This window comes from Lentzea kentuckyensis (assembly GCF_002150765.1).
Taxonomy (GTDB): domain Bacteria; phylum Actinomycetota; class Actinomycetes; order Mycobacteriales; family Pseudonocardiaceae; genus Lentzea; species Lentzea kentuckyensis.
This window is the reverse complement of sequence record NZ_MUYM01000032.1, coordinates 1-115,343: the sequence shown is the minus strand read 5'-3', so window position 1 is coordinate 115,343 and position 115,343 is coordinate 1. Positions and strand designations below refer to the sequence as shown.

Genomic DNA, 115,343 nt, shown 5'->3' with positions numbered 1-115,343 from the left:
CGCTCGAGGCGAACGCCAACAACACGGTGCTGTGCCTGGGCTGGAAGGCCGAGAACTACACCGCGGACAACAGGTCCGAGCACGTCTCCGTGACGATCGGCTCCAAGATCCCTGGACCGGCGGAGATGTCCGCGGTCGAGCTGAACGCGCCGGGTGCGGGTGGCGAGATCATCGACGAGTTCATGATGCTGCCCGGCAAGCAGGCGGTCGTGCGGGCCAGCCAGGGCGTCAACGACTTCGGCACGGGTCCGGTGCAGATCGTCACCGGCCGTGGCGTCCGCTACGGCGTCCCGGACGCCGGCACCGCGGCGGCGCTGGGCCTGCAGGGGAACTTCCCGCCGGCACCGAACCAGATCCTGAGCCTGTTGCCGATGGGGCCGCAGCTCAACAAGAACGAGGCGAACCGCAGCTACGACTCGATCCCGGCACCGAACGGCAAGATCAAGGATCCGCAGCAGGCAGCGCAGAAGTAGCGGAACCAGACCGGGTGCATCACCGTCGAATGCAGGCACATGAAGCACCCGGAAGTGTCGTTAGGGGACAGTCGTGGCCGGTCGCATATCCGTTGATCCGCAGTGGTTGGAGCAGTACGCCGACCGGATCGACGGCACGACGGACGATCTGAGGCGGGTGCGGGACGCCATGAAGGCGTCCCCGCTGCGCCCGCAGTCGTTCGGCGAGATCGGCAGAACGGTCGGCACCGCCCAGGCCTACGCACGCGCGGCCGAGCTGCTGAACTCGCAGCTCGCCCGCGCCTGCGACACGCTCGACGCCGCCGCCAAGGGGCTGCATGCCGTGGCGAAGGAGCACGGACGCGGCGACGAGGACGCGTTGCAGCTGATCAAGAAGGCTGACCGGCGGTAGGGGGACCTGTGGTGGCCAAGGACGGCAAGCAGATCGCGGCCGAGGTCGGTCCCGAGCTCGACTACCTCTCGCAGGTGAGTCGCAAGCTCGGTGTCGTGGACCTCGTGCACGACTTCTTCGACCCGCTGGTGGGTGACTGGAACGACCTGCGCGAGGAATCCGAACGCTGGCGCAAGGCCGCGAAGGTGACCGAGGCGGTCAACAAGCACGTGGCGGCACCGCTGGGCGGCGTCGACGCGCGGTGGCAGGGCAAGGACGCCGACGCGTTCCTCGACCACATGCGCAAGGTGGGGCTCGCCGGCGGTGACATGTCCGACGCGATGACCGCGATGGCGGACGCGCTGGAGGAGACCGCGGACGGCGTTCGCGACATCGTGCAGGACATGGCGCACGTGCTCGCCGACGCCGCCGACTCGGTGTCCGGCACCGCGGCGTTGCCCCTGGAGGGCGACCAGCGTGCGATCAAACACATCGAGGACCTCAAGGCGCCGGTCCGTGAACTGCACGAGTCCGCGCGGCAGGTGCTGGAGGCGTTCCTCAAGCTCTGCGACGGGGTGTCCGGTGAGGCCGAGGGCTTCGACGCCGTGCGGATGGAGCACAAGTACCCCGAGAAGGACTGGACGTACACGGCCCCCGCCAAGCCGGAGACCAAGGCGCCCGAACCGGCCAAGGCCTCCGTCACGGCTGCGGCGGGCACCGCCGCGCACGGTGGTGGCACGGGCGGCGGTGTCGGTGGTGGGGTCGGTGGTGGCGTCGGTTCGGTCGGCGCTCCGGCTGCCGCCGCGCCGCAGCAGATGCAGTTCGGGGGCTCCACGGGCGTCGCTGAGCAAGCGCCGCCCCCGGACAAGGGTGCTGGGGCCGGTCAGGCCGCCGCAGCCGCCAGCGGGCGTTCTGGCGCCGCTCCCGGCGGCGCCATGATGGGCGGCGGCATGATGGGTGGCATGGGCCACGGTGGCGGTCAGCAGGGCGGCGACAAGGAGCACAAGCCGAAGCAACGGCTCACCGGCTCGATCGACGACCTGCTCGGCAAACCGAAGAAGGCCGCGCCGAAGACGATCGGCGACGACGACTGAACGTTTCGAAACAGCCTTCGAAACAGCTTCGGAACAAACGGAAACGGCCCCGCTGGTGAATTCCAGCGGGGCCGTTTCCGTTGTGTGACAAGAAGGCTAGACCTGACGGGTCCGCTTCCGGCTGAGCGAGTTGCGCACGAACAGCGTCAGCATCAGCAGCGCGCCACCGACCCCGATTCCGCTCAGCGCCACGATGATCGGCGGCCAGTCGAGCCCCTGCGGCGGGGTGACGGCCGTGTTCATCTCCTTCGGCTGCGGCTTCTGGTAGCCGGCCGCCTCGGCCGGCAGCACCGCGGTCAGCGCGGCCACCGGGTTCACCATGCCGAAGCCGACCTTGTTGTCCCTGCCCGAGATGTTGCCGGGGTGCAGGGCCGTGGCCTTGAGGCGGTCCATCACCTGGCGCGCCTTGAGGTCCGGGAACCGCTCGCGCACCAGCGCCGTGATGCCGGCGACGTACGGTGAGGCGAAGCTCGTGCCCTTGATGTCCGTCGTCTCCTGCGCGGTGACGTTGGCGTTCGTCAGGCCGGTGCCCTTGGGGTCGACGGAGATGATCTCCTCACCCGGTGCGGCGATGCTCACCCACGGGCCCCAGACGCTGAACGTGGAGACCTCGCCCGAGCGGGCGATGGAGCCCACGGACAGCACGTCGTCGGCGAACCACGCCGGCGACGAGACCACGTTGACGTTGTTCGGGTCCAGGTTGTCGTTCTGCTTGGTGCATCCGGCGCCCTGCGTGCTGAGGTTGCCGGCGGCCGTGACGATCACCACGTCCTTGACGTCCACCGCGTACCGGATCGCGGCCTGCAGAGCCTTGTCGTCCGAGCTGAACCCCTTGGGAGTGCCGCAGTTCGTCAGCGAGATGTTGATGACCTTGGCGTTCTGGTCCGCCGCGCGGACGATCGCCTGGGCCAGCGTGCCCACCTTGCCGGCGGAGGTGCGCTTGTCCGGGTTGGCCGCGTCGCCCTTGAACTCGTAGCGGTCGCTGGTCTGCCGGATCGCGAGGATCTCCGCTGCCGGTGCGGCGCCGACGAAGTCGCCCTCGGTCCTGGCCGCCGCGGCGACGCCGGCCACCTCGGTGCCGTGACCGTCGCAGTCGTCCGTGCCGTTCGCGTTCTTGCTGTTGTCGACGTACTCGCCACCGGGCTTCACCCGGCCGCCGAAGCGGGGGTTGCGCGGATCGACACCGGTGTCGATGATCGCGATCCTGATTCCCTTGCCGGTCGCGAACTTGTGCGCCTGGTCGAGGTTCAGGTTGACCTGACCCCAGGGCTTCGCCTCGATCAGCTCGTTCTTGGTGTCGGACGCGACGCATTCCTTGCTGGTGCGCTCGTACTTGACGTCCGGCTTGGCCTGGTCCGTCGGAGGCTGGGTGCCGGGCGGCAGGTCCGGCGGGACCGAGTTCGGCCGCGCCGTCGCCGGGGTGGACGACGGCTGAGCGGAGGCCTGCGGAAGCGCCCCCGTCAGCAGCAGCAGTCCGGCGGTCGCGGCCGCCGTGGTGCGCCTGATTCCGGGCCTCATAGCGAGATCAGGCCCCGGAACACGGAGTACAGGTCCATCACGGCCAGCGCCAGCGGCACCACCGCGGCGATGAGGATCGCCTCGACGATGTCGACGGTGCGGCGCAGCGGCGGCGAGAACTTCTGGTTGGGGAAGATCACCCCGAGCACGAGTGCGCCGGCGCCGAGGATCAGCAGCGTGCCGAACACGAACGCGATGCGGCTGAACGAGTTCGCCGTGATCAGCCAGCCCAGCAGGATGCCGGCGCTGGCGAACATGCCGGTGGACAGCAGCGCCACGGCCTGCGCGCCGTTCGCGTACGCACGGCCGCGCATCATCAGCACGATCGCGACGACGACGCCGTAGATCGGGCCCCAGACCGTGCCGGAGCCCGCCGCGACGATGGCGGCCAGCGCCGCAATGGCGCCAGTGCCGATGATCATGCCGGTGAGGTACTGGTGGGCCACGGCGGTGCGGCGCTCGATCACCGCGTACTCCGGGAAGCCGCTGTCCTCCTTGAGGTCCTCGGCGTTCGTCGGCACGACGGGCGGCGGGATCTTGGCCAGCTGCAGCGTGAGCCTGGGCAGCATGGACAGCGCGGCGAGCGCGACCGCGCCGGTCGCGGCGGCCACACCGGCCAGCGGGTGGTCGACGAACGTCGCGACGAGGAACGCGAGCGCCACCAGCGTGCCGCCGGTCGCCGCGGCGATGAACACCGTGATGCCCTGCCCGATCAGCAGGATGCCGCCCCACGCGAAGATCATCATCAGCGCGGAGGCGAGCAGCATCTTCGGGTTGAACCCGACGCCGGGCACCGCGTGGAAGCCCGCGACGAACGCCATCGGCAGCGAACCGCACGCGGCGATCAGCACACCGGTCGACGCCGCTTCGTACGCCCGCGAGATGGTCGCGCCCGCGGCCAGTGCGGCGATCGCGGCGACACCACCGGCGATCGCGGCGGCGAGCCCGCTGCCGGAACCGCCCTGCGTCACCGGGCCGGACAGGAACAGCGCCACCGCGGAGGCGATCAGCGCGAGCGCGCCGGCGAGGTGACCGAACCGCTGCGCGGTCTCCTTGGTCCACGGCCGGAACGAGTCCGGATCGGACTCCGCGATCGCGTCGACGACGTCGTCGTACAGCGGCGGCGGCGGATTCTCGTTGCGGCGCCGCAACTGCAGCAGCTCGCCGTCGACGACGCCGAGCGAGGCCAGCGTGCGCGCGGGGTCGAGCGGACTGTCGCCGAGCTTCGCGAGGCACCAGCCGCCGTGCCGGACGCCGCCGTCCGGAGTGGCTTCTCTGGCCATGTCCAGCAGCATCGGCAGGAGATCGGCCACCGCCACGTCGGCAGGCAGCGCGACGTCGATACGCGTTCGAGGTGCCACCACCGTGACACGGCTGAACACCGTCGTACCGGTCGCCACCAGGGCCCCCTAAGGTCAAATCAGTCAGAACAGCGCTTGCAAATCAACGGCCCGACCCTATTGGTCCACTCGGACGCTCGCCGGGCGGCCCTAGTATGGCCGCACCGACGCCTTCTGCACGTGTTGTTCGCAGAACACGTTCGACTGGGTTTTTTCCGGACCCACCTTCGTGACGCGCGCAGATGCGCAATAGTGTCGGTTGCTACTGGTGGCGTAACGAGAGTCGAAGAGGTGCCTGTCAGTTGAGCACGCTGCAGTTCAAGCGAACGGCACGCCTTGCTGCTCCCCGGCCTCCGGGCGGTGAGGTCCACCTCGAACCGCCACCCGAGGTCCCCCGGATCATCCCCGGCAACATCATGATGAAGGCGATGCCCGTCGTCATGATCATCGCGTCCGTGGGCATGATGGGCATGATGTTCGTCTACTCGAACAAGCAGCCCGCGGCGATGATCATGCCGGGCATGATGATGATCTCGACCATCGGCATGATGGCGGGTGGTATGGGCTCCGGCAAGGGCCAGAAGAACGCCGAGATGAACGAGGACCGCAAGGACTACCTGCGGTATCTCGGCCAGATGCGCGACCGCGCCCGCGAGGCTGCCGACGAGCAGCGCGCCGAGCGCGAGTGGGTGCACCCCGACCCGCAGATGCTGTGGTCGCTCGCCACCACGCGCCGCATGTGGGAACGCCGCCAGAACGACCCCGACTTCTGTCACCTGCGCGCCGGACGGGGTTCGCAGCGCCTCGCCACCCGCCTGGTGCCGCCGCAGACCGGTCCGGTCGAGGAGCTCGAGCCGATCGCGACGCTGGCGCTGCGCCGGTTCGTGCGCGCCCACTCGCTCGTGCCCGATCTGCCGATCTCCATCGCACTGCGCGGTTTCGCCGCGGTCGGCCTGCTCGGTGACATCGAGGACCGCCGCGATCTCGCGCGCGCCCTGCTCGCCCAGCTCGTCACCTTCCACGCCCCGGACGACCTGCTGATCGCGGTCGTCAGCGCGGGCCGCACGAAGCAGCTGTGGGAGTGGGTGAAGTGGCTGCCGCACGCGCAGCACCCCACCGACATCGACGGCATCGGCCAGCGCCGCATGATGGCGAACTCGCTCGCCGAGATCGAGGCGATGCTGGACGAGAACCTGCGCGACCGGCAGCGGTTCACCCGCAACGCCCCGCCGCCGCCCGACCAGCCGCACATCGTGATCCTCATCGACGACGGCGACATCAGCCGCGAAGAGATGATCATCCTCGAGGAGGGTCTGGTCGGCGTCACGCTGCTGGACCTCAACGAGTGCCTCGGCAACCTGACGGCGCGCCGCGGTCTGCGCCTGGTCGTCGAGAACAACCAGCTCGGTGCCCGTTCCGCGAGCGGCGTCGAGTGGTTCGGTGCGCCGGACCGGCTGTCCATCGTGGAGGCCGAGGCGCTCGCCCGCAGGCTCTCGCCGTACCGCATGGGCGCGGCCGGTGAAGCCGGTGGCGACAGCGGCGAGGACCCGTTGGCGATGAGCAACAACCCGCCGCTCCTCGAGTTCATGGGCATTCCCGGCGACCCGATCACGTTCGACGTGCAGCAGGCCTGGCGCCCGCGGCCCAAGCGTGACCGCTACCGGATCCCGTTCGGCATCGGCGAGCACGGCCAGCAGGTCGAGCTCGACATCAAGGAAGCGGCCGAGGACGGCATGGGCCCGCACGGCCTGTGCATCGGCGCGACCGGTTCCGGTAAGTCGGAGTTCCTCCGCACCCTGGTGCTGGGTCTGCTGGCCTCGCACTCGTCGACGGCGCTCAACATGATCCTCGTCGACTTCAAGGGTGGTGCGACGTTCCTCGGTCTGGACAAGGCACCGCACGTCGCCGCGACGATCACCAACCTGGCCGGCGACCTCAGCCTGGTCGACCGCATGAAGGACGCCATCGAGGGTGAGGTGTCCCGTCGTCAGGAGGTGCTGGCGAAGGGCAACTACAAGAACGTCTGGGACTACGAGAAGGCGCGGGAGAACGGCGCCCAGCTCGACCCGCTGCCCGCGCTCTTCATCTGCATCGACGAGTTCTCCGAGATGCTGACGGCGAAGCCGGACTTCATCGACATCTTCCTCCAGATCGGTCGCGTCGGCCGGTCGCTGCAGATGCACATGCTCCTCGCGTCGCAGCGACTCGAGGAAGGCAAGCTGCGCGGTCTGGACACGTTCCTCTCGTACCGGATCGGTCTGAAGACGTTCAACGCGGCCGAGTCGCGTGCGGCGATCGGCGTGCCGGACGCCTACGAGCTGCCGCCGATCCCGGGCTCTGGTTACCTGAGCGTGCAGGGCATGCCGCTGACCAGGTTCAAGGCGCTCTACGTCTCGGGCACCTATCGGCCGGCGGGCATGCAGTCCGCCGGTGAGTCGGTGGCGGTCCGCAGCGACAAGCGCCCGCGGTTCTTCGTGCCGGACTTCATCGAGATCCCGAAGGAGCCGGAGCGGCCGGTCGAGCCGGTCAAGGCCGCGGAGCCGAAGAAGGAAGAGGGCAACGAGCCCACGCAGCTCGAGCTGATCGTCGACCGCCTCGTCGGCCAGGGCCCGCCCGCGCACGAGGTGTGGCTGCCGCCGTTGAACGAGCCGCCGACGATGGACACGATCCTGCCCCCGCTCGACGTGACGCCCGACCGCGGACTCACCTCGCCCGGTTACGGGCCGAACGGCATGCTGCAGATTCCGGTCGGCGTGGTCGACAAGCCGTTCGAGCAGCGCCGCGACCTGCTGTGGGCGGACTTCTCCGGTGCCGCCGGTCACGGTGCGATCGTCGGTGGTCCGCAGTCGGGCAAGTCGATGATGCTCAGGACGATCATCGCGTCGATGTCGCTCACGCACACGCCGCAGGAAGTGCAGTTCTTCTGCATCGACCTCGGTGGTGGCTCGCTCGCCACGATGGAGGACATGCCGCACGTCGGTGGCTTCGCCGGTCGTCTCGACGTCGACAAGGTCCGCCGCATGGTGGCCGAGTTGCAGACCCTGATCGCCGAACGTGAGCTCCGCTGGCGCGAGGCACGCATCGACCTGGCCGAGTTCCGCAACCGGAAGCGTCGCGGCGAGATCAAGGACGACGCCTTCGGCGACGCGTTCCTGATCGTCGACGGCTGGATGAACTTCCGCCAGGAGTTCGAGATGGTCGAGCCGCAGATCCAGGCGCTCGCCGCGCAGGGCCTGTCCTTCGGCGTGCACGTGATCATCGGTGCGAGCCGCTGGGCGGAGATCCGGCCCGCCATGAAGGACCTCCTCGGCACGCGCTTCGAGTTGCGGCTCGGTGACCCGAGCGAGTCCGAGGTCGACCGCAAGGTCGCGGTCAACGTGCCGCCTGGACGGCCCGGTCGCGGTATCACCCTGGACGGTGCCACCGGACGCAAGCTGCACTATCTCGTCGGTCTGCCGCGCATCGACACCTCGCAGGACGCGAGCACGGTCACGGCGGGTGTCCAGGACCTCAGCGCCAAGCTCAACCAGGCGTGGCAGGGGCCGCGTGCCCCGCAGGTCCGGATGCTGCCCGACCTGCTCGACCACGCGCAGTTCATGGCGCACGTCCAGCAGATCAACCCCAACCGCGGCCACCTGGTCCCGGTCGGTGTCAACGAGGACGAGCTCGCGCCCGTCTACCTGGACTTCGACGCGGAACCGCACTTCGTGGCGCTGGCGGACGGAGAGTCCGGCAAGACGAACATCCTGCGCACGATCGTCCGCGGCATCATGCAGAGCTACACCTCGTCCGAGGCGTTGATCCTGCTCGCGGACTACCGCCGCACGATGCTCGGCTTCATCGACACCGACCACCTGCTCACCTACGCGGTGTCCGCGAACCAGTTCACGCAGAACGTCCAGGAGGTGCGCGCCTCGCTCGCGAAGCGCATGCCCGGCCCGGACGTCACGCAGGAACAGCTCAAGAACCGGTCCTGGTGGACGGGTCCCGAGGTGTTCGTCATCGTCGACGACTACGACCTGGTCGCGCCGCAGGGTGGCACGAACCCGATGCAGCCGCTCGCGGAGTTCATCCCGCAGGCCAAGGACGTCGGTCTGCACGTCGTGGCCGTCCGCCGCATGGGTGGTGCGTCCCGCGCGCTGTACGACCCGATCATCGGCAAGCTGAAGGAGATCGCGGCGCCGATCTTCATCGGTTCCGGCTCGAAGGAGGAGGGCAACATCGTCGGCAACCTCAAGCCGTCGCCGCAGCCTCCTGGCCGGGGCACGCTGGTGACCCGCAAGTACGGCCAGCAGCGCATGCAGTTCGCCTGGATCCCGCCGGAATAACAACCGGTGCTTCGTCTTCGTGGGTGGTCTCGCCGTTCGGCGGGCCACCCACGAGTCGTTTCCGGGGCCTGGTGCGCCAACTGAAAGGGCCCGCAGCCGAAGCCGCGGGCCCACTCAGGTAGCAGGGGTTCTACCTGCTTCCCCCCATTCGCCGGTCCCGGTCCGGTGCGGCCAAGAGGGAGGCGACCGCACCGGCCGGGTTTTCTTCGGAGGTTCCCCCAGGTGTTGCCTGCCTCCGTCGAACCGGCTGAGGAAGACTCTGCCGCACGCCCCTCACGCGCCGCTCACGTATCGATGACACTCGCTGCCGCTGCGCGACAGAGCCGTTCCCGGGCAAAGAAAAGGGCCCGCGGCCGAAGCCGCGGGCCCCTGGAACCGACCAGCAGGGGACTGCCCGGTTCCTCCCCCAGACCGGGTTTCCGCCTGGCCGACCCACTGGGGGGAGCCGGCCTGGTGAAACCCAGCGATCAAGATCCTGCCGGACGTCTCTCACGCATCGATCACGCTTCGATGACGCGCGCTGTCGCAGGAAAAATGGGCCCGCGGCCGAGGCCGCGGGCCCTGAACCGGACAACAGGAGCTGTCCGGTTCCCCCATGACCGGATTCCCTCCGGACCGACCCACTGGGGAGGGGCAGCCCGGACGGACCCTCGGCGATCGTGACAACCCCCCCAAATTCACGTTGTCACTCTCGTCGTCCGGCTGATCACCACTCTGCCCGGTGGGGCTCACACTTCGGTCACATGCAGGTGACAGCGCCCGGAAACCGATCAGCGGTGCTGGTGGCCCCCCAGGAACCTTTGCCACCAGCACCGCTGAGAAGAACTCTGCCCTGCCCCGCTCACACCTTGCTCACACTGCGGTCACATACCGTCTAAACTGCCCGTGACCTGGGGGGACCTGTGCGAGCCGAGTATCGCGTGCTGGGGCCGTTGGAGGTGCTTCTCGACGGCGTGCCAGTGGCTGTCCCGGCCGGCCGGTGCCATGTGTTGTTGGCCGCGCTGCTGTTGCGCGCGAACCAGTTCCTGCCGGTTGACGAACTGGTCGACCGCGTGTGGGACGGAGACCCGCCCACGGCCGATCGCGCGCACAAGACCCTGCAGATGGTCGTGCGGCGGCTGCGGGTCGCGCTCGGCGACGCGGACTGCGTGCGCACCAGACCCGGCGGTTACGAGGCGGCGGTCGACCCCGATCAGCTCGACCTCCTGAGGTTCCGCGCGCTGGCGGGGTCCGGCGACTTCGGTGCGGCGTCGGCGTTGTGGCGCGGGTCGGTGCTCGGCAACGTGCCGTCCGAGCGGCTGCACCGCGAGGACGTGCCGCAGCTGGTCAACGAACGGCTCGCGGTGCTGGAGCGGCGCATCGACGCGGATCTCGACCAGGGCCTCTCCGGCGAGCTGGTGGCCGAGCTGCGGTCGCTGGTCGCCGAACACCCGTTGCGGGAACCGTTCTGGCGGCACCTGATGCTCGCGCTGTACCGGTCCGGGCAGCAGGCCGAGGCGTTGAGCGCGTACGAGACCGTGCGCGCCAACCTGGCCGACGAACTCGGCGTGGATCCCGGCCCTGAGCTCAAAACGTTGCACCAGCAGATCCTGCGGGCGGAGGTGTCGCCCGGCAGACGGCGGCAGGTGCCACGTCAGCTTCCTGGTGGGGTCAGGAACTTCGTGGGCCGGGACGAGGAACTCGAACTGCTCGGCAAGGCGGCCGGGGTGACAGTGGTGCACGGCGTGGGCGGCGTCGGTAAGACCGCGCTGGCGTTGCGCTGGGCTCGTGAAGCACGCGAGGACTTCCCGGACGGCGACCTCTACGTGAACCTGCGCGGGTTCGACCCCGAGGCGCAGCCAGTCGATCCCTCCGCCGCGGCCGAGATGTTGCTGGTGGGGCTGGGCGTGGAGGAGATCCCGGCCGCGCCGGAAGCGCGGTTCGCGTTGCTGCGCACCAACCTCGTGGACCGCAGGTTGTTGCTGTTGCTCGACAACGCTGCCTCGCTGCGTCAGGTACTTCCCCTGTTGCCCGGCACGCCCGGCGTGCGAGTGGTGATCACCAGTCGCACCCAGCTCCGCGCCCTCGTCTCACAACACGACGCGACCGCGATCAGCTTGCGGCAGCTGGAGTTCGAGGAGGCGCGGTCGTTGCTCGCCGCGGTGCTGGGTGAAGAGCGGCTGGACGCCGAACCGGAATCCGCCCGCGAGATCGTCGAACGGTGCGCGGGCTTGCCGCTGGCACTGAGGGTGTTCGCCGAACGTGTCGCACGTTTCCCGGACGTTCCGCTGCACGAGTTCGTCGCCGAACTGCGCAACGAGCGGCTCGACGCGTTGAGCGACTTCTACGACGTGGACGTCCGTGCCGTGTTCTCGTGGTCGTACCGAGCGCTCGACGACGAGTCCGCACGCATGTTCCGGCTGCTGTCCGTGCATCCAGGCCAGGACTTCGACGTGAGCGCCGCGGCCGCGCTGGCGGGTGTGTCGGTGTCGCAGGCCCGGCGGTTGCTGGAACGGCTGGTGGCCGACGCCCTCGTGGAGTCGCGCTCGCTCGGCCGCTACAGCCTGCACGACCTGTTGCGCGCCTATGCGGTCGAGCTGTGCGGAGATGACGAGGCAGCCGCGCTGAGGATCACCGAGTGGTACGTCCACACGCTCGAACACGCGGTGCGGCGCAAGAACGTCCAGGAAATGGTGGTCGCCGACGCCGTCACCTCCGGTGTGACCCCGCAGGAGTTCGCCTCCAGGTTCGACGCGCTGGCCTGGTGTCGTGCGGAATGGGACAACCTCGTCGCCGTGATGCACGCGGCTCTCGCGCGCGGCTGGAGCGATCTCGCTCAGTACATCCCGGGACATCTCTGCACCTACCTACTGGTGCAGAGGACGCGCAGCAGGGAGTTCGTCGAGATCATCGAGGTGCTGCTCGGCGCGGGCACGACGCTCGAACAACGGGGAGTCCTGCAGCTGAAGCTGGCCTTCGTGTACGACGACGTCGGCCGTGTGGACGACGCGCGGCACTATCTCGACGAAGCGATACGTGTCGCACGCGCTCGGGGAGAGAAGACGGTGGAGGTCACGGCAGTGATCAACATGTCGGCTCTCCACGGCGGTGCGCGTCGCTACGAGGAGGCGCTGGGGTTCTCCCGCCGGGGCGCTGAGCTGGCGCAGGAACTCGGGGATCGCTATCGGGAGAACGGCGCACTGAGCAACGTCGCGGTCGACCTGTTCAAGCTGGGACGGTTCGCCGAGTCGCTGGTCGCGAGCGAGCAAGCGCTTGCCATCAGCAAGGAACGCGAGGACGGGCACCAGCAGGCGGTCGACCACTACGCGAAGGGGTGCGCGTTGCTGGGGCTCCGCCGATTCGAGGAAGCGGAACCCGAGCTGGAGATCGCACTCGACGGCTCGCAGAAGTACGGCGATGCCGTCAACGAGGCGTGGGCGCTCCTCCAACTCGGCACCGCCCTGCGCGGGCAGGGGCGGCACGCCGAGGCCGACGCCATCTGGCATCGGCTGGAGACGATGCTGCCTGAGCTCGAAGTACCCGTCGCAGGACGGATCGCGGCCAAGTTGGCCCGCCGGAAGGGCCTGCGGCCGGGCGGATCGATACCCGAGTGGCTGGTCTGACGTCAGAGCGGCCGGCAGTACCGGGGTGGACGTCGCACATCGCGTGTTCTTCCGCCGAACTCTCGCGGCGACCTGCGCCGACCGTGCCGCATCGGGTAAGCATGTGCGCGAAAGAGGGGAAGGTGCATGAGCCTGCACGTCGCGGTCGACTTCGGCACGTCGAGCACCTGCGTCGCCGTTTCGGTCAACGGCCGGGAGCCGCAGGTCGTCGTGTTCGACGGCCAGCCGCTGGTGCCGTCCGCCGTGTTCGCCGCCGCCGACGGGACGTTGTTCGTCGGTCAGGAGGCCGAACGCCAGGCCGCGGTCGACCCTGCCCGCTACGAGCCGCACCCGAAGCGCCGCGTCGACGAGGGTGAGTTGCTGCTGGGCAGCACTGTGTTGCCCGTTGTGGACGTTGTCCGCGCGGTACTTGCACGGGCTGTTGGAGAGGCACGGCGCGTCGGTGGGGGTGTGCCGGTCGATCTTCTCGTGCTGACCCATCCAGCAGACTGGGGCACCGTGCGCACCCGCGTTCTGCTTCATGCCGCGCGTGGGCTCGGCCGGGAGCTGGTGCTGGTGCCGGAGCCCGTCGCGGCCGCGGTCTTCCACTCCGCGAGCCACTCCATTCCGGACGGTGCCGCGCTCGCCGTGCTCGACCTCGGCGGCGGCACGGTCGACGCGAGTGTGGTGATGCGCACGGGCAAGAGCTTTCGGGTGCTGTCCACCAAGGGGGATCCGAGCTTCGGCGGCGCGGACGTCGACCAGGCGTTGCTGGAGCACGTCGGCGGGCTGGTCGCGGCCAAGGATCCCGAGGCGTGGCGGCAGCTCGTCGAGGGGCGGGAGATGGCCGACCGGCGCAAGCGGCGAGTGCTGCGGCAGGACGTCCGGGGCGCCAAGGAGACGCTGTCCCGGCACGCCTACACCGACGTGCCGATGCCGCCGCCGTTCCCCGACGCGCACGTGACCAGGTCCGACCTGGAGCAGTTGATCACCGCGCCGCTCAGCCGGTCGGCCGCGCTCGTCGATGCCGCTGTCCGCGACTCCGGCCTCGCTCCCCGGCAGCTGGCCGGCGTGTTCCTGGTCGGCGGGTCGAGCCGGATCCCGCTCGTCGCGCGGCTGGTGCACGAACACACACGGGTGGTGCCGATCAGCATCGACCAGCCGGAGACCGTCGTCGCCCGCGGCGCGCTGCGGGCCGTCAGCGTCGACCCGGAACGGACGGGCGGGGTCGCTCCGCAGGGATCGCTCCAGGCACCGCCGGGCGGGTCGGGTGACGTGACCCACAACCTCCGGGTGACGGACGACACCACCCGCAAGATCACCCGCCGGATCACGCCACCGCCCGTCGCGCAGTTCCCGACGGCGTTCTCCGCCGCCGCACCGCCGAAGAAGAAGAGCAAAGCGCCGCTGTTCGTCACGATCGGCGTGGTGGTCGTGCTTGCCGCGGGTGTCGGTGGTTACTTCTGGCTGAACCCGACGAAAACGCAAGAGCAGCAGAATCCGCCTGCCAATCAGATCGCCGTCTACGACTACCGCTTCACCCGGCCGGACGGGTGGGAGCAGACGGGCGGGCTCGCCAATGATCGGCAAGTGCTTTTGCAACCGGTCGACCGCGCGAATTCCAATGGCAAACAGCCGGACGCGCGCATTGCTGTGCAAGAGCAACCGCTCACGTACAACAGCGATCAGGACCGAGTTCGCGCACTGACGGAACTGCGGCAGACGTATCAGGGTCGCAAGGACAAAGGCGATGACGTCGCCGACTTCACCGAGAGCACCACATTCGCGGGGAAGTCTGTTGTTCACTATCGCGAAGTGGTCGAGACGACCGAGGTCGACTGGTACATCCAGTTCGTGGGCAAAGTCCAGGTGAGCGTGGGCTGCCAGGCGACGTCGGTCACCAAGGACCGCGTCCGCACCGCCTGTGAGCGGATCGTCAGCTCACTGGCCATCAAGCCGCAGTAGCAACGTCAGGGGAGTCCCGCATGTCCGCCACCGAGGTCCTCGCCCGGTTCCGCGCCGAGGTCGGTGCCGCCGTCACCCGTGCTCGTCGCGCCTCGGGTGAGATCGGGGAACAGAACGCCAAGCTGCGGGAACGCACCCGCGACCTGGCCAGGCAGGCGCGTGAGCGCAGGGTCGAACCCGGCGCCCAGGCCACTTCGGCAGACGTGCGCGAGGCCGCCACCGGGTTCCGCACCGACCGCGGTCTGCCGGTCGAGCAGGTGCCGGACGCGGCTGAACTGACTGCTCCGCAGCCGCCCGCGCCGGTCGAGACGCGGCCGACGGCCACGCTCGGTTCCACCGCCGTCGCCGGTCCGAGTGGTCAGCTTCCCCGTGTGAGTGACGATGACGAGGACTTTTCGCAGTCGCGAATCCTCTACTGACACCGGGTTTCACCCGGAACCGTTTACTAGCGCAACTACTTCCAAAGAAGTCGCGACAGGGCGGAACCGGCGTGGCAGGGTCTCCGTCGTAAGAGGCGTACGAACGAAGAAGTGCGACCTGAAGTTCTCTGAAGGGGGAATCTCCCAATGGCTGGTTACACCGCGTCTGCTGAGGAACTTGCCGCGCTTGCCAAGCGCATCATCCAGGTCAACGGCGAAACGCAGGGCACGCTGCGCAACATCCAGGGCACCGTCGACACCGTCAAGGGCACCTGGTCCGGTGCGGCCGCGACCGCCTTCGGCAGCCTGATGGACCGCTTCCAGGCTGACGCCCAGAAGCTCTCGCAGGCGCTCGAGGCCATCGCCGAGCAGGTCGACAGCAGCTCGGCCACCTACGCCAAGCAGGAAGAGGAAGCCGCCCAGCTCTCCAGCGGCATCATGGGCCGTCTCGGCTGATTCTGTTCAGCGTTTCGTTTTCTCTTTCTCTTTCACACCACACAAACTTTCAAGGGGAGATTCAAAATGGGTGACAGCGTCAAGGTCCACTTCGCGGAGCTTCAGAACGCCGCTTCTTCGATCAGCAGCTCGGCGCAGCAGGTTCAGCAGCAGCTGGACGACCTCAAGTCCGAGGTTGTGAAGGTCACGTCGTCCTACGAAGGTTCCGCCAAGGAGGCCTACGAGGCCAAGCAGCGCGACTGGGACAACAGCGCCGCCGACCTCCAGGCCGTTCTGTCCTCCATCGGCATCGCGGTTCGCGACGCCGCCGAGGCCTACCAGAGCGCCGAGCAGTCGAACGTCAACCGCTGGTAAGTCGCCGCGGTCCGCAAGACCTCTCGCGAGCCCCGGAACCACGTGGTCCGGGGCTCGCGTATGTCCGGAGGTAGGAGCCTTGCAGAGGGGCCGTTTTGGTCCCCGCCCCACCCATCCGGTATCTTCTTACGTTGTTGTGCGGTAGCTGGCGCCCATGTGTGCCGCGCCTGTCTCGGAACCACCGCTTGGTTCGTCCAAGATCGGTCTGGGGCAACCGCCGCAGTGACCCCAGACGCAAGTGACGACGAGGTAGATCCGTGCGCACGTACAGCCCGAAGCCCGGTGAGGTGACCCGCACCTGGCACGTGATCGACGCCCAGGACGTGGTGCTCGGCCGGCTCGCCACCCAGGCCGCGACGCTGCTGCGCGGCAAGCACAAGCCGACCTACGCCCCTCACGTTGACACCGGTGACTTCGTTGTCATCATCAACGCTGACAAGGTCGCCCTGACCGGCGCGAAGCGGGACCAGGAGTTCCAGTACCGCCACTCCGGCTTCCCCGGCGGTCTGCGCAAGCAGTCCTTCGGCGAGGTCCTGGACACCCGTCCGGACCGCCTGGTGGAGAAGGCGATCAAGGGCATGCTGCCGAAGAACCGCCTCGGCCGCCAGATCGCGAACAAGCTCAAGGTCTACAGCGGACCGAACCACCCGCACGCGGCGCAGCAGCCGCAGGCCTTCGAGATCAAGAAGATCGCCCAGTGAGCGACGAGTACACCGAGGAAGTTCCTGTGACCACCCCTGAGAACGAGACCCCCGAGGCCGTCGAGGCTGAGGTTGTCGAGGCCGAGGTCGTCGAGGCTGCTCCCGAGGCCGAGGCCGAGCAGGCCGAGGTCGTCGAGGAAGAAGCCTCCGCACCGGTGGTCGTCGCCCCCTCGCTGAACGGCGCCGCGCACCTCGCGCAGACCGTCGGCCGCCGCAAGGAGGCCGTCGTCCGCGTCCGCCTCGTGCCCGGCACCGGCAAGTTCACGCTGAACGGCAAGACGCTCGAGGCGTACTTCCCGAACAAGGTGCACCAGCAGCTCATCCGTGAGCCGCTCGTCACCACGGAGAAGCCCGAGACCTTCGACGTGATCGCCAACCTGCGTGGCGGCGGCATCACCGGCCAGGCCGGTGCTCTGCGTCTCGCCATCGCGCGTGCGCTGATCGCCGTCGACTCCGAGGACCGCCCGGTGCTGAAGAAGGCCGGCTTCCTCACCCGTGACCCGAGGGTCAAGGAGCGCAAGAAGTACGGTCTCAAGAAGGCCCGCAAGGCGCCTCAGTACTCCAAGCGCTGATATAGGGCTCCGTCGCGGGGCGAGCTGTGTCTGCTTCGTCAGACCTCGGCTCCTCCACGTGACAGCGGGGACACCCCGCACCCCGAGCCAAGCTGTACCTGCGGGAGCAGCAGTTCATTCCGAACTGCTGCTCCCGCAGTGTTTTCCGAGCTATTTGGGTTTCCGGGTCTTTCCCCGCCGCCTCGCAGTGTCCCCTTCGGAGGTTTCATGGCCCGCCTGTTCGGCACCGACGGTGTGCGTGGTCTCGCCAACGCCGATCTCACACCTGAGCTCGCGATGTCCGTCGCCGCCGCCGCGGCGCGGGTGCTCGCCGAGCACGACCGCTCGCACCGTCCCGTCGCCGTCGTCGGCCGCGACCCGCGGGCGAGCAGCGAGATGCTCGACGCCGCCGTCACCGCGGGCCTCACCTCGGCCGGCGCGGACGTGCTGCGCGTCGGAGCACTGCCCACGCCCGCCGTCGCGTACCTGGTGGCCGCGCTCGGTGCCGACATCGGCGTGATGATCTCCGCGTCGCACAACGCGATGCCGGACAACGGGATCAAGCTCTTCGCCGCGGGCGGTCACAAGCTGCCCGACGTGGTCGAGGACGAGATCGAGCAGCACATGGGCGTGGACTTCGACCGCCCGATCGGTGCCGCCATCGGCCGGGTGCGTGACGTTCCCGACGCCGAGACCCAGTACGTCGAGCACCTGCTGAAGGTGACCCCGCACCGCCTGGACGGCCTCAAGGTCGTGGTGGACTGCGCGAACGGTGCCGCGTCGGTGGCCGCACCGGACGCCTACCGCCGCGCCGGGGCCGAGGTGATCGCGATCAACGCGACCCCGGACGGTCTCAACATCAACGACGGCTGTGGCTCTACCCACATCGACGTCGTCGCGGCCGCGGTCCGCGAGCATGGTGCCGACCTCGGCATCGCGCACGACGGTGACGCCGACCGCTGCCTCGCCGTGGACGCCCAGGGCACGCCCGTCGACGGCGACCAGATCCTCGCGGTCCTCGCGCTCGCCATGCGCGACGCGGGCGAGCTGTACGAGGACACGCTCGTCGCCACCGTGATGAGCAACCTCGGCCTGCACATCGCCATGCGGGAAGCCAAGATCCAGCTGCGCACCACCGCCGTCGGCGACCGGTACGTGCTGCAGGACCTCAAGGCCGGCGGGTACTCGCTCGGCGGCGAGCAGTCCGGCCACGTCGTGCTGCCCGCGCACGCCACCACCGGCGACGGCCTGCTCACCGCGCTGCGGCTGATGGCCCGCATGGCCGAGACCGGCAAGTCGCTCGCCGACCTCGCCGCGGTGATGCGCCGCCTGCCGCAGGTCCTGATCAACGTGAAGGTCTCCGACAAGGCCGCGGTCGCCAAGGCCGCTTCGGTCAGCGAGGCCGTCGCCGCCGTCGAGGCCGAGCTGGGCGACACCGGCCGCGTGCTGCTGCGCCCGTCCGGCACCGAGCAGCTCGTGCGGGTGATGGTCGAGGCCACCAGTCACGAACAGGCCGAGTCGGCCGCGCAGCGGCTCGCGGGTGTGGTTTCCTCGGTGCACTGACGACCGACCGGGGGCCGGTGACGTGAGACGTCCCGGCCCCGGTGTCGGTAGAGCCACCGAAAGGCGACGACGAAGTGAGAATCGGTCCGATGGCGCTGTTGATCATCCTGTTCGTGCTGGCCCTGGTCGCCGTCGCGCTGGTAGTCGTGATCGTTCTGAAGAGCCAGAAGAAGCAGCGGCCCCAGCACCCGCACCAGCAGTTCCCTCCCGGCCATGGCTTTCCGCCTCCTCCCGGCGGCCACTACCCCCAGCAGGGCCCGCCGCCCGGCGGGCAATGGCCGCCCCAGGGCCCGCCTCCTGGCCAGCAGCCGCCCGGTCAGCAGCAGCCGCCACCCAATCAGTGGTGATCGTCGGCGTCCCCCGCCGGATGGCTGTTTACTAAGGCAACCGACATCACGGAGCTCAGGTCAGCGTGTGACCTGAGCTGGCACTGTATGGCGGAACCCCGCTGAGCCGAACTGCGTCAGATCGGGGACAAGGGGAGGCAGGAGCACATGTCTGGCTATCAGGCGAACGCCGGCGAAATGATGTCGTCCGCGACGACCATTCAGGGCATCGCGACCGAGATCGAGAACTACAAGGCCAAGATCAGCGCGAGTGCGGTGACCGAGAAGGACTTCGGTCGCGAGCACACCGCCGGCGGTGCCAAGTACAAGGCCGGCCTGCCGAAGATAGCCGAGGCGATCGGTGCTTACTCGGCGGCGATGAAGGGTCTCTCGGACAAGCTGCGCGAGTCGGCCAACGGCTACGCGTGGCAAGAAGAGGCCAACGCCGCCAAGATGAACAAGCAGGGAAGGTAGTCGCGGATGCCCAGCTGGGAAGAAGTAAAGAAGCTCTGCGACAACCCCGAAGTCCCGCCCGACCAGAAGAAAGCCCTTCTCGAGGCGTACTACACGACCGAGATGGACAAGGACGTCACGGGCACGCACAACGACGAGCTCGAGAAGTACCTCGACGACTACGACGTCTCGTACGGCGACGGCTTCGGCCAGTCCCTGTCGAATGCGATGCCCTGGTCGGACAGTTCGGAAGAGCGGCTGAACAACGCCTACGACATCGCGAAGAAGTCGGGCGACGCCGGTCAGAAGAAGATCGACGACCACAACAACGCCAAGAAGTCCGGTCAGAACACGCTGGACCAGTCCGAGCAGCGCGCGGCGGACGGCGGCGCGGGCGTCGCCAACTCCAACGAACTGCTCGACGCCGGCGCGCCCGGCCTCAAGTACTTCGAGAACTTCCTCCCGGTCTACCAGGAGGCGAAGTCGGTCATCGGTGTCGGCGCGAACGTCAACACCGACTACAACAACGTCAAGAAGCTCTACGAAGAGCAGCGCGACATCGACTTCCACAAGATCGACGAGGACATCGTCGAGATGCGGCAGGTCTCCACGGACCTGCGCACCCAGCAGGCCGACTCCGAGAAGTCGATGTCGAAGCTGTGGTCGAGCTGGGACGGCAACGCCGCGGACAACTCGCGCACCTACGTCGCCGACTTCTCCAAGAAGGGCGCCGCGGTCGCGGACGGCATCAACCACATCGCCGACGCGACGCGCGCTGCGTGCCACACGGTCTCGCAGCTGGTGAACGACAAGGCGAACGCCGTGCTGAACGGCGTGGGCAGCCCGTTCGACATCGCCGGCAAGACGCCGCCGCAGATCCGCGAGGTCGTGCAGGCCGCGGACAGCGAGGACGAGGGCGTGCTCAGGCGCGCGGCCGGTCACGTCGGCATCGAGATCAACGACGAGGCCTGCGACGACGACGTGTGGAAGGGCGAGGTCCGCAAGGGCTGCCGCGAGTGGCTGCAGAACACGTTCCACAAGGACGTGAGCGAGAAGTACAAGAACTTCGAGGACCTCTGCAAGAACACCAAGAAGTCGGTCGACGACGCGTGGAACGCGCTCGGCGCCGAGATGGACAAGATCAACACCAAGCCGTTCGACCCCGCCAAGGAGGAGAAGCCCGCCGAGAAGCCCAATGAAAAGGGCGGAAACAACGGCGGCGGGAGCAACGGCGGCGGCGGCAACAACGGCGGCGGTGGCGGCGGTTCGAGTGGTGGCGGCGGGGGCGGCGGCACGCCGGAGATCCCGAAGCCGGAGAACCCGCTCGACAAGAACGGCGACGGCAAGCCCGACCTGCCCGGCGACACCGACGGCGACGGCAAGGTCGACGACCTCGACGGCGACGGCAAGCCGGACAACCAGCAGCAGCCCAAGCCCGAGGAGAAGCTCGAGTCCGTCACGGTCAAGGCCGGCGACAACACGATCAAGGTCACCGAGCCCGACTCCAACGGGCACGTGAAGATGACGATCGACACGCCCAAGGGCGATCCGAAGACCTACGACCTCGACTTCAGCAAGAACCCCGAGGCCGCCAAGGCGCTGATGGGCCAGAACGGCACGCAGGCCATCACGAGCATGGCCAACCAGCTCACCGGCACGGCGACGACGGGTGCCCAGCCCACGGGTGCGCAGACGCCCGGTGCCCCCGCCGTCGGCAACACGCCGACGACCGGCGGCGGTGTCCCCGGTGGTGCGGGCATGGGCGCGCCCGGCTCGGAGTCGAACCCGATCCCCGTCGAGGTCGGCGCGGACGGCAAGATCCACATCGAGCAGGACGGCGTCAACTTCACCGCCGAGGTCAACGCCGGCACCGGCGAGATCAACCTGACCGCGGACAACGGCGACGGCACGCCCGACCAGATCGGCGTCAGCTTCGGTGAGGACGACAACCCCGCCGCGGGCGGCACCGAGAAGTCCGGTGCCGGTGGCATGACCGGGGACCTGCGTCTCGACGAGCCGCTGACCCTGCCGGAGCAGGACTTCCCGCGACCCGTCGAGGGCGAGTTCCAGACGATGCCGGCGCCCGCCCAGGGCGAGTTCCAGACGATGCCGGCGCCCGCTCAAGGTGAGTTCCAGACCATGCCCGCCCAGGGCGAGTCGGTCTGGAGCGCGCCCGGTGAGGCCACCCCGACCGTGGCCGAGCGCTTCCAGGAGTCGATGGGCCGCAGCTACATCGAGGACAACGGCATCATGCCGAACGTCGGCGAGCCCCGGATCCCCAGCGAGGGCCCGCTGCACGCGCAGGCCGCGCACTCGGACAGCACCATGACGTCCGGTGTCTCGTTCACCGGCGGAGGCGCCGGCAGCGGTGAGTCCGTGCTCGGCGGTTCGGCGCCGGCGGACAGCGCCTGGAGCACGCCGTCGCAGGGCAGCAGCGATCACAGCGGCTCGTTCGACACCAACGCCTCCGAGGCCGGTCAGGCCGGCTCGGCGAACCTGCCGTCCATGCAGGACGCGCACGGCCAGCCCACCTCCGGAGCCCAGTCCGGCGGCATGATGGGCGGCGGGATGATGGGCGGTGGCGGCATGATGGGTGGCGGTGCCGGCGCCGGCGGTCAGCAGGGCGGCGACACCGAACGCGGCGCGAGCCAGTGGCGCACCACCGGTTCGCTGTTCGACGACGACAACAACAACCCGCTCAGCGGCGCCCAGGGCGTGCTCAGCGGAGACGACGGCAACCGGGGTGGTAGCTGGTGAGCGATCTGGACCTCGCCGCTTTCAAGGCGAAGCTCGCGGGCATCGAGTCGGAACACTCGTCGCGCATGGCGGACGCCAGGCAGAAGTTCGACGAGTCGACCAAGGCGACGCAGGAAAGCCACGACAAGTTCGCCGACCGCAAGCAGCGGCTCACCGAGCGGCTCCGCGAGATGAACCGCAAGCAGCGCGGCGAGGGCAAGGAACGCAACAAGGAGCTCTCGTTCGGGCTGGAGGACGAGACCGCCGGTCCGCACGACGACCTCGCCGAGGAGCTCGCGCAGATCGAGAAGGAGCGGCAGGCGCGCGAGCTGCGCGCCCAGTCCGAGGGTTTCATGCGCGGGCCGGACGTGCCCGCGCCGCCGGTGCGCCAGCCTCCGGTGGTCCAGCAGCCGATGGCTCCTCCGCCGCCGGTCCGCCAGCCGCCGCCACCGCGACGGCCACAGCGTCCGGTTGTCGACGATGACGACGACATGAGCAACCAGAGCTGGTTGTCCTGAAACGACGAACGCCCCCAGGTCCGACGACCTGGGGGCGTTCTCGTTCGATCAGCGTGGCGGGCCGTAGCCGGGCGGCGGAGGACCCTGCGGTGGACCCCAGCCGGGTTGCGGCGGCTGCTGCGGAGGTCCGTAGCCGGGCGGCGGCGGTCCCTGCTGCGGGAACTGGGGCTGCGCCGCGGGCGTCAGGGCGTTGGTCACCGGCGGCAGGATCGCCACGACTCCGACGACGAGCGTGAGCACGGCCGCGATGTACGTGTCGCTGGTGCCGCTCCAACCGAGCTGGTGGTAGTAGAAGAAGTGGCAGCCGGCCGCGAGGATCCCCAGCAGGACGGCACCGGCCACGAGGAACGCGCCGGGCTTCTTGCGCAGGACGATCAGCAGCGCGCCGAAGATCAGCACCACCGCCGCGAGCAGCTTGAGCACCAGGTCGGCGATGCTCAGCGGCGCCAGCAGGGCGCCGTTGCCGCCGGTCTTGGCCAGCAGGTTCGCGACGACCTCGGGTTCCGAGTCGTGCGGGCGTTTGACGATGATCCGGATGACCCCGAGGATCGCCCAGTACACGGCGACCCCGAACGCGCCGACCGCGGCGACGATCGCCAGCGCGAAGTTGCCCCGCTTCGGCGGAGGTGGCGGACCCCACTGCTGCTGCGGCTGTTGCGGCCAGCCCTGATTCGGCATCACGCCCAGCAAACTAGCGCCTGCGCAGTGCTGCCCGCTGGAAGACGAGGTTCGCGTTCTTCACATCGCTGTCCAGCAGTTCGTCGTACGTCCGTTCGCCGGTCAGGACCCGGAGCAGGAACGCCGTCACGAACGCGCGCCCGAGCTTGTGCGACCCGCGCTCGGCCCGGCCGTCCAGCATGAGCTCGCTCCAGTGCCGGCCCTCGGTGAAGCCGAGGTGCGAAGCCTTGGGCAGCAACCGCAACTGGACGGGCCCGCCCCAGGCCTGGGCGATCGCCTCGGCGTGCCCGACCGGTGGCGCGATCCGGTCCTCGCCGGCCGCGAGGTGCAGGCCAGGCGCCCGGACGTCGCGTGCGGCGTCCAGCGCGGACGGACGCGTCTCCGTTGCGGCCAAAGTCACAACGGCGCGGACGCGGTCGGCTTCTGATGCCGCCAGCACCGCCGCGCCGCCGCCCATCGAGTGCCCGGCCAGCGCGAGCCTGGCCGGGTCGACGCTGATCTCCCCGGAACCGAGGCGCACGCCGGTGCAGATGTCCAAAGTGGTCAGCAGGTTCGCGGCGAGCACCCGTGACGACAGCAGCGGCCCGCGCTCCACGGCCGGTGCCGCGGCGACGATGCCCCACGACGCCAGGTGCCGCAAAAGCCCGTGGTAGCGGCGAACAGGCTGCATCCAGCCGTGTCCGAGCGCGACGGCGGGCAGACCCAGTCCGGACTGCGGCGTGAAGATCACACCCGGCAGGCCCACGAGCGCGAGGTCGCCGCGCAACACCGGGTGCGGGCCGGGCCTGCTCAGCTGCTCGAGGGCCTGTTTCGCGGTCAGCGTGATCACGCGGCGAGCCATGCCGTGAACCGTAGTCGATCCTGTCGCGCGCACCACACCTGAGATTGGTCTACACCATATGGCCCTCTGACCTGCGTGAACGGAGCGCCCTCACTCATTAGGGTTAGCGGCGTGGTCTAGCTAGTCTGTTTTCCGTGTGCGGAATCGTGGGATACGTGGGTCACCAGTCGGCGCTCGACGTCGTGCTGGACGGGCTGAGGCGGCTCGAGTACCGGGGTTACGACTCGGCAGGCGTCGCGGTCGTGGCGGGCGATGATCTCGCCGTCGAACGCAAGGCAGGTCGTCTGCAGAACCTGGAGACGAGGCTCGACGAGGTGGGCCGCGACAACTTCGCGGGCACCGTCGGCATGGGCCACACGCGGTGGGCGACGCACGGTGCGCCGATCGACCGCAACTCGCACCCGCACCGCGACGCGACGAACCGCGTCGCCGTGGTGCACAACGGCATCATCGAGAACTTCCTCGCGCTGCGCGCCGAGCTCGAAGGCCTCGGCGTCGAGATGGCGTCCGACACCGACACCGAGACGGTCGCGCACCTCGTGGCGTTCGCCTACAACGAGGGCGACACGAAGGGCGACTTCGTCGCCAGCGTGCGCAAGATCGTGAACCGCCTGGAGGGCGCGTTCACGCTCGTCTTCACGCACGCCGACGAGCCCGACACGGTCGTGGCCGCGCGCCGCAACTCGCCGCTGGTCGTGGGCGTCGGTGAGAACGAGTACTTCGTCGCGAGCGACGTGGCCGCGTTCATCGCGCACACCAAGGAAGCCGTCGAGCTGGGCCAGGACCAGATGGTCGTGCTGACCCGCGACGGTTACCAGGTCACCGACTTCGAGGGTGAGCCGGCCGAGGCCAAGCCGTTCACGGTCAACTGGGACCTCAGCGCCGCCGAGAAGGGCGGCCACGAGTACTTCATGCTCAAGGAGATCGAGGAGCAGCCGGAGGCGCTGGCGAACACGCTGCGCGGCCACTTCGCGAACGGCCGGATCGTGCTCGACGAGCAGCGACTGTCCGACCAGGACCTGCGCGACGTCGACAAGGTCTTCGTCATCGCCTGTGGTTCCGCCTACCACTCCGGTCTCGTCGCGAAGTACGCGATCGAGCACTGGACCCGCCTGCCCGTCGAGGTCGAGCTCGCCTCCGAGTTCCGCTACCGCGACCCGGTGCTCGACCGCGACACGCTCGTCGTCGCCGTGTCGCAGTCCGGCGAGACCGCGGACACGCTGGAGGCCGTGCGCCACGCCCGTGCGCAGAAGGCCCGCGTCCTGGCGGTCTGCAACACCAACGGCGCGCAGATCCCGCGCGAGTCCGACGCCGTCCTCTACACGCACGCCGGTCCGGAGATCGGTGTCGCGTCGACGAAGGCGTTCCTCGCCCAGATCGCCGCGAACTACCTCGTCGGTCTGGCCCTGGCGCAGGCCCGCGGCACCAAGTACCCGGACGAGGTCGCCCGCGAGTTCCACGAGCTGGAGGCCATGCCCGAGGCCGTGCAGCGCGTGCTCGGCACCATCGACCAGGTCAAGGCGCTCGGACGTGAGCTCGCGGACTCGAAGGCGGTGCTGTTCCTCGGCCGCCACGTCGGCTACCCGGTGGCCCTCGAAGGTGCGCTCAAGCTCAAGGAACTCGCCTACATGCACGCCGAGGGCTTCGCGGCCGGCGAGCTCAAGCACGGCCCGATCGCGCTGATCGAGGAGAACCTTCCGGTCGTCGTGATCATGCCGTCGCCGAAGGGCCGCGCCGTCCTGCACTCGAAGCTGGTGTCCAACATCAGCGAGATCCAGGCCCGCGGCGCCCGCACGATCGTGATCGCGGAGGAGGGCGACGAGACCGTGCGCCCGTTCGCCGACCACCTGATCGAGATCCCGGCCGTCCCGACGCTGTTGCAGCCGCTCATCTCGACGATCCCGCTGCAGGTGCTCGCGGCGGAGATCGCGACCGCCCGCGGCTACGACGTGGACAAGCCTCGCAACCTCGCGAAGTCCGTTACCGTCGAGTGAGTGAGAGGCGTCTGGCACACCGAACGCGTCAAGTCCGCTGAAGAAGAGCTCATGGCGGTGGTCCCGCCGGGCTCGCTGATGCGAAAGGCCGCGTTCGGTGTGGCCACCCACGCCCTCAGGCTTCTTTCCGGACGTCGCCGCGTGACGTTGCTGGTCGGTGCCGGCAACAACGGCGGCGACGCCCTCTGGGCCGGTTACTTCCTGCGCCGGCGCGGGGTCGCGGTGTCCGCCGTGTTGCTCAACCCGGCCAAGGCACACGTCGAAGGCCTTGCCGCGTTTCGAAAAGCAGGCGGCCGGATCGTCTCCGAGGTGGGGTCGCCGGACCTGGTGATCGACGGCATCGTCGGCCTGTCCGCCCGCGGCCCGCTGCGTCCGGACGCGGCCGCTCTCGTCGATGCGGTGACGGCCCCGATCCTGGCCGTGGACCTGCCGTCCGGCATCGACCCGGACACCGGCGAGATCTCCGGACCGCACGTCCGCGCGCACACCACCGTCACGTTCGGCTGCCTCAAGCCGGTGCACGCGCTGGCCGACTGCGGCGACGTGCGCCTGGTCGACATCGGTCTGCGGCCGTCAGATCCCGACTTCGTGCTGCTGGACCGCGCGGACATCGCCTGGCCGGTGCCGGGCCCGTCCGACGACAAGTACACCCAGGGCGTCACGGGTGTCGCGGCCGGCAGCGCCACTTATCCAGGCGCCGCAGTGCTTTCCACGGGCGCGGCGGTGCTGGCGACGTCCGGCATGGTCCGTTACGCCGGTCCGGCCGCCGACGCGATCCGGGCGCGCTGGCCGGAGACGATCTGCACCGGCTCGATCACCGACGCGGGCCGCGTCCAGGCCTGGGTCGTCGGGCCGGGCATGGGCACCGGCTCGTCGTCGGCGGAGGTGCTGCGGTTCGTCCTGGACGCCGGGGTGCCGGTGATCGCCGACGCGGACGCCATCACGCTGCTGGCGTCGAACCCGTCGCTGTGGGACGCCCGAGACCCCGACGCCGCACTGGTGCTGACCCCGCACGACCGCGAGTTCGAACGGCTGGCCGGTCCCGTTGGCGCGGATCGCGTTGCGGCTGCCCGAAAAGCCGCTCAGCGGTTCAACGCCGTGGTGCTGCTCAAGGGTCACCGGACCGTGGTCGCGGCGCCGGACGGACGGGCGCTGGTGAACTCGGCGACGTCCTCGTGGCCCGCGACGGCCGGGTCCGGGGACGTGTTGTCCGGGATCATCGGCGCGCTGCTGGCCGGTGGGGTGGACCCGTTCCTGGCGGCCGGGTACGCGGCCTATGCGCACGTGCTGGCCGCCGAGGTGGGTGCGGACGGCGCTCCGCTGCCCGCGTCCCGGCTGATGGAGGCGATCCCGGCCGCGATTCGCGCGATCCGGCACTAGATCGCCGAGAAGCCCGCGGGCAGCTCTCGCCTGCCGGTCAGCGCCAGCAGCGCCGTCCGACCGTCGCCGGTGACCGCCGCGATGCGGGCAGCCAGCGCGGCTGACTCGGCGAGCGCGTCGACGGGCAGATCGACGGACACGTTCGCCGCGGTGGCGACGTCCAGGCCGTGCACGGTGAGCTCGAACGTCCTGGTGGGCAGCCAGCGGGACAGTCGCATGCCGCCGGCCGCCGTGGTGACCAGCGTGTCCGGATCGGCAGCGGAGACCGCGGCGACGGCACGGTCGACGAACTGCCGGACCGGTTCGGCGGGCTGATCGCCCAGCCGTGCGCCCCAGTCCTGGGCGTCCGTGGCCGATCGGGCGACCATGGCCTGGTAGATGGCAGGGTCGACGGTCTTCGCCAGGGCGTAGTAGTCCTCCGGCGAGGTGATGTCCTCGGTAGCGGTCTGCCGGTCGAGCGCGTCGACGACATCGGCCAGCCCGGCCGAGACGGTGTGACCGACCAGGTCGCGCAACGTCCAGTCGCCGAGGCCCGGTCCGGAAAGCCGGTCGACGGGCAGCGCGTCCAGGAGATCCGCGAAGGCGTGCGCGGCTGCGACGAAGGTCTGCTGTGAGGTCATGTCGTCAGCCTGGCGAGGTACGAGCCACGACGGTCGGTGCTTCGCGCTCAGCGAAACCGGCCGTGGGTGCGAGTTGCGCCATAGTCCCTGTTCGCGGCTGTCCATGGCACGATGAACAGGTTATGGCCCGTTCAGAAGTGGTTGTCGACCTCGGTGCACTGCGGCACAACGTCGCGCTGCTCGCCGGCCTCGCCCCGTCCGCGGAGACGATGGCCGTCGTCAAGGCGGACGGCTACGGCCACGGCGCCGTCGAGGTCGCCCGTGCGGCTCTCGAAGCCGGTGCGACCTGGCTCGGTTCGTGTTCCACCCAGGAAGCCCTGACGCTGCGGCAGGCCGGCATCCAGGCGCCGATCCTGGCGTGGCTCGACGCCCCGGACGAGGACCTCGCCGCGGGTCTCGCCGCCGACGTCGACATGTCCGTGGCGTCGCTGTCCGACCTGCGCAGGATCGAGACCGCGGCCGAGGAGGCCGACGCCCGGCCGCGGATCCACCTGAAGATCGACACCGGGCTGAGCCGCAACGGCTGCCAGCCGCACGACTGGCCGGAACTGGTCGAGGCCGCGAAGAAGCACGAGGTGGTGGCCATCTGGTCGCACCTCGCGTCCGCGGACGAGATCGGTGACCCGTCGGTCGACCTGCAGGCCAAGCGGTTCGACGACGCCTACGAGGTCGCCAGGGCCCATGGCCTGAACCCGAAGCGGCACATCGCGAACTCCGCGGCCCTGCTGACCCGGCCGGACCTGCACTTCGACCTGGTCAGGCCCGGTATCGCGATCTACGGGCTGAACCCGGTGCCGACGGACCACGATCTGCGCCCGGTCATGAGCTACCGGTCGCACGTGGCTCTCACGAAACGTATCCCCGCCGGCGAGTCGGTCTCCTACGGGATGACATGGACGGCGCAGAAGGACACGACGCTGGCACTTGTGCCGGCAGGGTATGCGGACGGCGTTCCGAGGGCACTCTCCGGCCGGATGGAGGTGCTCCTGGCCGGGAGGCGCCGCCCGGTGGTCGGGCGTGTCTGCATGGACCAGATCGTCGTGGACTGCGGCGACGACCCGATCGGCGAGGGTGCGGAAGTTGTCCTGTTCGGCGACGGGCGCCGGGGGGAGCCGACGGCGACGGAGTGGGCGGAGCTGACCGGGACGATCGACTACGAGATCGTCTGCGGGATGTACCGGCCGCGGGTGCGGAGGATCTACACGTGAAGCCGGTGTGGAAGGTCGTCGGGTGGGTCGGTGGTGCGCTCGGTGCCGCTGTCGCCGGTGCCGCCGTGGCGCAGACCGCGAAGGTCTCGCACGAGCGCAAGACCGCGACCGACAGCCTTGCCGACGAGCCGTTAGGTCAACTGCGTCCCGACCGCGAGTCGACGGTGGCCGCGGACGACGGCGTACCGATCTCCGTCGAGGAGGTCGACCCCGGTGACGGCGGCGAGGCCGACATCACCGTCGTGCTGGTGCACGGGTTCGCGCTGGACCGCCGCTGCTGGCACTTCCAGCGCCGCGACCTCCAGGAGCTGATCGACCCGCGGGTGCACCAGGTGCTCTACGACCAGCGCGGGCACGGCCGGTCCGGGAAGTCCACGCCGGAAGGCAGCACCATCGACCAGCTCGCGCACGACCTCGACGCGGTGATCCGCTCGGTCGTGCCGAACGGGCCGCTCGTGCTCGTCGGCCACTCCATGGGCGGCATGACGATCATGGCGCTGGCCGAGCAGCAGCCGGAGCTCTTCGCGGACCGGGTGCGCGGTGTCGCGTTGGTCGGCACGGCCGCCGGTGCGGTGGGCGGCGCGGGACTGCCGAAGTCCGTGCTGTCGCGGTACAACCCGGTGACGCTCGGCATCGGACGCCTGGCCGGCATCCAGCCGGAGCTCGTCGAGTGGGTCCGCAAGGGCACGAAAACCCTGACGTGGAGCGGCATCCGCACGTTGGCGTTCGGTGACCGCAAGGTGGCACCGTCCCTTGTGGACCTGATGGAGAAGATGATCAACGGGACCACGGTGAAGGTGCTCACCGAGTTCCTGGAGACCCTCGGCACGCACGACCGCTACCGGGCGTTGGCGGGCCTCAGGCACTGTGAGGTGCTGATCCTGAGCGGCGACGCGGACAAGCTGACGCCGTTCTCGCACGCCGAGCGGATGGCGGAGGAGATGCCGCACGCCACCCTGGTCCGGGCCCCCGGTGCCGGGCACATGGTGATGATGGAGCAGGCTGATCTCGTCAACGACCACCTGGTCGCGCTGATCGAACGGTGCGCGGCCGATCGCGGAGAGAGTCGGAAGAAGTGGTGGCGGCGAGCGTGAAGACCGTCGAACTGCCCCTGGTGGAGGACACCGAGGAGTTCGGCCGCAAGCTGGGTGAAGTCGTGCGAGCCGGCGATCTGCTGCTGCTCGCGGGACCGCTGGGTGCCGGGAAGACGGCGTTCGTGCGCGGGCTGGCGCGCGGCCTCGGTGTGCAGGGCCGGGTGTCCTCGCCGACGTTCGTCGTCGCCAGGGTCCACGAGCCCGCCGAGGACGGCAGGGGCGTGCGGCTGGTGCACGTCGACGCGTACCGGCTCGGGGGTCACCTGGACGAGTTGGACGATCTTGATCTGGACACGGACCTGGTCGACGCCGTGGTGGCCGTCGAGTGGGGCGAGGGCGTCGCGGAACGCCTGAACGAAGATCATCTCCTCATTCGGCTCGAACGCGGAATCGACGACGTTCGCACAGCTCAGCTGATCCCGCATGGCGAGTGGCGCTCGCGTGCCCTGCCTGTGTGACGTTGTCCAACGCATCGGGTGATGTCCATTAAGGACAGAGCGTGACCGGCCGATGACATCCGCATGATCAAGAAGACGCTTCTCGCGACTGCTGTCATCGGTGGCGCCATGCTGGCTGCCGCGGCTCCGGCTTCTGCCGGCGAGCACGACCGCCACGGCGGCATCAGCATCGCCGACAACCTCTGTGCCGCGCCGTGGCAGTGGAACGGTCCGTTCTCGCTGCTGCACGAGGGCCACGCCCCCGGCTACGCCGCGTGCAACGACAACCACGCCGCTGGTGGCTCGGACATCAGCATCGCCAACAACGCCTGCCTGCTGCCGTGGCAGTGGAACGGCCCGCTGGAGATCTTCACCGTCGACCACTCGCCGTCGTACGTCGCCTGCAACGGCAACTCGGCTGGCTGATCTCCGGACTTGCGCCGGGGATGGCCGAACGAGCCCATCGGCCATCCCCGGCGTCTGTCTGTTCAGGACAGTTCGCGCTTGAGCACCTTGCCCATCTCGTTGCGCGGCAAGGCTTCCAGATAACGCACCACCCGCGGCCTCTTGTGCGGTGACAACAGCTTCGCCACGTGGTCGCTGAGTGCTGACGGTTCCGGTGCAACGCCGGCCGGAACCACCCAGGCCACGATCCGCTCGCCGAGGTCGTCGTCCGGCTCGCCCGTCACCGCCACCTCGGCCACCGACGGATGCTCCAGCAGGGCGTTCTCGATCTCGCCCGCGCCGATCTTGTAGCCACCGCTCTTGATGAGGTCCGTGGCCCGGCGCCCGACGATGCGGACGTACCCGTCGGGATCGCGCATCGCCATGTCGCCGGTCCTGAACCACCCGTCCCGGAACGCCGCCTCCGTCGCGTCCGGCCGGTTCAGGTACTCCAGGAACAGGTTCGGCCCGCGCACCTCGATCTCGCCGATCGCGCCGACGCCCACGTCGTGGCCCTGCTCGTCGACCACCTGGACGTCGACGCCGTCCACCGGCAGTCCGACCGCGCCGGGCCGGCGGTCGCCGTCGAACCGCACGCTGACGTTCATCAGCGTCTCGCTCATCCCGTACCGCTCGACGATGCCCTGCCCGGTGGCCCTGGCGATCCGCTCGTGGTCGCTCGCGGGCAACGCCGCACTTCCGGAGACCAGCAGCCGAGCCGCGCGGAACCGATCGGCGAGCGCGCCGTCGTTCTCCACGGCCTCGGCGATCCGGTGGTACATCGTCGGGACGCCGAACATCATCGTGGCGCCGGTCGCGAACTCCTGGCCGATCGCCTCGGGCGAGAACTTCACGTGCCGCACCGAGCCGCCGAGCCGCAGCGCACCGAGGATCCCGATGCCCAGGCCGTGCACGTGGAACAGCGGCAGCCCGTGCACCAGCACGTCGTCGCTCGTCCACTGCCACGCCCTGGCCAGCGCGTCGATGTTCGACGTGAGCGAGCGGCGGGGCAGCACCACGCCCTTGGGCGGTCCGGTCGTGCCCGAGGTGTAGATGACCAGCGCGGGCGTCTCCTGACCCGGCTCGTCGAACGTCCCTGGCTCGCCGAACACGATCGGTTCGTCACGAAGGACCAGGTCAGGCTGGCTGTCGCCGAGGATGTGCGCCAGTTCGCGCTCGCCGATCTTGGGGTTGAGCGGCACGATCGCCACACCCGCGAGCAGACCTGCCACGACCGCGACGCACGTTTCGAGGGTGGACGTTGCCCAGACAGCCACGCGAGTGCGGCCGCGCAAACGTTCGGCCAGAGTGCCCGCCGCCTGATGCAGTCCGGCGTAGGTCATGGTCTTCTCACCGAAGCGCAGAGCCTCGCGGTCACTCGGTTCAGCGAACATGGATCCAGGGTCGTACGAGTGCCTCGAGGACGCATCGCAAGTGTGGGTTCGGACACTGTGTTGGATTGCCCCTGCTCCGCAGATGGCGACGAGGTCGTCGAGAAGTTGGTCATCCGGCCACCGCGTGCCGCCGAATCGCCTCCGGCGGTTGACGGCAAGAGGCGACCGGATGACCAACACGACCTCGTACTACTCTGGACAATCGTGCTAGTGCTCGCCGTCGACACGGCCACCCCCGCAGTCACCGCCGGTGTGGTCGAACTCGCGCCAGACTCCCCGCCGCGCCTGCTCGCGAAGCGGGTGACGCTCAACGCCAAGGCGCACGGCGAACTGCTCACCCCGCACATCAGCGACGCCCTCGAAGAGGCCGGCCGGACCTTCGCCGATCTCGACGCCATCGTCGTCGGCGCGGGGCCAGGGCCGTTCACCGGCTTGCGGGTCGGCCTCGCCACCGCCGCCGCGCTCGGCCAGGCGCTCAACCGCCCGGTGTACCCGGTGGCCACCACCGACGCGATCGCCAAGGACGCGGCCAGCGGCCACCCGTTGCTCGTCGCGACCGACGCCCGGCGCAAGGAGGTCTACTGGGCCGCCTACGACGCCGCCGGTCGTCGCACGGACGGGCCGCACGTCGAACGTCCCCAGGACCTCGCGGAGAAGCTGCCCACCCTCGGCGTGCACCACGCCACCGGCGAGGGCGCCGAGCTCTACCAGGAGATCCTCGGCCTCGACCTGCTGAGCTCGAAACACCCGAGCCCGGAGGGCCTGGTCGCCGCCGCGGCCGCCGAGGTGCTCGCCAAGGCCCGTCCCGCCGCGCTCACCCCGCTCTACCTGCGCCGGCCGGACGCGGTCGAGCCCGCCGGGCGCAAGCGGGTGACCAGGGCATGACCACCGGCACCGTCACGATCGGACCTCTGCAGCACACCGACGTGCCCAAGTGCCACGAGATCGAGCTGGCGCTGTTCCCCGGTGAGGACCCGTGGAGCGAGAACGCGTTCCACAGCGAGCTCAGCAACGGCAACTACTACATCGGCGCGTACGCGGACGACGAGCTCATCGGTTACGCCGGGCTCGCCGCCAGCCCGCACGAGGCCAGCGTGCACACGATCGCGGTGATCAAGCACTGGCAGGGTCAGGGCGTCGGCAAGCTGCTCCTGCGCACCCTGCTGGCCCGCGCCGACGAGATCGGCGTGCCGGTCTACCTCGAAGTCCGCACGGACAACGAGCCCGCGATCGCCATGTACCTGGCGCACGGCTTCGAACACCTCGGCCTGCGCCGCCGCTACTACCAGCCGTCGGGTGCCGACGCGTACACGATGGGAAGGCCCGCGAAAAGTGTCTGATCGCTTGATTCTGGGCATCGAGAGCTCGTGCGACGAGACGGGCTTCGGCATCGTCCGGCTCGGCCCCGATGGCTCGCTCGAACTGCTCGCCGACGAGGTCGCCTCCAGCGTCGAGGAACACGCCCGCTTCGGTGGCGTCGTGCCGGAGGTCGCCTCCCGCGCGCACCTCGAAGCGCTGGTCCCGACCATGCGCCGCGCGCTCGACACCGCGAAGGTCGAGCTCTCCCAGATCCACTCCATCGCCGTCACGGCCGGACCGGGTCTCGCCGGCGCGCTGCTGGTCGGCGTGTCCGCCGCGAAGGCGTACGCGGCCGCGCTCGGCAAGCCGCTCTACGGCGTGAACCACCTGGCGGGCCACGTCGCCGCGGACACGTTGCAGCACGGCCCGTTGCCGCAGCGCTGCCTCGCGCTGCTGGTGTCCGGCGGCCACTCGCAGCTGCTGCTCGTCGAGGGCGGCCTGGCGAACTCGATCACCGAGATCGGGTCCACTGTGGACGACGCGGCCGGCGAGGCGTACGACAAGGTCGCGCGGCTGCTCGACCTGCCGTACCCCGGCGGCCCGCCCATCGACAAGCTCGCCAAGCAGGGCAACGGATGCGCGATCGCGTTCCCGCGCGGCCTCACCGGTCCGCGCGACGCGAAGTACGACTTCTCGTTCTCCGGCTTGAAGACCTCGGTCGCTCGCTGGGTCGAACGCGCCGAACGCGCCGGCGAGGAGATCCCGCTCGCCGACGTCGCCGCGTCGTTCCAGGAGGCCGTCGCGGACGTGCTGACCGCCAAGGCGATCCGTGCGGCGAAGGACCTGAACGTCGACACGCTGGTCATCTCCGGTGGTGTCGCGGCGAACTCGCGCCTGAGCGGGCTGGCCGCCGAGCGGTGCGCCGAGGCCGGCATCGAACTGCGCGTGCCGCGGCCACGGCTGTGCACGGACAACGGCGCGATGATCGCGGCGCTCGGCGCCCACCTGGTCGCGGCGGGCGCCAAGCCGTCCAGGATGGACATCTCGACCACCCCCGGCCTCCCGGTCAGCACCGTCCAAATCCTCTGACTTTCCGGGAACGCGGGGGCCCCACGTTCCCCTCAGGGAAACGCGGGGGCCCCCGCGTGCCTTCCAGCATGCGGAATTTGGTTGGCGCACGCGGGGAGCTTTCGTGCGCTCTGACCGCACGAAGGGGCCCCGCGTGCGCTCAGCTGAGACGGTGGAGGCCCGGGACGCGGTCCTCGATGGCGAACGACGCCTTGGTGTGGACGGGTGAGCCTGGCCGGGTCACGTAGTCGAGACCGCGGAAGTCCGTGCGCAGCTCATCAGGCGTGAACCTGGTCAGCGTGTACCCGCGCCGGTTGTTGAAGTACTTCACGTGCGGGTTCTCGCGCAGCCACGACGACGTCTCGGCGTACTCCTCCGACCCGTCGCCACCGGCCGTGATCGACGTCGTCACCAACTCGGTCGCGAGCGTCTTGGACGACGGGTCGTCCCACCGCTGTTTGACCTCCGCACCCCACGCCGCGTGCACGTCGCCGGTGAGCACGATCGGGTTCCGCACGTCCGCGAACCCCGCCACCACCCGGTCCCGGTCCGCGACGTAGCCGTCCCACGCGTCCAGCAGGAACTTGTCGACGTCGCCGGGGATGTAGTCGTACTGCGAGAAGAACACCTGCTGCCCGAGCACGTCCCAGCGCGCCTCGGAGTCGCGGAACCCGTTGAACAGCCAGTCCTCCTGCGCCGCGCCGAGCATGGTGCGTTCCGGCGCGAGCCGTTCGGGGCACAGTTGCAACCCGTCCCCGCACGCCTGATCGGTCCGGTACTGGCGGGTGTCGAGCATGTGGAACGTGGCCAGCGAGCCCCAGCCGATCCGCCGGTACAGCCTTGGTGACCTGCGCAGAGGCATGTTCTCGTAGTACGCCTGGAACGCCGCCTCGCGGCGTTTGGCGAAGTTCGCCTGCGGTGTGTCCGGCTGCAGGCCCGCCCAGTTGTTGGCGATCTCGTGGTCGTCCCAGATCACCGCCCAGGGCGCGGCGGCGTGCGCGGCCTGCAGATCGGGGTCGGTCTTGTACTGCGCCTGACGACGGCGGTAGTCCGCGAGCGTCGTCGTGGTCGGTCCGTCGACGTGCCGGACGTTGCCGCTCGGGGCGACGTGGATGCCGCTCTTGTACTCGTAGGTGTAGTCGCCGAGGTGCAGCACCAGATCTGGCTCGTCCTCCGCGAGCCTGCGATACGCCGTGAAGTAGCCGTGCTCGTACTGCGCGCACGACGCGAAGGCCATCGTCAGCGGTACCTGCAGCGCGTTCGGAGGAGGAGTCGTGCGCGTGCGTCCCGTCGGGGAGAGGTAGTTCAACGCCTTGAAGCGGTAGAAGTACTCGCGGCCGGGCTCCAGGCCGGCGAGCTCCACGTGGACGGTGTGCCCCTCCTCCGGTCGGGCGGGAGTGGAGCCGCGCTGGACGATCTGGGTGAAACGCTCGTCCGCGGCGAGTTGCCAGAACACCTCGATCGAACGGGACGGCATGCCGCCCAGACCGTCCTCGGCGAGCGGTTCGGGGGCCAGCCGGGTCCACAACACCACCCCGTCGGGTGTCGGGTCTCCAGAGGCCACACCGAGTGTGAAAGGGTCGGCGAGTACGGCGGACGCGGAGACCGAGAACGCTGTGACTCCCGCCACGCCGGCGAGCAGCAGCGTGCGGCGGGTCAAGGTGGTCATGCCCTGAATACGGCTCCGAACCGGTGATCGGTTCGGGGGGCTCGTTGAAGCGTTGGCACTCTCGTGGGTAGAGTGCCAACTGCACGGCACCAGCACCGCCCCGACCCCCGCGACGGCGGGGTGGCAGGAGCCGTTAACAAACGAACCTGCCAACGACCCGTGGAGGTCATCCCGGTGAGCGTGAACATCAAGCCGCTTGAGGACAAGATCGTTGTCCAGGCCTCCGAGGCCGAGACGACCACTGCCTCCGGCCTCGTGATCCCGGACACCGCGAAGGAGAAGCCCCAGGAGGGCAAGGTCCTCGCGGTGGGCCCCGGCCGCATCGACGACAAGGGCAACCGCGTTCCGCTGGACGTCGCTGTCGGCGACGTCGTCATCTACTCGAAGTACGGCGGCACCGAGGTCAAGTACAACGGCGAGGAGTACTTGATCCTCTCCGCTCGCGACGTGCTGGCCGTCGTCAACTAGTTCGATCGGTTGGCACAGAGGCTGCACGCCTGACGCCCCGGCGCCCCAACCGGGGCTACCGGGGCGTTTCGCTACCCAGAGAGGCTTTGAGGTAAATGCCCAAGCAGATCAGCTTCGACGAGGACGCTCGTCGGGCTCTCGAGCGCGGCGTGAACAAGCTCGCGGACACGGTCAAGGTCACCCTTGGCCCGCGCGGGCGCCACGTCGTCCTCGACAAGAAGTTCGGTGGCCCGACGGTCACCAACGACGGTGTGACGATCGCCCGTGAGATCGAGCTGGACGACCCGTTCGAGAACCTCGGCGCACAGCTCGCCAAGTCGGTCGCCACCAAGACCAACGACGTCGCGGGTGACGGCACCACCACCGCCACCGTGCTGGCGCAGGCGCTGGTCAAGGAAGGCCTGCGCAACATCGCCGCGGGTGCGAACCCGACCGCGCTCGGCCGTGGCATCCAGGCCGCTTCCGACGCCGTCGTGGACGCGCTCAAGGCCAAGGCCACCCCGGTCAAGGGCCGCGAGAACATCGCGCAGGTCGGCACCGTCTCCTCGCGGGACGAGTCGATCGGCGCGCTGCTCGGCGAGGCCATCGAGCGGGTCGGCGAGGACGGCGTGATCACCGTCGAGGAGTCCTCGACGCTCGCCACCGAGCTGGTCATCACCGAGGGTGTGCAGTTCGACAAGGGTTACGTGTCGACGCACTTCTCGACCGACCTCGAGGCGCAGGAGGCCGTCTACGAAGACGTCCGCATCCTGCTGCACCGCGAGAAGATCTCGGCCCTGGCCGACGTCCTCCCGATCCTCGAGAAGGTCGCGGAGTCCGGCAAGCCGCTGCTGATCATCGCCGAGGACGTCGAGGGCGAGGCCCTGTCCACGCTGGTGGTCAACGCCGTGCGCAAGACGCTGAAGGTCGTCGCCGTGAAGGCGCCGTTCTTCGGTGACCGCCGCAAGGCGTTCCTGGACGACCTCGCGGTCGTCACCGGCGGCGAGGTGATCTCCTCGGAGATCGGCCTGAAGCTGTCGGAGACCACGCTCGACCAGCTGGGCACCGCCCGCCGCGTCGTCGTGACCAAGGACGACACCACGATCGTGGACGGCGGCGGCACCAAGGCCGACATCGCCGGCCGCGCGGAGCAGCTGCGCCGCGAGATCGAGGCCACGGACTCCGACTGGGACCGCGAGAAGCTCCAGGAGCGCCTCGCGAAGCTCTCCGGCGGCATCGCAGTGATCAAGGTCGGCGCCGCCACCGAGACCGAGCTCAAGGAGCGCAAGCACCGCATCGAGGACGCGGTCGCCGCTACGAAGGCCGCGGTCGAGGAGGGCATCGTCCCCGGCGGTGGTTCCGCGCTGGTCCACGCCGCCAAGGTGCTGGACGGCGGCCTGGGCCTGACCGGTGACGAGGCCACGGGTGTCGCGCTGGTCGCGAAGGCCCTGTCCGCGCCGCTGTTCTGGATCGCCGCGAACGCCGGCCTCGAGGGCGCCGTCGTGGTGAACAAGGTCCGCGAGGGCGACTGGGGCTTCGGCATCAACGCCGCCAAGCTCGAGTTCGGTGACCTGCTGGAGCAGGGCATCATCGACCCGGTCAAGGTCACCCGCTCCGCCGTGGCGAACGCCGCGTCGATCGCGCGCATGGTGCTCACGACCGAGAGCGCCATCGTCGAGAAGAAGGCGGACGAGCCCGCCGCGGCCGGACACGGCCACGGGCATGGGCACGGCCACTGAGTTTTGAACTCAAAAGGAAACGGGCGGCACTTCCGAGTGCCGCCCGTTTCCTTTTAAACGATTGCGAGCTGGCGCTTGCGCGCCTTGATGATGTGGTCGCGCTCCGATTCCGAGAGCCCGCCCCAAATTCCGTACGGTTCCTGCACGGCGAGCGCATGCCTGCGACACATCTCCAGCACCGGGCAGGCGAGGCAGACCGCCTTGGCTCGAGCTTCCCTGCGAGATCTCGCCGGACCCCGTTCGCCGTCGGGGTGGAAGAAGAACGCGCTGTCCATGCCCCGGCACGAACCGCGCATCTGCCAGTCCCACAGATCTGCGTTGGGACCGGGGAGCCTTCGGGTGTCCGCCATCGAGACCGCCTCCGTGACGACTGCTCCATTCGGCTTAATGATGATCCACCGTAGAACCGCTTCAAAACTTGTTCAAGAGGCTGAAGACCCTTATCAACTGATGGGTGACGACACGCGTGTTCGATCACTCACCGCCCGGAGTTGCCGCCCGGATGAGGTGAACGGAACATGGCTCTCGTGATGACACCGCCGGAGATCAGATCGCCCGGTAGTCACACGAGTGAGCCCCTTCTCTCAGTGGCCGCGGTGGCCAGGCGACTCGGCGTGGCTCCGGCCACCCTGCGCACCTGGGACCGCCGCTACGGGCTCGGGCCGAGCGGTCACACGACCGGGCGACACCGGAAATACGGACCTCTCGACGTGGCCAGGCTGGAATTGATGCAGCGCGCTCTTCTTCGTGGCGCGTCGTCCTCCGAAGCCGCCCGTTTCGCGCTCGACTCGAAATCCTCGATGACGCACGGCGAAGTGCCCGTAGCCCCATCGGGTGGTCGTGGTCTGAAAATGCCGGGAGCGTCTCGATTGGCGCGCGGGCTCGGCCGGGCGGCGGTCGCGATGGACTCGATCGCCGTGCAGGGAATGCTCGCCGACTCACTGGCGTCCGACGGCGTGATCGCCACCTGGGACGAGGTCGTGCGCCCGGTGCTGACGGCCGTCGCGGCGCGCTGGCAGCTGTCCGGTGCCGGCGTGGAGGTCGAGCACCTGTTGAACGAGTGCGTGCTCGCCGCGTTCGTGCGTGCGACACCACTCGTCACTCTCGGGCGCAACCATCGGCCCGTGTTGCTGGCGTGCATGCCGGAGGAGAGGCACAACCTTCCTCTCTATCCGCTGGCGGCCGAGCTCGCGCATCGAGGCGTGGTCGTCCGTCAGCTCGGAGCGGCGTTGCCGATGGACGCGCTGGCCGCCGCTGTGCGTCGCACCGCCCCCTCCGCGGTGGTGTTGTGGGCGCAGTTGCCCCGGTACGCCGATCCGGGAGTGATCTCCGCGCTGCCGCGCACCCGGCAGCAGGTGCGGCTGTTCGTCGGCGGGCCGGGCTGGCGGCGCGGGGTGGTCACGACGCTGGCCGAGCGCGTGGAGGACCTTGCTGCCGCCGCCGACGCCGTCGAGGCCGCTGTCACCTGACAGACTTCACCGGTGGAAGAGGAGCTGCGCCGGGCCGCGTTCGGTGACTCACCCGATCTGGATGTTTGGTCAGCGCTGTCGTCCTCGAATCCACGGGTGCGCTGGCTCGCCGCGGTCGTCCTGGGTGGCCAGGGCCACTACGCCGCCGCGGCCACCGTGCTGGATGCGCTCCGTCACGACCCGGACCCCGTGATCGCCTCTCTTTCCCTCTCGACGCGCGCCTCGCATCACCGCCAGCTCGGGGCTCATCACCTCGCCCGCCCGCTCGACGGCGCGGCCCTCGCGCGGGTCCGGTCGACCGGCGGTGGCGATCCGGACGGAGTCGACGCGGCGGGAGCCAGGACCGACGCGCTGCTCGGTCTCGCCGCCGATTCGCTCGGTGCTCAACGCCCGGATGAGGCCCGCCGGTTGCTCGCGCGTATTGAGACGGACTCGTGGAGGAGTGAAGTCCGGCTGGGATGGGTAACCGCTGAAGTTGAGCTCGCGTCCGGTCGGGCGCACGCCGCCGTGGCCCCGGCGGAGCGGGCGTACGGCGTAGCGACGAGCCGAAAGGCGCTGCGTCACGAGCTCAAGTCGGCACTCGTTCTGGGCACCTCGTTGGTCGTGTGGGGGACACCCGACGGCCTGAACCGAGGGGTTGAACTAGTCGAGTGTGAGCTAAATCACAGCGCCGCGAAGGGTCTTCATCCGTTGATCTGGCCGAGCGCTCTTGTGCTGGCGGGCCATGCCCCCACGGTGGGCGCAGTCGCCATCAACCGGGCGACGGAGGCTCTGAGCTGCGTGTTACGGAGAGCTGATCCCGTCAGCCGTCAGGTTGCTCTTGATTCCCCGTGGGTGCCGAGTGGGCTGCTCCGTTCCGGGGAACCCCCGAACGCAGACCCTCAGGCGAACTTCTTGACGGATTAAGCACCGGATCGTGTCAAGGTTGGGCCCCGAGCGTCCGATAGGGGAGATGGAACGTCACTCGGCTGCAGGAAAGGAGTCCCCGTGACCACGGTCCTTATTTGCGACGACCGGCGCAGTGTGCGGGAGGGTCTCACCCGCGTGATGTCGGCTGTCCCCGGGGTTAGCCGCATCGACTGCGTAGCGCACGGTGACGAGTTGTTGGCTCGCTTTTCAAGGCAGCCGGTCGACGTCGTCCTGGTGGGAACCCAGCGCGCCGTCCCGACCGGGGTTGAAGCCACCCGTCGGCTCGTCTCCGCGAACCCGCAGGCAAACGTCATCGTCTTCGGCGCACCCGACGACGCCGGGAGCATCGCTGCGGCGATCGCCGGCGGCGCTCGTGGCTACCTGAGGTGGGACGCGTCGCGTCCCGAGCTTGTGGCAGCCCTCGCGCACACGCTCGCCAGCACCTCCGTGCCGGCGCCGCGCCAGCCCTCCGACCCCGGAGTGCAGCTCACGGAGCGTGAGCTCCAGGTGCTGCGGGGCATGAGTCAGGGCAAGAGCAACGGCCAGATCGGCCGCGAGCTCTACCTGTCGGAGGACACGGTGAAGACGCACGCTCGTCGTCTCTTCCGCAAGCTCGGTGTTCGTGACCGCGCTCAGGCGGTCGCGCACGGCTTCCGGCGAGGCCTCGTTCAGTAGTCGTTTCTCGTCGCACCGGCCCCTCGTCCTCATCTGCCGCAGGTGGGGTCGAGGGGCCGGTGACGTGAGTCGGCTCACCTCTGCGCGGGGTGGTTCTTCGAATCGCGTAATTAGCCCAGCCCGGTGACAATGTCGCCGGGCTTGAGCCGTTCGGCGTGTCGGCTGGTCACCCGGGGTGTCCATACCCCTCTGATGAGCAGAAGGCCTGAAGACCGGTACGGTGAGAGCTGCTGCTACGAGTCGCCGTGAGTGACTCGTGTTGTTCTATGTCGGTACGCCAACAAGTAACACCAGGGCTGTTGTCTGCGATGACCAACTTGGGGGACGGACTGGACGCCGAAGTGGGCGCGGCCGTCGACGGCGACCGCCAGGCGATCGAACGCCTGCTGGCCTCCATTCGTCCTCTTGTGGTGCGGTACTGCCGCGCCAGAGTTGGAAGGCAGGAGCGAAGCTTCGCTTCGGCGGACGATGTGGCCCAGGAGGTGTGTCTCGCGGTGCTCACGGCATTGCCCAGCTACCGCGATCAGGGTCGGCCCTTCCTCGCGTTCGTTTACGGGATCGCGGCGCACAAGGTTGCCGACTCGCATCGGTCTGCCGCCAGGAACCGCTCCGAGCCCGTTCCGGAAGTTCCCGACGCGCCGGAGACCGAAGCTGGTCCGGAGCAGCGGGCGATGCAGGGCGAACTCTCCGATCGGATGGCTGTACTACTGCGTGTCCTGCCGGAGAAGCAGCGGGAGATCCTGCTGTTGAGGGTGGTGGTCGGGCTTTCCGCCGAGGAAACTGCCGAGGCGGTCGGTTCGACGCCGGGTGCGGTCCGGGTGGCGCAACACCGTGCGCTGGCTCGGCTCCGCAAGTCGCTGGCAGCGGAGGAGGTGGTCTGAGTGGCCGACGAGTACGGGAAGGACGACGAGGAAGTGCGCGGACAGGACGGTAGAACCCCGCACGAACCCGTCCCAGACGATCTTTCGGCTGTACAGGCCGATGACAGGCTGCTGGACGCACTGGGGTCCGCGACTCCGGGTGCGACCGGCTCGCTGGTCGATGACGAGCTGAACGCGTTGCTGCTCGCATGGCGCAACGAGGTGGAGACCGAGCCGTTCGGCGAACTGGTCGACACCGAGACCGCCATCGCCACGATCCAGGCTGCCCGCCCGCAGCCGGTGAGCAGGCATCGCTTCCTGATTCCCCTGGCGAGCGCCGCCGCGGTACTGGCCATCGCCTTCACCGGCGTGAGCCTGGTGGCCCGCGACGCCCAGCCGGGCGACACGCTCTGGGGCCTGACGCGGGTGCTCTACTCCGAGCACGCGAAGTCGATCGAGGCGGCCGCCATCGTGCGCGACAACCTCGACTCCGCGCGCCTCGCCCTGCGCGAGGGCAAGGTGACCGAGGCTCGCGAGAAGCTCGACAAGGTCGGTGCCAGCCTCGAGTCCGTCTCGACGGCCGACGGCAAGGCCCAGCTCGAGGAGAAGCACAAGGAGCTCGAGAAGGAGCTCGACACCAACACCGCGACCTCCCCGGCGACGACGACCCCGCCGGTGACGAAGCCGAGCGAGTCGAGCAAGCCGTCGACGCCACCCTCCTCGACGTCCGCCGAGCCGTCCACGACCCAGCCCTCGACGCCGCCGTCGTCGGACACCCCGGCGCCGCCGAACCCGTCGTCGAACGCCGAGCCGCCGCCCCCGCCCCCCGTCGAGCCGGGCACCGGCGTGACGCCGGGCAGCGGGTCGGCCGGTGAGACGCAAGGGCCACAGAGCGGGACCGGGTCCAACTGACCCAACTGAGACGCAGTGTGAACGGCCCCTGATCTTTCGAGGTCAGGGGCCGTTCACATGCTCGGGCGTTCACACGTCGGGTGGAATGTGACCGGTCTGACAGTCAGCTGTTGCGAAGTACGTCCCACATCAGGTGGGCGTCCTCGGCGCGGTCGCCTGCGGCGGCCCAGGCGTGGTGGCCTGGTCTGTCCAGGACCGACGCGAGGCTGAGGCTGTTCACCGCGTCGCGCAGGCCTGTGATGACAGGCGTGGGGTCGATGATCAGCGACGTCAGGAACGCGAGGTCGTCGAGGTGCCGCGAGTTCCACGCCCTGGCAGGCGCCTTGCTGTGCTCCTGGCCGTATGCGGCCGCTTTGAGCTTCAGCGCTCTGGTCATGTCCGGTACTACGAGTTCCGCGGTCTGGTTCTGGTATTCGGCCCGGACCACGACCCGATTCCGCAGGGCTTCGCGGCCGGCCGGAACCTCGACGGTTCGGCCTGGCGGTGTGGTGGTGAGGTCTGGTGGCGGCCTCACCCCGCTGGGTGCGAGGACGTCAACCTGTTCTCCGTTCGGGCCACCGGTTGAACGTCATGCGCGTCGAGACTAGCCCTCGTTTCGGCGCAAAAGTTCTGCGGCCGCGCGACTGGCGCGTTCATTGCCCTGATCGAGCAGATCCGCGGCGGCGACCTCGAGTGGCACCATGTCGTGTGTGGTGATCACGGAGACCACTCTGTCGGGAAGTGTGTCGGGCAGTTCGCGCAGGACGAGGTTGGGCGTGCTGGAACTCCATCCGATTCCCGGCATCTCACGCGCTTTTCGGAGCGCTGGTGGTGTCAGGTAGAGCTCATGTTCGGTTTCCGCGCCGGACACGAGCGGTGCGCCGTGTGCCAACGCGGCCGCCACACCTCCGATGCTGGTTCCGTCCAGTCGAGTGATGCGGTTGGTCACGAATTCAGGAGCGCGTACGCGGAAAACTCGTGCTCGACGACTCAGCAGGCCAGGCCACTGCGACAACGGCCGGCGGGCGTAGCGGTGAATTCGCACACGTTCTGCGGAAGTCGCCCAGCTGAGTTCGCGGCCTCCGACTGCCCACAGCATCGCCCACGCGTTCTTCTCGGACAGCGGGCGTCCAGCCTTGGGGGCAGCCGCACGCCGCCGGAGCACCGACTCCTCGTCGACCAGCAACATGCCGCCGCCGTCCAGCTTGGTGGCGACCAGAACTCCGCTTCGAACGAGGTCTCGAACCTGCGCGGGGCTGACTTCCAGCAGTTCCGCGGCAGCGGCGGTGGTCATCCAGCCATCGGTGCGCACGAGGGCGGCAGTGCGCCTGATGCTGTTCTCATCCGGCCGACCGGTTCTCGAACTCGATCCGGGCATAGCTTCACAATACCCCACTTGATGCTGGGTATTGTGTAAGTATCTGCTGTTAGCGGGCCGATTCGGTGGCCGTCACGCCGTCCGCGTACCCCCGGCAGTACTCCCAGCTCACGTACGCGCCGGGGTCCGGGTCGAAGGCGGGCTCGTGCGGGCGCATCCGGCCGTCGGCGAGGAGCTGTTCGAGTGAGGCTCGCAACAGTGCCCAGTCGTGGTAGTGCGGTTCCTGGCACTCGCCGCAGTCCACGACGATGCCGCGCACCCCGCGGTGTTGGAGCAGGGCCTGGTAGACGGCGAGGTCGCTCAGGTCGCTGACCAGCTCCGCTCGTTCGTCCTCGTCCATTGGAGGATGGTCGTGGTCCGGCTCACCGAGGGTGAGCGCGGGGTCCTCGGGGTCGCCCTCGAAGGGGTCTGGTGGCAACGCGTCGTGCGGCACGACCCCGCACGGTACCCGCCGTACCCCCCGAGCCGTCCAGATACCATGGGCAGCACCGCCTCCGCCTGCGGAAACCTGACCCGCGGGCTTGTGGGGCAGACCGCACGACGGAAGGCATGTCACCCGCTATGACCAGCGAGCTCAACGCTGACGGAGTCCCGAGCAAGTTCGCCATGCTGGGACTGACCTTCGACGACGTGCTCCTGCTGCCTGCCGAGTCCGACGTCGTTCCCAGTGGCGTGGACACGAGCACCAGGATCTCGCGCAACATCACCCTCAAGATTCCGCTGGCCAGCGCCGCGATGGACACGGTCACCGAGGGCCGGATGGCGATCTCGATGGCGCGTCAGGGCGGTATCGGCGTGCTGCACCGCAACCTGAGCATCGAGGACCAGGCCCGTCAGGCCGAGACGGTGAAGCGGTCGGAGGCCGGCATGGTCACCGACCCGGTCACCTGCTCGCCGGACGCCACGCTCGCCGAGGTGGACGCGCTGTGCGCCCGTTACCGCATCTCCGGTGTGCCGGTGACGGACGCGAACAACAAGCTGGTGGGCATCATCACGAACCGCGACATGCGGTTCGAGCTCGACCACAGCAAGCGCGTGAGCGAGGTCATGACCAACGGCCCGCTCGTCACCGCGCAGGTCGGTGTGTCGGCCGAGGCCGCGCTGGGGCTGCTGCGCCGGCACAAGGTCGAGAAGCTGCCGATCGTCGACGGCGACGGCAAGCTCAAGGGCCTGATCACGGTCAAGGACTTCGTGAAGACCGAGCAGTACCCGAACGCCACCAAGGACCCGGACGGCCGCCTGCTCTGCGCCGCCGCCGTGGGTGTGGGCGAGGACTCGTTCGTGCGCGCGATGACGCTCGCGGAGGCCGGCGTGGACGTGCTCATGGTCGACACGGCGCACGGTCACTCGCGCGGCGTGCTGGAGATGGTCGCCCGCATCAAGAAGGAGCTCGGCGACTCGGCTGACGTCGTCGGCGGCAACGTCGCGACGCGGGCCGGTGCCCAGGCCCTGGTGGACGCGGGCGCGGACGGCGTGAAGGTCGGCGTCGGTCCCGGCTCGATCTGCACCACGCGCGTCGTCGCCGGTGTCGGCGTGCCGCAGATCTCCGCGATCTACGAGGCCTCCCTCGCGTGCCGCCCGGCCGGCGTGCCGGTGATCGGTGACGGCGGCATCCAGTACTCCGGCGACATCGCCAAGGCCATCGCGGCCGGCGCGTCCGCCGTGATGCTCGGATCGCTGCTCGCGGGCACCCAGGAGGCGCCCGGCGACCTGATCCTGGTCAACGGCAAGCAGTTCAAGACCTACCGCGGCATGGGCTCGCTCGCCGCCATGCAGTCCCGCGGCGACGCCAAGTCGTACTCGAAGGACCGCTACTTCCAGGACGACGTCCTCAACGAGGACAAGCTCGTCCCCGAGGGCATCGAGGGCCGCACGCCGTTCCGCGGCCCGTTGTCGCAGGTCGTGCACCAGCTCAACGGCGGCCTGCGGGCGGCGATGGGCTACACGGGCTCCCGCTCGATCGCCGAGCTGCAGAACCAGCAGCTGGTGCGGATCACGGCGGCGGGCCTGAAGGAAAGCCACCCGCACGACATCACGATGACCGTCGAGGCCCCGAACTACACCACCCGTTAGGGTGCTCCGGGCCGTTTCGAAGGCCCGCTCGCTCTGGGCGACGTGTGTCCGCGGAAAAGCGCGGACCACGTTCGCTCGCCGTGCTTTCTCTGGGGGCGGCCCCCAGACCCCCGGACGAAGGAGAACCACAGGTGCGCGATCTGGTCGAGATCGGCATGGGCCGGACCGCGAGGCGGGCCTACGAGCTGGACGACATCGAGATCATCCCGTCCCGTCGCACGAGGTCGTCCAAGGACGTCTCGACGACGTGGCAGATCGATGCCTACCGCTTCGACATCCCGTTGATCACCCACCCGACCGACGCGATCGTGTCGCCGGGCACGGCGGTCGCGGTCGGCGAGCTGGGCGGTCTCGGCGTGCTCAACGCCGAGGGCCTCTGGGCCCGCCACGGTGACGTGGACGAGGCGCTGTTCCGCCTGGTCCAGGCGACCGAGGACAGCGACGACCCGGCCGCCGCGGTGAAGGTGCTGCAGGAGCTGCACGCCGCCCCGTTGCGGATGGACCTGGTCGCCGAGGCGATCAAGCAGGTCCGCGAGTCGGGCGTCACCGTCGCGGTCCGCGTCAGCCCGCAGCGCGCTGCCGAGCTGACCCCGGACCTGCTGGCCGCTGGCGTCGAGATCCTGGTCGTGCAGGGCACGATCATCTCGGCCGAGCACGTGTCGCGCGACGGCGAGCCGCTGAACCTGAAGTCGTTCATCGCGGACCTCGACATCCCGGTGATCGCCGGCGGTGTCGGTGACTACCGCACCGCCATGCACCTGATGCGCACCGGCGCGGCGGGCGTGATCGTCGGCTACGGCTACACGCCCGGCGTCACCACCACCGACTCCGTGCTGGGCATCGGCGTGCCGATGGCCACCGCGATCGCCGACGCCGCGGCCGCCCGCCGCGACTACCTCGACGAGACCGGCGGCCGCTACGTGCACGTCATCGCCGACGGCGGCGTCATGACCTCGGGCGACGTGGCGAAGTCCATCGCCTGCGGTGCCGACGCCGTGATGCTGGGCGAGCCCCTCGCCGCCGCGACCGAGGCACCGGGCCAGGGCCTGTACTGGACGGCCTCGTCCGCGCACCCGTCGGTGCCCCGCAGCCTCGTCGCCGAGGCCGTGGACCAGGAGCTCGACCTGCGCAAGCTGCTGTTCGGCCCGTCGTCCGACCCGCGCGGCGTGACGAACCTGTTCGGCGCGCTCAAGAGGGCCATGGCCAAGACCGGCTACTCGGACCTCAAGGAGTTCCAGAAGGTCGGTCTGACGATCCGCGGCTGAACCTGATCACCCAGAAGGGCGCGTCCCAGCTGGGACGCGCCCTTCTGCTTTGCTGGGAAGGTGCCGCTCGTCGAGATCACTTACGCACCCCACGTCCCTCATACCGTGCTGAAGGAACTCGCCGCGATACTGCCGCACGCCGTGTCGGTCGCCGTGGAATGTCCGGAAGAGCCCTACGACGGCGACCTCCAGCCCGGCGACGTGGAACTGCGCTTCCGCCCACGCGGTCCGTTCGACGTGAGCGGAGTGGACATCGTTGTCGAGGTCAAGTCCAAGTGGTTCGAGAGCCGCGCCGCCAACCGCCAAAGCCGCGTCGACGGCCTGTGCAAGGCCGTGGAGGACGTCGTGGGCTTCGCTGACGTGGGCGTTTATCTGAGCCTGCCCGTCGCCGCATGGGCGCAGAGTGATCTTGCAACCGACGCCCGGTCCCGCGCGTCCTCATGAGCGTGGAATTGGATGCCTTGTTCGGCGGCAGCAGCAACAGTGATGTGGACACGATTGACGCGGACGCCGAGGTCCAAGAGATCGAGATCGAGGAAGCGCCCGCGGAGAACGACGAGGGCGTGGGTGGCATCGGCTGGAAGGTGCTGGCCCTGTTCGTCTGCGGTGGCCTGGTGATCACCGCGCTGGCCGTGGCCTTCATGGTCTGGGTGATCGAGGGCCTGGTTCTCTGAGCGTCTGAACCGATCGGGGACTAGGCGTTACCGGAAGTAACGCCTACTCTCCGGGTCATGGGTGAACTCGCCGGTAACTTCGATGTCGTCATCGTCGGCTCCGGGTTCGGTGGCAGCGTGGCCGCGCTCCGCCTGACCGAGAAGGGCTACCGCGTCGCCGTGCTGGAGGCGGGGCGCAGGTTCGCTGACGACGAGTTCGCCAAGACCAGCTGGGACCTCCGCAAATACCTGTGGGCGCCGCGGCTCAAGTGCTTCGGCATCCAGCGGATCCACACCCTGCGCAACGTCATGGTGCTCGCCGGTGCGGGCGTCGGTGGCGGCTCTCTCGTGTACGCGAACACGTTGTACCGGCCGCTTAAGCCGTTCTACGAAGACAAGCAGTGGGCGCACATCACCGACTGGCAGGACGAGTTGGAGCCGTTCTACGACCAGGCGAGCCGGATGCTGGGGGTGGTCACGAACCCCACGACGACCCCGAGCGACGTCGTCATGCAGAAGGTCGCGAAGGACATGGGCGTCGAGGACAGCTACCACGCGACGCCCGTCGGCGTGTTCTTCGGTGAGCCCGGAAAACCTGCTGCCGACCCCTACTTCGGTGGCGCGGGGCCGGAACGCACCGGGTGCACCGAGTGCGGCAGCTGCATGTCCGGGTGCCGGGTCGGCGCCAAGAACACGCTGGTCAAGAACTACCTCTACCTCGCGGAGAAGCTGGGCGCGCAGGTCTTCCCGCTGACCACGGTCACCAAGCTCAACGAGAACAACGGCAGCTGGTCCATCGAGACCAGGATGACCGGCGGGAAAGCCACGAAGACGTTCACCGCCGACCAGGTCGTCGTCGCCGCCGGCACGTGGGGCACGCAGCAGTTGCTCCACAGGGCCAAGGCCACCACGTTGCCGAAGATCTCCAACAAGCTCGGCGAGCTCACCCGCACCAACTCCGAGTCGATCATCGGGGCCGCGCGCTACACGGTCGACCCGGACAACGACTTCACCCGCGGCGTCGCGATCACCAGCTCCATCCACCCCGACGAGATCACGCACATCGAACCCGTCCGGTACGGCAAGGGCAGCAACGCCATGGGCATGCTGCAGACCCTCGCCACGGACGGCGCGGCGAGCACACCGCGCTGGTTGCAGTTCATCAAGCAGGCCGTTCGGCACCCGCTGCGGCTCCTCAGGCTGCTCAGCGTGCACCGGTGGAGCGAGCGGACCGTGATCCTGCTGGTGATGCAGAGCCTCGACAACTCCATCACCACGTTCCTCAAGCGCGGCAAGCTCACCAGCAAGCAGGGCCACGGCGAGCCGAACCCGGCGTTCATCCCGGCTGGTCACCAGGCGAACCTGCTGGCCGCCAAGCACATCGACGGCATGGCGGGCGGCACGTGGGGTGAGCTGTTCAACATCCCGCTGACCGCGCACTTCATCGGCGGGTGCGCGATCGCGGCCAGCGAGAACGACGGCGTGATCGACCCCTACCACCGCGTCTTCAACTACCCCGGACTGTCCGTTGTGGACGGTGCGGCGATCAGTGCGAACCTCGGCGTGAACCCGAGCCTCACCATCACCGCGCAGGCCGAGCGGGCGTTCTCGCTGTGGCCGAACAAGGGCGAGCAGGACCAGCGGCCGGAGCAGGCGCAGCCGTACCAGCGGATCAACCCGACGAAGCCGAAGAACCCGGCGGTTCCCGATCAAGCTCCAGCCGCATTGCGGTTGCCGATCGTGAAGGCGTCCTGACACGGTGTAGGCATGGCCACAAAGCCGCCGAAGAAGCCTTTTGCCTCCAGCGCCGACCTCGCCCCGAAGGACGAGGTGTTCGTCGAGCTCGCCGAGGGCGTCTACACCCTGACCGCCGAGGGTGACCCCAACGTCGGGGCGATCGAGGCCGAGGACTTCCTGATCTGCTTCGAGGCGCGTGCCACCCCGGCGGCCGCGCGCCGGTGGCTCGCGCAGCTCCGCGAGCACACCAAGAAGCCCGTCCGGTACCTCGTGCTCAGCCACTACCACGCCGTGCGCACGCTCGGCGCCAGCGCGTTCGACGCCCAGGAGATCGTCACGCACGAGATGACACGGGTGCTGATCGCCGAACGCGGGCAGCAGGACTGGGCGAGCGAGTTCGGCCGCATGCCGCGGCTCTTCGAACGGCCGGAGGAGATCCCCGGTCTCACCTGGCCGACGCTCACGTTCTCCGACCGGATGAGCATCCCGCTCGGCGACGAGCGCGGCGATCTCGTGCTGCAACACCTCGGCCGCGGGCACACGGCGGGCGACATCGTGGCGTGGCTGCCGCAGCAGCGCATCCTGTTCGCCGGCGACCTGGTCGAGTCGCAGGCCGCGCTCTACACCGGTGACGCGTTCCACGACGAGTGGGCTACGTCCACTCTGGACGAGATCGAGGACCTCGGTGCCGAGGTGCTCGTCGGCGGACGGGGCAAGGTCGCCCGCGACCGGTACGAGGTCGAGGCGGCGATCAACCAGAGCAGGCACTTCCTCAACGAACTGCGTCGCACGGTCGGTGGCGTGCACGCCGAGGGTGGCACGCTCAAGCAGGCCTTCGAACTGGCGCACAAGACTCTCGAAGGCCGCTACGGGCGTTGGCCGATCTTCGAGCACTGCCTGCCGTTCGACGTGCAGCGGTACTGGGACGAGTGCGACGGCAAGGACTGGCCGGAGATCTGGACCGCCGAACGCGACCGCGCCGTCTGGGACGCCCTGCAATGAGCCCGGTGCTGGTCGTCGGCGCCGGGCCGGTCGGCCTCACCGCGGCGCTGTTCCTCGCGCGAGCCGGCGTGCCGAGCATCGTGCTGGAGGCCCAGGAACAGCGCGCGAGAGCGGGCAGCCGCTCGATCTGCGTGCAGCGCGACGTACTGGAGATCCTGGAACGCATCGGCGTCGGGCAGGCCGTCGCCGATGCCGGCGTCACCTGGTACACCGGCCGCACCTTCCACCGCGACCGCGAGGTGCTGACCCTCACCTTCCCCGAGGCCAAGGGTTTCCCGCCGTTCGTGAACACCCCGCAGACCGTCGTGGAACAGCTGCTGGAGGAACGGGTCCGCGCCGAGCCGCTGATCGAACTCCGTTACGGCCACGCCCTCGAAAGCCTGACCCAGGACGACACCGGAGTGTCCACGCGGGACGGAATCAGGGCCACCCACTGCATCGCCGCGGATGGTGCGCACTCCAGGGTCAGGCAACTCCTGGACATCCCGTTCGAGGGCTTCTCGTTCGACGACAGGTTCATCATCGCCGACGTCCGCGTCGACCTGGACTTCGAGACACCCGAACGCCGTTTCTACTTCGACCCGCCCTGGAACCCTGGCCGCCAGGTTCTGCTGCACCCGCAACCGAAGGGCGTCTGGCGGATCGACTGGCAGGTGGCAGAAGACGTCCAGCTCACCGACGACCACATCCGCGCGATCGTCGGCGACAAGCCGTACGAGGTCGTCTGGCAGTCCACCTACCGCTTCCACCAGCGCCGCGCGAAAATCCTGCGAGAGGGCCGGATCCTGCTCGCCGGCGACGCGGCGCACGTGATGAGCCCGTTCGGTGCCCGCGGCCTGAACTCCGGGATCTGCGACGCCGACAACGCGGCCTGGAAGATCGCGGCCGACCGGCGGGGCGAGGCCGGACCGGGCCTGCTGGCGTCCTACGACGTCGAACGCGGTGCCGCCGCCGACGAGAACCTCCGCATCACCGGTGACACCATGCGCTTTCTGGTGCCCGGCAACGACGAAGAACGCGAAGCACGGCAGAAGGCGCTCGAAACCGGTGAGGGCATCGACTCCGGCAAGCTGTTCACGCCGTTCGCCTACACCGATTCGCCGCTGACCACCGACGGCGGCGAGCTGATCGCGGGATCACGCGCCGCCGGACCGGGTTTCACGGTCTCGGCGGGGCGCGTGATCAGACCGGACGGCCACGTCGCCGGCGAGGACAGCGACGGCGTGCGGCGCCGGGCGTTGGGCTACAGCTGAATCCCGTGCCTAGATCTGGATTCCGGTCAGCACCGTCACGCGTTCCTCGGTGAAGTCCTCCATCGCCGACCGGACACCCTCGCGTCCGGTGCCCGATCCCTTCACGCCGCCGTAAGGCATCTGGTCGGCGCGGTAGGACGGCACGTCACCGATGATCACGCCGCCGACCTCGAGTTCGGCCGCCGCCTCGAACGCCACCTGCACGTCGCGGGTGAACACCCCGGCCTGCAGCCCGTACTTGGTGTCGTTGGCCTGCGCGAACGCGTCCTCCACCCCGTCCGCGACGGACACCACGAGCACCGGTCCGAAGATCTCCTCGGTCCACAGCTTGGCGCTGGACGGCACGTCCGCCACCACGGTCGGCTCGACGGTCGTCCCGGTCCGCTTGCCGCCGATCAGCACGCGAGCGCCCGCGTCGGCGGCCATGTGCACCCATTCCTCGACGCGCCGGGCGTTGTCCTCGTCGATCAACGGCCCGACCTCGACCTCGGGGTCGTGCGGGTCGCCGGTCTTCAGCGCCTCCACCGCGTCCACGAGCTTCGGCACGAACTCGTCGGCCTTCGAGCGGTCCACGATCACCCGCTGCACCGCGATGCACGACTGCCCGGCCTGGTAGTTGCCGAACGTCGCGATCCGCTTCGCCGCGTGGTCCAGGTCCGTCCAGTCAGGACAGATGATGGCCGCCGCGTTGGACCCCAGCTCCATCACGACGTGCTTGCGCGGCGCGGCTTCCATCAGCGCCCAGCCGACCTTCGTGGAGCCGGTGAACGAGATGACCGGCAGCCGCTCGTCGCGCACCAGCACGTCCATGTCCTTGCCGCGCACGGGAAGGATGGAGAACGCGCCCTCGGGAAGATCGGTCTCGGCCAGGATCTCGCCCAGCAGCAAAGCTGAGAGAGGTGTCGCCGAAGCGGGCTTCACGATCACCGGCGCACCCACCGCGAGCGCCGGCGCGACCTTGTGCGCCACCAGGTTCAACGGGAAGTTGAACGGCGCCACGGCCAGCACCGGCCCGCGCGGGACGTGCCGGACGATCGCCATCCGGCCCACGCCACCGGCCTCGGTGTCGAGCCGCTGCAGGCCACCGGTGAACCGGCGGGCCTCCTCCGCGGCGAACCGGAACGTGTTGACCGCCCGGGAAACCTCGATCTCGGCCCATTTGAGCGGTTTGCCGTTCTCGGCGGTGATCGTCTCGGCGATCTCCTCCGCGCGCTCGGCCAGCGTCCGCGACACCTGCAGCAGCGCCTCGGCCCGCACGTGCGCGGGTGTTCGCCGGAACTGTTTCGCGACGGCCGCGGCGGCTGCCACCGCACGTTCCACCTGATCTCTGCCCGGCACGGCCACCGAGGCGACCTCGGTGCCGTCGAACGGGTGGAAGACCTCTAACGCCTGCTCGCCCTGCTCGGGGCGGCCGGCGACCCAGCACGGCCTGGGTTGCGGCGTGAACGCGTCCATGAGAGTCACGTTAAGCCCTATTGGCCTGCACGTACTCGATGAGGCCCCGCTTGCCGCTCGCGGTGGACCGTTCGGCCGGATGCGTCTCAATTCGCGTGGCGATCGCACGCCATACGAACGCGCGGACGCGTGTCACGTGGCCAACGTCACCGAGCACGTCGGCCGCCCCGAGCGGATCCAGCACCATCTCCAAGCGGTGCCAAGTGCCGCAACAAATCGTGCACCCGAGGCGCCCACGGCCCAGCCGGTCGTCGCACCGCGTCACCCACCCTGATCACCTGGTTCAGGCCGCCACCGGTCGGCAGTTCACCGTCCACGCATGAGATCCTTGGCGACGTGTCCGACACCAGCAACCGCCCTGTTCTCGTCGTCGACTTCGGCGCCCAGTACGCGCAGCTGATCGCCCGCCGCGTACGCGAGGCCCAGGTCTACTCCGAGGTGGTCCCGCACACCGCGACGGTCAGCGAGATCCTCGACAAGAACCCGCTGGCCATCGTTCTCTCCGGTGGCCCGTCGAGCGTGTACGAGGAGAACGCCCCGCAGGTCGACCCGAAGCTGTTCGAGACCGGCGTCCCGGTCTTCGGCATCTGCTACGGCTTCCAGGCGATGGCCCGCGCACTCGGTGGCGCGGTCGAACAGACCGGCACCCGCGAGTACGGCCGCACGGACCTGAGCGTGCCGACCGAGGGCGGCGCGCTGCACCAGGAGCTCCCGGCGAGCCACCCGGTGTGGATGAGCCACGGCGACGCCGTCACCAAGGCGCCAGAGGGCTTCACCGTCACCGCGACCAGCGAGGGCGCGCCGGTCGCCGCGTTCGAGGACACCGAACGCCGCTTCGCCGGTGTGCAGTACCACCCGGAGGTGCACCACTCGCCACACGGCCAGGAGGTGCTGCGCCGGTTCCTGCACGACATCGCGGGCATCCGTCCGCAGTGGACGACGTCGTCCATCGTGGACGAGCAGGTCACCCGGATCCGCGAGCAGATCGGCGACGGCAAGGCGATCTGCGGCCTGTCCGGCGGTGTCGACTCCGCCGTGGCCGCGGCCCTCGTGCAGCGCGCCATCGGCGACCGTCTCACGTGCGTCTTCGTCGACCACGGCCTGCTGCGCTCCGGTGAGCGCGCCCAGGTCGAGCGCGACTACGTGGCCGCCACGGGCATCAACCTGGTGACCGTCGACGCCCGCGAGCGGTTCCTCAACGCTCTCGCCGGCGTCACGGACCCGGAGGAGAAGCGCAAGATCATCGGCCGCGAGTTCATCCGCGTGTTCGAGCAGGCCGAGCGCGATCTCAAGGCCGAGGGTGACTACCGGTTCCTGGTGCAGGGCACGCTCTACCCGGACGTCGTCGAGTCCGGCGGCGGCGCGGGCACCGCGAACATCAAGTCGCACCACAACGTCGGCGGCCTGCCGGACGACCTGCAGTTCGAGCTGGTCGAGCCGCTGCGCGCGCTGTTCAAGGACGAGGTGCGCCGCGTCGGCACCGAACTCGGCCTGCCGGAGACGATCGTGCAGCGCCAGCCGTTCCCCGGCCCCGGCCTCGGCATCCGGATCATCGGCGAGGTCACCCAGGACCGCCTCGACACGCTGCGCCAGGCCGACGCCATCGCGCGCGAGGAGCTGACCCTGGCCGGTCTCGACCGCACGATCTGGCAGTGCCCGGTCGTGCTCCTGGCCGACGTCCGCAGCGTCGGCGTCCAGGGCGACGGCCGCACCTACGGCCACCCGATCGTGCTGCGTCCTGTCTCCTCCGAAGACGCCATGACCGCCGACTGGACCCGCCTGCCCTACGAGGTGCTGGAGCGCATCTCCACCCGCATCACCAACGAGGTCGCCGAGGTCAACCGCGTAGTCCTCGACGTGACCTCCAAGCCCCCGGGCACCATCGAGTGGGAGTGACCTAAACCATGAACGGCGCTTTTGTGGACCTCAGGTCCACAAAAGCGCCGTTCATGGTTTTCATCTGCGGCGCAGGGAGTTGGTCAGCAGGACCAGTCCGACCACGATGGCCGTTCCTCCCAGCGCCCAGCGGAAGTCGAACCAGAAGGTCCCGTTGCTCAGCACGTAGGCCGCCATCAGCCCGCCGCCGATCCCGAACACCAGGGCCAGCGGGTCGATCCGCCTGCGCATCACCGGCTGATGATCAGTCACGGAGCACCTTCACCTCTCCGACGCTCGTCAGAACGTCCAGGTTGATCTTCAACCCGCCCTCGCCGTCGGCACCGAGGTCGGTGTCGCTGACCTGAACGGTGCTGCCGTCCGCCTTGCGGCCGAGGCAGTTGAGCTCGCCGATGGACGACGCCTCGCAGTTGAACGTCACGTCGGCGTTCTTCGGCACGTGCACGACCAGTTCGCCGAGGTCTGCCTCGACCGCGGTCTTCACCGAACCGGAGTCCGGCAGCTGCCGCAGGTCGAGCATCACGCTGCCGACGGTGATCTCGTACCTGTCCTTGACCTCGGCCACGGTCTTCGGTGTCGCGTCGACGTCACCGAAGTCGTTGGGGCCGTCGAACCTGACCGTCGTCATGGCGAAGCCCACCACGGACAGCGGGATCAGCAGCCAGACGAGGCCGCGCCCGCCGCCGGTGAACGAGCCGATCAGCAGACCCGCCGCCAGCACCGCGATCAGCAGGCCGATGACGTGCGGAATCGTGAACCACGGCGACCAGAGCCCGGCGATCGAGGAACCGGCGATCACCAGCGTCGCCACGCCCAGCGTGGCCAGCCCGACGCGTGGCTTGCGCGGACGAGGTGCCGGCGGCTGTGGCCGCGGCGCCGGTTCCGGCAGGTCCCAGGCGAACGGAGCGGCCCCGAGCGGGTCCCAGGCCGGTGCCCCCGGCACCGGCGGCGTCATGGGCGCGGGGTCGGCGAGTGCAGCCGGCTGCAGGTGCCCACGGTTCTTCTGCAGCAGGTAGATGCACGCGACCGCCGCGGCCAGCGTCACGAAGACCTGGAACCCGCCGCTCCCGAACGTGTAGGCGAGCGCGGGGAACATCAGGAACCCCAGCAGCACCGTCTGGCCCTGGGACATGGAGCTGTGGCCCTTGTTGATCAGCGACTCCAGCGGTGAGACCTCGTCGCCCTCCTCTGGCAGCAGCAGCCAGCCGGCCAGGTACAGCGCAATGCCGACGCCGCCCGACAACGTGAGGGCGACGAACGCGATCCGCACGATCACCGGATCGATCTGGAAGCGCATGGCGATCCCGGTGGCGACGCCGCCGAGCTTCCGCCCCGCACGGGGCCGCACCGGCCGGTGGGCCCAGAACTCTCTGAGCGTGTCCGCCACGCCCTGCATTGCCTTCTCAGTCCCGCTCACGATGTAAAGGTTGCGCTGCCACGCCTGGAACCACATCAGGGACCAGCCCTGATTCGCGGAACCGGGGTCATCCCTGATGAACAACAGCCGAGGACGTGTGACGATCGGATGGTGAGTGCACGGATTGAGCCGATGCGCCGTCGACGCACCGGCCGGGTGGTCGCGGGCGTCGCTAGCGGACTGGCGGACCACCTCGGCGCACCCGTCTTCTGGGTGCGCGCGGTCTTCGCCGTGTTCGCCGCCCTGAGCGGGATCGGGATCATCGCCTACGCGTTGCTGTGGATGTTCGTCCCGCAGTCGACCGTGGCCGAGCCGGAGACCGAGAAGGACCGCAAGGAGTGGCAGCAGGCCGTCGGCCTGGCCGCCCTCGGCATCGGCGTCGCGGTGTTCACCGGGCTGCTCAACGGGGCGTGGAGCGGCTGGATCACCGGTCCGATCGCCATCGCACTCGTGGGCGCCGCGGTCGTGTGGCGCGAGGCGGACGAGGCTCAGCGGCGCCGCTGGAAGGACGGGGCGTTCGCGCAGGGGAAGACGGGGATCGTGCGGACGGTGGCGGGAGGCGCGCTGGTCGTGGCGGGGGTCGCCGCGTTCCTCGTGGTCAACGACTCCGTGCAGAACCTCTCGACCGTCGTGCTCTCCGTGCTGGCCACGTTGATCGGTGTCGCGGTCCTGACCGTGCCGCTGTGGATGCGGCTGGTGCGCGACCTGGACTCGGAACGCCGCGCGCGCATCCGCACCGAGGAACGCGCCGAGATCGCCGCCCACCTGCACGACTCCGTGCTGCAAACGCTTGCCCTGATCCAGAAGCAGTCCGAGTCGCCGCGCGAGGTCAAGCGCCTGGCTCGCAGCCAGGAACGCGAACTGCGCAGCTGGCTCTACGGCCGCGAGGTGGGCGAACAGCCGCACTCCATCAGCGTCGCCATCGCCCAGGTGTGCGCCGAGGTGGAGGACGACTTCGCCATCGCCGTCTCCCAGGTCGTGGTCGGCGACTGCGAGCTGGAGGACGGGATGTTCGCACTCGTCCAGGCGTCGAAGGAGGCGGTGGTCAACGCCGCCAAGCACGCGGGCGTGGCCGAGGTCAGCGTCTTCGCCGAGGTCGAGCCCGAGAAGGTCACCGTGTTCGTGCGCGATCGAGGCAAGGGCTTCGACCCCGACGCGGTGCCGGAGGACCGACATGGCCTCGCGGACAGCATCCGGGGGAGAATGACGCGGCACGGCGGGGAGGTGCGACTGCGCACGGCTCCGGGAGAGGGGACCGAGGTGCAGCTCGAAATGCCGAGGAAGACGGAGGCCAGGACATGAGCGTGAGGGTGTTCCTGGTGGACGACCACGCGTTGTTCCGCGCTGGGGTGCGGGCCGAGCTCGACACCATCACCGACGAGGTGGAGGTGGTCGGCGAGGCGGGCAGCGTCGGCGAGGCGGTGGCGGGGATCGCGCACCACAAGCCGGACGTCGTGCTGCTCGACGTGCACATGCCCGACGGCGGCGGTGCCGAGGTGCTGCGGCAGATCCGCACCAAGATCCCCGAGATCACGTTCCTCGCGCTGTCCGTGTCGGACGCGGCGGAGGACGTCATCAACGTCATCCGCGCCGGTGCCCGTGGCTACGTCACCAAGACGATCTCCAGCCAGGAGCTGGTCAAGGCGGTCGTGCGGGTGTCAGAGGGCGACGCGGTGTTCTCGCCGCGGCTGGCCGGGTTCGTGCTGGACGCGTTCGCCGACCGGCCGGGTGCCGCGCCGATCAGCGACCCCGAGCTCGACCTGCTGACCCCTCGTGAACGTGACGTCCTGCGGCTGCTGGCCCGCGGCTACGCTTACAAGGAGATCGCGTCCGAGCTGTTCATCAGCGTCAAGACGGTGGAGACGCACGTGTCGAGCGTCCTGCGGAAGACCCAGCTCTCCAACCGGTACGAGCTCTCCCGCTGGGCCACTGACCGCAGACTGGTCTGAAGGGTTTCTGGGGGATTTGATCAAAAAGGTCGCCCGCGGTGCCACCGAGGTGCTGGCTCCGTGGGTCTGGGTGATCTTGCTGCCGTTCGCGGTCGCGGCCGCGACGGAAGGCTTCTGGAAGACGCTGCTGTGGGGGTTCGTGGTCGCCATGACGGCGTCCGTCATCCCGATGGCCGTCATCGTGCGTGGCGCGCGCAAGGGCAAGTGGGACGGCCACCACGTCACGAACCGCGAGGGCAGGCTCGTCCCGCTGGTCACGGCGGGTGCGTCGCTGACGGCCGGCACCGTGATCATGGTCCTGGGCGACGCGCCGCGGAACATGCTCGCGCTGGCGGGCAGCATGTTCGCCTCGCTGATCGTCAGCATGGCGATCACGTTCGGGCTGAAGTGGAAGATCTCGCTGCACGCCGCGGTGGCCTGGGCCGCCGTGGTGACGCTGACGATCGTCTTCGGGCCGTGGTGGCTGCTGCTCGCGCTGCCGGCCGCGCTGGTGGCGTGGTCGCGCGTCGAGCTGGGTGATCACACGGCGGCACAGGTGCTGGCCGGCAGCGTGATGGGTGTGGTCGTGGGCGGCGGCAGCTTCTGGCTGCTCAGCTCATCTCTGTGATCGAGACGATCTTCATCTGGTCCTGGACCGCCTTGATCTCCACGTCCCACCTTCCGCGCTTCTCCACGCCGGTGTCCGTGGTCATCACGAGTTCGACGGTGACCACCCAGTTCGGGCCGTGCGAGCGCACGTTGTTGGGGGTCGTCGTGCAAATGACGGAGCGGTAGCCCTTCCACCGGTTCACGTACGTTCCCAGCGGCTCGGTGGCCCGCTCGTACAGGTTCTCCCAGGCTTTCTCCGGGTGGGTGGGAAGCAGGGCGTAATGGGCCTGCGCGAACTCGTTCGCCTCGCTCGCGCTGAAGACGCGGTACTTGCCGCTGGAGTCCGGGAACTCCCCCTGGTTGGTCGGTGAGTTCGCGGTGCCCGCGCCGCTCCAGTACGCGGCGGCCGCGCCACCCCCGACAGCCAGCAGCGCGATGACGCTCAGGATCACCAGGATCCGGCGGTTCGGCGGCCTGAGCCGGCGCCGTGCGGGGGCGGGAATGGGCAACGGCTGGGAGGGCTGCGGCTCCGCGGCCAGCTCGTCGGCGGCCTCCTGCGCGGTCGGCCGGTCCCCGGGGTCGACCGAGAGCAGGCGCGTGAGCAACGGCGTCAGCTCGCCCGCGTTCTTCGGGTCGCGCAGCTGTCCGCTGGCCGCCCGGTAGATGAGCCCGAAGCTGTTGTCGCTCGGCCCGAAGACCGAATCGCCCTCGACGGCCGTGTAGATGGTGGCGCCGAGGGAGAACACGTCGGACGCCTCGTTGGGCTGCTCACCGCGCGCCACCTCGGGTGCGAGGTAGGCGGGAGTGCCCGAGATCATGCCGGTGTCGGTCATCGTGCCGTCGCCGGAGGCCTTGGAGATGCCGAAGTCGGTGATCTTGACCGTGCCGTCGTGGCCGATCAGGACGTTGCCGGGCTTGATGTCGCGGTGGACCAGTCCCGCGGCGTGCGCGGCGGCCAGCGCGGAGGCGACCTTGGCGCCGATGCTCGCGGCCTGGGCCGGCTTGAGCGGCCCGCGCTCGGCGATCAGCGCCGAGAGGCTGAGCGACGGCAGGTACTCCATGACGATCCACGGCAGCTCGTCGTCGCTGATGACGTCGAACACCGCGATCGCGTGTGGGTGGTGCAGTCTCGCGGCGTTGCGCGCCTCGCGCATCGCCCGCTGGTGGTCCCCGGTGACGAGCTGTTTGACCGCGACCTCACGCGCCAGCACCTCGTCCCGCGCCCGCCAGACCACCCCCATCGCACCGCTGCCGATGCGCTCGAGCAGCGTGTAGCGGCCCCCGATGGTGGTTGTCACACCATGAGAGTAATCAATCTCCGGTATCGGCCTGCGCGCTTCCCGGTCACGAGGTGGTGCAGATCGCTGACGGTCCGCGTTCGCTGACCGCAGCGTCAGCTGTTCACCGGTGGGGACCGCGTCTGGTACCTGGTCGACGTCAAAAAGCACGTCGTGTGGGCCGACTACGCCGGTGCGCACCCCAAGGCGACCGAACAGCCGGACTTCATGCCGGTCCGCGTTCGTCGCCGCTGCCCACAACGCCGAACGCCGTGATCACTCCCTGTGGTCTCCGGTGACGAGCTGCCCGCACGTGTCGGCCAGCTCGTCCCGCGCCCGTCAGACCACCTGGGACACGAGAACTAGTCGATCGTCGAGACCAGCTTCTGCAGCTCCCGGTCGAAGTCGATCCACAGGTCCTCCTCGCCCGGCTGCACGACGTCGTAGGAGGCGTCCAGGAACGCCGCCACGTCCTCGGCGACCGCGCTGAGGATGGCGAACCCGGTCGGCGCGTTCAGCTCGACCAGGACGCGCTCCGGGTCGTCGGACGCGGGGCGCACCAGGATGTCGCCCTCACCGGACGGGGTCAGCAGACCGTCGGCCAGCAGGTCGCGGGCGAACATCCACTCGACGCGGCCGCTGCCCGTGTGGAACACGATGGCGACCGCGTACGGGTCTTCCGGGTCGTAGACCAGCTCGGCCTCGACCGGCGCGGGAGCCGCGCCGGGGGCCAGCAGTTGAAAAGTAGTCCGGGTGGTGACCTTCAGGTTCTCGTTGTTCATGTCGATGTCCTTCCCAGGCTGGTCTCCATGTCCGCTCACAAACAGGAGACGGCCAAGCAGCCCGATAAGGACGCGATTCGTCTCGGAACCATCCTTCTGGGGGAGACGAGCGTCTCACCCTTCAGCGTTTGACCAGGTCGCGTGTCTCGTTTGGTGAGACGTTCTGACCAGCCGCGACCGGCTGCCTCCGCGTCAGGGCAACGCCCAGGAGCACCACGAGCATGCCCGCGACGACCCTTGCGTTGAGTTGCTCTCCGAGGAAGATCGCTCCAAGGAGTACGGAGACGACGGGCAGAAGGTAACCGACCGTAGTCGCCGTGGTGGCGCCCTCGTCCGCGATGACGCGGTAGTTGAGGATGAACGCGACGCCGGTGCCGAAGACGCCCAGGATCATCACGGCGACGATGCCGACCCAGTGCAGGTGCACCGGCTGCAGGCCACCGAACGGCACGGCGAGGATCAGCAGGCCCATGGCGGTGGTCAGCTGCATGGCGGCGAGCTGCGTCGAGGTCGCGCCGGTGTTGACCAGGTAGCGGCCGGCGTAGGTGTAGCCGATGGCGTAGCTCGCGGCGCCGATGAGGCACAGCGCCGCGCCCCAGCTGGCGATGCTGTTGGCCTGCTGCCACGGCGCGAAGATCAGCAGCACGCCCGCGAACCCGAGCCCGAGGCCGAGCATGCGAACGACGTTGCTGAACTTCTCGGTGCCCAGCACCAGGCCGATGGTCAGCGCGAACAGCGGCGTCGTGGAGTTGAGCACCCCGGAGACGCCGGAGTCGACGGTCTGGCCGCCGAACGCGAAGAGCGTGAACGGGATGGCGCTGCCGAACGTCGCGACGAACAGCATGTGGCCCCAGATCTTGCGGTCGCGGGGCAGCGTCATCTTCGCCGTGGCGAGCACGACGAACAGCACGACCGCCCCGAAGAACGTCCGCACGAGCGAGATCTGCAGGGGAGCGAGGCTGCCGAGCGCGAGCTTCATCCACAGGAAGCTGGATCCCCACAGCAGGGCGAGCACGCCCATCCTGATCAACGTTCCGCGTTGGTTCACACGTCAACCATGCGGCGCGGAACTCGTAAAAACAATTTAATTGTTGTGCACAACCGTTAAGCAGCGCTGTAAGGTCGAGGCATGCTGGACGTGCGGCGCATGCAGGTGCTCAGGGCGGTCGTGACCACGGGTTCCATCACCGCGGCCGCGACGAACCTCGGCTACACCCCGTCCGCGATCTCGCAGCAGGTCGCCGGCCTGGAGAAACAGGCGGGCCTGCCGCTGCTGGAGCGCGTCGGCAGGGGCATCCGTCCCACCGCGGCCGGCCGCCTTCTCACTGAACACGCCGCCCGCCTCTCCGAGCAACTGGCCGAAGCCGAAAGCGCCCTCACCGCGTTGCGCAACGGCTGCGCCGGCACCCTGCGCGTCCGCTACTTCGCCACGGCCGGCGCCGCTCTCGTACCGCCGGCCGTCGCCCAGTTCCGCGCCGAACGGTCCGGCGTCGAGCTCGACCTCAAGCTGACCGAGCCCACCGACCCGTTCGAGGAACTCGCCGCGGGCCGGGCCGACGTCGCCATCACCGTGCTGGAACCCGACGAGCCCGCCCCCGAGGGCATGATCGCGCGGCACCTGCTGGCCGACCCGTTCTTCGCCGTCCTGCCGCGCGGCCACGCGTTGTCCCGCAAGCGCGTGCTCGACCTCGGCGAACTGGCCGACGAGCCGTGGATCGACGCGGACTGCGGCTCCAGCGGCCCGTGCGCGAACCTCGTGCGAAATGCGTGCGCCGGTGCCGGATTCGCGCCGAAGGTCGCCGTGGAAAGCGACGACTACGCGACCGCGCAGGGATTCGTGGCCGCCGGACTGGGCGTCACCATCATGCCCAGGCTCGGCCTTGGATATGCGCATCCGGGCGTTGTTCTGCGCAAGGTGCGCAATCCTGAGCCCGTTCGGCACATTCACGTCGTGTATCGAGAGGATGCCGCGTGGAATCCCGCCGTGGTGGCGTTGGCGGAAGCCCTGGAGAAGGCTGCGCGGGCCAGCTGACCTGCGCCGCCCGTGTGCGCTAGGCCCCGCCGAGCGACTTGTCGCTGTGGATGAGGAGGTTCGGGCTGGCCCACTCGAATGAGATCCCGCGCTTTTCCGTGGTCTTGCCGCCGGTCTTCTTCGTGTATTCCACGGTGACTTCCCAGTAGAAGCCTTCGACTTCGTGGGCCTCGACGACCTTGGCTTCCTTCACGTCCGACCAGAAGGAGACGAATCCGCTCTGGCCGCCGGCATAGCTGCCCTGGAAGTTCGCGTTGCCCATCTTCCACGCCTCGTTCGGCGCGGTGGGAGCCGTGGCGAAGTAGTCCTTCAGGAAGCTTTCCATGTCGGCCGGTCCGGGCTGGGTCGTCCACTGACCCGCCTTGCCGGACGACTTGGACGGCGTCGACGGCTTCGTCTGGTTGCCGCCCTGGGTCTGCTGGGTCGACGTGCTCGGACCCGCGTTGCTGTTCGAGTCGTTGTCCTTCTCCGAGAGCATGCTCGCGAACATGATGCCGACCACCGCCGCCGCCACGATGGCGAGCGCGGTGTAGATGGTCGACTTCTTGCTCTTCACCGACGAGGACAGCGACGACGCCGCCCTCGGGCGCTGCGAGTACTGCGGCGCGGCGGCCGGGCGGTGGTTCGACGGCGGCGGCTGGTGCTGCTGGGTCGGCACGGCGCGCGGGGGCGTGTGCAGATCCACCCGCGTGGCGTTCGGCGGGGGAGGCGTCGGCGTCAGGGCGCGCGTGGCTGCCTGCTGCTGCGGCTGGTGCTGCACCGGGGCGCCGCGCCACGACGGCGGGTGCGTCGGGGCGACCACGGCGGGGGTGAAGGCGGGAGCGGCCTGGCCGTTCGCGACGGCGGCGAGCGCGTCGCGGGCCTCGGCCATGGTCGGGCGGTCTTCCGGCTCCGCGCGCAGCAGGCGCATCAGCAGCGCGGTCAGCGGGCCGGCGTTGCGCGGCGGGTTGACCTTGCCGGACGCGACCTTGTGCAGCAGCGCGATGGTGTTCTCGCTCAGACCGAACGGGGGCTCGCCCTCGATCGCGGCGTACAGCGTGGAGCCCAGGGAGAACACGTCGGACGGCGAGCCGGGGTCGTAGCCCTTGGCGACCTCGGGCGCGAGGTAGGCGGGGGTGCCGGCGAGCATGCCCGTCGCGGTGACCGTGACGTCACCGGTCGCGCGGGAGATGCCGAAGTCCGTGATCTTGACGGTGCCGTCGTCGCCGAGCAGCACGTTGCCGGGCTTGATGTCGCGGTGCACGATGCCGGCGTTGTGCGCGGCGGCCAGTGCGGAGGCGACCTGCATGCCGATGGACGCCACGTCGCGCGGCGGGAGCGTGCCGCGTTCGGACAGGACGGCCGAAAGGCTCTTGGACGGCAGGTACTCCATGATCAGCCACGGCTGGCTGTCGTCCTCGGCAACGTCGTAGACGGCAACGGCGTGCGGGTGCTGCAGGCGCGCGGCGATGCGGCCCTCGCGCATGGCACGTCTCTTGGCCTCGTCCGTGTCGGCTTCGGCGAGTCCTGGCTGCAAGAGCAGTTGCTTGACCGCGACTGTGCGGTGCAGACGTTCGTCGTGTGCCGTCCAGACGACGCCCATGGCGCCGCTGCCGATCCGCTGGCTCAATCGGTAGCGACCAGCGACCAATCGGCCATCGTCGGTCACAGTTGCTCCCCGCTGTGCGGTCACTTGCTCTCTGTTCAACGGCTGATCACACCATCGGGTTCAGATCACTCCAACGGTGCGGGTACCCACCTTACGAGATATCTACGACAGAACGCGCTCAGGCACCCGGAGGTTGAACCACCGGTGGTGTCGTGGTGGTGGTCGAAGTCGTCGTTGAGGTCGGCGGCTTCGTTGTAGTCGTCGTTGTCGTAGTCGTCGTCGTAGTGGTGGTCGTAGTTGTAGTCGTCGTAGTCGTAGACGTCGTTTGGCGTGTTGTCGTTGCCTCGGGCGTGGTCGTCCTCACCTCTGGTGTCGACGAAGTCGGTGTGACCACCGAAGAAGAACTGACCGGTGGCACCACCGGGTTCTCCTTCTCCTTGTTGAACACGCCCAGCGCCACCATCAGGCCACCGATGACCAGCAGCAACGCCAGCACCACCGCGGCGACCACCAACGGCCGGTTGTCCTGCTGCCTGCCCGCGGGCGCCATCGGCGGCGCCGTGCGAGGCGGTGCGGTGGGACGGGCCACCGGACGGACCACGCGGGTCCGGTCGGGCGCCACGATGGTCGTCTGGTCGGGCCCGGCAGGTACTGGTACCGGCAGGCCGCTGAACGACGGCGAACGGCCGTGCGCCACGGCGTTGAGGATGTCGCGCGCCTGGGCCATCGTAGGCCGGTCGTCGGCCTCGAAGTTCAACAGGTACAGCAGCGTGTCGGCGAGCGGGTGGTCGACGGTCGGCGGATTGATCCGCCCGGCCGCGACGGCGTGCAGAACACCGAGAGTGTTCTCGCTCACTCCATAGGGCGGTTCGCCCTCCATCGCGGCGAACAGCGTCGAACCGAGCGAGTAGACGTCGGAGGCCGGCGTCGGGTCCTGGCCCCGCGCGATCTCCGGCGCGAGGTACGCGGGCGTGCCGGCGATCAGGCCGGTCTTGGTGACCGTGATGTCGTCGGAGGCGCGCGAGATGCCGAAGTCGGTGATCTTGACGACGCCGTTCTCGGCGATCAGCACGTTGCCGGGCTTCACATCGCGGTGCACGATCCCCGCCGCGTGGGCCGCGGCCAGCGCCGCCGCGCACTGGGTGCCGATGCTGGCGACCTCGATCGGGTCCATCGGCCCGCCCTCGGCCAGCGCGTCCGCGAGGCTGTAGGACGGCAGGTACTCCATGACCAGGCACGGCACGCCGTCTTCCTCGACGACGTCGTACACGGCGATGGCGTTCGGGTGGTGCAGCTTGGCGGCGATGCGGCCCTCGCGCATGGCGCGTTGGATGGCCTCGTCCTGCTCGGCTTCGTCGAGACCGGGTGCCAGCAGCAACTGCTTGATCGCGACCTCGCGGCCGAGGCGTTCGTCGTGGGCACGCCAGACGATGCCCATCGCGCCGGAGCCGATGCGGTCGAGGAAGCGGTAGCGGTCGGCGATCAGACGGCCGTCCGAGGTGTCGGACGTCGTCACAACACCACCTCGACCGCGCGCGACAGCCGAACTGTGGCTGCGGCAGCAGGTCCCACGCTCGTGCTCCTCGTGCGGTAGTCAGCGGTCCGTCCCGAATGCCCGCACAGGGTACCTGCCGAGGCCTGCCGTTGAGCTACCTGTCGTACGTCAGTTCACAGCATCATTTCACGGGGGCGAAGAAGTCGAAGCCGCCGACGACGTCGCCCACGGTGTTCAGCACGGGGTCGAGAAGGCCGAGGTCCACGCTCACGTCGACCGGGTTGGACGGCGTGGGGAGCGGGGTCGAGGCGGGGTTCGAGGCCGGCGGGGTGTTGCTGCTCGGCGGGGTGACCGCGGCGGACGAGCTCGGCGGCGGAGGCGTCTCGCTCGACGGCGGCGTGCTCGGCGTGGTGGTCCCCGGGGACGTCGACGGCGTGGTCGGCTGCTGCGTCTCGGAGGTGGGCTGCTGCGTCGGCTGCTGGGTCTGCGGCTGCTGCGTCGCCGGACGCTGTTGCTGCTGGGTGTACGGGGCGACGCGCGGCGGCGCGGCCTGCTCCGTGGTGGGGTCCTGCTTGGTGTCCGCCGCGTCGGCCTGCTGGGTCTTGTTCGACGGCAGCTTCACGACGCCCTCGGTGCCGGCGCTCGCGCCACGGGCCTGCGCCCGCTCGTCGAACCGCACCTCGGCGAGGGGGCGCTCGTTCGGCGAGGACAGCCACGAGGAGGCGGCGAACGCCACGGAACCGCAGAGGATCACGCCGCCGCTGGCGGCGACGGCCAGCTTGCCGACGGTGAACCCGCCGCTCTGCGTGTCGTCGGCGCGGCCCTCACGGCGCAGCAGCTCGGTGATGTGCAGCTCCTTCATGGGCTGCTTCTTCGGCTTGCTGCCCGGTGCCGTGACCGACTTGAACTTGATCGTCGGCTCGAACGCTTCGGGGGTGATGTCGTCGGTGATCACCGGGATCTCCACGGTTTCCGCCTCACGGCGGGCGATCAGCTCGGCGACCGACAGCTGTCCGGTGGACTCAGCCGATCCGGTCAACCGCCGACGATGGTCCTCAATCGACACCGCTCGTTCACCCTTCCAAGTTCGCTTGTGCGCACTGGCGGGAACATGGATACCGAATCGTGACCCGAGATGTAACCCCTTCGGGGGAATTTTCACGATCGGAACTAGGTTTTCGCGACGAGCGGTCACCGTTCGACTGCGAACGGCGATCCCGGTTGGGCGCGGCCTAACTCCGTTGCGCCGAAAGGACCTCGGTGCCGACGATGCGCGGCTGGGTCGTGTCGGTGAGCCAGAAGAGCTGTTCGATGCGCAACCAGCTGCCGTTGCGCTCCTGCATCGACACCACCGCGAGCACCGATCCGTCCGGCCGGACCGACGTCTGGTCGACGTTCACCGACTTGATCATTCCCCAGGCCTCGACGAACTCCTTGGGGCTCGCGCCGACGAGCTCCGGTGACAGCAGCTTGGCCGCCGAGTTCGGCTTGGTCGTGAGCAGCTCGTAGAACCGCTTCACCACGTCCACCTGCGGCTGAGGGCCGACCGAGACCTCCGGTGTGGTCGGTTCCGGCGTCTCCAGCAGTAGCGCGGACGGCTGCGGCAGCGGGACGTCGGCGGTGGTCTGCGGCGGGGTGTGCTCGTTCGGCAGCTGGGCGGCCAGGACGTCCGGGCGCAGTGCGCTCGCGCCCGACAGCGCGACGGGACGTTCGGTGACCGGGATGCCGGTGTTCGCCGGGCGCTTGCCCGCGAGCGTCGCGGCGCCCGCGACGGACGCGACCAGCACGATCGCGCCGGTCAGCAGGCCGGCGGCCCTGGCGGCGCGGTTCGTCCGGGTACGGCGGCGGCGACCGGGGACGACCGGGATCACGGCCGTCGTCGCGGTCATGTTCTCGGTCGGACCGAGCAGGGATGTGACGAGAGCGTCGGTGGCGGCTTCCTCGTTCGACAGGATGCGCATCGGGACCGGCTGCTGCTTGATCAGCTCAGCCACGCTGATCGATCCGGCGCGGGTGTGTCTCCGGCCGGTCGTCGCGGGACGCTGCACTGGTCTCGTCCTCCGTACTGTCCGTGGTCACCAGAAGACGTACCGTGGCATTGCGCGACGACGCCAGTTTCTTGGTGGACTTCATCCGTCCGTGGCGGTCAGCGGTGCTCAGGGTTCGCTCGAAGGTGCTACTTACTACGGTCGGTAACTCGGGCCGTGACCTTTAGTGCCGTGACCGTCACTTCAGCCGCCGAGCTTCAACCGTTCACCGTTGATCAACGGCAGGTCGCCGACCGTGAAGCTGAGTTCGCGCTTCTCCGTGCTGACCGAGCCGTCCTTCTTCGTCACCTGCAGCAGGCTGACGGTGAGGCCCTTGCTCGGGTCGACCACGATCTCCTTCACCTCGATCAGCGAGATGTCGGCGACCCGGCCCTCCAGCAGGGCGCCGGCGTTCGAGCGCACGGTGTCCGTGGTCATGGCGAGCGCGGTGTCCGCGTTCTTCGTCATCTCGCGGTAGAAGCTCTCGGTGCGCTGGGCGATCTTGGTGCCGTCGACGATGGGTGCCTGCGTGACCGGCACCGTCGTGATCACGGGCGGCGCGGTCCCGGACGGCTTGGCGTTCGTGGCGGAACCCTGGCTCTGGCCGGGGGCGGCGCTGGGGCCGGTGCCGGGCACCTGGGCGCCTCTGCCGGTGTTCGCGGCCGACGGCCTGGTGCCGGTGGCCGAGGGGCTCGTGCCGGTGGGCAGCGCGGAGATGATCGGCACGTCCGACGGGTAACCGGGCAGCCCGATCTTCTCGACCCCGCCGCCTCCGCCGACCAGTTTGGCCGCGGCGACGCTCAGCCCGACCAGCACGAGCACCGACGAGATGACGGCGAACCAGGCCGCGCGCTTCCAGGTGCGCGGCGGCGTGACCGAGGCCGGCACCAGGCCGATGTTGAACTTCCGCAGCCCGTCGGTGTCCTGCAGCGGGTCGATCTGGCGGCGGCGGGGCAGCGGGATGCGGTCGCCACCGACGACGGGGCGCGACTCCTCCGGCGCGACTCCGTCGTCGAGGCGATGTTTGCCCGGCAGTTCGTCCATCCCGACACCCCTCTGCGACGCAGTCAGGGTAGGGCCGTTCGGAGGGACCGAACCAACCAAAAGGGGGGTTTCAGGACGAGTGACACTCGTTTGTGTGAAATTTCTACCGGGGTGGAAGTTGTGCTTGACCGCTGTTCAGCTGCTTGCGCGTGTTCTGCACACCGTTGAGGGCGGCCAGCCCGCTGCCGCCCGCGATCAGCGCGCCGATCACGTCGGCGCTCACGCTCTCGCCGTTGGTGATCAGCAGACCGATCACGGCGCCCGCGGTCGTCAGGATCGCGGTCTTCCAGCGGCTGCGGACGAACTGCGAGACGGGTGCTCCGGCGAGGCCCTTCTTGTTCGCGGCCGAGCCGAGCAAGCCCAGGTAAGCGTCGTGCGCCAAGGCGGCGAGCAGGCCGGCGATGGCGATCAGTGCGGCGATGAGGCCCATGTCTCCAGTGTGCCTCCAGATTTTTTCGATGGACCATCCGTGATCGCCCTGATATCCGATTCGGGTGGACATGTTCTGGCACGACGACTGCCTCGAGCACGACGCCGGCGAGGGCCTGTGGGAGCTGCCGGGCTCCTGGCCGTGGCTGGACGTCGCCGAACCGCACCCGGAGACCGCCGCGCGGTTGCGCACGTTCCGGCACGCGCTGACGCACGGCCCGGTGGCCTCGCACCTGACGTGGCATGAGGGACGGCACGCGTCCATTGACGAGTTGCTGCGCGTGCACACGGCTGAGTACCTGGACTCGTTGCGAGTGTCCGAGCGTGTGGCGCTGGAAGTGAACACGGTCGTGGGGCCGGAAACATGGCGTGCGGTGTGCGCGGCGGCGGGAACCTCGTTGGCCGCCCTGGCATCCGACGCACCCCTCGCGTACGCGCTCGTCCGACCGCCCGGTCACCACGCCCAGCCGGACCTGGCGGACGGCTACTGCTTCGTGAACAACGCGGCGCTCGTGGCGGAAACCGCGCGGCGCCAAGGGATGCGGGTCGCCGTGCTGGACTGGGACGTGCACCACGGCAACGGCACGCAGGAGGTGTTCTACGACCGACCGGACGTGCTGACCATCTCGGTGCACATGCGACACGGCTCGTGGGGCACGAACCACCCGCAGACGGGCGCACCGTCGGAGGTGGGCGCCAACGGCCGGAACGTGAACATCGAACTGTCACTGGGTGCGGGCGACACGGCCTACACACGCGCGCTCGACGAGATCGCGTTCCCGCTGCTGCGTGAGTTCGCACCGGACCTGCTGGTGTGCGCGTCCGGGTTCGACGGCTCGGCGTTCGACCCCAACGGCCGGCACAACCTCACGGCGCACGGGTACCGCGAGATCGGGCGCCGGGTGGCGTCGTTCGGGACGCGCGTCGTGCTCACCCAGGAAGGCGGCTACCTGCGCGGATACTCCGCGCTCTGCCTGCACTCGCTGGTCGAGGGGCTGCTGCGGCTGCCGGCACCGTTGATCGAGGACCCGCTGGCCTACGTGCCGGACGACACCCAGCTCGTCGACGCGGACTTCGAGCACGTCCGGCGGGCCCTGAAGCCTTTTTGGCCCGGCGTGCTCTGACGCCGGGCCAGGGCTTTCCCTACCTGCCGAGCGGGCCGCGGCCCATCTTCAGCAGGATCATCGCGAGGTCCTTGCCCTCCGGCCCGAGCGGCTTGTAGCGGTTGAGCACGTCGATCTCGCGGTTGTGCACGATCTTCGTGCCGCCGGCCGCCATCCGGGCCGCGCCGATGACCTTGGAAACCTCGACGCGGCGTTGCACGAGGCGCAGTATTTCGGCGTCCAGGTGGTCGATCTCCTGGCGCAGCTCGTTGATGTCCGGCTCGGTGGTGGTGTCCATCGTTTCGACGACCTCTCGACTCTGCTTGAGTCCTTGGCCCGGAAGCAACGAAGCCCCGGGGTCCGAGGACTCCGGGGCTTCGTGGTGGCTTTTCAGCGCTAGACGACCACGGGAGCCGGAGTCCGGATCCCGTAGAAAAACTCGAAGAACGTCGCGCGCATGAGCCCAGTGTTGCACAGAACCGCCGCGGCTCGCCAAACCCGCCCGGAGGGTGGGAACCCGCATCTCTTCGAACACATGGTCGGGGGGTACAGGTTTTGTCGGTGCCGCCCGGTACCGTGGATGAACGATGAGCGCCTTGTTCGACTTGCCCTCAAGTCCCCCCGTTTCCCGCGCGGGCCACCTGCTCGACGACCTGAACCCCGCGCAGCGCCGTGCCGTCGAGCACTCCGGCTCGCCCCTGCTCGTGGTGGCTGGCGCCGGCTCCGGCAAGACGCGCGTCCTCACCAGGCGGATCGCGTACCTGCTCGCGGAACGTGACGTGCACCCCGGCCAGATCATGGCCATCACGTTCACGAACAAGGCGGCCGCGGAGATGAAGGAGCGCGTGGCCGACATGGTGGGCGCCCGCGCCCGTTCCATGTGGGTGTCGACGTTCCACTCGATGTGCGTCCGCGTGATGCGCCGCGACGCCAAGACGCTGGGCATGTCGTCGAACTTCTCGATCTACGACAGCGACGACACCCGCCGCCTCATCACCCTCGTCGCCCGGGATCTGGACCTCGACCCGAAGAAGTACGCGGCCCGCACCCTCGCCGTGCACATCTCGAACCTCAAGAACGAGCTCATCGACCCCGAGACCGCCGCCGCCCAGGCCACGAACGACCTGGAACGCCGAGTGGCCGAGGTCTACACCGTCTACCAACGGCGCCTGGGCGAGTCCAACTCGCTCGACTTCGACGACCTCATCATGAAGACCGTCGAACTCCTCCAGACCTTCCCGGACGTGGCCGAGCACTACCGCCGCCGCTTCCGCCACGTCCTGGTCGACGAGTACCAGGACACCAACCACGCGCAGTACACCCTGGTGCGCGAACTGGTCGGCAAAGCAGGCGGCGAACTCCCGCCAGCGGAACTCTGCGTGGTCGGCGACGCCGACCAGTCCATCTACGCCTTCCGCGGCGCCACCATCCGCAACATCGTGGAGTTCGAGCGCGACTACCCGGACGCCACCACGATCCTGCTGGAGCAGAACTACCGCTCCACCCAGAACATCCTCACGGCCGCCAACGCCGTGATCTCCCGCAACCCGAACCGCCGCGACAAAACGCTCTGGAGCGACCTCGGCGAGGGCGAGAAGATCGTCGGCTACGTGGCCGACAACGAACACGACGAAGCCGCCTTCGTGGCCAACGAGATCGACCGCCTGGTCGACGGCGGCGAAGTCAACAACAGCGAAATCGCCGTCTTCTACCGCACCAACAACCAGTCGCGCGTCTTCGAGGAAATCTTCATCCGCCTGGGCCTCCCGTACCGAGTGGTCGGCGGCGTCCGCTTCTACGAGCGCCGAGAGGTCCGCGACGCCCTCGCCTACCTGCGCACGCTGGCCAACCCGGAAGACACGGTCTCCCTCCGCCGAATCCTCAACGTCCCCAAGCGAGGCATCGGCGACCGAGCGGAAGCCTGCGTCTCCGCCTACGCGGAACGCGAACGAATCAGCTTCGCCGCCGCCCTCCGCGAAGCCGTGCACGACCGCGTCCCCATGCTGAACCCGCGCTCCCGCAACGCGATCGCCGGTTTCGTCGAACTGATGGACCAGCTGGGCGAAATGGTCGAGCGCGAAGACGACGTGGCCGACATCCTGGAAGCGGTCCTGGAAAAAACCGGCTACCGCACCGAACTGGAAGCCAGCGAAGACCCCCAGGACCACACGAGGATCGAAAACCTCAACGAACTGGTCACCGTCGCCCGCGAGTTCACCGAACTGGAACTCCCAGAAGGCGCCGACCCGATCCCGTCCCTCCCGGCCTTCCTGGAACGCGTCTCCCTGGTAGCCGACGCCGACTCGATCCCGGACGCCGAGTCCGACGGCGTGGTCACCCTGATGACCATCCACACGGCCAAGGGCCTCGAATACCCGGTCGTCTTCAGCACGGGCTGGGAAGACGGCGTCTTCCCACACATGCGAGCCCTGGGCGACCCAGCCGAACTGGCAGAAGAACGTCGCCTGGCCTACGTGGGCATCACCCGAGCCCAACGCCGCCTGTACCTCTCCCGAGCCCTGGTCCGCTCAGCCTGGGGCCAACCCTCGGCAAACCCGGCCTCCCGCTTCCTGGCCGAAATCCCCCCAGACCTACTGGACTGGCGCCGAGTCGAACCCTCCCGCTCAGCCCCAGCCGCAGCCACAACCTGGGGCCGCTCAGCCTCTTCAAGCGGCGGCATAGCCTCCCGAGGCCTCTCCCGCCCGGCCCCAGGCAAAGCGGGCTGGAAAGACGCCCCAGCCATGAAGCTGGACGTGGGCGACCGAGTAACCCACGACAAGTACGGCCTGGGCCGAGTAGTGGCAGTGGACGGCGCGGGCCTGCGAGCCACCGCAACGATCGACTTCGGCGGCTCCGGCACGGTCCGCCTGATGCTGATCGGCAGCGTCCCCATGACCAAGCTCTAAGTCGAGCCACGCGAGGGGCCCCTCAAGCCCGATGCCGGAGGCGAGGCGAAGGCGCAGCCGAGCCGTCCTGTCCTCAGCATGCGTATCGGGTGGGGTGGTTCCGTCACGAGTCGCGCCAGACCGAAGGACCCCGACTTACGGAACCGAAGCGACCCGTACGCAACCCGGTACACCCCGCCCCAAACCGGACAATCCCACTCCCTCTGACCTGCAACTTCCCAACCTCCCGACAAACTTCGAAAAATCTCCGAAATCCAGCGCAACGAGACCCAACTACGTACGTCTATGTGGGTGTCGCAAGCAGCACAGCCAACGGAACGTTCGGGGCGGTCCAACGGCAAGGGGAGCAGCCTGCAGACGAAGGGGATGCGAAGGGAAGGCGGGGGCCAGAACTTCGCGGCGATGGCGCGGCCGGACTGAACGGGAGAGCAGTCCGGCCGCGCTAAAACGCCAGTCTCGGCCCTGTTGAGGGCTCGTCGAGGCCACCATCGCCCGGCAACCCTCAAAAATTGTCAGACCCACCGAGCATCATCAACCGCATGAGGTCCTCAACCCAGCGGGAGAGCTCGACATGGATCACGTACTGGCCCAGCTGCTGCACGAACGCGTGTTCGCAATCCTCAACCAGCTGGAATCCCCGGAGACGGCAAGGCTCATCGAGGCCTGGCGCACCCTGCTCGGACTGCACGAGCCAACCGAGAGCGGCGCCTGCAAGGCGTGCGGCCCACGTTGGCGCAAGCACATGTGCTCGGTCTGGCGAGTGGCCACGACCTACTTCGCTCAGCATGAACCCGACTCAAGCCTGGCTTGAGCGCGGAATAGCTGCGACACGAGCGCCGTTAGTGGCTTGTGAGGCCCCTGAGGCGTCGAACGGCCCCGATCCCACACCCGGAGGTGGCTGCATCGCCACAACCCCGCGAGAAAGCTGCTGAGCCGTAGTTCAGGAAGAGCCGAATCAGACGGTCACGCCGCGAGCGTTCAGCCAAGTCAGCGGGTTGATCTTCTGGCCACCGGGGTTCCACACCTCGAAGTGCAGGTGCGAGCCGGTCGAGAAGCCGCGGTTGCCCATGCGGGCGATCTGCTCGCCTGCCTTGACGATCTGGCCTTCCTTGACGCTGTACGTGTCGACGTGGCCGTACACGGTGATCGTGCCGTCGGCGTGCTCGACGCGGACCCAGAGGCCGAAGCCGGAAGCGGGGCCTGCCTCGATCACGCGGCCGTCGGCGGCGGACAGGATCGGCGTGCCGATCGGGCCGGCGATGTCGATGCCCAGGTGCATGGTGCCCCAGCGGCCGCCGTAGCCGGAGGTGAACTCACCGGCGGCGGGGCGGACGAACTTGGGGCGCTTCTTCTCGGCCTCCGCGGCGTCGCGCTCGGTGGTGAGCTGCTGGCTGCGCAGGAGCTTGGCGGCCTCGGAGGAGCCTTCGGAGGTGGTCTTCGCGACCGCGAGGATCTGCGGGGCGGAGGCGGTGTCGCCGCCCTTGCCGTCGAACGTCGCGGCGCCACCGGAGTGGTTCGCGAGCTGGACGTCGTTGTTGTCGCCAGAAGCGGCCTGGAGGGTCTGACCTGCGCCCGCGGCGGCGAACGCGCCCACTGCGACGGCGGCGACGACGATGCGTCCGCGAAGCGCCGACGGAGGCGGGGGAAGCCGGTGGGAGCTGACGGTGCGCGTGGAAGCGCGGTCGACTGCCTCATCAAGCGCAGCACTGCGTTCATGGCCGCCGGGGGAGCGGTGGTGACTCAAAACTTGCCCTTCCGCCTTCGGGGAGTCTGGCCGGTGGACTGCCGGGCGGGGGATCCCGGTGAGCCAGAATTTCGGGGTTCTGACTCGGTGTCCTTCTGTGACCAGACCGTGACAACGGACCGGGGGACAGTAACGGCGGGAAGCCTCGGAGGGCAAACCCCAGTTCGTTATATCGCTCTAACGGGCGGCGACCAGGAGGTTTCAACTGTCAACTGTGACCGTCGGTCACTTCCGGCGGCCGACACGCCTCGCCGCCAGCGGCGATGGGGTGACCCGCAGAGTCATCCGATCGGGTGATGGCCGTCACAACTACGTGAAGAGTCCTCGTGTCAACCGGGAGGGAAAGGTGACCTGAATCACGTATCTGGTGCTCTTCGACGAGTAATGACGGGTGCTCCAGTCGGGCGTTGCGCTGAGGCACGATGATCTGATCCATCTCCGACCACACGGCGACGAACCGCGTGCGGCACGGCCGGCAGGGCTCGGCGAGCTCCTGCAGGAGTTCGGAGCCGGGCCGGAGCTGCTTGGTCAGTGGAGTCGGCAGCAGATAAGCGGCGAGCGTGCCCTTGTGCGGCGTTCCCAGTGTTACGAGTGTGCGAACGCGTGAGTCGCCGTGCAGTCGTTGCACGTAATACCTGGCGATGAGACCGCCGAGCGAATGGCCGACGACATGCACCTGATCCGCGCCGGTCTGTTCGCAGATGCGCTCGATGTGTGCTCCGAGCAGGGCGGCCGAGCGGCGGACGTCACCGGTCAACGCCGTCAGCACGCTGTAGTTGATGGCGTGCACCACCCCGAAGCCCCGCCTTCGCAGCGCCCCCGACAGCACCGCGAAGGCGGAGCGGTTGTCCCCGATGCCGTGCACCAACACGATCGGGGTGCCCACCGCGTCCATCGCCGAAACCATCAGCCCGCGCTGGCGGGGTGGCAGACCGTCCGTCCGGTAGTGCCGGAGATGGCCCTCCGGGCGCAGCTGTTCGGTGATCGCGCCCCACGGGTAGAGCACCGCGTGGGCCGTCAACCAGGCCGCTTCCATCGCGACACCGCGCATCCCGCCGGGGGTGGCCATGGCGCGCAGCGCGACCTTGACCTCTTCGGCGACGTCCCGCGCGGTGTGCACTCCCCAGCCGGCGCGATCGAGGACGGCGTCAGTCAGACGCGTCATCCACGACCGGCCGTTGTCGCTCATATGAGCGACGGTAAGTGATGAAGTCACCGGTTAGCAGTACCCGCCGGACGTTTTCCACATGCGAACGAATTTCGTCTCATTAGGTAGCTGACGGTGACACCGAACCTCACATCCCACTTGCTAGGTTCGCCCGCGATGACTCGAACCGAGCTCGAGAACCAGACCCCGGCCGCCGCACGACTGCGCGCCTCGTGGGCGCTCGCCGCCGCAGGCTCCCTCCTCCTCGCGGCAGGCCCGCTGGTCGGCGTGGTCGACGGGGCGGAACCCGCGTTCACGTCGTGGCCGCTGCTCGCCCTGCTCGCGCTGCTGCCGCCGGCCGTCGCGGGTGTGCTGCTGATGCGCGGCAGGCCGTTCGTGGCGGCGGGACTGATCGCCGCGGTGGGCGTCTTCGCCTTCGGGCGGCTGCTCAGCGACCTGCAGATCGTCATCAACGCGATGGCGGTGGCGCGGCCCGAGCTGTTCCGGCCGGCCACTCTCATCGCGGTCACCCCGTCTGCGGGCGTGTGGCTGTTGCTCGCCGGGCACGTGCTGGTGGTCGCGGGTGGCCTGCTGGCCGCCGGGCGCGCCGGCATGCCCGCGGACGCGTCGGAGCCGCCCGGCCTGGTGGCCCTGCACGTGATCATCGCCGCGTGGGCGACGATCGGGTTGCTCGGCAAGCCGTTCAGCTCCTCGGACCCGTTCCAGCTCGACCGCGGCCCGTGGGACCTGCCGGTGATCGGGCTGACCGGTGGTCTGCTGATCGTGCTCGCCGCGCCGCTCGCCACCGCGCTCGCGGCCAGCTCTCCCGACCCGGACACCCGCGAGGGTGGGGTGCTCGGTGTCTCGCTCGCCCTGCTCGCGGTAGTACTGCCGCCGCTGGTGGCCGGAACGGTCGTCTCCGGTCTCACCATCTCAGTGGGCCCGGTCCTCGCGCTGCTCGCCGCGCTCGCGCTGCCCACCGTGCCGCCGCTGGCCCGGTTGGTGCGGCTGCTGCGCGGCAAGCGTGACGAGAAGCACGACCTCGCGTTGCCGTCGATCCGCCGCATGCACGTGACGGCGGGCGTCCTCAGCGTGCTCGCGGCCGCCTTCATGGTCATCGGCGCGTCGGTTCCGCAGCTCGTCCTGACCACCGGCGGCAAGGCGCCGGAGCTGGCGTCCGCGAACCTCCTCTGGCCGGCCGGCATCGCGTTCGGCCTGCTCGGGCTCGCGTTGCTGATGCCGTCGCTCGCCGGTGCGGTGCGCCCGGCGCTGCTGTTCGGCTATCTCGCCATGCAGCTCGCCGCGGCCGGCGCGACCCAGCCGGTCGTGGCCGCGAGCCAGGCGGGCATCGCACAGCCGGGTGCCGGGTTCTGGCTGATGATCGTCGAGTTCCCCCTCGGCCTGCTCGCGTTGACCTGCGCGGGTCTCGCCGGTGCCGTCGAGCGGGAGAACGCCGACGTCGGCAAGAAGCAGGAGATGCCGGTCGCCGAACTGGGCGCGGTGCTGCTGGCCGGGCTCTTCGCGGCGGGCGCCTTCGCGTTGCCGGCCGTGCGCGGTGACAACTACACGGCGCCGACGCTGCTGCCGGACGCCGACCCCGCGGTCTCGTGGTCGTTGCTCACCTCGCTCGTCCTGCTGATCATCGGGCTGGTGGTCGCGGTGCGCTCGACCCCCGCTCGCGGTGCCGCGATGCTGGCGGGGGCTGTGTTGTTGCTCGGCGTGCGTGCGCTGGAGCTGCCGCTGACCGGAGGCAAGGTCGTGCACGCGGTGGCCGGTCCCGGCACGTGGCTCGCGCTGGCGTCGGTAGCGGCTTTGCTCGTCGCGGCCGGCTTGATGGGAGCTCGCGCAACGCGGTGAAAGTGGCCGTGCACACGTCGAAAGTGGCCGTGCACGCGTCTTCTCCTCTATACGCGCGCGCACGCGTGATCGACCTCACCGCCGTTGAGACCGACCTCACCAGGTGTGGCGTGCGAGCGATAGCCGCAGCTCGATAGTGTCTGGGCCCAGCCGCGTCAAGTGGGTTCGCTTGGCCCCTTGAGGACCACCCAGGCGCGGTGTTCCGACACCGACGTCGCAGGAGACCCGAGTGGACCTGTACGAGTACCAGGCGAAAGACCTTTTCGCCGCCCACGGCGTCCCGGTACTGCCGGGCGATGTGGCCACCAACCCCGCCGACGCCAAGGCCATCGCCGCGAAGTTCGGCCAGCCGGTCGTCGTCAAGGCCCAGGTCAAGACCGGCGGCCGCGGCAAGGCCGGTGGTGTGAAGCTCGCTTCCACCGCCGAGGAGACCGAGGAGAAGGCGACCGCCATCCTCGGCCTCGACATCAAGGGGCACATCGTTCACCGCGTGCTGGTGACGCCTGCCTCCGACATCGCGGAGGAGTACTACTTCTCCTTCCTCCTCGACCGTGCCAACCGCACCTTCCTCGCCATGGCGAGCGTTGAGGGCGGCATGGACATCGAGGAGGTCGCGGCCACCAAGCCCGAGGCCCTCGCGAAGATCCACATCGACGCCATCAAGGGTGTCGACGCGGCCAAGGCCAAGGAGATCGCCGACGCGGCGAACTTCCCGGCCGAGGTCAAGGACCAGGTCGTCGACACCATCGTGAAGCTCTGGGAGACCTTCGTCTCCGAGGACGCCACGCTGGTCGAGGTCAACCCGCTCGTCCGCGACCCGCAGGACAAGATCGTCGCGCTCGACGGCAAGGTCACGCTGGACGAGAACGCCGACTTCCGCCACCCCGCGCACGCGGAGCTGGTCGACAAGCAGGCGGAGAACCCTCTCGAGGCCAAGGCCAAGGAGAAGGGCCTCAACTACGTCAAGCTCGACGGCGAGGTCGGCATCATCGGCAACGGCGCCGGTCTCGTGATGTCCACCCTGGACGTCGTGGCGTACGCCGGTGAGCAGTACGGCGTGAAGCCCGCGAACTTCCTCGACATCGGCGGCGGCGCGTCCGCCGAGGTCATGGCGAACGGCCTGGACGTCATCCTCGGCGACGAGGCCGTGCGTTCGGTGTTCGTCAACGTCTTCGGTGGCATCACCGCGTGCGACGCCGTCGCCAACGGCATCGTGAAGGCGCTGGAGATCCTCGGCGACTCGGCCACCAAGCCGCTCGTCGTCCGCCTCGACGGCAACAACGTGGAGGAGGGCCGCGCGATTCTCGCCGAGGCCAACCACCCGCTGGTGACCGTTGTCGACACGATGGACAACGCGGCCGCCAAGGCCGCCGAGCTCGCGGCTGCGGGGGTCTGAACGATGGCTATCTTCCTCAACGAGAACAGCAAGGTCATCGTCCAGGGCATGACCGGTGCCGAGGGCACCAAGCACACCAAGCGCATGCTCGCGTCCGGCACGAACATCGTCGGTGGCGTGAACCCGCGCAAGGCCGGCGAGAAGGTCGACTTCGACGGCACCGTGCTCCCGGTCTTCGGCACCGTCAAGGAGGCCATGGAGGCCACCGGCGCGAACGTGACCGTGATCTTCGTGCCGCCGGCCTTCTCCAAGGCCGCCGTGCTCGAGGCGATCGACGCCGAGATCGAGCTGGCCGTCGTCATCACCGAGGGCATCCCGGTGCACGACACGGCCTACTTCTGGGCGCACGCCGTCGCGACCGGCAACAAGACCCGCATCATCGGCCCGAACTGCCCCGGCATCATCAGCCCCGGCAAGTCGAACGCCGGCATCATCCCCGCGAACATCGCGGGCAGCGGCAAGATCGGTCTGGTGTCGAAGTCCGGCACCCTGACCTACCAGATGATGCACGAGCTGCGGGACTTCGGTTTCTCCACCGCGATCGGCATCGGTGGCGACCCGATCATCGGCACCACGCACATCGACGCCCTCGAGGCCTTCCAGGCCGACGACGAGACCGTCGCGATCGTGATGATCGGTGAGATCGGCGGCGACGCCGAGGAGCGCGCGGCCGCGTACATCAAGGAGAACGTGACCAAGCCGGTCGTCGGCTACGTCGCGGGCTTCACCGCCCCCGAGGGCAAGACCATGGGCCACGCCGGCGCCATCGTCTCGGGCTCGGCGGGCACCGCGCAGGCGAAGAAGGAGGCCCTCGAGGCCGCCGGCGTCAAGGTCGGCAAGACGCCGTCCGAGACCGCCGCTCTGATGCGCGAGATCATGCAGGCGCTCTGAGCACGCCACTTTGAGCACCCCAAGGGCCGGATTCCGAGTACTTTCGGAGTCCGGCCCTTTGCTCGTATGGCGGAACCGGCATGATCCGGTCATCGTCTGAACATGTGCGTCAAGTAGCGTTTTGCAGCATCACTCGGTTGGAGGAGACCTGACATGTCCGTGCCTTACGGCGCACCCCAACAGCAGCCGCCGGGTCCGGCACAGCACCAGGCACCGCCTCAGGCCCACGGCGCTCCTGGCGCCCCGGGCGCCAACAACATCAACCTCGGCCTGATCCTTCCGCTGGTCGCGGCAGGTCTCGGGCTCGTCGCGTACCTCGTCGCGTTCGCCGACGACGTCAACAGCGGCAACGTCGTCTACCTGCTCGCCGCGGGCGCGCTCGCCGGGCTCTCGGTGCTGCCGAGCATCCCGAAGGGCTTCGTTCCGGTCGCCGCGGTCCTCGCGGCCGTGCAGACGCTGCTGCAGCTGCAGGGCATCATCAAGTCGCCGTCCGTGCAGGGCCTCGACATCGTGCTGCTCATCGTCGCGCTGCTGGAGACGGCGGCGATCGTGCTCGCCTTCCTGCTCGCCGAGGGCATCGTGAAGTTCGAGCCGAAGCCGGCGAACCCGTACGCGGGACATCCCGGTCAGGGCCAGCCCGGTGGCTGGAACCCGCAGTCCGGCGCGTTCCCGCAGCAGGGGCAGCACCCGCAGCACGGCGCTCCCCAGCAGGCGCCCCAGCAGCAGGCACCTCAGCAGCAGCCGTCGTTCGGCCAGCAGCAGCAGTTCGGTCAGCAGCCCCAGCAGCCCGCGCAGCCGGGTCAGCCGCCGCAGCAGACCAGCTTCATGCCGCAGCCGGGCCAGTTCGGCTCGCCGGGCACGCCGCCCGGTGGTTTCGGCGGACCTCAGCAGTAAGGTCCGCACACCGATCGACTCCAGGGGTGGTGCCGGGACTTCCGGCGCCACCCCTGTCGTATGACCCGGCGTGCCTCACCCGAACGGCTCAGCCCGCCTGACACAGTGGAGAAGTGCCCGTGCTGCAACGCGATGTGACCCGCGAGGTCACCACCGTGCGCCCGCCGGAGTTCTCGCGGTCCGAACGCATGCGCGTGCTCGTCGCGGCGGCGGCCGGGTCGGTGGTCGTCGGGTACGCGGCGGTGGCCGCGGTGCTCGCACTGGTCTCCGCGACGGCGACGTACGCCGACTTCTCCACGTCCGGGGTGCTCAGCGCCGCCGCGCCCGCGTGGCTGGCCGCTCACCACGTGCCGTTGCGCTTCGACGCGGGCCAGCTCGGGGTGTTGCCGCTGCTGCCCACCGCGTTGCTGATGCTGCTGGTCGGCCGCACCGCCGCGGGCACCGCGGACCGGCTCGGCCTTTACGAACCACTCCAGGCCCGTGGCGTCGTGCTGAGCATCGCCGGGGCACACGCCGTCGTCGGCGGCGCGATCGCGTTGGTGATGGGCGAGGGGGTCGTGCGCGCCACGCCCGCCGTCGCGTTCTTCGGCTGCGCCGCCGTGTCCGGTCTCGCGGCCACGATCGGTGTCGCCCGCCGCTGCGGCCTGGTCGAGATGGTGTTCGACAAGCTCGACCCGGTGGCGCTGCACGGTCTGCGCGCCGGGTTCATGGCGTTGTTCGCCCTGGTCGGCGCGGGTTCGCTGGCGGTGGCGGCAGGGCTCGCGGCCTCGTGGTCCCGCACCAGCGAGCTCTTCGCGGGGGCGGGTCCGTCGTTCGGGGTCGGCCTCGGCGTGTTCCTGCTGTGCCTCGGCTATCTGCCGAACGCGATCATCGCCGGGTTCTCGTACGTCGTCGGTGCCGGGTTCTCGCTGGGCGGGGTCGAGGTGTCGCCGATGCGGTTCGTCGGTGGCCCGGTGCCGCCGGTGCCGCTGCTGGCGGCGATGCCGGAGAACCGGTTCGTGTGGAGCCCGGTCGTGCTGGTGGGCGCGGCGCTGATCGGCGCGTTCGTCGGCTGGACCTGCCGCAAGGTGTCCGACCGGCCCTCCTCGCGGATCCGCGCGGTGCTGGTCGCCGCGATCACGGCGGCCGTGGGCAGCCTGGTGCTCGCCGCGACGGCCGGTGGCCGGCTGGCGTCCGGCGCGTTCGACCCGGTGACGGTGCCGGCGGGCTTGCTCGCGCTGATGGTGGCGCTGTGGGTGCTGGTGCCGGGTGCGCTGGTCGCCTGGCTCGCCGGGTCCCGCACGAAGGCCGTCGCGGCCGGGGCCGCTGAGTTCGTCGAGCCGGACTACGACGAAGAAGCCGCCGATCCGGACGTCGTGTTCGAGGACGACGAGCTCACCGAGCAGTTCGAGCAGCTCGAGGTCGTGGACGCCGACGAGTTCGAGGTCGAGGAAGACCTCGAGGACGACGACTACTACGACGAAGACGAGTACGACGAGGACTACGAAGAAGAAGACCTCGACGACGAAGACCTCGACGAAGAAGCCGTTGTCGACGAAGAGGAAGACGACGAACCCGTCGACGAGGACGCCGAAGAGGAGGTCGTCGACGACGACGAGGACCTCGACGCGGAGTTCGACGAGATGCTCGGCATGGAGCCCGAGGAGGACCTGGACGGCAAGCCAGAACGGTGACCGCCTAAACTGCCCCTGAGCTGCTACAACACGCCACGCCCAGGAGTAGACGCTGAGCACCGAACTTCGGCTTCCCGCACCGGCGCGCGTCGTCGTACTCGTCTCCGGTTCCGGAACCCTCATGCAGGCGTTGCTGGACGCCGACCTCCCGATCGAGGTGGTCGCGGTCGGCGCCGACCGCGAGAACATCGAGGGCCTCAAGCGCGCCGAACGCGCCGGGGTGCCGCACTTCGCCGTGAAGCTGCGCGACCACGCCGACCGAGCCGCGTGGGACGTCGCGCTGACCGAGGCGGTGGCCTCCTTCAAGCCCGACCTCGTGGTGTCCGCCGGCTTCATGAAGATCATCGGTCCGGCTTTCCTGGCGCGCTTCGGCGGCCGGATGATCAACACCCACCCCGCGCTGCTGCCCGCGTTCCCCGGCGCCCACGGCGTCCGCGACGCGCTGGACTACGGCGTGCACGTCACCGGATCGACGGTGCACCTGGTCGACGCGGGCGTCGACACCGGGCCGATCCTCGCGCAGGAGGCCGTGGTCGTCGAACCCGGCGACACCGAAGAGACCCTGCACGAACGCATCAAGGTCGTCGAACGCCGGCTGCTCGTCGAGACGGTCGGCAGGCTGGCCCGCGAGGGCTGCACCGTGAACGGACGAAAGGTGAGCATTCCGTGAGCACTCCTGCCGAGAGGCGACCGGTCCGCCGGGCCCTGATCGGGGTCTCCGACAAGGCCGGCCTGCTGGAACTGGCCACCGGCCTGCACGCGGCCGGAGTCGAGATCGTCTCCACCGGCGGCACCGCGAAGGTCCTCGCCGACGCGGGCGTCCCGGTGACGCCGGTCGAGCAGGTGACCGGGTTCCCCGAGTGCCTCGACGGCCGCGTCAAGACGCTGCACCCGCGCGTGCACGCCGGGCTGTTGGCCGATCTGCGCAAGGAGTCGCACGTCGAGCAGCTGCGCGAGATGGACATCGCGCCGTTCGACCTGCTGGTCGTGAACCTGTACCCGTTCACGCAGACCGTCGCGTCCGGCGCGAGCCCCGACGAGTGCGTCGAGCAGATCGACATCGGCGGCCCCGCGATGGTGCGCGCGTCGGCGAAGAACCACGCGAACGTCGCGGTCGTCGTCGACCCGGCGCGCTACGACTGGGTGCTGGAGAACGTCCGCGAGGGCGGCTTCACCCTGGCCGACCGGCAGAAGCTGGCCGCGGACGCGTTCCGCCACACCGCGACCTACGACGTGGCTGTGGCGTCGTGGATCGGCAACGTGCTGGCGCCCGACGACGAGGGTTCCGGCTTCCCCGGCTGGGTCGGCGCGACCTGGAACCGGTCGAACGTGCTGCGCTACGGCGAGAACCCGCACCAGAACGCCGCGCTGTACGTCCAGGGCGACGGCCGTGGCGGTCTGGCGTCGGCGAAGCAGTTGCACGGCAAGGAGATGTCGTACAACAACTTCCTCGACGGCGACGCCGCCTGGCGTGCCGCGTGGGACCACGAGCTGCCCTGCGTCGCGATCATCAAGCACGCGAACCCGTGCGGCATCGCGGTGTCCGAGGTCAGCATCGCGGACGCGCACCGCAAGGCGCACGAGTGCGACCCGGTCAGCGCGTTCGGCGGCATCATCGCGGCGAACCGCGAGGTCACCGTCGAGATGGCCGAGTTCGTCTCGGAGATCTTCACCGAGGTCGTCATCGCTCCGTCCTATGCGGACGGTGCGGTGGAGGTGTTGCAGCGCAAGAAGAACGTGCGCATCCTGGTCGCCGAGGCACCTGCTCGTGGCGGTGCCGAGATGCGTCCGGTGTCCGGCGGTCTGCTGCTCCAGCAGCGCGACGCCATCGACGCCTCCGGTGACTCGCCGGCGAACTGGACGTTGGCCTGCGGCAAGCCCGCGGACGAGAAGACGCTGGCGGACCTGGAGTTCGCGTGGCGCGCCATCCGCGCGGTGAAGTCCAACGCGATCCTGCTGGCGGACAACGGCGCCACCGTCGGCGTCGGCATGGGCCAGGTCAACCGGGTCGACTCGTCGCACCTCGCGGTGAAGCGCGCGGGTGAGCGGGCCAAGGGCGCGGTCGCCGCGTCGGACGCGTTCTTCCCGTTCCCGGACGGGCTCGAGGTGCTGCTGGAGGCCGGTGTGCGCGCGGTCGTGCAGCCCGGTGGTTCGGTGCGCGACCCCGAGGTGATCGCGAAGGCCGAGGAGCACGGCGTGACGCTGTACCTGACCGGTACGCGCCACTTCGCTCACTGATGTCGATGAAGGGCTCCTTCATCCACCTCACGTGGATGAAGGAGCCCTTCATCGTTCGGGTCAGAGCTTCGCGACCATCTCCGCGGCGAGGCCTTTGGCGGCGGCCTCGAACTCGGCGACGTCGGGCTTGGTGTTGGTGAACAGGCCCGCGTCCCAGCCGCCGTAGTCGACCTGGACGACGGTGTCACCCTTGCGCACGATGATCCAGATGTCCGTGAGCGCGGACTTGTCCACCACCAGCACCGCCGCGGCCTGGTCGCCGAGCCCGTCGAGCGGCTTCTGCTGAGGCACACCCCTGGTCTTCATGTGGTCCGCCACGATCTCGTCGACGCTCTCGTTCGCCTTGGTCGTGACGTACACGTCCGAGCTGCGGTAGCCGCTGCCGTCGACGCCCTTGGTCTGGTGCCACGAGCAGATCGTGCGCTTGCCGTCGTCGCCCATCTCCAGTTCGGACGAACCCAGCTTGTTCGGGTTCGTGGTCCGCGCCTTGGCCAGCGCGGTCTCGGAGATGTTGCCGCACAACGCCGGCAGCTGGTCGGCGCGCTTGGGCTCGCCGCCGTCCTTGTGGACGTCGAGGTAGACGACGAGGCCGGTGGCCAGGCCGCCCAGCACCAGCACACCGGCGAGGATCGCGATGATCAGCGGTGCCTTGCTCTTCTTCGGTGCCGGCGGAGGGCCGTAACCCGGCGGAGGCTGCTGCCATCCGGGTGGTGGTTGCTGCCAGCCCTGTGGTTGCGGCGGCATCTGCTGATGCCAGCCGTGTGGTGGTGGTTGGTTCACGGTTTCCCCAGTAAGTCCCAGTGATCCGGCCACCGTAGATGACCTTGCGAGGCCCCGTGGGCCTGTCCCCCGAAAGAGTGACGCTGTGGCATTGACACAGGGGTGCGCCCGCGCGCTACGATCATCCCGTTCGTTCGAACAAGAGTTCGAATAAGCAAGTCGCCGAACTTCCCGCGGCGGCCGTGCACAGGGGTGCGCACGGTCCGAGACGGGAGGTGGGTGGAGTGTCCAGGTCGGCAACGGCGTCGTTGGCCGCGCTCGGGGTGAACCCGGCCAGCGAGCTGACCAGCACCACCACCGACCACACCACGGGGCGGGTGCTGCCGGTTCGCGGGGGACTGGCGGGCCTGCTGCCGTGGGGCGGCTTGCGGCGAGGCAGCACGGTGTCGGTGGGCGGATCGACATCGCTGCTGCTCGCCCTGCTCGCGGGAGCGACCGCGGACGGCTGTTGGGCCGCCGTGGTCGGTCTGCCGCAGGTGGGCGTGCTGGCCGCGGCCGAGCTCGGGGTCTCGGTGCAGCGGCTGGCACTCGTCCCACGCCCCGGCTCCGATCCGGGCCCGGTGATCGCGGCCCTGCTGGACGGCCTCGACCTGGTGGCCGTCGCCTGCCCACTACCTCCCTCACTCGCGCGTCGGCTGACGGCCCGCGCGCGCCAACGCCGTGCGGTGCTCATCGCGTTCGGTTCCTGGCCCTCGGCCGACGTGGAGCTGACCGCGGAGTCCGTGCGCTGGAACCCGCTCGACGACGGCGCGGAAACGTTGCGGCGCCAGGAGATCAGCGTGCGCAGCGGCGGCCGTGGCTCGGCGGGCAAGCCGCGGCACGTGCTGCTGACGTTCGGGGAAGAGGAAATCGAGCTCCCGCTGGTGGCCGGCGAACCGGCCGGGTCCGACGAGCCGGCTGATGCCGGTCCGGACCGGGCTGACGAACTGGCCGCCAAGCGGGCTACAACCCGAGGTCGTCCTGCGTGAAGGACACCCGTCTCCTCGCGGTCTGGTGCCCGGACTGGCCGGTCGTCGCCGCCTGCACCGCCACCGGCACCGGTCAGCACGTGCCGGTGGCGGTCGTCGACGGCAACGAGATCGTGTCCACCTCGGCCGTGGCGCGCACCGAGGGGATTCGCCGGGCGATGCGCAAGCGCATGGCCGAGTCGATGTGCCCCGAGCTGATCACCTTCGAGCACGACCCGCAGCGCGACGCCCGGTTCTTCGAGCCGGTCGCGGTGGCCGTCGAGGAGGTCGCGCCCGGCATCGAGGTCGTGCAGCCGGGACTGGTCGCGGTGCCGGCGCGGGGACCGGTCGGGTACTTCAAGACCGCCGAGCAGGCAGCCGAACGGATCGTCGACCACATCGCGGCGCAGACGAACGTCGAGGCTCAGGTCGGTGTGGCCGACAGCTTGTTCGCGGCCACGAAAGCCGCGCACCGCAACGTGATCGTGCCGCCGGGCCGGACCGCGGAGTTCCTCGGACCGTTGGGCGTGCACGAACTCGACGCGCCGGAGCTGGTCGACCTGTTGCGCAGACTGGGTTTGAAGACGCTCGGCGCGTTCGCGGAGGTGCCGGAGAACGCCGTCGCGTCGAGGTTCGGCGGTCCGGCCACCCGGCAGCACCGGCTGGCGCGCGGCCTGCCCGAACGTCCGCTCGACAAGCGCAGGCCCGCGCCCGAACTCGCCGTCGCGGAGACCTTCGACGAACCGGTCGACCGCATCGACTCGGCCGCGTTCGCCGCGAAGATCCTCTCGGAACGGCTGCACGAGAACCTCGCGAGCAGAAGTCTCGCGTGCACGCGGCTCGGCATCCACGCCCGCACCGAGACCGACGAGGAACTGCACCGGGTCTGGCGGGCCGCGGAACCGTTGACACCACGGGGAATCGCGGACCGCGTGCGCTGGCAGCTCGACGGCTGGCTCACCCGCGAGCGGCTCACGTCCGGCATCAGGACGCTCACCCTCGAACCCGTCGAGGTCGTCAACGGCACCGCGCTGCAGCTCGGGTTGTGGGGCCACGACGACGAACGCGCGGTGCGGGCCCTGTCGCACGTCCAGGGTCTGCTCGGCCCGGACGCCGTGCTCACCCCGGTGCTCGACGGCGGCAGAGGGCCGAAGGAGCAGGTCAGGCTCGTGCCGTGGGGTGACGAACGGGTGTCGTCGACCAACCCGGACCACCCGTGGCCAGGCCGGCTTCCGAGAGCACCCGCGACGCTCGCCGACGACCCCGTTGAGTTGAAGGACGCGGAGGGCAACGCGGTCGGCGTCACCGGCCGGCTCGAACTCACCGCACAACCGAAAAAGCTGATCGTCAAAGGGAAAACGCAGGAGATAGCGGCGTGGGCCGGACCGTGGCCGGTCGACGAACGGTGGTGGGCGCCGGATCCGCACCGGGCCGCGCGCATCCAGGTGCAGACGAACGACCAGGCGTTCCTGCTGATCCGCAGGGACCAGAGGTGGTTTCTGGAAGGGGTGTACGACTGATGCAGGACGACTACTGGGATCTGCTGGAGACCTTGATCCCGTTGCCGCGCAAGGAACGTGATGGGCTGGAATAACCCTCCGGTCCGCTGGAAGGAGCTGGAGCGCGCCCTCTCCGGCAAGCCAGTCGAGCAGAAACCCGACGGCGGCGACGGTCCAGGGTGGTCGCGGCACCGCGACCGGTACACCGCGCCGCCGGGTTTCGAGCTGCGCGTGGACGAGCTCGCGGTCACCCGCAAGCGCGTGCCGTACGCGGAGCTGCACTGCCATTCCAACTTCAGCTGGCTCGACGGCGCGAGCCACCCGGAGGAGCTCGTCGAGGAGGCGCAACGGCTCAAACTCGACGCCATCGCGATCACCGACCACGACGGCATGTACGGCGTGGTGCGGTTCGCCGAGGCGGCCAAGGAACTCGGGATGCACACGGTGTTCGGCGCCGAGCTCAGCATCGGGCTCGGCAAGCCTGCCAACGGCGAACCGGATCCCGAGGGCGATCACCTGCTTCTCCTCGCGCGCCAACAGGAGGGCTACCACGCCCTGTGCCGCACGCTCACCACCGGCCACCTCGACGACGGCGCGGAGAAGGGCAAACCCGTCTACGACATCGACCAGATCGTCGCGGACACCCACGGTGAGGTCGTGGTGCTGACGGGATGCCGCAAGGGAACCGTGCGCAGAGCGCTGACCAGGGAAGGGCCAGAGGCGGCGTACCGGGAGATCGTCCGGCTCACCGACCTGTTCGGCAAGGGACGCGTGCACGTCGAGCTGACCGACCACGGCCTGCCGGAGGACAGCAAGCGCAACGACCTCCTCTACGCGATGGCGCAGGACCTCAAACTTCCGGTCGTGGCAACGAATGCCGTCCATTACGCGACTCCGGGTCGTGGCCGGCTCGCCGCCGCGATGGCCGCCGTGCGCGCCAGGAGCAGCCTCGACGACATGGCCGGCTGGCTGCCGCCGTCACCCGCCGCGTTCCTGCGCAGCGGCGAGGAGATGTTCCACCGGTTTCGCCGTTTCCCCGGCGCCGTGCACAACGCCGCGTTGCTCGGCATGCAGCTGGCGTTCGACCTGAGACTGGTCGCGCCGCGGCTGCCGCCGTTCGACGTGCCGCCCGGCCACACCGAGAGCAGTTGGCTGCGCAAGCTCACCTACGAGGGCGCGCACCGGCGGTACCCCGACGGTGACGAGAAGGTGTTCCGGCAGATCGAGCACGAGCTGAAGATCATCGAACAGCTGGAGTTCCCCGGTTACTTCCTCGTCGTGCACGACATCGTGGACTTCTGCCGGAAGAACGACATCCTCTGCCAGGGCCGGGGCAGTGCCGCCAACTCCGCGGTGTGCTTCGCGCTCGGCATCACCAACGTCGACGCGGTCCGCTTCGACCTGCTCTTCGAACGCTTCCTGGCCCCCGCCCGCGACGGCCCTCCCGACATCGACGTCGACATCGAGTCCGACCGGCGCGAGGAGGTCATCCAGCACGTCTACGCCAAGTACGGCCGCCGGCACGCCGCGCAGGTCGCGAACGTCATCACCTACCGCGCCCGGTCCGCGGTGCGCGACATGGCCCGCGCGCTCGGCCACTCGCCGGGCCAGCAGGACGCGTGGAGCAAACAGATAGACAGATGGGGCCCGCTGGGCACCACCACCGACGACTGCGACATCCCGCGCCCGGTGCTGGAGCTGTCCGCGCAGCTGGAGAACTTCCCGCGGCACCTGGGCATCCACTCCGGCGGCATGGTGATCTGCCACCGCGCCGTCAGCGAGGTGTGCCCGGTGGAGAAGGCGCGCATGGACAAGCGCACGGTGCTGCAGTGGGACAAGGACGACTGCGCGTCCATCGGCCTGGTGAAGTTCGACCTGCTCGGCCTCGGCATGCTCTCCGCCCTGCACTACGCCATCGACCTCGTGCGCGAGCACGAAGGCGTCGACGTGGACATGGGGCGCATCGATCTCACGGACCAACGTGTCTACGAGATGTTGCAGAAAGCTGATTCCGTCGGTGTTTTCCAGGTGGAGAGCCGCGCGCAGATGGCGACGTTGCCGCGCTTGAAGCCGCGCGAGTTCTACGACCTGGTCGTCGAGGTGGCCCTGATCCGGCCGGGTCCGATCCAGGGCGGCTCGGTGCACCCGTACATCAGACGCCGCAACAAGGTCGAGGAGTGGGACTACGACCATCCGTTGCTGGAGAACGCTCTGCACAAGACGTACGGCGTGCCGTTGTTCCAGGAACAGCTCATGCAGATCGCCGTGGACGTGGCCGGCTTCACCGCCGCCGAGGCCGACGAACTGCGCCGCGCGATGGGCGCCAAGCGCTCGACCGCCCGCATGGAACGCCTGCGCGACCGCTTCTACGAGGGCTGCGCCGCGCAGGGCATCGATGAGGAACTCGCCGGGCGGATCTATGCGAAGCTGCTGGCGTTCGCCAACTTCGGCTTCCCCGAGTCGCACGCCCTGTCGTTCGCGCACCTGGTGTTCGTGAGCGCGTGGTTCAAGCTCTACTACCCGGCGGCTTTCTGCGCGGCCCTGCTCCGCGCCCAGCCGATGGGCTTCTACTCCCAGCAGTCACTGGTCGCCGACGCCCGCCGCCACGGCGTGACGGTGCACGGCCCGTGCGTGAACTCGTCGCTCCCGTGGGCGGGCCTGGAGCGTTTCGAGGGAGCGAACGCGGTCCGCATCGGCTTGACGGCGGTGCGCGGTGTCGGTGCCGCGGACGCCGAACGAATCGTTGCCGCACAACCGTTCCGCGACATGGAGGACTTCGGCTCCCGCGTGCAGCTCAGCACGGCCCAGGTGGAAGCCCTGGCCACCGCCGGCGCCTTCGGGTGTTTCGGGCTGGAGCGTCGCGAGGCGCTGTGGGCCGCCGGCGCGGTCGCCGCGATCCGGCCTGACCGCCTGCCCGGCACCACGGTCGGCGTGGACGCGCCCGCGTTGCCCGGCATGGACGACGTCGAGCTGGCGGTGGCGGACGTGTGGGCCACGGGCCTGTCGCCGGACAGCTTCCCCACCCAGTTCGTCCGGTCCCAGCTGGACGCGATGGGTGCGCTGCCCACTGCCGCGCTCTCGGCGGTGAAGCCCGGAACTCGGGTGCTCATCGGGGGTGCGGTGACACATCGGCAACGTCCGGCGACCGCGGGCGGGGTCACGTTCCTCAACATCGAGGACGAGACCGGGATGGTGAACGTCGTGTGCTCGCAGGGGTTGTGGGCGCGGTACCGGCGGGTGGCGCGCAGCAGCGGGGCGATGCTGGTGCGGGGCGTGGTCGAGTCGGCGGAGGGGGTGGTCAGCCTGATGGCGGACCGGTTGCAGCACCTCGACCTGCGCATTCCGTCGAAGTCACGCGACTTCCGCTGAACTCTGTCGGTGCGGAATTTCCGTTCGCTCTGCGAGATCCATTGGACACCGCTATGTTCGACGGGACGCAATCGAGCACACACCTGGGGGTAATGTGCCGCTTGAGCACCTTGAGCTGGCCAAACTCGACATTCCCGACGATCCGCGAACCCGCGCGCATTTCGCCGAACTCACCCGTCCGGGTGGTCGTGAGCTGGAGCCGGCCGACACTTACGAAGCGCGCGATCCGAGCGGATTCGTCATTGTCACCGTGAACAAGGACCGGAAGGTGACGAACGTCCGAATTCGGGCACGGTGGTTCGAACACCTGCGGCCAGAGCATTTTCCGGCCGCGCTCTACAACACTTATGTGACCGCGGTTCAGCGGGCGTTCGCCGTGGAGTTCGCCCACCGGCCGCCGGAGCATGCGAGCGCGCCCGCTCCCGCAGCCTTCGCGGACCCCGCCGACCTGTCGCCGGAGGAGTGGCAGACGAGGACGACGGCCCGGATCAACGCCATGGCCGACCAGTACGACGCGATCCGCCGCCAGCAGCAACAGCCGAAGCGGCTGGAGGTCTCCGACATCCGCAGTCCGCTCGGCTACCTCACCCTGCACGTGCGGGCCGGGGGTCCGGTCGCGATCCACGGCAACCCCCAGGCGCTGGACAACCCCTCGGACACCGTGCTGTCCGAGGACGCCCTGCAGATGTTCGTCCGGGCGGGCCTCGGGATCGACCCCGGAGAGCAGCCTGCCGTGCGGCCGCGGGGTGGCGGCAGCAGCGAGGCGGACGACGAGTACTTCTCGGATTTCAACGTGTTGCGGGGGAGGGACTGGAATGGGCAGCGATGACTTCAAGGTCGTCACCCAGAAGATCCGGGACGAGGCCAAGATCTGGCAGCAGCGCGTGGACGCCACCACGCCGATCGTGTCGGCGGTGCAGCGCACCTGGCTCGCGAACACCGCGTTCTTCGTGGGCGACCTGGCGACCCTGGGCGTGGGAATGATCAACGCCGACGCGGAGGCCAGGCAGTACAACGAGTTCCGCGAGTACATCGAGAAACTGCTGACAGGCGCGGCCATCGAGTTCGGCCAGATCGACGCGACGCTGCGGAAGATCGCGGACGAGTACGACCGGACCGAGAGCATCAACAAGCTCGATCTCGACAAGACGTACCACGTGTAGGAGTTGACCACCCGCATGACTGCCCCTGCCCAGGAAGAAGACCTGAACAAGTGTTTCGACGGCCTTGAGGACAAGGCTCGTGGCTGCGCCGACAGCTTCAACAAGGCCGTTCACCACATCAACGACTGGCGGTACCTGCTCGGCCCGGCCATGCTCGTCATCCGTCCCGCGCTCGACAAGATCCGTGAGTACATGGACAAGGTGTTCAAGCTGATCAGGACGGCCGTGGATCACCAGCTCCCGGTGATCTCGCTGATCCGGCAGTCCTTCGCGTGGCTCCGCGAAGTGCAGCAACCGGTGAACAACCTCGTCCACGCCAAGACCCACCTGGCCTACGAGTGGGAGGGTGAGGCGAGCCAGGCCTACCAGGACAAGGTCGGCGTGCAGAACGACGCGATCGTCACCGTCGGGACCAAGGCGGACATGGTCAGCAAGTGGCTCATGGACATCGCCAAGTACAACGTCGAGTACATGGTCAACCTGGCCCAGCTGGCGACCGACTTCCTGGGCGCGCTCGTCGGAGCCGCGGTCGAGGCCGCGACCGTCGTCGAGATCCCGTTCGCCGTGGACGCGCTCGCGGGTGCCATCGGCGACCTCGTCGGCAAGTACCTGGGGATGCTGGTGGCCATCGCCAACCGGTTCATGGAGGCGCTCAGCAAGGTGCGTGACCTCATGAGCCAGATGTCCGACCCCAAGTTCAAGAACGGGACGTGGCCACAGGCGGTGACCGGATGAGGCCACGCCCGATCATCGGGGTGGCGATCACGACCATGGCTCTCGTCGGTGGCTGCACCGTCAAACCTGTGCCCACCGCCACCTTCACCAGCGCCCCGCCGCCGACCACCACCCCGGCTCCAGGTCCGGTCAAGTACGCCTCCGCGAGTTTCCGGAGCTGTCCGGAAATCCAGCAGAAGGTCCCCGGCCTGCCGCCCGCTCTGAAGGCCGAGCCGACCCGGAGCTCCGACGAGTTCGGGCTGACGTGCACCTTCATCACGTCGGAGGGCGGCGGCTCCGTGCTGATGATCAACTTTGACGTGGCCCTCTACGAGAACAGGCCGGACTCCGCCGGCGTGGAGCGGGCGAAGCTGGCGTTCAGCAACAGCACGCAGACGGGCGCTGAGAAGGACGCCAGCGTGAACCTGGGTTCCGATGCCCGTTGGCTTGATCCCGGTGTCGGCCCCAGTTGCCGGCTGCAGACTCTCGACGCGAACGTGGTGCTGATGACGCGGTACAGCCGATCGAAGGAGGTGGATCCGCGAAGCGAGGAGTGCCGCAGTGAAGCCCGAGTCGTGGCGAAGCAGCTCTTCGACGCCATTCAGCCGTAGTTCCCCTGCCAGGACTCGAACCTGGTCCTCCCGCGCCTCCCGTTTGATGTGTCGTGGATCACAATCGGAGGTGTCAGGTTCGAGCAGGTTGGCTTGTCAGATGACCGTCATCGAGATCCGGTGACGTGATCGTGAGGGGTGACAGGCCATGGAGAACAACCACCACGTCGTCGTTCTGGGTGCGGGATACACCGGCATGTACGCCGCGATCCGACTTGCGCACCGCACGCGGCGGATGGGTGTCCGCATCACGCTCGTCAACCCGTCGGCGCGGTTCACCGAGCGCTTGCGGATGCACCAGATCGCCGCCGGTCACACTCTGGCCGACCACCGGATCCCCGATCTGGTCGCGGGCACGAACATCACGTTCGTGCAGGGCAAGGCCACCGCCATCGACCCCGACGGCCACACCGTCACCATCGACGACGGCACGCGGCTGGACTACGACACCCTGGTCTACGCGCTGGGCAGTGCCACTGACACCAGCGTCGTTCCCGGCGCGGACCTGCACGCCTTCACTCTCAACGGTCTGCACGCCGCCGCGCGCTTCAGCGACCGGCTGGGGGAACTCACCGCGGGCGACACCGTCACCGTCTGCGGCGGCGGACTCACCGGCATCGAGGCGGCGACCGAGATCGCCGAAGCCCGCCCCGACCTGAACGTCACGCTGATCAGCACGACCGAGCCCGGCTCGATGCTGGGCGAGGAGGCACGCGCGTACCTCCACCGGTCACTGGATCGCCTCGGCGTGACGGTGGCGGCCGGCCGGCGGATCGCCAAGGTGCTGCCCGACGCCGTCGAACTGGAGACCGGCGAACTCCTCGAATCGGACGCCTGCCTGTGGACCGCGGGCGTCAAGGTGTCGCCGCTGGCCGGGGAGTCAGGCATGGCCGTGGACGGCCGCGGCCTGATCGTGGTGGACGCGGTGCTGCGGTCGGTGTCGCATCCCGACATCCACGCCATCGGTGACGCCGCCGCGATCCGGCTCGCCTGGGGAGAACTGCACGGCACCTGCCAGAGCGGCCTGCCCACCGCCCAGCACACCGCCGACACCATCGCCCGCCTGTTGCGCGGCAAGCAGGCCAAGCCGTTCCGGTTCGGCTACTACCACCAGCCGATCAGCCTCGGCCGCCGTGACGCGGTCATCGGGTTCACCCGTGCCGACGAGACCCCGCGCAGGATCTGCCTGAAGGGACGCGCCGCCGTCATCTACAAGGAGATGGTGAGCAGCAGCCCCGTCCAGATGTTCAAGCTCAGCAAGCGCATGAACGTCAGCGCAACCGTCTCGAAGGGCGGCCGCGCGACCCGGTAGTCCGGACAGTTCCTCTGCCAGGACTCGAACCTGGTCCTCCCGCGTAACAGTCGGGCGTGCTGCCGCCAGCACCTCAGAGGATCGGTGGAGCAGTACCCCCGGCAGGAGTCGAACCTGCGTTTCCGGCTTCGGACGCCGGTGTCGTGTCCGTTGGACCACGGGGGTGCCGGTTGAGCCTTTTCGTCGGATGCCCGCGAGTCGAACGCGGTGTGTCCTCATCCCAAATGAGGTGGGTTGCCGTCTCCCTCGCACCCGTCAGTACCCCTGCCAGGAGTCGAACCTGAATCTCGGCGTTCGTAGCGCCGCACTCTCTCCATTGAGCTACAAGGGCAAATTTAAATGCACAACAAATAAAGAGAGCCGCCCTGTCGGTTTCCCGGCGGGGCGGCTCCCTGAGTGGCCTGATGTCATGCCACTACAAGGAGCTCACCTGCAAGAACGGTCGTGACGGTCGCACGCACAGGACAGCGCTGAAGCGCCGCTCCCGAGTCTGCATGCCGACCATGACGTTCCCCTTACGCTTCGTGTGTGGCACAAGTATTGCGGCGGTCAGTGCTCGCCGTCAATCATTATTTCTGAACTCGTTCGAAAGTCAGGAACGAAACTCCGCTCTCGAACAGGCGCGCATCGGTGCGCTGGAACCGGGTGATGTCGGACTTCCCGTCGAACAACGGGACACCGCGCCCGAACACCACCGGGTGGATCTTGAGCAGCAGCTTGTCGATCTGCGGCAGCAGGGCGGCGGCCAGCTTGCCGCCGCCGCACAGCCAGATGTCGAGGCCGTCCTCTTCCTTCAGTGCCCGCACCCGGCCGGCCACGTCCTCGCGGATCACCTCGACGTCGTCCGGGGTGCCGGTCAGCGACGACGACACGACGAACTGCCGCAGGTGTGCGTAGGGCGAGGGCAGCCCGCCCGGGACCTGGTAGGTGTGGCGGCCCATCAGCACCGTGTCGAAGTTCCGGTTCGGCTTGCCCGAGAAGCCGAACGGTTCCCGGAACTGGGTCGGCAGCGTGTCCCAGTACTCGGCGTTGATGCCGGCCATGTGGTCGCCCTCGAAGACGAACCCGTCGAAGGTCCCGTCCTCGGCCGCGATGTACCCGTCGAGTGTCACTGCCACGTAGTAAACGAGCTTTCGCAAAGCGATCATCCCCTCAGTCGTTCAACCACGACAACTGTAGTACTATGGCTGTAGTGGTTGTCAAGGAGGCATCGTGGTCCGCAACGTTGTACGGCGAACTGCTCTGTTGGACGCGGCGGTCGACGTCCTGGCCGAGGAGGGTGCGCGGGGGCTGACCTACCGCGCGATCGACGCGAAGGCGGAGGTGCCGGCGGGCACGGCGTCGAACTACTTCGTCAACCGCGACGAGCTGATGTCCGAGGTCGCGATCAGGGTGACTGAGCGGCTCACACCGTCGGACGAGTCGATCGCGGAGTCGCTCGCGCTGCCCAGGGACAAGTCGCTGAGCGTGAAGTTCATGCACGACATCATCAAGCGGGCGGACGCCGACAAGGTCTGCTATCTCGCGATGATGGAGCTGCGGCTCGAAGCCACGCGGCGCCCGGAGCTGCGGACGGCGCTCACGAAGACGTTCACCGCCAACCTCGACTTCAACATCGCGTTCAACGAGGACGCGAAGCTGCCCGGCGACCGGATGACCGTCGTCCTCCTGTACTTCGCGATGACGGGGTTGATCTACGAACGGCTGACGTTGCCGGACGTGGCGGCGGCGATGGACCTCGACGAGCTCATCGAGGTCCTCGTCGACCGCGCTATCGGCTGAGCGGACCGCCGGTGATCGTCAACGCCACGGCGATCACCACGATGCCCAGGGTCGAGTACAGGAACGCGTCCATGCCGCGGCCGCGGATCTTGATCAGACCCGCCTGCTCGTCGCTCACCAGGATCCGCAGCACGGCGGCGACCAGCAGCGACACGCCCAGCAGGACCGCGCCCTGCCGCCAGTGGTACTGGAAGATCCGCACCAGCCCGAGCGCGCTGACCCCGAGCACCAGCGCGAACGGCAGGTGCTTGCCGGGGCCGGACCGCCAGCGCTGTTCGCCCATGAGCGCCTGCGCGTCAGACCGCTGCATGGGCGCGCTCGGCGGCTTCGACGGTGTTGGTCAGCAGCATCGCGACGGTCATCGGGCCGGCGCCACCGGGGATCGGCGCGAGCCAGCCCGCGACCTCGCGGACCTCGGGAGCCACGTCGCCGACGAGGCCGGCCTCGGTGCGGGTGATGCCGACGTCGACCACGGCCGCGCCCGGCTTGACCATGTCCGCGGTGATCAGGCCGGGGCTGCCGGCACCGGCGATCACGATGTCCGCCCGGCGCACCTCGGCCGCGAGGTCCTTGGTGCCGGTGTGGCACAGCGTCACGGTGGCGTTCTCGGAGCGGCGGGTCAGCAGCAGGCCGATCGGGCGGCCGACGGTGACACCGCGGCCGACGACCGTGACGTTCGCGCCCGCGATCGGCACCTCGTAACGGCGCAGCAGCTCCACGATGCCGCGCGGGGTGGCGGGCAGCGCGGCGTCCTCACCGAGCACCAGCTTGCCCAGGTTGACCGGGTGCAGGCCGTCGCCGTCCTTGCGCGGGTCGATCCGCTCCAGGATCGCGTTCGCGTTGAGGTGCTTGGGCAGCGGGAGCTGCACGATGTAGGCGGTGACCTCGGGGTTCGCGTTCAGCTCGTCGATGACGGCCTCCAGCTCCTCCTGCGTGGTCTCCTCGGGCAGGTCGCGGCGGATCGACTTGATGCCGACCTTCTCGCACGCCCGGTGCTTGCCCTTGACGTACGAGTGCGAGCCGGGGTCGTCGCCGACCAGCACGGTGGCCAGACCGACCGAGACCGGCAGCGCGGCGACCCGCGCCTTGAGGTCCTCGAACAGCGCGTTCCGGGTTTCGTTGCCGTTGAGCAGCGTCGCAGTCACGTCTTCATCCTCCCATTGGGCAGCGCCGCGATGCCGACCGACACCAGCGTCAGCACCACACCTATCACGGTCGGCAACGCCAGACGCCCGCTCACCGCGTCCAGCAGCACGGCCCCGACGAGCTGCCCGCTCACGCCGCACAACCCGACCATCAGCACACCGATGAACCGCACGGAGACGATCGCTCCGCCCACCCCGACGATGCCGATCAGCCCGCCGAGGTAGAGCCACCAGTGCGAGGTGAAGGTGCCCGGCACTCCACCCCACGCCACCAGGTTGACCAGTGACAACGCCGCCGTGCCCACGGTGAAGTTCACCAGGATCGTCGCCATCGAGTGGACCGCGGCCTCGCGCACCAGCCCGTTCACCGCCTGCTGCCAGCCCATCAGCAGACCCGCGACCAACGGCAGCACCGCGAGCCACAACCCGCTGGGCGACGTGAACTGGTGCGACACGGCGACCGTGACCGCGATAACACCGACGACGGCTCCAGCGACACGAGTGGTTGTGAACGGTTTCGACCCGCCCGGCCCGACCCCGAGTCGGTCGATCACCATGCTGCTCACGACCTGTCCGATCACCACCGCGACCGTGAACACCGCCACACCGATGGTCGCGACCGCGAGCCCCTGCGAACCGACCAGCACCGCGCCGCTGATGCCACCGACGCACTCCCACCACCGGATCCGCCGGTGCCGCAGCGCGTCGCGCAGCCGGCGCAATCCGTCCCGTCCGGACTGTCGCGACAGGACGACCACCAGCAGCACCAACCATCCGCCTGCGAACGAGATCCAGCCCGCCAGCAGGCCGTTCTGCAACGACTGTGCGAGCGATCCGTTCACGCGCGCCTGGACCGCGATGGCGAGTCCACCGACCGCGGCCAGCAGACCGCCGGTCACCTGCGTGGACCGCGACAATGCTCCTCCAGCCGAGACAGGGGTGTTCTTGATCAGCTTTAACCAGGCCCGTGCACCGCGTTATGGTCGGGCCTCCACCGTTCGGCGCAATGGCGGGGGACGTGTGCGATCCGGCGAGTTGCGGGGGAAGATGTTGGCGTGTCCGAGCCGAAGCCGTTGAACCCTACAGAGCAGGATGCTCTGGTTAAGCAGATCGGCCTGACTCTCATGCGGGCCGCACCGGAGGACTGGCGCAGCGTCATCGCCCAGTACCGGGCCACCGGCCGTTACTTCGAGCTGGAGGCCGAACTGCGGTTGCAGGACGGCACCTCGCACTCGTGGGCCGTGCCGCAGGACGTGGCCTCCCTGTTCGCCCGGCTGCGCGCGGGCATGCACCGAGAGGGCAGGGGCAGCTGGACGAACGCCCGTTACCAGCTCGATCATCCCTCCAGCTACAACCTCGACTTCGACCGCGCCGAGCCGAGCTGGCAGACGCCTCCTCCGCAGCAGGCGTACGTCGACGAGATGCGGTTCTTCCCGCGCGTCGACGAGAACGTGCCGGACTGGCTGCGCCGCCGGCTGAACCCGCCGACGCCGGTGTTCCGCACGGTCCGGGTGTTCGACGGGGCCGGACCCGGCGGCCGTCCGTCGGTCAACCGGCCGCCGGTGCCGGAGCCCGAGGTCGCGCCGCTGCTCGCGTACCTGTCGAACGCGCCGGTCGCCGTGGCCGGCCGCGGGTTCGACGCCGACCTGCTGGACCGCGAGTCCCCGCAGGTGGTGCCGTCCGGGTTCCAGACGGACGGCGTGTGGATCTGGCCCGTGGGCGTTTCCTACTACTTGCGCAAGTACGGCGTGCCGCCTGAGCTGGAGCTGGTCGAACGCGCCCGCTCCACCGGTTTCAACATGCCCGACGTGACCGAGGAGTCCCGGCTCGCCGCCGCCGCGAGCCTCGGCGCACCGGCCGCGCCGCCCGGAACCGTCGTGCCGGCGCCGCCGCAGGCCGAGCCGGAACCCGTGCCCGAGCCGGAACCGAAGTCGGACGAGACGCAGTACGTCACGCCGCCGAAGTTCGACGACGAGCCGGAGCCCGAGGTCGAGGAGTACGACTTCGAGCCGCTGACGCCAGAGCCGCAGGCCGCCGAGGTCACGACCGAGCAGCCGCAGATCCACCAGCAGATCCCGCCGCAGATCCAGCACGTCGAGCCGGAGCCCGAGCGGGAGCCGGAGGAGATCGCCTCGACGGTCGCGGTGCCGATTCCTGGCGTCGACGGCCCGCCCTACCGGGTGGTCTTCGACTCCGACGGCGTGCCCGACGTCGACGACCGGCGTCTGCGCGACACGTACGGCGCGGGCATGGACCTTTTCGCGCCGCACCCGTCCGAGACCGAGCAGCCGGAGCCGGTCGTCGCCGCGGTTCCCGACGTCGTTGCCGAGGAACCGAACGAAATGGATCTCGGCGACGAACAAGCTGTCGTGGACGTTGACGACGAACCCGAGATCCCGACCGCCGGGCCGGACGAGCCGGAGCTCCTCACGCACCACCGCGAGGAGGAGCGCACGGACCATCTCGTCGCGGAGACCGCGGAACGCCCCCGCGACGCCATGCAGGACACGATGGCGTGGAGCCCGGTCCTCGACGAGCCCCAGGAGAGCCCGTCCGAGGTCACCGAGGAACACCCGGTCGTCCCCGTCGCCGAGGACGAGCCCGACCTGGCCGAGAACGAGGTCGAGTCCACCGCGTCGTTCGAGCGGGAGTCGTTCGAGCGGGAGCCGTTCGAGCCTGCCGCTTTCGAGTCGGCGGGGTTCGAGCCGCAGTTCGAGCAGAAGCCGCACTTCGAGAACAAGTTCGAGTCGAAGTTCGACGCACCGAAGGTCGTCGAACCCGTCGCCGAGCCCTCGCCGGCGATGGTCGCACCGCTGCCCGTCGCCGCGCCCGCTCCGACTCACGTCGAGGAGACGACCCAGTTCGACGCGGCGCTGTTCAACGAGCCGGAGATCGAACCGGAGCCGGAACCGGAGCCAGAGCCGGAACCGGTGAAGCCGCCGCGTCAGGTCACGCAGGAGGAGGACCGCGAGCTGGCGGGCACCCGCCGCGCGCTCGACGACCTCAGCGTGCCGCACGGCGTCTACCGGATCGGCGAGCCGGCCGACCGCACCTGGACGCTGCGCCTCGACGGCGACAGCTGGGAGGTGTGCTGGTTCGACCACGGCCCGAAGAGCCCCGTGCGGTTCGACAAGGTCGAGGACGCGTCGGCGTACCTGGTCGGCAAGCTGGTGCTGGGCAACTTCCGCACGATCGTGCGTACGCCGCCCCCACCGCCGCAACGGCCGATGAGCAACGGTTTCCGCGAGGAGCCGCGCCGTCCTGTGCCGCCGCAGCGCCCGCCGATGCCGCCACCCGCACAGCCGCCCGCCCCGCAGGCACCGGCTCCGCAGGCGGCACCGGTCCAGCAGGCACCGGTCCAGCAGGCACCCGCACCGCAGGCACCGCCTCCGCCCGCGCCGACGCAGCAGGTCCCGGCCCCCGCGCCGGCACCGATCGCCGCAGCCGTGGCGCAGGAGGAGCCGTCGAAGCGGAAGTTCCCGATCTCGCCGCTCGCGGGCGAGCCGCCGCTGACGTTGTTCCGCCACAAGCAGATGTTCGAACTGCCGGCGGGCACCGAGGTCGACCGCTACGGCGACCAGACGGGCAACCTCGTCTACGTGGCGGGCACGCCGTTCCCGGAACGCAGCCTCGTGCCGTCGTGGATCAACCGCCCGTACCGCGTGTACCGGTTGCGCCGCCCGCTCGAGGTGCTGAGCGGGGTGGCGGTGCCGTGGTTCGAGCAGCCCGGCGGCGGAACCGCCTACCTGCTGCCGAAGGCGATCGAGGAGATGGTCGCGGACGGTGTGCTCGTGGAGATCACGGGATCAGCTGACAACTAGGCCGTAGGCGGCCGCGAAAGCGATCGCCTGGTCGACGTCGATCAGGGCTCCGGCGAGCTTGGCTTGCCGGAGCCCGTTCGCGTCGATCTGCGCCCCACGCAGATCCGCGCCCTCGAGTTTGGCGTCGAGCAGCCGTGCGCCCATCAGGTCCGCCTTGCTCAGGTCGGTGTTGCGCAGGTCCGCCTCGCTGAGGTTCGTCTCGCGGAACCGCTGGCCTTCGAGTTTCAGGTCGTACAGCGGCGCCTTCACGAACGACGCCAGCGTGAAGTCCACCTCGGTGAAGGTGATCGGCCGCAGCACGCACTCGACGAAGTTCGAACCCATGAGGCTGCACGAGTTGAAGGTCGACCGCGTCAGCACCGTGCGGTCGAAGGTGCACTGCCGGAACGCGGTCGCGTGGTGCTTCGACTCGCCGAGATCCGTCCGGGTGAAGTCGCACCGGGTGAACGTGCACCCCGTCGTGACGAGCTCGCGGAGATCGGCTTCGGTGAAGTCGCAGTCGGTGAAAGACCGCTTCTCCCAGTGCTGATTGGGCAGGTTCGCGTCGGCGTAATCCTCGCCGACCTCTTCGACCGGGTTGTCCACTCTCACACTCTGCCATTGGCCACGTGTTGGTAACGTGCGGGACGCCGGGCGACCTGCCCGACGTCAACGAGGACCGTCATTCGGGAAGGCTCATGACCCGCACGCCCGTGAACGTCACTGTCACCGGTGCAGCCGGCCAGATCGGCTACGCACTGCTGTTCCGCATCGCTTCCGGCCACCTGCTCGGCCCGGACACCCCGGTCAACCTGCGGCTGCTGGAGATCACCCCGGCGCTGAAGGCCGCTGAGGGCACCGCGATGGAGCTCGACGACTGCGCCTTCCCGCTGCTGAAGGGCATCACGATCACCGACGACGCGAAGACCGCGTTCGACGGCGTGAACGTGGCCCTGCTCGTCGGCGCCCGCCCCCGCACCAAGGGCATGGAGCGCGGCGACCTGCTCGAGGCCAACGGCGGCATCTTCAAGCCGCAGGGCGAGGCGATCAACGCCGGCGCCGCGGACGACGTCAAGGTCCTCGTGGTCGGCAACCCGGCCAACACCAACGCCCTCATCGCCCAGCAGCACGCGCCGGACGTCCCGGCCGAGCGCTTCACCGCGATGACGCGCCTGGACCACAACCGCGCCCTGTCGCAGCTCGCCAAGAAGCTGGGCGTCGCGGTCACCGACATCCAGAACATGACGATCTGGGGCAACCACTCGGCCACCCAGTACCCGGACCTGTTCCACGCCAAGGTGGGCGACAAGACCGCCGCCGAGGCCGTGAACGACCAGGCGTGGCTGGAGAACGACTTCATCCCGACCGTCGCCAAGCGCGGCGCGGCGATCATCGAGGCCCGTGGCGCGTCTTCGGCCGCGTCCGCCGCGAACGCCGCCATCGACCACATCTACGACTGGGTCAACGGCACCGAGTGGACCTCGATGGCCATCCCGTCGGACGGTTCGTACGGCGTGCCCGAGGGCATCATCTCGTCGTTCCCGGTCAAGTGCTCGGGTGGCTCGTACGAGATCATCCAGGGCCTGGAGATCGACGAGTTCTCCCGCGGCCGCATCGACGCCTCCGTGGCCGAGCTGGTCGAGGAGCGCGACGCCGTGAAGGGCCTCGGCCTGATCTGATCCGTGGCAATGTGGGGCACGTGCGGATTCCATGGGACGTGCCCCAGCCACAGCTCTCCGACGACGTGCACCCTGCGCTCGCCGATGCCGCTCGCGCGGCGTCGGCGGCGTACGGGCGTGCACGTTCGTTGCACACGCGCCTCGAACTCCGCGAAGAAGTGGCGGACGGCGCCGACGGAACACCGACGATGCGCGTCGATCGCATCGTTGAAGACGCGATCTTGGAGTCCATCCACCGCAGTCGCGTGAATCTTCTGTCCGAGGAAGCCGGGTTCGTCGACAACGGCTCCTCGATCACCCTCGTCATCGACCCGGTGGACGGGTCCGCGAACGCCGCGTTCGGCGTTCCTCTCTCGTGCTTCGCCGGCGCTCTCGTGGAAGACGGCACGGCCCGCGAAGCGTTGACGACATGGTTCGACACGGGCCGTGCGTGGCACGCGCGCGCAGGAGTCCCGACGCCCTTCCGCACGACCGGCCGCACGTCGTTGGACGGCGCTTCGGTGTGTCTGATGCGCCCCAAGACCGGCACGCAGGACGCGTGGCTGCGCATCGCGAACCGCGCCGACCGCATCCGCGTCCTGTGCACCACCTGCCTGGAGACCATGCTGGTCGCCGAGGGCACCGTCGACGCGTTCATCGATCCGGGCAGCGACACGCACCGGATCATGGACCTGGCGACGGCACTGGTCACCGTGCCCGCAGCGGGTGGCGTGCTGGTCGACCTGCACGGGAGGCCGTTCACGTTCGAGCCCGACCTGACCCACCGGTGGTCAGGCGTGGCGGCAGCGACTCCTCAGCTCGCCGAGGAGTTGATCGCGACGGTGCTCGGCTAGATGCCGCCCCGCGGCTCGACGATGCAGTCGGGGCCGGGGAAGACGAGGCCCTCGTGGCCGTCGTTGAACCGGACCAGGTACGGCGGCTGACCGTCGTTCCCGCGCACTTCGAGGATCTCGCCCAGGCGCTCCTCGAGTCCGACGGAGCGGCTGTGGACGTGGAGCCTGTCACCAACTGTTGCTTGCATGATGCTGCAACACCTCCGGTGTGCGGCGTGAGGCTTGGCGATGAACGCGTTAAAGCGTAGGCCGACGCCGGAGGTGCGCAACAGGGCTCAAGTGCTCATCCGCCGCAGGCTGAGGAGACCTTCGCGACGAGGTCGGCCTTCTTCTGCACCCAGTCCGCGGCGGAGCCCACGTTCTGCATGCCGTTGGCCGCTTCCTCGAGAGCCTTCTTCACCTGCTCGTCCGGCGCGGAGTTCGCGAGGGTCTCGAGCTCCTTCGCCTTCGCCTGGGTGTCCTCCAGCGCCTTCTGCGGGTCGCTCATGTCCGGCGAGAAGCCCACCAGCGAGATCGCGTCGGCGCACAGCTTCACCTTGTCCGCGGTGTCGCTGACGCCCTGGATCGTGTCGCAAGCCGTCAGGCTGCCCAACGCGATGACAGCCGCGGCAAGCGGTCCAATTACGCGCATTCGCTCTCCTTGTGCCCGATGTGTCCGTTTGTGTTGGTTACGACTCTACCGATGAGCTTCTTGATCGACCTGGCGCTGGTACAGCTTGCGGATGACGTCGTCGATTTCCGGCTCCACGACGGCGAGGTCGTGGACCTCCACCTGCCGCACCACCTGGGTGATCAACTGGGCCGCCGTCGTCTCCGCTCTCCTGAACGTGAGGTGGTGTCGCAATCCGTTGGCCTCGCTGCGCACCGCCGTTACTCCTGGGACGTTCGGCGCTGGACCGGGTTCCCGCAGGTCGATGACGAGCTCGCGTTCCGGGGTGACCTCGGCGCGCAGTTCCGCCAGCGGGCCATCGGCGAGCACCCGGCCGTGGTCGATCACCATCAGCCGCGGGCAGAGCCGTTCGATGTCGTCCAGGTCGTGCGTGGTGAGCAGGAGCGTGGTGCCGCGGCGGGTGTTGATGTCCGCCAGGAACTCCCTGAGGCGTTCCTTCGACTCCAGGTCCAGGCCGATGGTCGGTTCGTCGAGCACCAGCAGTTCGGGTGCGTGCAGGAGGGCGGCGGTGATCTCGCCGCGCATCCGTTGCCCCAGTGAGAGCTGCCGCACCGGGGTGATCAGAAGCTCTTGCAGGCCAAGGAGTTCGACGCACTCGTCGAGCCGCGTCCGGTAGTCCTGCGCGGACACGCGGTAGATGGACCTGAGCAGGTCGAAGCTGTCCTCGAGCGGGAGGTCCCACCAGAGCTGACTGCGCTGGCCGAACACCACGCCGATGCGCTTCGCCAGATCGCGCCGTTGCTTCGCCGGATCCAGGCCGCTGACCTGGATGTGACCACTGGTCGGCACCAGGATCCCGGTCAGCATCTTGATCGTCGTGGACTTGCCGGCACCGTTCGGTCCGACGTACCCGACGGCCTCTCCCGCCTCGACGCCGAACGTGACGCCGTCGACCGCCGTGACGGTCTTGTAGTTGCGCCGCAGGCCTTTCGACGTGGCGACCTTGAACTCCCTGCGGAGCTCCCTGACCTCGATCATGATCCCGTTCCCCGGTAGTGCCTGACCGCGAACCGCCACACCAGCCCGGCGACGGTTGCCGCCAGGGCCGCGACGAGCGGTGATGTCCAGCCGACCCAGCCCGGCAGGCCGAGCGGATCTTCCTTCCCGAGCAGCGCGAGGCTCGGGTAGTACGCGACGAACGCCCCCGGCACGATGAACGCCATCACCCAGCGCAGCGGCGCGGAGTAGACGTTGATCGGGTACGACGTGAAGGCGTTGCTGCCGTAGGTGACCGCGTTGGCGAACTCGCGTCCCTCGACGATCCAGAAGCAGATCGAGCACGCCACGACCCAGACCGCGCCGTAGATGACCGCGCCCGCCATCGGCGTCAGGATCGTCAGCAGGACCTTCGCCGGCGTCCAGTCGACCGCGACGTGCGACAACGCGTAGGCCATGACGGCGAGCGCGCCGGTGATCCGCCCGATCCTCCGCAGCCGGATGTCGGACACCATGATCTGCGGCAACGTACCGAGCGGCCGCATCAGCAGCACGTCGAAGGTGCCGGTGCGGATGTAGGTCGGCAGGTTGTCGAGCTGCCCGGCGAACAGGTCCGCGACTCCGAACGCGGCGCCCGCGAACGCGTACATCAGCAGCACTTCGTTCTTGGTGAATCCACCGAGCGCGTTGACCTGGCTGAACAGCACCAGGATGACGATCAGCTCGTAGGACTGCGCCATCACCTGCGACACGAAGTCCACCGCGAACGAGGCCCGGTAGACCAGCTGACTTCTGATCTTCGCGCCGATGAGCCTGGGGTAGATGACGTCAGCCACCCTGAACCACCACCTTGCGCACCGCTCGCTGCAGCGCGAGATGCCCGATCGCGAGTACGACCGCGGCCCAGAACAGTTGGTACAGCAGGAGTTTCGCCACGTTGCCGTGTCCGAGGAACACGTCGATCGGCGCCTGCAGCAACGCCGGGAACGGCGTTGTCCACAGCAGGTCCCGAGCCCACTCGGGGAAGAACGAGATCGGCACCGTCAGCCCGCAGAGCAGGCCGGACGTGACGTTCCAGAACCCGTACACCCCGCGGTTGTCGAGCAGCCAGAACGCGCTGAGCTCCACCAGGAACCGCACCCCGAAGCTGATGACGAGCGCGATGACCGCGCTGAGCAGGAAGAGCGGCCACCTGACCGGGTTGCCGGGGAACTGGAAGGGGAACAGCAGCATGCCGAACACCATCGGCGGCGCCAGCCTGGTCATCAACGCGAAACCGCCGCGCCCGACGTCCTGGGCGAGCAGCGCGCCCTGCAGATGCCATGGCCGATACAGATCGACGACGACGTCACCGGATCGCACGCGCTCGGCGAGCTCGTTGTTGCCCCACAGCAGGACAAACCCGAGCAGCCCCTGCCCGATCCAGACGTACGTGTTGGTGGCAGCGATGTCGTAGTCCGCGATCGAGCCGTTCGCCGCCGTGACCGCGGCGGAGATGACGGCTAGTCGCAGCAGGCCGAAGACCACGTTCGTGGTCATTCCGGCCAGCATCGCTTGTCGGTAGGTCGAATACCTTCGGAATCCAGCAATGATCAAATCGGCGTGGACACGCACGTCGGTCTACGTTAGTGACCGTCGCAAGTGGATTTAACGCGACCCGAACGCACTGGTCACGACCTCGCCCACCTCCGGCTGGGAGGCCAGGCAGAGGAAGTAGTTGCGGGTGCCGTCCTTGAACCCGACCGCCGTGATCTCCCACCCGGTCGTGTCGACGGTCGGCCGCGTGTTCGCCTTCATCACCGCGGGCGTGCAGACGTTCTTCACCTCGGTCGACGCCAGCAACTCGTCGGAGTCGACATCCGGGATCTCCCCGGACAGCCAGCCTCCGCCGAACGCCTCCCAGTAGTGGTCCGTGGCGCAACTGCCGACTTTCCGCGCGGTGGCGGCCTGACCGCCGATGCTCACGATGCCGCGGAAGCAGGTCGACTGGTCGATGCAGAACCCGGCGTCGCACTTCTTGAGGAACGGCGGGATGTCCTCGGCGCCGCCCGGCTGCGTCGTCGCCGGCCCGGCACCTTGGGCGGTCGCCTGTTCCTTGTTGAAGAAGTTCCACGTGAGCACGCCGGCGACGACCACGACGACGAGCCCGGCAGCCGCGGCGACCAACGGCCACGGCTTGCGCCTGGGCGGGGGAGTGACCGGCACGGTGGGCTGCCGCATCGGGTCACGCAGCTCGTCACGCAGCTGCGCCGCACTCGGCGTGCGCAGGTTGGCGTCCGGGTGCAGGGCCCGCGCCAGCGTGTCGTGCAGCGCCGGCGGCACCCCGTCGACAGCGGGAACCGGCCGGCGCAGGACCTCGCCGAGCTGGTCGAACGACGTGATCGGCCACGGCACCGGACGCGGCGGCTTGCCGGCGAGCAACGTGTAGAGCGTCGCCGCGAGCGAGTACACGTCGGCCTGCGGCGTGGGCTCGGCCATCGCGAACGCTTCCGGCGGCGCGTAGCTGGGGCTCAGGGCGTCCCGCGTGACCGTGCTGCCGCCCTGCGCGTCCAGCAGCGCCGCGAGCCCGAAGTCGGCCAGCTTCGGCGTGCCGTAGCGGTCGACGAGGATGTTGCCGGGCTTGATGTCCCGGTGCAGCACGCCTTCCTGATGTGCCGCGGCCAGCGCGTCCGCCAGCTTGCTGCCCAGGTCGCGCACCTGCTCGGGGTGCAGCGGGCCTTGCCGATCGAGCTGGTCGGCGAGCGACCCGCCCGTGCACAGTTCCATGACCATGTACGGCGTGCCCTGGGCGGTGATGTTCGCGTCGTGCACCCCGACGACGTGCGGATGCCCGGACAACTTGGCGGCCGCGTGCGCCTCGCGGAGGAACCTTCGTCTGTCGCGCTCGTCGACGAGCACCCGATTGTCGATCTTCACCGCGACGTCGCGGCCGAGCTGCGCCTGATGGGCGCGGTAGACGGTGGCGAACCCGCCCGCGCCCAACGGTCTCAGGTCGGACAGGCCGGGAATGCGGGGTGCGGTCACGCGCGGCAGCATAGTTCCGCACCCCGACAATTCCGTGCTAGACGGTGCAGTTCAGCGAACCACTCCTGAGTGCGTGGCTGCTGGTGTTGTCGTCGTCCGACCACAACACGACCTTCTTGCCGTTGACGCAGCTCGGCGAGATCGCGAAACCTTCGAGGTTCACGTTCGGCAGTGTCGACGGCCGGTTGTACGTCGCCGTGACCCTGAACCTGCCGCTGCTGATGGCGAGCGTCGTCGTCCGCCCGCCGCAGTTGTTGTCGCAGAGGGCCCACAGCTTGGCGCCGTCGAACTCCAGGTCCATCACCTGGCTCTGACCGCTCGCGAACTTGCTCAGCAACGTGGCGTTCGAGCCCTGCAAGGCGTACACGTACACCTCACCGGTGGCCTCCAGCCCGACGAAGAACAACCCGCTGCCGTGGCCGGGGTAGTCCGCGGGGTTGTAGGTCCTGCCGCTGTCGTCCTTGAAACCGTTCCGCGTGAGGAACGAGTCCGGCACCCACGAGATCGCCTCGGGCCCGTCGTTGGGATCGACCTCCGGCATGCCACCGAGCTCCCACTCGCCGGCCGCGGCGCCCCCGCTGCCGTACTTGAGGATCATCGGCGCGCTCACGTCGCCGTCGTCGTTGTCGCGCTCGACCGCGACGAAGAGCCCGTCCGGCGTGCTCACGACCCCTTCGGCATCGGGATCACCCTGCCCGTTCGCGAAGGCGAGCGACCGCTTCTGGTCGACCTTCCAGGTGCCACCGCTCGGCACGAGCCGGTACAGCGTCGAGGGCGAGTTCTTGACCGCCCACACGACGTCCGGGCTCTCGAACGACAACCCGCTCAGGTTCTTGCCGAAGACGTTCGCCCCGTCCGCGTACTTCGTGGCGGAGTCGCCCGGCCACGACGTCGCCGCCTCCGCAGGCGTGCAGGCCAGACCCAGTACGAGGACGGTGAACACGCCAATCGCCTTGATGCGCAACGAAACGCCCCTTCTCTCCCGAGGCAGGATCACGCCTCGTTCGGGCTGGCGGCGGACGTCCAGTGCACCAGACGATGAACAGTTCGTGCTACTTCGCCTTGGCCGCGGCCTTGGCTGCCTTCTTGAAGTCGCGCACCTCGAGCAACGACTTCTGGTCGGTCACATCGGCCACGCTACGTCGGCTTCCCTGCTCGCCGTAGTGCCCGGCGGCCTCCCGCCAGCCCTCGGGCCGAACGTCGAACTGCTTGCCCAAAAGGGCGAGGAAGATCTTGGCCTTCTGGTCCCCGAACCCCGGCAACGCCCTGAGCCGCTTGAACACCGCGGCCCCGTCGCCGTCGGCCCAGATCCGCGTGACGTCCCCGTCGTACTGCTCGACGACGAACTGCGACAACGCCTGCACCCGCTTGGCCATGCTGCCGGGGAACCGGTGCACGGCGGGCGGGGTGGCCATGATCGTGGCGAAGGCCTCCGGGTCGGCCTCGGCGATGCGGTGCACGTCCAGGCCGTCCATGCGGTCGGCGAGGACCTTGGGGCCGGAGAACGCCTTCTCCATCGGGATCTGCTGGTCCAGCAACATGCCAGTCAGCAGGGCGAACATGTCCTGCGCCAGCAACGCGTCCGCGTCGGGGTTCTGGGCAAGGCACAACTTGCGGTTCATGCGGGGGATGGTGCCACGAACCGGGCGGCTGCCGCCTGCTGAGCTCACGTGCTCGGGCTCCATCGCAGCTCGTCGGCAATCCACCGACCTGGGTCCGGTGCCATCAGCACCGGGTTGAGGAACCGGGCCATGAGTTCGGTGGCCTGCGCCAGCGTCCGATATGCCGTTAGGGCATCAAGAGTGCCGGCTTCGCGTTCGTGGCCGATGTGAACGACCAGATCAACACTGACGGTGCCCTCCGTCCTCGGGCCTACCAGGATGTTGAACGAGACGCGCGTGGTCGGACGGTTCTCCGTCATCTCGGTACGTCCTCGGTAGTCGTACCGAACGAAGTCGCCCAGATCGACGGACGCGGCAGCGCGGATTGCCGCCACTGCCTCGTTCAAATCGGTGGCGTGTCGGCGACACAGATCGATGTCTCGGCTGTGGCGGACATCGCGGTAGCGCACGAGCATCGCTTGACCGCCTTTGAGCAGCCAACCGTCAGGATCGTGGTGGAAGACCCTGGCGAGGAGTCGCTCGAAGTAGAACCTGTTGAGCAGATCGCCAGCACGTGTGCCCCCGTTCGCGGCCTCGCGTTTGGCGCGATCCCGAAGGGCGCGGCTCAGTGCTTGGGGCGATGCGTAGCTCACTGCTCAGGCTCCGGCTCGGGGTTGTTCTTGCCCGGTTCGTCGATTGCCGCGTTCACGGCTGCTCGCAACTTCTTCAGCTGCGCCAGGTCGAGCCCCGCAAGCTGTGCGGCGATCGCGTGAGCGGCCGAGGTTGTTTCAAGCCTGGTGTCAGCATGCTCGGTCACTGCTGATCGGCTGAGGAACGCGGCGTCTGCTCCTGCCTGGCGCAGCAGATGCAGGAGCAGGCGGAGCCCGTCGTTCACGTCGATCCCGTATGCCGTTGCGTGCTTCCCGAGCAGCGCCAGAAGACGTTGCTGATCCACTAGTTGGCGACGCAGCGCGTCGTTGAGCACGCCGCCCACGTGGCCGCCATCGACGTGAGCAACGAGCAGGTCCTTGATGGTGCGTTCGACAGTGGTCACCGGCAGACCGTCGTTGGTCGCGGTGACCTCGTCCTGTGACAGATCACCGCGGTGGAGCCATATCCCGGAGATTCGGGTGGTACGTCGCCGTGGCACGGTGATTTCGACTCGTGGCGCAGGGATGTCGCCAAGGCCGTGCAGGACGCAAGCGGTGCGATGCGAGAACACCCCGTTGTCCTCGTCGGTGGGGGCTCGTTCCCATGCTCGACGAGACGGAGCGAGACGAAGCCATGCAGCCTTCTCCTCGACATGGCTCGGCGCTCCCGCTGCGACGACGAGGTGGACGCCGCGCGCCATGTGGTCGACAAGCCCCGCAGAGGCCAGTCTCGTCAGAGTCGTGCGGTTCACTCCCGCGGCTTCTGCCTGTTTGGTCGTGAACAGGCCCCACTGGTCAGCGGCGATGTCGCCCACGACCCGAAGAGCCTCGACGCGTTCCATGTAGCGAACGCTACACCTCGTTGTAGCGTTCGCTACAGCCTAGGTGTAGCAAACGCTGCATCAGGTGATGATGAGACTAGTCATTTCATCAAGCAGCTTGCCGGTCCAGCAACATACCGAGCAACAGCGCGATCCTGACATATGCGGAGGAAGCAGACGACATTTGCCAACCGGGGCCGCCGTGTGGTTTGCGAACTTATGATCGCGGCATGTCGGAAAATACCGCCGTTCTCCCGCCTCTGCCCGGCGTGCGAACTCGCGTGCCGATTGCAACGATCATCATTCTTGCTGCTTGGACGGTGTGCACCGTTTTGTACCACCTGGGGGCCGATGGATTGTTCCTGGCGGTTCGGCGGGACCCGCAAGCGTTGCTGGACGGCCAGGTGTGGCGGTTGATTTCGCCGGTTCTGGTTCAGCCGGATTCGTGGTTTTCCGTGATCACGCTGGGGGCGACGGCCGCGGTTGCGGGGGCTTTCGTCGAGCGGGCGTTCGGCACCTGGCGGATGGTGGTGTTGCTGGCGGCCGGGGCTCTTGCGGGGCACAGCATCGGGGAGTTGTGGCAGCCGTACTCCGGGGGTGTGTCGGTGGCGTTCTGCGGGCCGGTCGGCGCGGTGGCCGTCTACGTGTTGGTCGCGCGTATGCGGCGGCACCGGGTGGCCGCTGTGGTGCTGCTCGGCGGTGCTGTGGTGCTGTGCGTGTTCACGGACATTCACGGGCCGGCGCTGCTGGCTGGAGCTGTCGCCGGATTCTTCCTGTGCCGCTCAGCGGTGCAACCTCTCGCCGCGCGGACCCCGTCTCCCTAGCATCGCAGGGGGGTTGAAACAGGGGGAACGACCATGAACCGCTGCACGAGGCTCGTCGCGACCGCACTTCTCACCGTCGGGTTGACGACCGCCGGGACCGCGCACGCCTGCAGTTGCGCGCCGGCCGGCGCG

General features: G+C 68.9%; 109 protein-coding genes and 3 tRNA genes (1 of these 112 running past the window's edge). 67 read left to right on the top strand and 45 right to left on the bottom strand.

The annotated features are described in order from the left end of the window. The 3 genes from eccB to B0F77_RS17260 form a co-directional block, all read left to right on the top strand. Window positions 1–473, top strand: partial view of a type VII secretion protein EccB gene (gene eccB, locus B0F77_RS17270; RefSeq protein WP_086663939.1) — the end only. The gene continues 1,138 nt to the left of window position 1, outside the view; 473 of the gene's 1,611 nt are visible here — the last part of the coding sequence; its start codon lies off the left edge, out of view; the stop codon is at window positions 471–473. Between the two features lie 73 nt (window positions 474–546). After that, window positions 547–864, top strand: a complete 318-nt coding sequence (locus B0F77_RS17265) for a type VII secretion target (RefSeq protein WP_086663923.1) — start codon at window positions 547–549, stop codon at window positions 862–864. An 8-nt stretch (window positions 865–872) separates the two neighbouring features. Continuing rightward, window positions 873–1,937 carry a WXG100 family type VII secretion target gene (locus B0F77_RS17260; RefSeq protein ID WP_086663922.1) on the top strand — a complete coding sequence of 355 codons (1,065 nt, stop codon included), beginning with the start codon at window positions 873–875 and terminating at the stop codon, window positions 1,935–1,937. 96 nt (window positions 1,938–2,033) lie between these two features. Here the strand turns inward: B0F77_RS17260 and mycP are convergent, their stop codons facing one another. Together mycP and eccD are read right to left on the bottom strand one after the other, a co-directional pair. Continuing rightward, window positions 2,034–3,455 (bottom strand): type VII secretion-associated serine protease mycosin, encoded by a 1,422-nt coding sequence (gene mycP / locus B0F77_RS17255; protein ID WP_086663921.1) that lies wholly within the window; start codon window positions 3,453–3,455, stop codon window positions 2,034–2,036. Then, window positions 3,452–4,855, bottom strand: coding sequence for a type VII secretion integral membrane protein EccD (eccD, locus tag B0F77_RS17250; protein WP_086663920.1), 1,404 nt, complete (start codon window positions 4,853–4,855; stop codon window positions 3,452–3,454). The genes mycP and eccD overlap by 4 nt, the downstream gene beginning before the upstream one ends. Window positions 4,856–5,097: 242 nt before the next feature. Here eccD and eccCa point away from each other — a divergent pair, with 242 nt between their 5' ends. The 13 genes from eccCa (at window position 5,098) to B0F77_RS17185 (ending at window position 22,746) form a co-directional block, all read left to right on the top strand. Next, window positions 5,098–9,123: a type VII secretion protein EccCa gene (gene eccCa, locus B0F77_RS17245; protein WP_086663919.1), complete on the top strand. Its 4,026-nt coding sequence runs from the start codon at window positions 5,098–5,100 to the stop codon at window positions 9,121–9,123. 902 nt (window positions 9,124–10,025) lie between these two features. Beyond that, window positions 10,026–12,725, top strand: coding sequence for an AfsR/SARP family transcriptional regulator (locus tag B0F77_RS17240; RefSeq protein ID WP_086663918.1), 2,700 nt, complete (start codon window positions 10,026–10,028; stop codon window positions 12,723–12,725). Between the two features lie 126 nt (window positions 12,726–12,851). Then, a complete protein-coding gene (locus B0F77_RS17235; protein WP_086663917.1) occupies window positions 12,852–14,669 on the top strand; it encodes a type VII secretion-associated protein in 1,818 nt (605 codons plus the stop codon). Between the two features lie 20 nt (window positions 14,670–14,689). Next, entirely contained in the window at window positions 14,690–15,088 is a 399-nt protein-coding gene (locus B0F77_RS17230; protein ID WP_086663916.1) for a hypothetical protein, read from the top strand. 147 nt (window positions 15,089–15,235) lie between these two features. After that, window positions 15,236–15,544: a WXG100 family type VII secretion target gene (locus tag B0F77_RS17225; protein WP_086663915.1), complete on the top strand. Its 309-nt coding sequence runs from the start codon at window positions 15,236–15,238 to the stop codon at window positions 15,542–15,544. Between the two features lie 66 nt (window positions 15,545–15,610). Beyond that, on the top strand, window positions 15,611–15,898 hold the full coding sequence (locus B0F77_RS17220) for a WXG100 family type VII secretion target (protein WP_086663914.1): 288 nt from the start codon (window positions 15,611–15,613) through the stop codon (window positions 15,896–15,898). 257 nt (window positions 15,899–16,155) lie between these two features. Continuing rightward, entirely contained in the window at window positions 16,156–16,599 is a 444-nt protein-coding gene (gene rplM / locus B0F77_RS17215) for a 50S ribosomal protein L13 (protein WP_086663913.1), read from the top strand. Between the two features lie 26 nt (window positions 16,600–16,625). Next, window positions 16,626–17,171 carry a 30S ribosomal protein S9 gene (gene rpsI, locus B0F77_RS17210; RefSeq protein WP_086663938.1) on the top strand — a complete coding sequence of 182 codons (546 nt, stop codon included), beginning with the start codon at window positions 16,626–16,628 and terminating at the stop codon, window positions 17,169–17,171. 207 nt (window positions 17,172–17,378) lie between these two features. Beyond that, on the top strand, window positions 17,379–18,713 hold the full coding sequence (glmM, locus tag B0F77_RS17205; RefSeq protein ID WP_086663912.1) for a phosphoglucosamine mutase: 1,335 nt from the start codon (window positions 17,379–17,381) through the stop codon (window positions 18,711–18,713). A gap of 74 nt (window positions 18,714–18,787) precedes the next feature. Then, window positions 18,788–19,060, top strand: a complete 273-nt coding sequence (locus B0F77_RS17200; protein ID WP_211293840.1) for a hypothetical protein — start codon at window positions 18,788–18,790, stop codon at window positions 19,058–19,060. A gap of 147 nt (window positions 19,061–19,207) precedes the next feature. Continuing rightward, window positions 19,208–19,513 (top strand): type VII secretion target, encoded by a 306-nt coding sequence (locus tag B0F77_RS17195; protein WP_086663910.1) that lies wholly within the window; start codon window positions 19,208–19,210, stop codon window positions 19,511–19,513. A 6-nt stretch (window positions 19,514–19,519) separates the two neighbouring features. Then, window positions 19,520–22,249 carry a WXG100 family type VII secretion target gene (locus tag B0F77_RS49035; protein WP_086663909.1) on the top strand — a complete coding sequence of 910 codons (2,730 nt, stop codon included), beginning with the start codon at window positions 19,520–19,522 and terminating at the stop codon, window positions 22,247–22,249. Next, entirely contained in the window at window positions 22,246–22,746 is a 501-nt protein-coding gene (locus tag B0F77_RS17185; RefSeq protein WP_086663908.1) for a hypothetical protein, read from the top strand. The genes B0F77_RS49035 and B0F77_RS17185 overlap by 4 nt, the downstream gene beginning before the upstream one ends. A gap of 48 nt (window positions 22,747–22,794) precedes the next feature. Here B0F77_RS17185 and B0F77_RS17180 read toward each other — a convergent pair whose 3' ends face one another. Both B0F77_RS17180 and B0F77_RS17175 read right to left on the bottom strand, forming a co-directional pair. Then, window positions 22,795–23,427, bottom strand: a complete 633-nt coding sequence (locus B0F77_RS17180; protein WP_143466785.1) for a hypothetical protein — start codon at window positions 23,425–23,427, stop codon at window positions 22,795–22,797. A gap of 10 nt (window positions 23,428–23,437) precedes the next feature. Continuing rightward, window positions 23,438–24,250: a dienelactone hydrolase family protein gene (locus B0F77_RS17175; RefSeq protein ID WP_425435667.1), complete on the bottom strand. Its 813-nt coding sequence runs from the start codon at window positions 24,248–24,250 to the stop codon at window positions 23,438–23,440. 149 nt (window positions 24,251–24,399) lie between these two features. On the opposite strand from B0F77_RS17175, the gene glmS reads away from it, so the two are divergent. Together glmS and B0F77_RS17165 are read left to right on the top strand one after the other, a co-directional pair. Further along, a complete protein-coding gene (gene glmS, locus B0F77_RS17170; RefSeq protein WP_086663905.1) occupies window positions 24,400–26,259 on the top strand; it encodes a glutamine--fructose-6-phosphate transaminase (isomerizing) in 1,860 nt (619 codons plus the stop codon). Further along, window positions 26,260–27,639, top strand: a complete 1,380-nt coding sequence (locus tag B0F77_RS17165; RefSeq protein ID WP_086663904.1) for an NAD(P)H-hydrate dehydratase — start codon at window positions 26,260–26,262, stop codon at window positions 27,637–27,639. Here B0F77_RS17165 and B0F77_RS17160 read toward each other — a convergent pair. Next, window positions 27,636–28,259 (bottom strand): maleylpyruvate isomerase N-terminal domain-containing protein, encoded by a 624-nt coding sequence (locus B0F77_RS17160; RefSeq protein WP_086663903.1) that lies wholly within the window; start codon window positions 28,257–28,259, stop codon window positions 27,636–27,638. The two genes, B0F77_RS17165 and B0F77_RS17160, sit on opposite strands and share 4 nt — an antisense overlap. A gap of 122 nt (window positions 28,260–28,381) precedes the next feature. Between B0F77_RS17160 and alr the strand changes: the two genes are divergently transcribed. The 4 genes from alr (at window position 28,382) to B0F77_RS17140 (ending at window position 31,424) form a co-directional block, all read left to right on the top strand. Next, a complete protein-coding gene (gene alr, locus B0F77_RS17155; RefSeq protein WP_086663902.1) occupies window positions 28,382–29,467 on the top strand; it encodes an alanine racemase in 1,086 nt (361 codons plus the stop codon). Then, window positions 29,464–30,561: an alpha/beta fold hydrolase gene (locus tag B0F77_RS17150; protein ID WP_169730941.1), complete on the top strand. Its 1,098-nt coding sequence runs from the start codon at window positions 29,464–29,466 to the stop codon at window positions 30,559–30,561. Before alr ends, B0F77_RS17150 begins: the two co-directional genes overlap by 4 nt. Beyond that, window positions 30,558–31,019, top strand: a complete 462-nt coding sequence (gene tsaE / locus B0F77_RS17145; RefSeq protein ID WP_245848330.1) for a tRNA (adenosine(37)-N6)-threonylcarbamoyltransferase complex ATPase subunit type 1 TsaE — start codon at window positions 30,558–30,560, stop codon at window positions 31,017–31,019. The genes B0F77_RS17150 and tsaE overlap by 4 nt, the downstream gene beginning before the upstream one ends. Before the next feature lie 63 nt (window positions 31,020–31,082). Next, a complete protein-coding gene (locus B0F77_RS17140) occupies window positions 31,083–31,424 on the top strand; it encodes a hypothetical protein (RefSeq protein ID WP_086663899.1) in 342 nt (113 codons plus the stop codon). Window positions 31,425–31,486: 62 nt separating this feature from the next. Here the strand turns inward: B0F77_RS17140 and B0F77_RS17135 are convergent, their stop codons facing one another. Beyond that, entirely contained in the window at window positions 31,487–32,836 is a 1,350-nt protein-coding gene (locus B0F77_RS17135; RefSeq protein WP_086663898.1) for an acyl-CoA synthetase, read from the bottom strand. A gap of 204 nt (window positions 32,837–33,040) precedes the next feature. Here B0F77_RS17135 and tsaB point away from each other — a divergent pair, with 204 nt between their 5' ends. The 3 genes from tsaB to tsaD are packed head-to-tail and all read left to right on the top strand — an operon-like array spanning window position 33,041 to window position 35,224. After that, window positions 33,041–33,721, top strand: a complete 681-nt coding sequence (gene tsaB / locus B0F77_RS17130) for a tRNA (adenosine(37)-N6)-threonylcarbamoyltransferase complex dimerization subunit type 1 TsaB (RefSeq protein WP_086663897.1) — start codon at window positions 33,041–33,043, stop codon at window positions 33,719–33,721. Then, on the top strand, window positions 33,718–34,176 hold the full coding sequence (gene rimI, locus B0F77_RS17125) for a ribosomal protein S18-alanine N-acetyltransferase (protein WP_086663896.1): 459 nt from the start codon (window positions 33,718–33,720) through the stop codon (window positions 34,174–34,176). The genes tsaB and rimI overlap by 4 nt, the downstream gene beginning before the upstream one ends. Beyond that, window positions 34,169–35,224, top strand: coding sequence for a tRNA (adenosine(37)-N6)-threonylcarbamoyltransferase complex transferase subunit TsaD (tsaD, locus tag B0F77_RS17120; protein WP_086663895.1), 1,056 nt, complete (start codon window positions 34,169–34,171; stop codon window positions 35,222–35,224). Before rimI ends, tsaD begins: the two co-directional genes overlap by 8 nt. Before the next feature lie 139 nt (window positions 35,225–35,363). Here tsaD and B0F77_RS17115 read toward each other — a convergent pair whose 3' ends face one another. Then, window positions 35,364–36,872 (bottom strand): alkaline phosphatase D family protein, encoded by a 1,509-nt coding sequence (locus B0F77_RS17115; protein WP_086663894.1) that lies wholly within the window; start codon window positions 36,870–36,872, stop codon window positions 35,364–35,366. A 174-nt stretch (window positions 36,873–37,046) separates the two neighbouring features. On the opposite strand from B0F77_RS17115, the gene groES reads away from it, so the two are divergent. Both groES and groL read left to right on the top strand, forming a co-directional pair. Next, entirely contained in the window at window positions 37,047–37,340 is a 294-nt protein-coding gene (gene groES, locus B0F77_RS17110) for a co-chaperone GroES (protein ID WP_030478362.1), read from the top strand. Between the two features lie 95 nt (window positions 37,341–37,435). Further along, window positions 37,436–39,058 (top strand): chaperonin GroEL, encoded by a 1,623-nt coding sequence (gene groL, locus B0F77_RS17105; RefSeq protein WP_086663893.1) that lies wholly within the window; start codon window positions 37,436–37,438, stop codon window positions 39,056–39,058. A 53-nt stretch (window positions 39,059–39,111) separates the two neighbouring features. Here the strand turns inward: groL and B0F77_RS17100 are convergent, their stop codons facing one another. Next, window positions 39,112–39,408: a WhiB family transcriptional regulator gene (locus tag B0F77_RS17100; protein WP_086663892.1), complete on the bottom strand. Its 297-nt coding sequence runs from the start codon at window positions 39,406–39,408 to the stop codon at window positions 39,112–39,114. A gap of 180 nt (window positions 39,409–39,588) precedes the next feature. Between B0F77_RS17100 and B0F77_RS17095 the strand changes: the two genes are divergently transcribed. From B0F77_RS17095 to B0F77_RS50555, 5 genes are all read left to right on the top strand, one after another. Continuing rightward, window positions 39,589–40,527: a MerR family transcriptional regulator gene (locus B0F77_RS17095; protein WP_169730942.1), complete on the top strand. Its 939-nt coding sequence runs from the start codon at window positions 39,589–39,591 to the stop codon at window positions 40,525–40,527. 12 nt (window positions 40,528–40,539) lie between these two features. Beyond that, window positions 40,540–41,433 (top strand): hypothetical protein, encoded by an 894-nt coding sequence (locus tag B0F77_RS49795; RefSeq protein WP_086663890.1) that lies wholly within the window; start codon window positions 40,540–40,542, stop codon window positions 41,431–41,433. Between the two features lie 81 nt (window positions 41,434–41,514). Next, the gene (locus B0F77_RS17085) at window positions 41,515–42,111 is read left to right on the top strand and encodes a response regulator transcription factor (protein ID WP_030471988.1); all 597 of its coding nucleotides are present in this window, start codon (window positions 41,515–41,517) and stop codon (window positions 42,109–42,111) included. A gap of 308 nt (window positions 42,112–42,419) precedes the next feature. After that, the gene (locus tag B0F77_RS17080; protein WP_086663889.1) at window positions 42,420–42,992 is read left to right on the top strand and encodes a sigma-70 family RNA polymerase sigma factor; all 573 of its coding nucleotides are present in this window, start codon (window positions 42,420–42,422) and stop codon (window positions 42,990–42,992) included. Further along, window positions 42,993–43,883, top strand: coding sequence for an anti-sigma-D factor RsdA (locus B0F77_RS50555; protein ID WP_086663888.1), 891 nt, complete (start codon window positions 42,993–42,995; stop codon window positions 43,881–43,883). It begins immediately after the preceding gene. A 103-nt stretch (window positions 43,884–43,986) separates the two neighbouring features. On the opposite strand, the gene B0F77_RS17070 is transcribed toward B0F77_RS50555, so the two are convergent. The 3 genes from B0F77_RS17070 to B0F77_RS17060 all read right to left on the bottom strand — a co-directional run bounded on the left by B0F77_RS17070 (window position 43,987) and on the right by B0F77_RS17060 (window position 45,673). Then, window positions 43,987–44,310: a hypothetical protein gene (locus tag B0F77_RS17070; protein WP_086663887.1), complete on the bottom strand. Its 324-nt coding sequence runs from the start codon at window positions 44,308–44,310 to the stop codon at window positions 43,987–43,989. A 156-nt stretch (window positions 44,311–44,466) separates the two neighbouring features. After that, the gene (locus B0F77_RS17065) at window positions 44,467–45,156 is read right to left on the bottom strand and encodes a helix-turn-helix domain-containing protein (RefSeq protein ID WP_158102727.1); all 690 of its coding nucleotides are present in this window, start codon (window positions 45,154–45,156) and stop codon (window positions 44,467–44,469) included. 133 nt (window positions 45,157–45,289) lie between these two features. Continuing rightward, window positions 45,290–45,673, bottom strand: a complete 384-nt coding sequence (locus B0F77_RS17060) for a DUF5319 domain-containing protein (RefSeq protein WP_166044613.1) — start codon at window positions 45,671–45,673, stop codon at window positions 45,290–45,292. 128 nt (window positions 45,674–45,801) lie between these two features. On the opposite strand from B0F77_RS17060, the gene guaB reads away from it, so the two are divergent. The 7 genes from guaB to B0F77_RS17025 all read left to right on the top strand — a co-directional run bounded on the left by guaB (window position 45,802) and on the right by B0F77_RS17025 (window position 53,223). Then, the gene (guaB, locus tag B0F77_RS17055; RefSeq protein ID WP_086663885.1) at window positions 45,802–47,313 is read left to right on the top strand and encodes an IMP dehydrogenase; all 1,512 of its coding nucleotides are present in this window, start codon (window positions 45,802–45,804) and stop codon (window positions 47,311–47,313) included. Between the two features lie 131 nt (window positions 47,314–47,444). Then, window positions 47,445–48,578, top strand: coding sequence for a GuaB3 family IMP dehydrogenase-related protein (locus B0F77_RS17050; protein ID WP_086663884.1), 1,134 nt, complete (start codon window positions 47,445–47,447; stop codon window positions 48,576–48,578). Between the two features lie 60 nt (window positions 48,579–48,638). Further along, window positions 48,639–49,022, top strand: a complete 384-nt coding sequence (locus B0F77_RS17045; protein ID WP_086663883.1) for a hypothetical protein — start codon at window positions 48,639–48,641, stop codon at window positions 49,020–49,022. Window positions 49,023–49,024: 2 nt separating this feature from the next. Further along, the gene (locus B0F77_RS17040) at window positions 49,025–49,252 is read left to right on the top strand and encodes a hypothetical protein (RefSeq protein WP_143466784.1); all 228 of its coding nucleotides are present in this window, start codon (window positions 49,025–49,027) and stop codon (window positions 49,250–49,252) included. 57 nt (window positions 49,253–49,309) lie between these two features. Next, the gene (locus B0F77_RS17035; protein WP_086663881.1) at window positions 49,310–50,986 is read left to right on the top strand and encodes a GMC family oxidoreductase; all 1,677 of its coding nucleotides are present in this window, start codon (window positions 49,310–49,312) and stop codon (window positions 50,984–50,986) included. 12 nt (window positions 50,987–50,998) lie between these two features. Then, window positions 50,999–51,970, top strand: coding sequence for an MBL fold metallo-hydrolase (locus B0F77_RS17030; protein ID WP_086663880.1), 972 nt, complete (start codon window positions 50,999–51,001; stop codon window positions 51,968–51,970). Then, on the top strand, window positions 51,967–53,223 hold the full coding sequence (locus B0F77_RS17025; RefSeq protein WP_086663879.1) for an FAD-dependent monooxygenase: 1,257 nt from the start codon (window positions 51,967–51,969) through the stop codon (window positions 53,221–53,223). Before B0F77_RS17030 ends, B0F77_RS17025 begins: the two co-directional genes overlap by 4 nt. A 9-nt stretch (window positions 53,224–53,232) precedes the next feature. On the opposite strand, the gene B0F77_RS17020 is transcribed toward B0F77_RS17025, so the two are convergent. Further along, window positions 53,233–54,678, bottom strand: coding sequence for an aldehyde dehydrogenase family protein (locus B0F77_RS17020; protein ID WP_086663878.1), 1,446 nt, complete (start codon window positions 54,676–54,678; stop codon window positions 53,233–53,235). Window positions 54,679–55,014: 336 nt separating this feature from the next. On the opposite strand from B0F77_RS17020, the gene guaA reads away from it, so the two are divergent. Further along, window positions 55,015–56,574, top strand: coding sequence for a glutamine-hydrolyzing GMP synthase (gene guaA / locus B0F77_RS17015; protein ID WP_086663877.1), 1,560 nt, complete (start codon window positions 55,015–55,017; stop codon window positions 56,572–56,574). Window positions 56,575–56,634: 60 nt separating this feature from the next. Here the strand turns inward: guaA and B0F77_RS47180 are convergent, their stop codons facing one another. Both B0F77_RS47180 and B0F77_RS17010 read right to left on the bottom strand, forming a co-directional pair. After that, window positions 56,635–56,826, bottom strand: coding sequence for a hypothetical protein (locus B0F77_RS47180; protein ID WP_143466783.1), 192 nt, complete (start codon window positions 56,824–56,826; stop codon window positions 56,635–56,637). Then, window positions 56,819–57,991: a PspC domain-containing protein gene (locus tag B0F77_RS17010; protein ID WP_245848314.1), complete on the bottom strand. Its 1,173-nt coding sequence runs from the start codon at window positions 57,989–57,991 to the stop codon at window positions 56,819–56,821. Before B0F77_RS17010 ends, B0F77_RS47180 begins: the two co-directional genes overlap by 8 nt. Window positions 57,992–58,123: 132 nt before the next feature. Here B0F77_RS17010 and B0F77_RS17005 point away from each other — a divergent pair, with 132 nt between their 5' ends. Genes B0F77_RS17005 through B0F77_RS16995 form a run of 3 tightly spaced genes read left to right on the top strand, consistent with a single transcriptional unit; the run spans window position 58,124 to window position 60,547 of the window. Beyond that, window positions 58,124–59,293, top strand: a complete 1,170-nt coding sequence (locus B0F77_RS17005) for a PspC domain-containing protein (protein ID WP_425435666.1) — start codon at window positions 58,124–58,126, stop codon at window positions 59,291–59,293. Continuing rightward, complete coding sequence (locus tag B0F77_RS17000) at window positions 59,290–59,940, top strand: response regulator (RefSeq protein ID WP_086663874.1); 651 nt, start codon at window positions 59,290–59,292, stop codon at window positions 59,938–59,940. Before B0F77_RS17005 ends, B0F77_RS17000 begins: the two co-directional genes overlap by 4 nt. Before the next feature lie 16 nt (window positions 59,941–59,956). Further along, a complete protein-coding gene (locus B0F77_RS16995; protein ID WP_342746803.1) occupies window positions 59,957–60,547 on the top strand; it encodes a hypothetical protein in 591 nt (196 codons plus the stop codon). Here the strand turns inward: B0F77_RS16995 and B0F77_RS16990 are convergent. The 3 genes from B0F77_RS16990 to B0F77_RS16980 all read right to left on the bottom strand — a co-directional run bounded on the left by B0F77_RS16990 (window position 60,531) and on the right by B0F77_RS16980 (window position 63,635). Beyond that, window positions 60,531–61,826 carry a serine/threonine-protein kinase gene (locus B0F77_RS16990; protein ID WP_245848312.1) on the bottom strand — a complete coding sequence of 432 codons (1,296 nt, stop codon included), beginning with the start codon at window positions 61,824–61,826 and terminating at the stop codon, window positions 60,531–60,533. The two genes, B0F77_RS16995 and B0F77_RS16990, sit on opposite strands and share 17 nt — an antisense overlap. A gap of 341 nt (window positions 61,827–62,167) precedes the next feature. Beyond that, the gene (locus tag B0F77_RS16985) at window positions 62,168–62,587 is read right to left on the bottom strand and encodes an SsgA family sporulation/cell division regulator (RefSeq protein ID WP_086663873.1); all 420 of its coding nucleotides are present in this window, start codon (window positions 62,585–62,587) and stop codon (window positions 62,168–62,170) included. 121 nt (window positions 62,588–62,708) lie between these two features. Further along, window positions 62,709–63,635, bottom strand: coding sequence for a DMT family transporter (locus B0F77_RS16980; protein WP_245848305.1), 927 nt, complete (start codon window positions 63,633–63,635; stop codon window positions 62,709–62,711). Between the two features lie 81 nt (window positions 63,636–63,716). On the opposite strand from B0F77_RS16980, the gene B0F77_RS16975 reads away from it, so the two are divergent. Then, window positions 63,717–64,619 (top strand): LysR family transcriptional regulator, encoded by a 903-nt coding sequence (locus tag B0F77_RS16975; protein WP_086663872.1) that lies wholly within the window; start codon window positions 63,717–63,719, stop codon window positions 64,617–64,619. Between the two features lie 19 nt (window positions 64,620–64,638). Here the strand turns inward: B0F77_RS16975 and B0F77_RS16970 are convergent, their stop codons facing one another. The 6 genes from B0F77_RS16970 to B0F77_RS16945 form a co-directional block, all read right to left on the bottom strand. Next, window positions 64,639–66,267, bottom strand: coding sequence for a serine/threonine-protein kinase (locus tag B0F77_RS16970; RefSeq protein ID WP_086663871.1), 1,629 nt, complete (start codon window positions 66,265–66,267; stop codon window positions 64,639–64,641). 118 nt (window positions 66,268–66,385) lie between these two features. Then, a complete protein-coding gene (locus tag B0F77_RS16965) occupies window positions 66,386–67,723 on the bottom strand; it encodes a serine/threonine-protein kinase (protein WP_245848304.1) in 1,338 nt (445 codons plus the stop codon). A gap of 160 nt (window positions 67,724–67,883) precedes the next feature. Beyond that, a complete protein-coding gene (locus B0F77_RS16960; RefSeq protein ID WP_086663870.1) occupies window positions 67,884–68,741 on the bottom strand; it encodes a hypothetical protein in 858 nt (285 codons plus the stop codon). A 193-nt stretch (window positions 68,742–68,934) separates the two neighbouring features. Beyond that, window positions 68,935–69,696 carry a hypothetical protein gene (locus B0F77_RS16955; protein WP_143466782.1) on the bottom strand — a complete coding sequence of 254 codons (762 nt, stop codon included), beginning with the start codon at window positions 69,694–69,696 and terminating at the stop codon, window positions 68,935–68,937. Window positions 69,697–69,933: 237 nt separating this feature from the next. Further along, the gene (locus tag B0F77_RS16950) at window positions 69,934–70,773 is read right to left on the bottom strand and encodes a hypothetical protein (protein WP_086663868.1); all 840 of its coding nucleotides are present in this window, start codon (window positions 70,771–70,773) and stop codon (window positions 69,934–69,936) included. A gap of 103 nt (window positions 70,774–70,876) precedes the next feature. Continuing rightward, window positions 70,877–71,203 carry a hypothetical protein gene (locus B0F77_RS16945; protein ID WP_086663867.1) on the bottom strand — a complete coding sequence of 109 codons (327 nt, stop codon included), beginning with the start codon at window positions 71,201–71,203 and terminating at the stop codon, window positions 70,877–70,879. A gap of 70 nt (window positions 71,204–71,273) precedes the next feature. Here B0F77_RS16945 and B0F77_RS16940 point away from each other — a divergent pair, with 70 nt between their 5' ends. Then, on the top strand, window positions 71,274–72,326 hold the full coding sequence (locus tag B0F77_RS16940) for an arginase family protein (RefSeq protein WP_086663932.1): 1,053 nt from the start codon (window positions 71,274–71,276) through the stop codon (window positions 72,324–72,326). A gap of 19 nt (window positions 72,327–72,345) precedes the next feature. On the opposite strand, the gene B0F77_RS50875 is transcribed toward B0F77_RS16940, so the two are convergent. Continuing rightward, window positions 72,346–72,651 (bottom strand): chorismate mutase, encoded by a 306-nt coding sequence (locus B0F77_RS50875; protein ID WP_425435665.1) that lies wholly within the window; start codon window positions 72,649–72,651, stop codon window positions 72,346–72,348. 241 nt (window positions 72,652–72,892) lie between these two features. On the opposite strand from B0F77_RS50875, the gene pcrA reads away from it, so the two are divergent. Together pcrA and B0F77_RS16925 are read left to right on the top strand one after the other, a co-directional pair. After that, the gene (gene pcrA / locus B0F77_RS16930) at window positions 72,893–75,211 is read left to right on the top strand and encodes a DNA helicase PcrA (RefSeq protein WP_086663865.1); all 2,319 of its coding nucleotides are present in this window, start codon (window positions 72,893–72,895) and stop codon (window positions 75,209–75,211) included. A 571-nt stretch (window positions 75,212–75,782) separates the two neighbouring features. Further along, entirely contained in the window at window positions 75,783–76,022 is a 240-nt protein-coding gene (locus tag B0F77_RS16925) for a hypothetical protein (protein ID WP_143466781.1), read from the top strand. A 144-nt stretch (window positions 76,023–76,166) separates the two neighbouring features. Here the strand turns inward: B0F77_RS16925 and B0F77_RS16920 are convergent, their stop codons facing one another. Next, window positions 76,167–76,805, bottom strand: a complete 639-nt coding sequence (locus tag B0F77_RS16920; protein WP_245848302.1) for a M23 family metallopeptidase — start codon at window positions 76,803–76,805, stop codon at window positions 76,167–76,169. Window positions 76,806–77,163: 358 nt separating this feature from the next. Beyond that, complete coding sequence (locus B0F77_RS16915; RefSeq protein ID WP_245848300.1) at window positions 77,164–78,144, bottom strand: esterase/lipase family protein; 981 nt, start codon at window positions 78,142–78,144, stop codon at window positions 77,164–77,166. Between the two features lie 135 nt (window positions 78,145–78,279). Here B0F77_RS16915 and B0F77_RS16910 point away from each other — a divergent pair, with 135 nt between their 5' ends. From B0F77_RS16910 to purH, 7 genes are all read left to right on the top strand, one after another. Beyond that, window positions 78,280–79,959, top strand: a complete 1,680-nt coding sequence (locus tag B0F77_RS16910; RefSeq protein WP_086663862.1) for a hypothetical protein — start codon at window positions 78,280–78,282, stop codon at window positions 79,957–79,959. Window positions 79,960–80,188: 229 nt separating this feature from the next. Further along, on the top strand, window positions 80,189–81,355 hold the full coding sequence (gene sucC / locus B0F77_RS16905; RefSeq protein WP_086663861.1) for an ADP-forming succinate--CoA ligase subunit beta: 1,167 nt from the start codon (window positions 80,189–80,191) through the stop codon (window positions 81,353–81,355). Between the two features lie 3 nt (window positions 81,356–81,358). Continuing rightward, a complete protein-coding gene (gene sucD / locus B0F77_RS16900; protein WP_086663860.1) occupies window positions 81,359–82,246 on the top strand; it encodes a succinate--CoA ligase subunit alpha in 888 nt (295 codons plus the stop codon). Between the two features lie 153 nt (window positions 82,247–82,399). Next, the gene (locus tag B0F77_RS16895; RefSeq protein ID WP_086663859.1) at window positions 82,400–83,140 is read left to right on the top strand and encodes a DUF5336 domain-containing protein; all 741 of its coding nucleotides are present in this window, start codon (window positions 82,400–82,402) and stop codon (window positions 83,138–83,140) included. Between the two features lie 113 nt (window positions 83,141–83,253). Next, complete coding sequence (locus B0F77_RS47915; protein WP_158102726.1) at window positions 83,254–84,813, top strand: cell division protein PerM; 1,560 nt, start codon at window positions 83,254–83,256, stop codon at window positions 84,811–84,813. A gap of 52 nt (window positions 84,814–84,865) precedes the next feature. Beyond that, window positions 84,866–85,483 (top strand): phosphoribosylglycinamide formyltransferase, encoded by a 618-nt coding sequence (gene purN, locus B0F77_RS16885; RefSeq protein WP_086663858.1) that lies wholly within the window; start codon window positions 84,866–84,868, stop codon window positions 85,481–85,483. Continuing rightward, window positions 85,480–87,051 (top strand): bifunctional phosphoribosylaminoimidazolecarboxamide formyltransferase/IMP cyclohydrolase, encoded by a 1,572-nt coding sequence (gene purH / locus B0F77_RS16880; protein ID WP_086663857.1) that lies wholly within the window; start codon window positions 85,480–85,482, stop codon window positions 87,049–87,051. The genes purN and purH overlap by 4 nt, the downstream gene beginning before the upstream one ends. A gap of 60 nt (window positions 87,052–87,111) precedes the next feature. Here the strand turns inward: purH and B0F77_RS16875 are convergent, their stop codons facing one another. Beyond that, on the bottom strand, window positions 87,112–87,795 hold the full coding sequence (locus B0F77_RS16875; RefSeq protein WP_086663856.1) for a hypothetical protein: 684 nt from the start codon (window positions 87,793–87,795) through the stop codon (window positions 87,112–87,114). A 260-nt stretch (window positions 87,796–88,055) separates the two neighbouring features. Here B0F77_RS16875 and B0F77_RS16870 point away from each other — a divergent pair, with 260 nt between their 5' ends. The 8 genes from B0F77_RS16870 (at window position 88,056) to B0F77_RS16835 (ending at window position 97,446) form a co-directional block, all read left to right on the top strand. After that, window positions 88,056–88,799 (top strand): hypothetical protein, encoded by a 744-nt coding sequence (locus tag B0F77_RS16870; protein ID WP_245848295.1) that lies wholly within the window; start codon window positions 88,056–88,058, stop codon window positions 88,797–88,799. Continuing rightward, entirely contained in the window at window positions 88,796–90,298 is a 1,503-nt protein-coding gene (locus B0F77_RS16865; RefSeq protein WP_086663855.1) for a DNA polymerase Y family protein, read from the top strand. Before B0F77_RS16870 ends, B0F77_RS16865 begins: the two co-directional genes overlap by 4 nt. Before the next feature lie 60 nt (window positions 90,299–90,358). After that, the gene (locus tag B0F77_RS16860; protein ID WP_086663854.1) at window positions 90,359–93,646 is read left to right on the top strand and encodes an error-prone DNA polymerase; all 3,288 of its coding nucleotides are present in this window, start codon (window positions 90,359–90,361) and stop codon (window positions 93,644–93,646) included. Window positions 93,647–93,914: 268 nt separating this feature from the next. Beyond that, complete coding sequence (locus tag B0F77_RS16855; protein WP_143466780.1) at window positions 93,915–94,475, top strand: hypothetical protein; 561 nt, start codon at window positions 93,915–93,917, stop codon at window positions 94,473–94,475. Next, complete coding sequence (locus B0F77_RS16850; protein ID WP_086663852.1) at window positions 94,462–94,809, top strand: hypothetical protein; 348 nt, start codon at window positions 94,462–94,464, stop codon at window positions 94,807–94,809. Before B0F77_RS16855 ends, B0F77_RS16850 begins: the two co-directional genes overlap by 14 nt. A 15-nt stretch (window positions 94,810–94,824) precedes the next feature. Further along, complete coding sequence (locus B0F77_RS16845; RefSeq protein WP_086663851.1) at window positions 94,825–95,544, top strand: hypothetical protein; 720 nt, start codon at window positions 94,825–94,827, stop codon at window positions 95,542–95,544. Beyond that, on the top strand, window positions 95,541–96,134 hold the full coding sequence (locus B0F77_RS16840) for a hypothetical protein (RefSeq protein WP_143466779.1): 594 nt from the start codon (window positions 95,541–95,543) through the stop codon (window positions 96,132–96,134). The genes B0F77_RS16845 and B0F77_RS16840 overlap by 4 nt, the downstream gene beginning before the upstream one ends. A 148-nt stretch (window positions 96,135–96,282) precedes the next feature. Beyond that, a complete protein-coding gene (locus B0F77_RS16835; RefSeq protein ID WP_086663849.1) occupies window positions 96,283–97,446 on the top strand; it encodes an NAD(P)/FAD-dependent oxidoreductase in 1,164 nt (387 codons plus the stop codon). Window positions 97,447–97,455: 9 nt separating this feature from the next. On the opposite strand, the gene B0F77_RS16830 is transcribed toward B0F77_RS16835, so the two are convergent. The 4 genes from B0F77_RS16830 to B0F77_RS16815 form a co-directional block, all read right to left on the bottom strand. Then, window positions 97,456–97,527, bottom strand: a tRNA-Asn gene (locus tag B0F77_RS16830). Window positions 97,528–97,539: 12 nt separating this feature from the next. Then, window positions 97,540–97,611 (bottom strand) — tRNA-Arg (locus tag B0F77_RS16825). Between the two features lie 94 nt (window positions 97,612–97,705). Beyond that, window positions 97,706–97,777, bottom strand: a tRNA-Arg gene (locus B0F77_RS16820). A 238-nt stretch (window positions 97,778–98,015) separates the two neighbouring features. Next, entirely contained in the window at window positions 98,016–98,585 is a 570-nt protein-coding gene (locus tag B0F77_RS16815) for a dihydrofolate reductase family protein (protein ID WP_086663930.1), read from the bottom strand. A gap of 73 nt (window positions 98,586–98,658) precedes the next feature. On the opposite strand from B0F77_RS16815, the gene B0F77_RS16810 reads away from it, so the two are divergent. Continuing rightward, a complete protein-coding gene (locus tag B0F77_RS16810) occupies window positions 98,659–99,228 on the top strand; it encodes a TetR/AcrR family transcriptional regulator (protein WP_086663848.1) in 570 nt (189 codons plus the stop codon). On the opposite strand, the gene B0F77_RS16805 is transcribed toward B0F77_RS16810, so the two are convergent. Genes B0F77_RS16805 through B0F77_RS16795 form a run of 3 tightly spaced genes read right to left on the bottom strand, consistent with a single transcriptional unit; the run spans window position 99,218 to window position 101,290 of the window. Further along, window positions 99,218–99,511, bottom strand: coding sequence for a DUF3017 domain-containing protein (locus B0F77_RS16805; protein ID WP_086663929.1), 294 nt, complete (start codon window positions 99,509–99,511; stop codon window positions 99,218–99,220). The two genes, B0F77_RS16810 and B0F77_RS16805, sit on opposite strands and share 11 nt — an antisense overlap. 13 nt (window positions 99,512–99,524) lie before the next feature. Beyond that, window positions 99,525–100,373, bottom strand: a complete 849-nt coding sequence (locus B0F77_RS16800) for a bifunctional methylenetetrahydrofolate dehydrogenase/methenyltetrahydrofolate cyclohydrolase (protein ID WP_086663847.1) — start codon at window positions 100,371–100,373, stop codon at window positions 99,525–99,527. Beyond that, window positions 100,370–101,290, bottom strand: coding sequence for a DMT family transporter (locus B0F77_RS16795; protein WP_086663846.1), 921 nt, complete (start codon window positions 101,288–101,290; stop codon window positions 100,370–100,372). Before B0F77_RS16795 ends, B0F77_RS16800 begins: the two co-directional genes overlap by 4 nt. A gap of 207 nt (window positions 101,291–101,497) precedes the next feature. On the opposite strand from B0F77_RS16795, the gene B0F77_RS16790 reads away from it, so the two are divergent. Continuing rightward, window positions 101,498–104,194, top strand: coding sequence for a TNT domain-containing protein (locus tag B0F77_RS16790; RefSeq protein WP_086663845.1), 2,697 nt, complete (start codon window positions 101,498–101,500; stop codon window positions 104,192–104,194). On the opposite strand, the gene B0F77_RS16785 is transcribed toward B0F77_RS16790, so the two are convergent. Beyond that, window positions 104,180–104,779: a pentapeptide repeat-containing protein gene (locus B0F77_RS16785; protein WP_086663844.1), complete on the bottom strand. Its 600-nt coding sequence runs from the start codon at window positions 104,777–104,779 to the stop codon at window positions 104,180–104,182. The genes B0F77_RS16790 and B0F77_RS16785 overlap by 15 nt on opposite strands. 92 nt (window positions 104,780–104,871) lie before the next feature. Here B0F77_RS16785 and B0F77_RS16780 point away from each other — a divergent pair, with 92 nt between their 5' ends. Both B0F77_RS16780 and B0F77_RS16775 read left to right on the top strand, forming a co-directional pair. Then, window positions 104,872–105,852 carry a malate dehydrogenase gene (locus tag B0F77_RS16780; RefSeq protein WP_086663843.1) on the top strand — a complete coding sequence of 327 codons (981 nt, stop codon included), beginning with the start codon at window positions 104,872–104,874 and terminating at the stop codon, window positions 105,850–105,852. 20 nt (window positions 105,853–105,872) lie between these two features. Beyond that, window positions 105,873–106,685 carry an inositol monophosphatase family protein gene (locus tag B0F77_RS16775; protein WP_245848292.1) on the top strand — a complete coding sequence of 271 codons (813 nt, stop codon included), beginning with the start codon at window positions 105,873–105,875 and terminating at the stop codon, window positions 106,683–106,685. Here the strand turns inward: B0F77_RS16775 and B0F77_RS16770 are convergent. The 10 genes from B0F77_RS16770 to B0F77_RS16725 form a co-directional block, all read right to left on the bottom strand. After that, window positions 106,682–106,873, bottom strand: a complete 192-nt coding sequence (locus tag B0F77_RS16770) for a DUF1918 domain-containing protein (RefSeq protein ID WP_086663841.1) — start codon at window positions 106,871–106,873, stop codon at window positions 106,682–106,684. The two genes, B0F77_RS16775 and B0F77_RS16770, sit on opposite strands and share 4 nt — an antisense overlap. A gap of 95 nt (window positions 106,874–106,968) precedes the next feature. Beyond that, window positions 106,969–107,316, bottom strand: a complete 348-nt coding sequence (locus B0F77_RS16765; RefSeq protein WP_086663840.1) for a hypothetical protein — start codon at window positions 107,314–107,316, stop codon at window positions 106,969–106,971. 45 nt (window positions 107,317–107,361) lie between these two features. Further along, window positions 107,362–108,333, bottom strand: coding sequence for an ABC transporter ATP-binding protein (locus B0F77_RS16760; RefSeq protein ID WP_086663839.1), 972 nt, complete (start codon window positions 108,331–108,333; stop codon window positions 107,362–107,364). Next, window positions 108,330–109,127 (bottom strand): ABC transporter permease, encoded by a 798-nt coding sequence (locus tag B0F77_RS16755; protein WP_086663838.1) that lies wholly within the window; start codon window positions 109,125–109,127, stop codon window positions 108,330–108,332. The genes B0F77_RS16760 and B0F77_RS16755 overlap by 4 nt, the downstream gene beginning before the upstream one ends. Further along, a complete protein-coding gene (locus B0F77_RS16750) occupies window positions 109,120–109,830 on the bottom strand; it encodes an ABC transporter permease (RefSeq protein WP_245848289.1) in 711 nt (236 codons plus the stop codon). Before B0F77_RS16750 ends, B0F77_RS16755 begins: the two co-directional genes overlap by 8 nt. 108 nt (window positions 109,831–109,938) lie before the next feature. Continuing rightward, window positions 109,939–111,315 carry a serine/threonine-protein kinase gene (locus tag B0F77_RS16745; protein WP_245848286.1) on the bottom strand — a complete coding sequence of 459 codons (1,377 nt, stop codon included), beginning with the start codon at window positions 111,313–111,315 and terminating at the stop codon, window positions 109,939–109,941. A gap of 37 nt (window positions 111,316–111,352) precedes the next feature. Further along, the gene (locus B0F77_RS16740) at window positions 111,353–112,258 is read right to left on the bottom strand and encodes an esterase-like activity of phytase family protein (protein WP_245848284.1); all 906 of its coding nucleotides are present in this window, start codon (window positions 112,256–112,258) and stop codon (window positions 111,353–111,355) included. Window positions 112,259–112,367: 109 nt separating this feature from the next. After that, a complete protein-coding gene (locus B0F77_RS16735) occupies window positions 112,368–112,937 on the bottom strand; it encodes an HhH-GPD-type base excision DNA repair protein (RefSeq protein WP_086663927.1) in 570 nt (189 codons plus the stop codon). A 44-nt stretch (window positions 112,938–112,981) separates the two neighbouring features. Continuing rightward, the gene (locus tag B0F77_RS16730; protein ID WP_086663835.1) at window positions 112,982–113,569 is read right to left on the bottom strand and encodes a nucleotidyl transferase AbiEii/AbiGii toxin family protein; all 588 of its coding nucleotides are present in this window, start codon (window positions 113,567–113,569) and stop codon (window positions 112,982–112,984) included. Next, window positions 113,566–114,408 carry a type IV toxin-antitoxin system AbiEi family antitoxin domain-containing protein gene (locus tag B0F77_RS16725; RefSeq protein WP_086663834.1) on the bottom strand — a complete coding sequence of 281 codons (843 nt, stop codon included), beginning with the start codon at window positions 114,406–114,408 and terminating at the stop codon, window positions 113,566–113,568. Before B0F77_RS16725 ends, B0F77_RS16730 begins: the two co-directional genes overlap by 4 nt. Window positions 114,409–114,617: 209 nt before the next feature. On the opposite strand from B0F77_RS16725, the gene B0F77_RS50715 reads away from it, so the two are divergent. Continuing rightward, on the top strand, window positions 114,618–115,211 hold the full coding sequence (locus B0F77_RS50715) for a rhomboid family intramembrane serine protease (RefSeq protein ID WP_143466778.1): 594 nt from the start codon (window positions 114,618–114,620) through the stop codon (window positions 115,209–115,211). The last annotated feature ends 132 nt before the right edge of the window (window positions 115,212–115,343 follow it).

Coding starts and splice junctions, on each gene's coding strand:
- mycP (WP_086663921.1), bottom strand. CDS start 3,455: ATGAGGCCCGGAATCAGGCGCACCACGGCGGCCGCGACCGCCGGACTG.
- B0F77_RS17235 (WP_086663917.1), top strand. CDS start 12,852: ATGAGCCTGCACGTCGCGGTCGACTTCGGCACGTCGAGCACCTGCGTC.
- B0F77_RS17230 (WP_086663916.1), top strand. CDS start 14,690: ATGTCCGCCACCGAGGTCCTCGCCCGGTTCCGCGCCGAGGTCGGTGCC.
- B0F77_RS17225 (WP_086663915.1), top strand. CDS start 15,236: ATGGCTGGTTACACCGCGTCTGCTGAGGAACTTGCCGCGCTTGCCAAG.
- B0F77_RS17220 (WP_086663914.1), top strand. CDS start 15,611: ATGGGTGACAGCGTCAAGGTCCACTTCGCGGAGCTTCAGAACGCCGCT.
- glmM (WP_086663912.1), top strand. CDS start 17,379: ATGGCCCGCCTGTTCGGCACCGACGGTGTGCGTGGTCTCGCCAACGCC.
- B0F77_RS17195 (WP_086663910.1), top strand. CDS start 19,208: ATGTCTGGCTATCAGGCGAACGCCGGCGAAATGATGTCGTCCGCGACG.
- B0F77_RS49035 (WP_086663909.1), top strand. CDS start 19,520: ATGCCCAGCTGGGAAGAAGTAAAGAAGCTCTGCGACAACCCCGAAGTC.
- B0F77_RS17160 (WP_086663903.1), bottom strand. CDS start 28,259: ATGACCTCACAGCAGACCTTCGTCGCAGCCGCGCACGCCTTCGCGGAT.
- alr (WP_086663902.1), top strand. CDS start 28,382: ATGGCCCGTTCAGAAGTGGTTGTCGACCTCGGTGCACTGCGGCACAAC.
- B0F77_RS17140 (WP_086663899.1), top strand. CDS start 31,083: ATGATCAAGAAGACGCTTCTCGCGACTGCTGTCATCGGTGGCGCCATG.
- B0F77_RS17135 (WP_086663898.1), bottom strand. CDS start 32,836: ATGTTCGCTGAACCGAGTGACCGCGAGGCTCTGCGCTTCGGTGAGAAG.
- rimI (WP_086663896.1), top strand. CDS start 33,718: ATGACCACCGGCACCGTCACGATCGGACCTCTGCAGCACACCGACGTG.
- B0F77_RS17115 (WP_086663894.1), bottom strand. CDS start 36,872: ATGACCACCTTGACCCGCCGCACGCTGCTGCTCGCCGGCGTGGCGGGA.
- groL (WP_086663893.1), top strand. CDS start 37,436: ATGCCCAAGCAGATCAGCTTCGACGAGGACGCTCGTCGGGCTCTCGAG.
- B0F77_RS17100 (WP_086663892.1), bottom strand. CDS start 39,408: ATGGCGGACACCCGAAGGCTCCCCGGTCCCAACGCAGATCTGTGGGAC.
- B0F77_RS17095 (WP_169730942.1), top strand. CDS start 39,589: ATGACACCGCCGGAGATCAGATCGCCCGGTAGTCACACGAGTGAGCCC.
- B0F77_RS17080 (WP_086663889.1), top strand. CDS start 42,420: ATGACCAACTTGGGGGACGGACTGGACGCCGAAGTGGGCGCGGCCGTC.
- B0F77_RS17065 (WP_158102727.1), bottom strand. CDS start 45,156: ATGACCACCGCCGCTGCCGCGGAACTGCTGGAAGTCAGCCCCGCGCAG.
- guaB (WP_086663885.1), top strand. CDS start 45,802: ATGACCAGCGAGCTCAACGCTGACGGAGTCCCGAGCAAGTTCGCCATG.
- B0F77_RS17035 (WP_086663881.1), top strand. CDS start 49,310: ATGGGTGAACTCGCCGGTAACTTCGATGTCGTCATCGTCGGCTCCGGG.
- B0F77_RS17030 (WP_086663880.1), top strand. CDS start 50,999: ATGGCCACAAAGCCGCCGAAGAAGCCTTTTGCCTCCAGCGCCGACCTC.
- B0F77_RS17025 (WP_086663879.1), top strand. CDS start 51,967: ATGAGCCCGGTGCTGGTCGTCGGCGCCGGGCCGGTCGGCCTCACCGCG.
- B0F77_RS17020 (WP_086663878.1), bottom strand. CDS start 54,678: ATGGACGCGTTCACGCCGCAACCCAGGCCGTGCTGGGTCGCCGGCCGC.
- B0F77_RS17005 (WP_425435666.1), top strand. CDS start 58,124: ATGCGCCGTCGACGCACCGGCCGGGTGGTCGCGGGCGTCGCTAGCGGA.
- B0F77_RS17000 (WP_086663874.1), top strand. CDS start 59,290: ATGAGCGTGAGGGTGTTCCTGGTGGACGACCACGCGTTGTTCCGCGCT.
- B0F77_RS16985 (WP_086663873.1), bottom strand. CDS start 62,587: ATGAACAACGAGAACCTGAAGGTCACCACCCGGACTACTTTTCAACTG.
- B0F77_RS16975 (WP_086663872.1), top strand. CDS start 63,717: ATGCTGGACGTGCGGCGCATGCAGGTGCTCAGGGCGGTCGTGACCACG.
- B0F77_RS16950 (WP_086663868.1), bottom strand. CDS start 70,773: ATGGACGAACTGCCGGGCAAACATCGCCTCGACGACGGAGTCGCGCCG.
- B0F77_RS16945 (WP_086663867.1), bottom strand. CDS start 71,203: ATGGGCCTCATCGCCGCACTGATCGCCATCGCCGGCCTGCTCGCCGCC.
- B0F77_RS16940 (WP_086663932.1), top strand. CDS start 71,274: ATGTTCTGGCACGACGACTGCCTCGAGCACGACGCCGGCGAGGGCCTG.
- pcrA (WP_086663865.1), top strand. CDS start 72,893: ATGAGCGCCTTGTTCGACTTGCCCTCAAGTCCCCCCGTTTCCCGCGCG.
- B0F77_RS16925 (WP_143466781.1), top strand. CDS start 75,783: ATGGATCACGTACTGGCCCAGCTGCTGCACGAACGCGTGTTCGCAATC.
- B0F77_RS16915 (WP_245848300.1), bottom strand. CDS start 78,144: ATGAGCGACAACGGCCGGTCGTGGATGACGCGTCTGACTGACGCCGTC.
- B0F77_RS16910 (WP_086663862.1), top strand. CDS start 78,280: ATGACTCGAACCGAGCTCGAGAACCAGACCCCGGCCGCCGCACGACTG.
- sucD (WP_086663860.1), top strand. CDS start 81,359: ATGGCTATCTTCCTCAACGAGAACAGCAAGGTCATCGTCCAGGGCATG.
- B0F77_RS16895 (WP_086663859.1), top strand. CDS start 82,400: ATGTCCGTGCCTTACGGCGCACCCCAACAGCAGCCGCCGGGTCCGGCA.
- B0F77_RS16875 (WP_086663856.1), bottom strand. CDS start 87,795: ATGCCGCCGCAACCACAGGGCTGGCAGCAACCACCACCCGGATGGCAG.
- B0F77_RS16860 (WP_086663854.1), top strand. CDS start 90,359: ATGGGCTGGAATAACCCTCCGGTCCGCTGGAAGGAGCTGGAGCGCGCC.
- B0F77_RS16850 (WP_086663852.1), top strand. CDS start 94,462: ATGGGCAGCGATGACTTCAAGGTCGTCACCCAGAAGATCCGGGACGAG.
- B0F77_RS16845 (WP_086663851.1), top strand. CDS start 94,825: ATGACTGCCCCTGCCCAGGAAGAAGACCTGAACAAGTGTTTCGACGGC.
- B0F77_RS16840 (WP_143466779.1), top strand. CDS start 95,541: ATGAGGCCACGCCCGATCATCGGGGTGGCGATCACGACCATGGCTCTC.
- B0F77_RS16835 (WP_086663849.1), top strand. CDS start 96,283: ATGGAGAACAACCACCACGTCGTCGTTCTGGGTGCGGGATACACCGGC.
- B0F77_RS16805 (WP_086663929.1), bottom strand. CDS start 99,511: ATGGGCGAACAGCGCTGGCGGTCCGGCCCCGGCAAGCACCTGCCGTTC.
- B0F77_RS16790 (WP_086663845.1), top strand. CDS start 101,498: ATGCGGGCCGCACCGGAGGACTGGCGCAGCGTCATCGCCCAGTACCGG.
- B0F77_RS16780 (WP_086663843.1), top strand. CDS start 104,872: ATGACCCGCACGCCCGTGAACGTCACTGTCACCGGTGCAGCCGGCCAG.
- B0F77_RS16770 (WP_086663841.1), bottom strand. CDS start 106,873: ATGCAAGCAACAGTTGGTGACAGGCTCCACGTCCACAGCCGCTCCGTC.
- B0F77_RS16765 (WP_086663840.1), bottom strand. CDS start 107,316: ATGCGCGTAATTGGACCGCTTGCCGCGGCTGTCATCGCGTTGGGCAGC.
- B0F77_RS16760 (WP_086663839.1), bottom strand. CDS start 108,333: ATGATCGAGGTCAGGGAGCTCCGCAGGGAGTTCAAGGTCGCCACGTCG.
- B0F77_RS16750 (WP_245848289.1), bottom strand. CDS start 109,830: ATGACCACGAACGTGGTCTTCGGCCTGCTGCGACTAGCCGTCATCTCC.
- B0F77_RS16735 (WP_086663927.1), bottom strand. CDS start 112,937: ATGAACCGCAAGTTGTGCCTTGCCCAGAACCCCGACGCGGACGCGTTG.
- B0F77_RS16725 (WP_086663834.1), bottom strand. CDS start 114,408: ATGGAACGCGTCGAGGCTCTTCGGGTCGTGGGCGACATCGCCGCTGAC.
- B0F77_RS50715 (WP_143466778.1), top strand. CDS start 114,618: ATGTCGGAAAATACCGCCGTTCTCCCGCCTCTGCCCGGCGTGCGAACT.